The organism is Azospirillum lipoferum (assembly GCF_024170005.1).
GTDB lineage: Bacteria > Pseudomonadota > Alphaproteobacteria > Azospirillales > Azospirillaceae > Azospirillum > Azospirillum lipoferum.
In genome coordinates this window covers 1-88,010 of record NZ_JALJXJ010000026.1, presented here as the reverse complement: position 1 = coordinate 88,010, position 88,010 = coordinate 1, and the positions used below count along the sequence as shown (strand labels likewise).

Genomic DNA, 88,010 nt, shown 5'->3' with positions numbered 1-88,010 from the left:
TTAACGATCTCCTGATACGTCGATACTGTTCACAGTTTCTCTGCTCAAAAGATGCACAGACGATCCTCATTGCGCCGATCCCCTTCAGGAAACCAACACCACAAGGCCGCAACGGCTACCAACTGCCGCCGCCTGCGCATCCCTTCTCACAACACGGTATTAACTTGTCAATGAACCCGCAACGCCGAGACGCGTCGCTTCCGAACATTTCAGCGCCGATCCGCTCTGGATCACCGCGTCGTGTTCGGCTTATTTAGTGATCTTTACTTTCGCTGTCAACCTCTTTTTTTCGAGGCGCTCGGCAGTTACTTGCTTGGACCGCTGTTTCCCTTGAAGCGTCACTGCCTTGTCAGACCGTGCTGCGTCGCGGGAGGCGGTGTATAGGCCGGCGGCCGATGCCGCGCAAGCGCTTTTTTCGGCCCCCTCGCGATTTTCATCCAGGCCCGGTCGCCACCCGATCCACTCAGCCGATCCGCTCACGCACCTCCGCCCCGATCTGAAAGGAGCGCAGGCGGGCAGCGTGGTCGTAGATCTGGCCGGCCAGGATCAGCTCGTCGGCCTGGGTGGCACGGATGATCTCCGACAGCCTGACCGCCACCTGATCCGGCGTACCCACCGCAGCCATGGTGCCGAGCGCGCGATCCACCATCATCTTTTCGGCCGGGCTGCTCCACCACGCCTCGATGTCGTCCACCGGCGGCGGCAGCTTACCGGGGGTGCCGCGGCGCAGGTTGGCGAACTGCTGCTGGGCGGAGGAGAAGATACGCCGGGCCTCGGCCTCCGTATCGGCGGCGAACAGATTGGCGGCGACCATGGCGTGCGGCTTGTCGAGCGTCGCCGACGGCTCGAAGCGGGCACGGTAGATCGCCAGCGCCTCCATCAGCATGTCGGGGGCGAAGTGCGAGGCGAAGGCGAAGGGCAGCCCCAGCATCGCCGCCAGCTGCGCACTGAACAGGCTGGAGCCCAGCAGCCACAGGGGCACCTTCAGCCCGGCGCCCGGCACGGCGCGGATGCGCTGGTTCGGCTCCGGCTCCTCGAAATACATCTGCAACTCGACGACATCCTGCGGGAAGCGGTCGCCGCTGTCGGTCATGTCGCGGCGCAGCGCGCGGGCCGTCATCATGTCGGTTCCCGGCGCCCGGCCGAGACCGAGGTCGATGCGGCCGGGGTAGAGCGAGGCCAGCGTGCCGAACTGCTCCGCCACCACCAGCGGCGCGTGGTTGGGCAGCATCACCCCGCCCGAGCCGACGCGAATGGTCGAGGTGCCGGCGGCGACATGGGCGATCACCACGGCGGTGGCCGCACTGGCAATGCCCGGCATGTTGTGATGCTCGGCCAGCCAATAGCGCTTGTACCCCAGGCGCTCCGCATGGCGGGCGAGGTCGAGGGTGTTGCGGAAACTGTCGGCGGCGGTCGCCCCCTGGACGATCGGGCTGAGATCGAGAACGGAAAAGGGAATCATGGCACGGTCCATAGTGGGGGCCGGCTGGCGGCCATCGGTTGCCATTCAAGGTATGGTCGCCGCCGCGCCGGTTCCACGCCGGGACCTGCGCGGCTGCCTTGCGTGCGACGGACGTCAAATTGATGAAGCCGAAATGGCGAATGGATCGAACGGACCCGCGAGCACGCTCCGAAAAAACGGCGAAGGGTGAACGGTTGCCCGACAATCCCCCGGTCAGGATAAGAAACCGCTACCGGCTGCGATGATCTCGACAAAATCGGCAGAGATGCAAAGGTCGCATCCGCAGAAAGATACGAGGACACTACTCCCAAATGGCTAGAGGGCGCTGATTGCCACCCATCTTGCGATTGCCTATTCTTTCGCCATGATCTACCCGGGAAATTTTATGTTTTCTCTAATGAACGTTCATTGCCGCCGTAGCATCAAGGCCACGGTCTCGGTGGCATGATGACCGATCCGGTCTGGCTGGATGCCGCAAAACTGCGGCAATCCGCTGCTCCCGACCGCGCGCCCGACGGCATGGGGAATGGTGTCCGCACCGGTCCGGACGTCTTCACCGGCGGCGGGGAGATGGGCCGGCGGATGCGGGAGATGGACTGGTCGGTGACCCCGCTCGGCCGGCCGGAAGACTGGCCGCAGTCGCTGCGCACCATCGTCAACCTGATGCTGACCTCCAGCTTTCCCATGTTCGCGGTTTGGGGACCGGAGCTGACCTTCCTCTACAACGACAGCTACCGTCCCATCCTGGGCGACAAGCCGGAGGCGCTGGGCCGCCCCTTCGCCGAGGTATGGGCCGACATCTGGGACGATCTGGTTCCGCTGGTGGCGCGGGCGCTCGCCGGCGAGGCGACCTACCACGAGGACCGGCTGCTGTTCATGGAGCGGCACGGTTACCGGGAGGAGACCTATTTCACCTTCTCCTACAGCCCGGTCCGCGACGAGACCGACCATGTCGCCGGCATGTTCTGCGCCTGCACCGAGAACACCGCCCGGGTGCTGGCCGAACGGCGGCTGACCTTCCAGCTCGATCTGGCGGAAAAGCTGCGCGGGCTGAACGACCCGGTCGGCATCACCGCCGCCGCCGCCGAGGCGATCGGCCGCCATCTGGGGGTGGGGCGGGCCGGCTATGGCCGCACCGATCCGACCGGCAGCCTGATCTCGGTCGAGCGCGACTGGTGCGACAGCGGGGTGGAGAGCCTCGCCGGCCAGTCCCGGCTGCTCGACAGCTTCGGTCCGGCACTGATCGCGGAGCTGCGGGCGGGTTACACGCTGCGTGTCGACGATGTCGCCAGCGACCCACGCACGAGTGGCAATGGACCGGCGGCGGCCTTCACCGGCATCGGGGCGCAGTCGCTGCTGGTCGTGCCTCTGCTGAAGGCGGGGCAGCTGACGGCGATCCTCTATCTGCACGAGGCCAAGGCGCGCCACTGGACCGACACCGATGCCGCCCTGGCGGAGGATGTGGCGGAGCGGACCTGGGCGGCGGTGGAGCGGGCGCTCGCCGAAGCGGCGCTGCGGGCGGCCAACAAGGCGCTGATGCGCGAACGCGCCGCGGTGGAGGCGGCCAACGCCCGGCTGGCGGCGGAAGGGGAGCGGCTGCGCGCCCTGTTCCGGCAAGCGCCTGGCTTCATGTGCGTGCTGCGCGGGCCGGACCATGTCTTCGAACTGGCGAACGACACCTACATGCAGCTGGTCGGCCGCCAGGATCTGGTGGACCGCCCGGCGCGCGAGGCTCTGCCGGAGGTGGAAGGCCAGGGCTTCTTCGAGCTGCTCGACCGCGTCTATGCCAGCGGCGAGACCTTCGTCGGGCGCAACATGCCCATCAGTTTCCAGCGCCGGCCGGGCGGGCCGCTGGAGGAGCGCTTCCTCACCTTCGTCTACCAGCCGATCAAGGATGAGAACGGGCGGGTCAGCGGCCTGTTCGTGGAGGGCAGCGACGTCACCGAGGCCAAGCGGGCGGAGGAGGAACTGCATCAGCTCAACGCCACGCTGGAGGCCCGTGTCGCCGAAGAGGTGGCGGAGCGCGAGCGGGTCCAGGTCGCCCTGTTGCAGACGCAGAAGACCGAGGCGCTGGGGCAGATGACCGGCGGCGTCGCCCACGACTTCAACAACCTGCTCCAGGCGCTGTCCGGCTGCCTGCACATGATCGAGAAGCGGGCGGAGGGGACGCGCATCCAGCCGCTGGTCGACGCCGGGCGTCAGGCGGTCGACCGCGGTGCCAAGCTGGTGCAGCAACTGATGGCTTTTGCCCGCCGGCAGGCCCTGCGGCCGGAGACGGTCGATCTGCGCGACCGGATCCTCGGCACGTCGGAACTGCTCAACCGGGCTCTGCGCGCCGACATCCGGCTGGAGGTGGACTTCGCCACCGGGCTGTGGCCGGTGGAGGTCGATGCGACGCAGTTGGAGCTGGCCCTGCTGAACCTCGTGGTCAATGCGCGCGATGCGATGCCGGAGGGTGGCGTGCTGACGATCCGGGCGGCCAACGTGACCCTGACGCAGGGCGAACCGGAGGGGCTGTCGGGTGAGTTCGTGCGGCTGACGGTGAGCGACACCGGCACCGGCATGGCGGCCGAGGTGCGGGCGCGTGCCTTCGATCCCTTCTTCACCACCAAGGAGATCGGCAAGGGCAGCGGACTGGGGCTGTCGCAGGTCTACGGCTTCGCCCGCCATTCCGGCGGCACCGCCTGGATCGAGAGCGAGGAAGGGCGCGGCACCACCATCGGCATGCTGATCCGCCGGTCCGGCACCGCCGCCCCGGCGGCCTCGGTGGAACCGGCGGTGGCGGAGGCCGGCGCCAGCCGCGTCGGCGGCCATGTGCTGGTGGTGGAGGACGACCCCATCGTGGCGCTGACGGTGGCGACGGCACTGGAGGATGCCGGCTTCACCATCACCCGCGCCGGGACGGCCGACGAGGCGATGCCCCTGCTGGAAGCCGGTGGCTTCGACCTGCTGTTCAGCGACGTGGTGATGCCCGGCAGCATGAGCGGCGTCGATCTCGCCCGCACGGCGCAGAAGCTGAGGCCGGACCTGCCCGTCGTGCTGGCGACCGGCTACAGCGAGGAGGTCGCCCGAGCCACCGGCGTGATGGTGCTGCCGAAGCCGTATCGCATCGACCATCTGGTCGAGGTTCTGGACACACTGCTGACGGAAGCGAGGCCGGTGGGGATGGAGATCCCTTCTCCCCCCCGCTAACGCGCAAACGAAGTTTGCGCTGACGCGACAGGCGGATCGAAGATCCGCCGAAAGCGGGGAGAAGGTTAGAATGAGGGGGTTCGGCAACGCCGAAGAGATCCGCGCCATGCATCCCCCTCACCCCGACCCTCTCCCCGGGGGGAGAGGGGGATTCTTTCAGGGGGAGACTGGCACCTCAATCCCCCGCCGCCGGCTGCGGCATGGCGCCGTGGCCGGGGCGGCGGCGGACGAACAGGCGGTAGACGGCGACGAAGAACACCGGCACGAACAGGATCGCCAGCACGGTGGCGGAGATCATGCCGCCCATCACGCCGACGCCGATGGCGTTCTGGCTCTCCGACCCGGCACCGGTGCTGATCGCCAGCGGCAGCACGCCGAGGATGAAGGCCATCGAGGTCATGATGATGGGACGAAGACGCTGGCGGCAGGCCTCCGCCGCCGCTTCCTTCAGCTCCATGCCCTGGTCGTAGAGCGATTTGGCGAACTCCACGATCAGGATGGCGTTCTTCGCCGACAGGCCGATGGTGGTCAGCAGCCCGACCTGGAAATAGACGTCGCTCGGCAGGCCGCGCAGCGTCGCGGCAATGACGGCGCCGATGACGCCCAGCGGCACCACCAGGATCACCGACACCGGCACCGACCAGCTTTCATAGAGTGCGGCCAGACACAGGAAGACGATGATCATCGACAGGGCGTAGAGCGCCGGCGCCTGCGACCCGCTGAGCCGCTCCTCGTAGGACAGGCCGGTCCACTCGTAGCCGATGCCCGGCGGCAGCTTCTGCATCATCGCCTCCATCTCGGTCATCGCCTCGCCCGAGCTGATGCCCGGTGCGGCCGATCCCTGGATATTCAGCGAGGAGGAACCGTTGTAGCGCTCCAGCTTCGGCGAGCCGTAGATCCACTGCGCCGTGGTGAAGGCGGAGAAGGGGACCATCTGGTTGCCGGCATTGCGCACATACCAGCGGTCGATGTCGCTGGGCTGCATGCGGTAGGGCGCGTCGGCCTGGAGATAGACCTTCTTCACCCGGCCCTGGTCGATGAAGTCGTTGACGTAGGACGAGCCCCAGGCCACCGACAGCGTCGTGTTGATGTCGCTGAGCGACAGGCCGAGCGCACTCGCCTTCTCGCGATCGACATCCAGCTTGAACTGCGGCGTGTCCTCCAGCCCGTTGGGGCGGACGCCGACCAGCTTGGGGTTCTGCGCCGCCGCCGCCAGCAGCTGGTTGCGCGCCTGCATCAGCCGGTCATGGCCGAGCCCGGCGCGGTCGACCAGCTGGAGGTCGAAACCGGTGGCGTTGCCGAGGCCGGGAACCGACGGCGGCAGGAAGGCGAAGACCACCGCGTCCTTCAGCTTCGACATCGCCCCCATCACCCGGCCGGCGATGGCCTGCGGCTTCTGCGACGGCAGGGGGCGCTCGCTCCAGTCCTTCAGCCGGACGAAGGCCATGCCGGCATTCTGGCCGCGGCCGGAGAAGTTGAAGCCGACGATGGTGAACAGACCCTCGACGCTGTCCTTCTCCTTTTCCAGCATGTAGGCGGTCACGGCCCTGGCGGTCTCGGCGGTGCGCTGGGAACTGGCGTTCGGCGGGGCCGACCACAGCACGAACAGCTGGCCGCGGTCCTCCGTCGGCAGGAAGGAGGACGGCATCTGGACGAACAGGTAGCCCAAGCCCCCCAGGATCAGCGCATAGGCGATGAAGAAGCGGCCCAGCCGGTTCACCGCCCCGCGCACGCCGCGGACATAGACCCGGCTGCCGGAATCGAAGCCGCGGTTGAACAGGCCGAAGAAGCCACGCTTCGCGTGGCCATGACCGGCCGCGACCGGCTTCAGGATGGTGGCGCAGAGCGCCGGGGTCAGGATCAGGGCGACCAGCACCGACAGCGCCATCGCCGACACGATGGTCAGCGAGAACTGGCGGTAGATGGCGCCGGCCGACCCGCCGAAGAAGGCCATCGGCACGAACACCGCCGACAGCACCAGCGCGATGCCGACCAGCGCGCCGGTGATCTGGTCCATCGACTTGCGCGTCGCCTCGCGCGGGGGAAGCCCCTCCTCGCCCATCACGCGCTCGACATTCTCGACGACGACGATGGCATCGTCGACCAGCAGGCCGATGGCCAGCACCATGCCGAACATCGTCAGCACGTTGATGGAGAAGCCGAAGGCCGACATCACGCCGAAGGTGCCGAGCAGCACCACCGGAACCGCGATGGTCGGGATCAGCGTCGCGCGGAAGTTCTGGAGGAACAGATACATCACGACGAAGACGAGGACGATCGCCTCGAACAGCGTCTTGATGACCTCGTGGATCGACAGCTGGACGAAGGGCGTCGAGTCGTAGGGGTAGATGACCTCGATGCCGGCCGGGAAGAAGGGCTGGAGTTCCGCCACCCGCGCCTTGACCGCGGCGGCGGTGTTCAGCGCGTTGGCACCGGTCGCCAGCTTGATGCCGACGCCGGCCGCCGGCTTGCCGTTGTAGGCGGCGTTGATCTCGTAGGTCTCGGACCCGATCTCGATCCGCGCCACGTCGCGCAGCCGCACCTGGGATCCGTCGGGGTTCACGCGCAGCAGGATGGCGCCGAACTGCCCCGGCGTCTGCAGCCGCGACTGGGCGGTGATGGTGGCGTTGATCTGCTGGCCCTGGACCGCCGGGGCGCCGCCGAGCTGGCCGGCGGAGACCTGGGCGTTCTGGGTCTTGATCGCGTTGGAGACGTCGGTGGTGGTCAGCGCGAAGTTGTTCAGCGCGTCGGGATCGAGCCAGATGCGCATGGCATGCTGCGGCCCGAAGACGGTGATGTCACCGACGCCTTCGACGCGGCTCAGCGTGTCCTGGAGGTTGGAGGTGACGTAATCGGCGATGTCGCCCTGGCTGAGGCGCCCGTCGCTGGATACGAAGCCGACCACCAGCAGGAAGTCGTTGCCGGCCTTCGACACCTGGATGCCGCGCTGCTGGACCTCCTGCGGCAGCAAAGGCGTGGCCAGCTGCAGCTTGTTCTGGACCTGGACCTGGGCGATGTCGGGGTTGGCCTCCGGCTCGAAGGTCAGGGTGATGGTGACGTTGCCGGAGGAGTCGCTGTTGGAGGACATGTAGCGGAAATGGTCGAGCCCGGTCATCTTCTGTTCGATGACCTGTGTGACCGTGTCCTCCAGCGTCTTGGCCGAGGCGCCGGGATAGCTGGCGGTGATCGACACCGTCGGCGGTGCGATCTTCGGATATTGCTCGACGGGCAGCCGCAGGATCGCCAGGGCACCCGCCATCATGATGACGATGGCGATGACCCAGGCGAAGACCGGCCGGTCGATGAAGAATCTGGACATGGGAGCGGTATCCTACGGGCGGTACCTGGGCGGGCGGTACCTGGGATCAGCGGGCCGAGGCGGCCTTTTCAGGCAACGCGGCGAGAGCGTTCTGGGCCGGCACCGGCTTCACCTCGGCACCCGGCTTGACCTTCTGCAGGCCTTCGACCACCACGCGCTCGCCGGGAGCCAGACCGTCCGACACCAGCCAGACATTGCCGACCGGGCGTTCGGTCTTGATGGTGCGCGGGGTCGCCTTGTTGTCGGCACCCACGACCCAGACGCGGGCGGAGCCGTCGGGCGAGCGGGCGACCGCGGCCTGCGGCACGGTGATGGCGTTCTCGGCCACCCCCTGCTCGACGCGGGCGCGGACGAACAGGCCGGGCAGCAGCTGCTTGTTCGGATTGGGGAAGACCGCGCGCAGCTGGACCGAGCTGGTGCCGGAATCCACCGTCACGTCGGCGAATTGCAGTTCGCCCTTCGCCGGATAGGCGGTGTCGTCGCCGCTGGCATTGCTGTTCAGGAACAGCGTCACCGGGATCTTGCCGGGTTCCGCCGGGCGGATGCGGCCGCTCTCCATGTCCTCGCGCAGCTTCATCAGCTGCGAGGCGGTCTGCGTCACGTCGACATAGATCGGGTCGAACTGCTGGATGGTGGCGAGCGCCGTCGCCTGGTTGGAGGTGACCAGAGCGCCTTCCGTCACCGCCGACTTGCCGATGCGGCCGGAGATCGGGGCGAAGACCTTGGTGTAGTTCAGGTTGATGCTGGCGAGGTTGTAGGCGGCCTTGGCGGAGGCCAGCTGCGCCTCGTTCTGCTTCAGCGAGGCCTGGACGTCGTCGAAGTCCTGCTTGCTGACCACGCTGTTCTTCACCAGATCGCCATAGCGCGACGCCTTGTTGCGGGCGGCCTGGAGGTTCGCCTCCGCCTTCTGCACGTCGGCCTGGGCGCTCGCCAGCGACGCCTCGTAGGTGGCGGGGTCGATCTGGTAGAGCTGGTCGCCGGCCTTGACCTCGCTGCCCTCGCGGAACAGGCGCTTCAGCACGATGCCGCTGACCTGCGGGCGGATTTCCGCCACCCGGTAGGGGGCGGTGCGGCCGGGGAGTTCGGTGGTCACCGGCAGGCGCTGCGGCTCGATGGTGGCGACGGAGACCTCCGGCGGGCCGCCGGCTCCCTGGGGCTGGCCGGCCGCCTGCTTCTGCTGGTTGCAACCGGCGAGCACCGCGATCAGGCAGGCCGCCGCGGCCAGCGTCATGAATGGCTTGGATTTGGACATCTCTTTACCTCGTCTCGGCGCCGCGCGTCGGCGGATCCGTCTCCCTGCTACACGCTCTGCTATACGCTGCGGGGTCAGGCGGTCCGGCACATCCCCGTTGCTTAGTACTGTCTCATACAGTACAGTGTACCAGACGATACATTCGAAATGCTGCACCGCGCAAGGGGGTTCCGCAGTTGCCCGATATGGGGCTGGAACATGGAAAGTCACCCTCCACGGACACACCGGGACCCCCTGCGTCCTCATCACGAATCGCGCCGGACGGCCGTCTAGGGCGGAAGAAAGCGTATCTATGACCAGCAGCCGGAAGGCCCATCCCGACCACCCGCCGGTCACCGCGCCGGCAACCGCACCCGAGGCCGGGCCGACCTGCGGGCCGGCCACCTGCGGGCCACGCGGCATGGCGCGCCGGCAGGCGATCCTGATGGCGGCGCGGCGCCTGTTCGTCGAGAAGGGGTTCGAAAAGACGACGCTGAGCGACATCATCGCCGTCGCCGGCGGGTCGCGCGCCACGCTGTACGAGCATTTCGGCGACAAGGAGGGGCTGTTCCGCGCGATCATGGAAGAGGACAACGCCATGATCCTCTCCGGCCTCGCCCCCGCCCAAGCCAACGAACAGGTGACGCCGGAAGCCGGGCTGACCGCCTTCGCGCTGCATCTGGTCAAGGCGCTGCTGAACGAGGAGACGACCGCCACCGTCCGCATCCTGATCGCGGAGGGCGACCGCGTGCCCGATATCGTCGAGGCTTTCTTCCGCATCGGGCCGGAGAACGCCATCGGCCGCCTGGCCGACTATCTGCGGCGGCTGTCGGACCGCGGCGATCTGCGCATCGACGATCCGGCCGCCGCCGCCCAGGCCTTCCTGGGCATGGTCACCGGCAACCTGCTGGTCCGTCGCCTGATCCTGCCGCAGAGCGCGCCGCCAATCCCCGACCTCGACCGCTATGTCCGGCAGGCGGTGCACCTGTTCCTGAACGGCGCCCGCGTGCCGGATCCGAAAGCGGCCTGACGAGGAAGAAGGGGCCGGCGTCCTCCGGCCCCTGCCGAGGTCAGGCCGGTTCGCCGATGGCCAGTGCGATGGTGCCGACCGCGGCGATCGAGCCTTCGATGCGGTCGCCGGGCTTGACGGCGCCGACGCCTTCCGGGGTGCCGGTGTAGATCAGGTCGCCCGGCTGCAGATGGTACAGGGTGGACAGGTGGGCGATCAGCTCCGGCACCGACCAGATCAGCAGGGTCAGGTCGGTGGACTGCTTCGTCTCGCCATTGACGCGCAGTTCCAGCCTGCCGCTGGTCGGGTGGCCGCACTCCGCCACCGGCACGATCTCCGACAGGACGGCGGACTCCTCGAAATCCTTGCCGATGTCCCAGGGCCGCTGCTTGGCGCGGGCGGCGAGTTGCAGGTCGCGCCGGGTCATGTCGAGACCGCAGGCATAGCCGTAGACCACGTTGAGCGCATCCTCCCGGGCGATGCGGAAGGCCGGCTTCCCGATGGCGATGACCAGTTCCATCTCGTAATGATAGTTCCCGGTCGCCGGCGGATAGGCGACGGCAGCACCACTCGGCACATAGGTGCCGGGCGCCTTGGTGAAGTAGAAGGGCGCTTCACGGTCGACCTGCACGCCCATTTCGCGGGCGTGGGCCTCGTAATTGCGGCCGACGCAGAAGATGCGGCTGATCGGGAAACGGGCATCGGTGCCGCGGACCGGTGCTGCGGGGATGGCGGCGGGGGCGAAGACATACTCGGTCATCTCAGGCTTTCCTCCGGTTTTGAAGACGGTCATTCGGCGTCGGACTGGCGGCCGGGTTCGGCGGCCTGGAAGGCGGGCAGGTCCGCGGCAGCCGCGGCGATGCGGCGGATGGTGGGATAGGCGTCGAGCGGGCAGTTCATCCGCCCGGCGTTGAAGACCTGCGGGACGAGGCAGATGTCGGCGATCGTCGGCGTGTCGCCGAAGCAGAAGCGGCCGACCCGGTCGTCGCCGGCCAGCATCGCCTCCAGCCCGCGGAACCCCTCGGCCACCCAATGGGCGTACCAGCCGTTGCGGGCCGCCTCGTCCTGGCCCAGCGCATCGCGCAGATGGTTCAGGATGCGCAGGTTGTTGACGGGATGGATGTCGCAGGCGACGGCCAGCGCCAGCGAGCGCACCCAGGCGCGGTCGAGCGGATCGCGCGGCAGCAGCGCCGGGTCGGGGTGGGTCTCGTCGAGATATTCGATGATGGCGAGCGACTGGGTCAGCGTCCGGCCGCCGACCTCCAGCGCCGGCACCAGCCCCATCGGGTTGACGGCGAGATAGTCCGGCGCGCTCTGTTCCTTGCGGCGCAGATGGATGAAGCTCCGCTCGGCGGTCAGCCCCTTCAGGTTGAGGGCGATCCGCAGCCGGTAGGCCGCCGAGGAGCGGAAATAATCATAGACCTTCATGCTGCTCTCCTCCTCATCGTTGGTTGCTGGTCCGGAATGGGTGTTCCGCCGCACGCCGCCGCGCTATGGTGCCCGCCCTCCGGTGGGCCGGGGATTTCGGACGGGACGGGCGGCATGACGACGAAGCGCAAGGGCATCCAATCGGTGGAGATCGGCATGGGCGTGCTCGACGCCCTGGTCCGGCTGGGCCGGCCGAGCAGCCTGACCGAGATCGCCAAGGCCAGCGAGATGTCGGTCAGCCAGGCCCACCGCTACCTTGCCAGCTTCGTCAACACCGGCTTCCTGCGGCAGGACCCGGCGACCACCCTCTACGACCTGCACAGCGGCGCCCTGCGGCTGGGGCTGGCGGCGATGGCGCGGCTGGACGTGTTCGAGCAGGCCAGCCGGATCGCGCAGGAGCTGGTGGAAACCACCGGCCGCACGCTTCAGCTTGCGGTCTGGGCCGATCTGGGGCCGACCATCGTGCGCTGGTATCCCGGTTCGCCGCCGATCTACACCACGCTGACCATCGGCTCGCGCCTGCCGCTGACCCAGTCGGCGACGGGCAAGGTCTTCCTGGCCTTCCAGAACGAAACCTTCGTCTCGGACGTGCTCCAGCGCGAGCTGGTGCGCGACCGCACCGACGGCCCCATCGACATCGATGCCATCCGCCGGCAGGTGCGGCGCGAGCTGGTCGCCGGCGTCGACGGCACCACGGTGCCGGGGCTGCGCGCCCTCGCCGGGCCGGTCTTCAACCTGCAAGGCCAGCTGGTCCTCGTCGTTTCGGTCATCGCGTCGCAGGCCTTCAAGGCCGACGAGGATCCGGCGGTGCGCGGGCAATTGCTGAACGCCTGCCGCGAGATCACGCATCGACTGGGCGGACGCTGGCCGGAGACGGCGTGAGCAGCGCGCGGGCCGCCCGCGCGTCGAACCGGTCGGACTCCAGCAGGGCGGCGGGCAGTGCGGCCCCGGCGGCGACCAGCCGGCGGCAGACGCTCATGTCGCGCCCGGCATTGATCGCCGCCGCTCCGACCAGCCGGCTCCCGCCATCCAGCATCAGGTAGAGCCGGCCGCCGGCCACCGTCGCGCGCTGCTCCACCAGCCGGCCGGAATCGCCGATCATCGTATCGCCAGTCAGCTGCACGTTCAGGTCATACTGGTCGGTCCAGAACCAGCCGGCCTCGCCCGGCGGAATCGCCTCGCCCAGGATGGTCGCCACCGCCCGTTCGGCGGTGACGTTGGCGTTCTGCCAGGTCTCGCAGCGCATCGGCCGGCCGTCCGGCCCCGGAATCGCCGCCATGTCGCCCACCGCCAGGATGTCCGGATCGGACGAGCGCATGTCGGCATCCACCACCACGCCGTCGTCGGTCACCAGCCCGCATTCCTGGGCCAGCGCCGTGTCGGGCGTGATGCCGATGCCGACCACGGCGAAGTCGGCGCCGACCGTGCTGCCATCGGACAGGGTGGCGTGCAGCCCCGCGTCATCCTCGCTCACCGCGCGGACCCGCACTCCGGTGCGGACCGCCACCCCTTCGGCAGCGTGGCGGTCGGCGATGGCGGCGGCGACCGGTTCGGGGAAATTGCGGCCGAGCAGGCGTGAGCCGACCTCCACCACCGTCACCGCCAGCCCGCGCTTGCGCAGAGTCGCCGCCACCTCCAGCCCGATGACGCCGCCGCCGATCACCAGCACGCTGGCCGCCTGTTCCGCCCGCGCCGCGATGGCGCGGACATCCTCGACCGTGCGCAGCACCTGCAGGCGCTCCAGCGTGAAGGGCAGCTGTCGCGGCTGTCCGCCGGTGGCCAGAACCAGCCGGCCATAGGGCAGGCTTTGCCCGTCGTCCAGCATCACCCGGCGGCGGGCGCGGTCGATGGCCATGACGCGGCGGCCCAGCCGCAGCGCGATCCCCAGCCGCTCATACTCCTCCGCCGGAACCAGCAGGGGCAGCGGGTGCTGCGGATCGGCCAGCATCTCCTTGGACAGGGGCGGCCGCTCGTAGGGAGGCAGCGTTTCCGCGCCCACCAGCGTCACCGGACCGGGATAGCCGCGCTGGGCCAGCAGCAGCGCCACCCGTCCGCCGGCCTGTCCGGCCCCGACGATGACCACGCCCGCATCCATGCCTGCACTCATGCCCCACTCCTCCTTGGTGCTGCGGCCCCCGCCTCCGGAAGCGGCGAGGTCCTTGGTGGACGAACTGTCGCTGTCGCTGATGGTTCGCCCTTGACGCATCGTTCGTGTTGCGCAATATACAATTCATCGCACGATATGCAATACGCATTGCCAACGAGATGCGCGGAGGAGCGATGAGCACGGCCAGCAGTCCCGCCAGCCGGGACTTCACACAGCAGGACCGCCCGGCACAGAAGCGCTGGACCGCCGACGGGGCCTCACAGGTTCCCTACTGGGTCTATTCGGACGAGGAGACCTACCGGCGGGAGCTGGAGCGGATCTGGTACGGCCCGCACTGGCTCTACTGCGCGCTGGAGGCCGAGATCCCGAGGGTCGGCGATTTCAAGACCACCACGCTGGGCGAAAAGCCGGTGATCGTGGTGCGCAGCGCCGAGGACGAGATCAGCGTGGTGGAGAACCGCTGCGCCCACCGCGGCGTGAAGTTCTGCCAAAGCCGCTCCGGCCACACCAAGGACCTGCTCTGCCCCTATCACCAGTGGGCCTACGATCTGCGCGGCGAGCTGATCGGCGTTCCCTTCCGCCGCGGCGTGCGGCGCCAGGGCGGCATGCCGGCCGATTTCGACACCGCGAAGCACGGCCTGCGCCGCCTGCGGGTCGAGGTGGTGAATGGCGTGGTGTGGGCGACCTTCTCCGACGACACCCCGCCCTTCCGCGAGTATCTCGGCGAGAAATTCTGGAAGCACTACACGCGCGTCTATGACGGCCGGAAGCTGGAGGTGCTCGGCTATAACCGCCAGCACATTCCCGGCAACTGGAAGCTGATGATGGAGAACATCAAGGACCCGTACCATGCGGGCCTGCTGCATGTGTTCTTCGTCACCTTCGGCCTGTTCCGCGCCGACCAGAAATCCGCCGTCGACATCGACGAGACCGGCCGCCACGGCGTGCTGATCAGCCGCAAGGGCGCGCAGGAGGTGAACGACGTCACCGCCGACATGCGCAACTTCCAGGGCGACCTGAAGCTGGCCGACCCGCGCATCCTCGACGTGGTGAACGAGTTCCCCGGCGACGAGACGGTGGGCATGATCACCATCTTCCCCAGCGTCATCCTGCAACAGCAGGTCAATTCGCTGACCACGCGCCAGATCGTGCCGACCGGGGCCGGCGGCTTCGACTTCCACTGGACCCACTGGTGCTACGCCGACGACACGCCGGAGATGAAGCTGCGGCGCACCCGGCAGGCCAACCTGTTCGGCCCGGCCGGCTTCGTGTCGGCCGACGACGGCGAGGTGATCGAGATGTGCCAGCAGGGCTTCGCCGCCTCCCCCGACGCCGAGGCGCTGGTGACGATGGGCGGGCACGACATCGCCCCCACCGACCACATGGTCACCGAAACCGCGATCCGCGGCATGTACCGCTACTGGCGCGAGGTGATGGGGCTATGAGCACGCTGAAGATGGACCGCCCCGATGATGTGGCTGCGGCTGCGGATGCGGCGCTGCGCGCCCGGGTCCGCGACTTCTACGACGCCTATTACGACGCGCTCGACGACGTGCGGCTGGAGGACTGGCCGGACTTCTTCACCGAAGAGTGCCTCTACCGCGTCATCCCGCGCGAGAACCACGAGCGCGGCTACAGGCTCTGCACCATGCAGGCGGAAAGCCGCGGCATGTTGCAGGACCGGGTGACCGGCCTGCTGAAGACCCAGATGTACGCCCCGCGCTATTACCGCCGCTTCCCCGGTCCGCTACGGGTGACGGCGGGCGCCGACGGCATCCGCACCCGCCACAACCTGCTGATGGTCCAGACGCTGATCGACCGGCAGCCCACCATCGTGCTGTGCGGCGTCTGCCACGACCGTCTGGTCGAGGATGAGGGACGCCTGCGTTTGGCCGAACGCGTGGTCGTCTTCGATTCCGAGATGATCGCCAACAGCCTGATCTATCCGGCCTGAGGAGCATTCCCCCCATGACCGAGACGACGACCGTGACAACGACTTGGTTCAAGACCATCCCGGCCGCCGCCGTCGAGCAGGACGGCGTCGCCCGCGCCCAGGCCGGCGGCCAGCGCGTGGCGCTCTATGCCGTGGAGGGTGAGTATTTCGCCACCTCCGACGTCTGCACCCACGGGCAGGCCTTCCTGTCGGACGGTTACCTCGACGGCCACCTGATCGAATGCCCGCTGCACCAGGGACTGTTCGACGTCCGCACCGGTGCGGCGGCCGGCGCCCCCTGCACCGTGCCGGTCCGCAGCTTTCCGGTGAAAATCGAGGACGGCGTCCTCTATGTCCAGATCGAGGAGGCGTGACGCCATGGCGCCCGACAGCCACGGACTGCTCAGCAACGACACCGACAGCCAGCTCCGCCAGCTCTACGAGGCGATGCGGCCCCAGCATCTCTATCCCCTGTGGGAGGTGCTGGGCGCCCTGGTCACCCCGACGCCGCGCGCGCCGACGGTGGCGGCGAAATGGGACTATGCGGCCGCCCGCGCCCATCTGATGCGGGCCGGCGACCTGATCAGCGCGGAGAAGGCCGAGCGCCGCGTCCTGATCCTGGAGAATCCCGGCACGCCCGGCACCGCCGGCATCACCACCAGCCTCTATGCCGGGCTTCAGATGATCCTGCCCGGCGAAGTGGCGCCCTGCCACCGCCACAGCCAGTCGGCGCTGCGCTTCGTCATGGAAGGCCACGGCGCCTACACCGCGGTGGATGGCGAGAAGGCGGTGATGAACCCCTTCGACCTCGTGCTGACGCCGAACTGGCAATGGCACGACCACGGCAACACCACCGACCGGCCGATGATCTGGCTCGACGGGCTGGACATCCCGACCGTGCGCCATTTCGACGCCAGCTTCGCCGAGCATCTCGGCCAGCCGGCCCATCCCGAGACGGTGCGGCCCGGTGACAGCAGCGCCCGCTACGGCCACAACATGCGGCCGATCCGCGGCACCGCCGCCGACCGCCGGCCGGCGCACCAGCCGCTGTTCCACTACCCCTATCCGGATTGGCGCGCGGGCCTCGGCGCCCTGGCCGCGGCGGAGACGCCCGATCCCTGGATCGGCCATGCGCTGGAGTTCATCAACCCGGCCGACGGCGGGGCGATCATGCCGACCATCTCGGCCCATGTCCGCCTGCTGCCGAAGGGCTTCGAGACCAAGCCGCGCCGCTCCACCGACGGCACCGTCTTCGTGGTGGTGGAAGGCCATGGCCACGCAAGGATCGGCGACCGGGAGTTCGCCCTGTCGGACCGCGACGTGATCGTCGTGCCGAGCTGGGACGAGGTGACGATCCAGGCCGGCGGCGATCTGGTGCTGTTCGGCTATTCCGACCGCACCGCCCAGGAAAAGCTGGGCCTCTACCGCGAACAGCGCGCCTGACCGTCAAGCGGCGCGCCCAAGCCCTTCAACGAAAAGGGCGAACGGCCGGCGGTCCCGAGACAGCCGCCGGCCGGCCGGACAACGATCCGGACCGGACATCAAACATCATTGGGAGGGGCACATGCCCGGACAGCAGCACGTCATCGACGTGACCGCCGCGATCGAACGCGCGCGGTTCGGCCGGTTCCAGGTCCTGATCACCGCGCTGTGCGCGCTGATCGCACTTCTGGACGGCTTCGATACCCAGGCCATCGCCTATGTGGCGCCGGTCATCGCCGAACAATGGGGGATGAACGTCGCCGGCTTCGGCCCGATCTTCGGCGCCGGCCTTGCCGGCCTGACGGTCGGCGCCTTCCTCCTCAGCCCGGCGGCCGACCGTTTCGGGCGCAAGAGCATCATCCTGCTGTCCATGCTGATCTTCGGCGTCTTCTCGCTGGTGACCGCCTGGGCCGGCACGATGAACGAGCTGCTGCTCTACCGTTTCCTGACCGGCGTCGGGCTGGGCGGGGCGATGCCGAACATCATCGCGCTGACCTCGGAATATGCGCCGGCGCGGCTGCGGGCGACGCTGGTCACCGTGATGTTCTGCGGCTTCCCCTTCGGCTCGACCATCGGCGGCATCATCAGCGCGCCGATGATCGGCGCCTTCGGCTGGCAGTCGGTGTTCATCGTCGGCGGCATCGCCCCGCTGGCGGTGCTGCTGGTCCTGATCGCCTTCCTGCCGGAATCGCTGCGCTATCTGGTCGCCAGCCATGCCCCGCGCGAGCGGATCGCCGCCATCCTCCGCCGTCTCGATCCCGACAACGCCGCCCGCATCGAGGCCGGCAGCAGCTTCGTCCTGCACGAGCCGAAGGCCGCCGGCTTCACCGTCGCCAAGCTGTTCCAGGACGGGCGGGCGCGCACCACGCTGCTGCTGTGGGCGGCCTTCTTCATGAACCTGCTGGTGATGTATTTCCTGGTCAACTGGCTGCCGTCGCTGCTGCGCGCCAGCGGCATGCCGATCCAGACCGCGATCCTGTCCACCGCCGTGCTGAATCTCGGCGGCGTCATCGGTGCCATCGCGCTCGGCCGCATGATCGACCGGATGAACCCGCATCTGGTGCTCGGCACCGCCTATGCCGCCTCGGCCCTGTTCATCGTCGGCGTCGCCTTCGGCGCGCATGACCTGTGGCTGCTGATGCCGGCGATCTTCCTGGCGGGGTTTGGCGTGGTCGGGGCCCAGATCGGCATGAACGCGCTGGCCGCCGGCATCTATCCCACAGCGATCCGCTCGACCGGCGTGGGCTGGGCGCTGGGCATCGGCCGCGTCGGGTCGATCATCGGGCCGGTGGCCGGCGGCGCGCTGCTGGGGGCCGGCTGGAACGCTCAGGGCGTCGTGCTGGCCGCGGTCGTCCCCGCCCTGCTCGCCTCGCTGGCCGTGTTCACCCTGCGCCGCCAGCCGGCCCCGGCCGGTGCGCTGAAGGCGTCGGCAACGCTGGCCCATTGACTGGCGGACATCGATTGACAGGCATTGACTGACGGGCAAGGACATCGTCAGACCGTCTCGGCCGCCGCCTCCCCCACCCCACGGTGGCGGTCGGCCTTGGTCAGCGGTTCGGCGATGTCCTCCAGCCCCTTGCCTTCGGCATCGACGCCATAGACCAGCGCCACCACCCCGCCGAACATCATCACGACCGATCCCAGCACATAGCCCCAGAACAGCGGGTCGCGCTCCGTCCCCTCCCCCACCAGCCAGCCGAACAGCAGCGGGCCGGTGGAGCCCACCACCTGGGCAATGGCGAAGAAATAGGAGATCGCCTGCGCCCGGACCTCCAGCGGGAAGATCTCGCTGACCGTCAGATAGGCCGACGAGGCGCCGGCGGAGGCGAAGAAGAAGGACACGCACCAGAAGATCGTGTGCGTGTTGGCGGTCAGCACTCCCTGGCGGAACAGGAAGGCGGAGACCAGCAGCACGCTTCCCGCCAGCAGATAGGTGCCGAAGATCATCCGCCGCCGCCCCACCGTGTCGAACAGCGGCCCCAGCAGCAGCGGCCCGATCAGGTTGCCGGCGGCGAAGGGGAAGAAATAGACCGCCGTCTGCGACGGGTCGAGATGGTAGAAATTCTGCAGGACCAGCGCGTAGGTGAAGAAGATCGCGTTGTAGAGGAAGGACTGCGTCACCATCATCGTCACGCCCAGGACTGTGCGCGTCGGATATTGCCGGAAGAACACGTCGACAAGCTGGCTCCAGGACACCGAATCCTCCGGAACGATGTGCATGGCCCGCTTCGGGTCGACCGGCGCCAGCGTCTTGCCCTGGTCGCGCACGCTGGCCTCAATGTCGTCGACGATGCGTTCGGCCTCCGCCTCCCTGCCGTGGGTGACCATCCAGCGCGGACTTTCCGGGATGTGCCGGCGCAGATAGATGATGATCAGGCCCAGCAGCGGCCCGATGAAGAAGGCGATGCGCCAGCCGATATTTTCCGGCACCAGCGAATGGTCGAGCAGGAAGACGCTGCCGACCGCGCCGATCATGGCGCCGGCCCAATAGGTGCCGTTGACGGCGATGTCGACCCGGCCGCGGAAGCGCGCCGGGATCAGCTCGTCGATGGCGGAATTGACGGCGGCATATTCTCCGCCGATGCCCATCCCGGCGATGAAGCGCCAGAGATAGAGGAACCAGGGCGTCCAGGCGAATCCGGCGATGCCGGATGCGATCAGATAGAGCGCCAGCGTGGTGATGAACAGCCGCTTGCGCCCCCAGCGGTCGGTCAGCCGGCCGAAGACCAGCGCCCCCACCACCTGCCCGATCAGATAGATGGTGCCGGCCAGCCCGACCTCGGCGCTCGACATCCCCAGGCTTTCCTTGTAGCCGGAGGCCGAAATCAGCTGGATTTCGATGCCGTCCAGGATCCAGCTGACGCCCAGCCCGACCACCACCATCCAGTGGAAGCGCGCCCAGGGCAGCCGGTCCATCCGCGCGGGCACCAGGCTGCTGACAGCGACGGCGCTTTTTGCTGCGGTCATGCGGGTGGACTCCCCAAGGCTGATTGTCACAGACGGCGTTCCGGTGAAACGCCGCATGCCGCCGGAAGGTTTCCGCCCGCGCAGGGTGCCTTCAAATATCTGATATACGAATTGTCCCGACTCTCCTCATTTCCCATTGCGCTTTTGGATCGATCCAATTACCGTGTGCGAACAGTTGCAGCGCAGGGGATGCCCCCTGTGAGCCGGGCCAGGATCCCGGACGACGAGCCCTGAGCGGACAAAGGCAATCCGCGCAACGCCGGCCCGCAGACGGGCGGGGCGACGCGGATGCGGAGGAACGCCCGTGACCTATGATTTTCAATTCGACGCGGTGCTCGCGTCGTGGGATTACCTGCTGGCCGGCGCCTGGCTGACCGTCAGGCTGTCGTTCGGTGCCATGGCCATCGGTCTAGTGATCGCCATCCTCTGCGCGCTGGGCAAGACCTCCGGGCCGAAGCCGGTGCGCTGGCTGATCAACGCCTATATCGAGGTCATCCGCAACACGCCCTTCCTGGTGCAGATCTTCCTGATCTTCTTCGGGCTGCCGACCGTCGGGCTCCGGCTGTCGCCCGACATGGCGGCGCTGATCGCGATGGTCGTCAATGTCGGCGCCTATGCCACCGAGATCATCCGCGCCGGCATCGAATCCATCCACAAGGGCCAGATCGAAGCGGGTCTGGCGCTGGGTCTGCGGCCGTTGCAGGTCTTCCGCCACGTCATCCTGAAGCCGGCGCTGCGCACGGTCTATCCGGCGCTGACCAGCCAGTTCATCCTGCTGATGCTGAGTTCCAGCGTGGTCTCCGCCATCTCCGCCGACGAGCTGACGTCGGTCGCCAACAACATCCAGTCGCAGACCTTCCGCAGTTTCGAGATCTACATCGTGGTGACCGGCATCTATCTGGTGCTGGCGCTGATGTTCTCGGCCCTGTTCGCCGGCATCTACCGACTGGCCTTCGCCTATACCGTTGACCGGCGCTGAAGGGGACCGAGCGATGATCCGCGCCTTCGGGTACAACGAGTTCCTGTTCCTGCTCAGCGCCGTGCAATGGACGCTGCTGCTGTCGGTCATCGCCTTCATCGGCGGTGGCATCGTCGGGCTGTTCGTGGCGCTCGCCCGCACCTCGGACGTGAAGCCGCTGCGGCTGCTCGCCACCGGCTACATCCAGGTCTTCCAGGGCACGCCGCTGCTGATGCAGCTGTTCCTGGTCTTCTTCGGCGCCACCGTGCTGGGCATCGACATGAGCCCGTGGGTCGCCGCAGCGGTCGGGCTGACGCTGAACACCAGCGCCTTCCTGGGCGAGATCTGGCGCGGCTGCATCCAGTCGGTGCCGCGCGGCCAGTGGGAGGCGGCCTCTTCGCTCGGCCTGCGCTATCCCGGCCTGATGCGCTACGTGATCCTGCCGCAGGCGGTGAAGGTCGCGGTGCCGCCGACCGTGGGATATCTGGTGCAGGTCATCAAGGGCACGTCGCTGGCCGCCATCATCGGCTTCGTCGAGCTGACCCGCGCCGGCCAGATCGTCAACAACGCCACCTTCCAGCCCTTCCTGGTCTTCGGCATCGTCGCCGCGATCTATTTCGCGCTGTGCTGGCCCCTGTCGCTGCTGAGCCAGCGTCTGGAAGCCCGCTACGCCGCCCCTTCCCGCTAAAGCCTAAAAAACACCCGCACTCGGAGGAAACATCCATGGCCTTCACCGTCACCCGCCGCCTGATCGTCGCCGGCGCCCTGATGACCGCCGCAATTGGCCTGACTGCCACGGCGAACGCCCAGAGCGTCGAGGACATCAAGGGCAAGGGCAAGCTGACCATCGGCATGCTGGTCGACTTCCCGCCCTTCGGCATCACCAGCGCCGACGGCAAGCCGGACGGTTATGACGCCGACGTCGCCAAGCTGATGGCCAAGCATATGGGCGTGCCGGTGGACATCGTGCCGGTGACCGGGCCGAACCGCATCCCCTATCTGCTGACCGGCAAGGTCGACGTGCTGGTCGCCTCGCTCGGCATCACGCCGGAACGCGCCAAGCAGGTCGCCTTCTCCGAGCCCTATGCCGCCATCGAGATCGGGCTGCTCGCCCCGCAGAAGTCGCCGGTCGCGAAGGCCGAAGATCTGTCGGGCAAGAGCGTCGGCGTCGCCCGCGCCAGCACCCAGGACCAGTCGCTGACCGCGGTGGCGCCGAAGGATGCCCGCATCATGCGCTTCGACGACGACGCCAGCGCCGTGCAGGCCCTGCTGTCCGGTCAGGTCGACGCGCTGGGCGTCAGCAATGTCGTGGCCCAGCAGATCAAGACGATGGCGCCCCAGGCCAATTACGAGATGAAGTTCGTCCTGAAGAGCCAGGTCCAGGGCGTGGCGTTGCGCCAGGGCCAGGACAAGCTGCTGGGCTGGGTCAACGGCTTCCTCGACACCGTCAAGAAGAACGGCGAGCTGAACGCCATCCATCAGAAGTGGCTGGGCACCGACCTGCCGGCGGCGGTCACCGCCAGCAAGTCGTAAATCAGGCAAAGTGCAATCCCCGGTGGAGGGTACGACCATGGCAGTGGCGTCTGAGCCGACGCGCGACGGCATAGCACCTGCGATGAGCGCGGATGTCGTCATCCGCATGGAAGGCGTCCAGAAATGGTACGATCACTTCCAGGTGCTGAAGGACATCGACCTGGAGGTCCACCGGGGCGAGCGCATCGTCATCTGCGGCCCGTCGGGATCGGGAAAATCGACCCTGATCCGCTGCATCAACCAGCTGGAACGCCACCAGAAGGGCCGGATCACCGTCAACGGCGTCGAGCTTGGCCCGCACCACCGCCAGCTCGACATGGTCCGGCGGGAGGTCGGCATGGTGTTCCAGAGCTTCAACCTGTTCCCGCACCTGACCGTGCTGGAGAACTGCATGCTGGCGCCGATGAAGGTGCGCGGCACGACCAGGGCCGAGGCGAAGGCCACCGCCATCCGCTATCTGGAACGGGTGCGCATCCCCGAACAGGCCGACAAGTACCCCGGCCAGCTGTCGGGCGGCCAGCAGCAGCGCGTCGCCATCGCGCGGTCGCTGTGCATGAACCCGAAGGTGATGCTGTTCGACGAGCCCACCTCCGCGCTCGACCCTGAAATGGTGAAGGAGGTGCTGGACACCATGATCGGTCTGGCCGAGGACGGCATGACCATGCTGTGCGTCACGCACGAGATGGGCTTCGCCAAATCGGTGGCCCACCGCGTGATCTTCATGGACCGCGGCGAGATCGTCGAGCAGAACACGCCGGAGGAATTCTTCACCGCCCCGAAATCGGAGCGGACGCGGAGCTTCCTCGGCCAGATCCTGGCCCACTAAGGCCCTTTTGTTCCACCAAGGACGAGTTGCGATGAAGCCCGAAATCCTGCTGGTCGAATCCATGATGCCCGCCGTCGAGCAGGGGCTGGATGCGGCCTACACCGTCCACCGCCTGTCCGCCGCGCCTGACCGCGACCGGCTGATCGCCGAGATCGGCGACCGGGTGCGCGCCATCGTCACCGGCGGCGGGACCGGCGTGAAGAACGCGGTGGTCGATGCGCTGCCCAATCTCGGGATCGTCGCCATCAACGGCGTCGGCACCGACGCGGTCGATCTGGAGCATTGCCGCGGCCGCGGCGTCCGCGTCAGCAACACGCCGGACGTGCTGACCGACGACGTCGCCGACCTTGCCGTCGGACTGATGATCGCCGCGTCGCGCCGGATGATGGTGGGCGACCGCTTCGTCCGCGCCGGGCAATGGCCGAAGGGCAAGCTGCCGCTCGCCCGCAAGGTCAGCGGCAAGCGGCTGGGCGTGCTGGGGCTGGGCCGCATCGGCGAGGCCATCGCCAGGCGCGCCGAGGCCTTCGGCATGACCATCGCCTACACCAACCGCAAGCCGCGCGACGGCGTGTCCTACCGCTTCGTCGCCTCGCCGGTCGATCTGGCGCGCGAGAGCGATATCCTGATGGTGGCGGCCTCGGCCGGGCCGGACGCCCGCAACATGGTCAACCGCGCCGTGCTCGATGCGCTGGGACCGGAGGGGCTGCTGGTCAACGTCGCCCGCGGCAGTGTGGTGGACGAGCCGGAACTGCTGGCGGCCCTGACCGAGGGCCGGATCGGCGGCGCCGCGCTGGACGTATTCGCCGACGAGCCGAATGTGCCGGAAGGCTTCTACGGCCTCGACAATGTCGTGCTCCAGCCGCATCAGGCCAGCGCCACGCTGGAGACGCGGACGGCAATGGGCCAGCTGGTGCTCGACAATCTGGAGGCCTTCTTCGCCGGCCGGCCGCTGCCGACCGCCGTGGTGTGAGGCACCGCCGCCGTGGCCGCGCCGCGCAATAGCAGCAAACCCGACAGTCAAAGGGCGGGAAGCGTCACCCTGACGGAGGTCGCCGGCCACGCCGGGGTGTCGCGCTCGACCGTGTCGCTGGTGCTGCGCGGCAGCCCGCTGGTGGCGGCGGAAACCCGCGAGCGGGTCCAGGCCGCCATGGCGGCGCTCGGCTACATCTACAACCGCGGCGCCGCCACCCTGCGCGCCGCCCGCACCCAGACGATCGGGCTGCTGGTCTGCGAGCTGAACAACCCCTTCTACGCCGAGCTGACGGCGGGGGTCGACGACGTGCTGGACACCGAAGGCTTCGTCGCCTTCATCGCCAACACCGCCGAGCAGCCGGAGCGCCAGGACCGCTTCCTCCAGCGGATGCGCGAGCATAATGTCGACGGGGTGATCCTCTGTCCGGCCGCCGGGACGCAGGAGGACCTGCTCGACCGGCTGGATCTCTGGCGGCTGCCCTGCGTGCAGGCCCTGCGCATCATTTCCGATCAGGGGCGCGATTACGCGGGGGTGGATTACCAGGCGGGCATGGAGACCGTCACCGACCATCTCGTCTCGCTGGGCCACCGGCGGATCGCCTTCGTCGGCGGCACTTTGGACCATTCCGCCTATGCCGCCCGCCATGCCGGTTTCACCGCGGCGATGCGGCGGCATGGGCTGGCCGACGATCTGGTGCTGCGCTGTCCGCTGACCCGGCGGTCGGGTGCGGAGATGGCTGATCATCTGCTGAATTGGCCGCAGGCCCGGACGGCGGCCCCGACGGCGGCGCTGTGCTACAACGACGTGGTGGCGCTCGGGCTGATGCTGGGGCTGGAGGCGCGCGGTCTCAGGGCCGGGCATGATCTGGCCGTCACCGGCTTCGATGACGTGCCGGAGGCGGCCCTCAGCCGTCCGGCGCTGACCACCGTCGCCACCTCCGCAAGGCAGATCGGGCAGGAGGCCGCCCGGCTGCTGCTGCGCCGCATCGCCGACCCGCAGGGCCCGCCCGAGCGGATCATCCTGCCGAGCCGGCTGGTGGTCCGCGACTCCTGCGGGGCTCCCGGCGGCACCCCCTCCCCTTCCCTCCATCACAGAGACTTGTCATGACCGATACCGTCGAGGCCCTGATCGCGGCACGCGAGACCCGCCAGTGGCTGACCGGGCTGGACAGCCGCCCCGCCACCGAAGCGGAGGCCTACGAGATCCAGGACGCCGTCGCCCGCCGTCTCGGCCCCGTCACCGCCTGGAAGGTCGGCGCCCGCACGCCGGATGCCGAGCCCTTCCGCGCGCCGATCAACGCCGCCACCGTCTTCGAGAACACCGACCATCTGCCGGCCAAGCTGTTCCAGGTCATCGGGGTGGAGGCGGAGATCGCCTACCGCTTCGCCCGCGACCTGCCGGTGCGCGAGCAGCCCTACAGCCGGGAAGAGGTGCTGGACGCCGTCGCCTCGGTCCATCCGGCCTGGGAGATCGTCGACACCCGCTTCGCCGGCTTCGGCAGCCAGGACGGGCTGAGCCACATGGCCGACCAGTTCAACCACGGCGCCCTGATCGTCGGGCCGGCCATCGCCGACTGGCGTTCGCTCGATCCGCTGAAGGAGACGGTGACCCTGGAGGTCGACGGCGAGATCAAGGTCGATGTCGTCGGCGGCAACAGCGCCGGCGATCCGGTCCGCCTGCTGGTGTGGATGGCCAATGTCGGCGCCCGCAGCTTCGGCGGCCTGCATGCCGGCGAGGTGGTGACCACCGGCTCCTGCACCGGCACAATCTTCGTCGAGCCGGGCAGCCGCTCGGTCGCCCGCTACGGCACCATGGGCACCATCACGCTGAAGGTGGATTGAACGGGGAGCGCGGGCCGGCCTCACCGGCCCGCGTCGCCGCTCATGGCAGCAGGTGCCCCAGCCGCTGGCCGAGCGCGGTCAGGCCGCTGGAGGCCGGGACGTCGGCGCCGGCGACCAGATCGATCGTCCGGCGGACGGCGCCGTCATAGTCGATGCGGAGCTGGCCGACGACGTCGCCGCGATGGACCGGGCTCGGCAGCGGTTCGGCCAGGGTGGCGACCACATGCAGGCTGTTGCGGTCGGCCGGCGCCATGGTGACGGTCACGTCGTCGGCGACCGTCACCGGCACGCTGTCCTCCGTCCCCATCCACACCGGCGCCTGTTCGACCAGCTCGCCCTTGCGCAGCAGGGGGTAGAGCCTGAAGCTGTTCCAGGCCCAGTCGAGCAGCCGGGTCGGCTCGTCATTGCGGGCCTGCGGGCTGGGCAGGCCGTTGACCACCAGCACCAGACGGCGTCCGTTGCGCTCCCCCGAGGCAGTCAGGCCGTAGCCGCCGACCTCGGTATGGCCGGTCTTGATGCCGTCGACGCTGACCGGATGGTAGAGCAGCGGATTGCGGTTGCCCTGGCGGATGCCGTTCCAGGTGAAGTTCCGCTCCGACTCGTAATGATAGAATTGCGGGAAGTCGCGGATCAGGTGGGTGGCGAGGATCGCCAGATCGCGGGCGGTGGTGTAGTGGCCCGGATCCGGCCAGCCGCTGGCATTCATGAAATGGCTGTCGGCCATCCCCAGCTCGCGCGCCTTGGCGTTCATCATCGTGGCGAAGGCCGGTTCGCTGCCGGCCAGCCCCTCCGCCAGCGCCACCGCGGCATCGTTGCCGCTGTCGATCAGCAGGCCGCGCAGCAGATCCTCAACCCGCACCGCGCTGCCCAGCTTCAGGAACATGCGCGAGCCGCCCATCTTCCAGGCGGTCTGGCTGACCGGGAAGCTGGTGTCGAGCGTCGTCCGGCCATGAACCAGCGCATCGTAGGTCAGATAGGCCGTCATCATCTTGGTCATCGAGGACGGCGCCATCCGGGTCGTCCCGTTCTTGTCCAGCAGCACCGCACCGCTGGACAGATCGACCAGATAGGCCTGCTTGGCCGCCGTGTCCGGCTGGGACAGCGCGAGAGCGGGAACCGAAAGCAGGACGGCGGCGGCGAGCGACAGGCCGCCGGCCAAACGGCGAATGAGGGCGGCGGAACGGCTTTCCGGCCGCGGATTGACGACGATCACCCTGTGGATCCCCTGAGGCGACGGATGGGTCTTGCGAAGGCCGTTTCCATGGACCATCGCCGCGCCGGCTTCACCCCTTATTTTCGTATGGCTCCCACTTTTAATGTGGGGCGGCAGGAGGATCAGGCCGGGTCCAGCAGCCGCGGGCCGGCGCCGCCATCGCCAAGCTCGTCCCAAGGGTTGCGCAGGGGGCAATCGCGGATCGACAGGCAGCCGCAGCCGATGCAGCCGTCCAGATTGTCGCGCAGCTTGGTCAGCTTGGCGATGCGGTCGTCCAGCTCCTCGCGCCAGCGCTCCGACATGCGGCGCCAGTCGGCGGTGGTCGGGGTTCGGTCTTCCGGCAGGGCGTTCAGCGCGTCGGCGATGGAGGCGAGCGAGATGCCGAGCCGCTGCGCCACCTTGATGACCGCCACCCGCCGCAGCACGTCGCGGGAGAAGCGGCGCTGGTTGCCGGGATTGCGCCAGCTTTGGATCAGTCCCTGCGCCTCATAGAAATGGATGGTCGAGACCGCCACGCCGGACCGGCGCGCCACCTCTCCCACCGTCAGCTCCTTGTCGTAATCCTCCGGCGACAGCATTCCGGTCCCTCCCCTCTCCTGCAACCCTCCGTCCCGCCAGTCTGGCGGCTTTTCCGCTTGACCTCAAGTTCTGTTGAGGTTTTAGCCTGCCCCGACTTTGCCGCCCAAATGGGCAAAGTGCCGATTGGGTGATCAGATATCTGGACCAGGGGAATGGGGACCGAATGACCAGGGGAAAGCTTGCCGCCCTGCGGGACCGCTTGGCGGGATTGGGTGAGTTCGTGTTCAGGCCGATCCTGCCCGGCGCCACGCTGCGCGACCGCATGATCGCCTGCTGCGGCGCGCTGCTGGGCATCGCCGCGACGGGGCTGCTCTGCCGCAACATGCTGGCCTACATGTCGAGCGCGCCGGTGCTGGTGGCGCCGATGGGGGCGTCGGCGGTGCTGCTGTTCGCCGTGCCGGCCAGCCCGCTGGCCCAGCCCTGGTCGATCGTCGGCGGCAACACGCTGTCGGCCATCGTCGGGGTGCTGGTCGCCGCCGTCATTCCCGATCCGATGCTGGCCGGGGCCGCCGCGGTGGCGCTGGCCATCGCCACCATGTCGCTGACCCGCTGCCTGCATCCGCCCGGCGGCGCCGCGGCGCTGACCGCGGTGCTGGGCGGGCCGGCGGTGACGGAGATGGGCATCAAGTTCGCCTTCTTCCCGGTCGCGGTGAACTCCATCCTGCTGCTGACCGCCGGACTGATGTTCCACCGGCTGTCCGGTCACCGCTATCCGCACAAGCCGGTCAACGCCCACCGCACCAACGATCCGCCGCCGCAGCTGCGCCCCGGCCTGACCCAAGGCGACGTCGACGACGCGCTGCGCACGCTGGCCGAGACGCTGGACGTCAGCCGCGACGATCTGGGTGCCCTGCTGGTCAATGCCGAACTCCATGCGCTGGAGCGGCTGCATGCCGACATCACCTGCCGGGAGATCATGTCGCGCGACCTCGTCACCGTCACGCCGGACACCCACCCGCAGGTGGCCCGCGCCCGGCTGCTGGAGCATGGCTTCCGCACGCTGCCGGTGGTGGACGGGCAGAATGCGATCGTCGGCATCGTCGGGCACGAGCAGCTGTCGCACGGCGACGCCCTGCACCACGGATCGCGCGTCGCCGCCGTGATGGCGCCGGCGGCGACCGAGCTTCCCGACACGCCGGTCTTCCGCCTGCTCGGCCGCCTGTCCGACGGCCGCACCCATGACGTGGTGATCGTCGACCAGAACCGCCGCGTGCTGGGGATGATCACCCAGACCGACCTGCTGGTGGTTCTGGCCCGCACGGCGCTGGCGCGTGCGGTGCAGACCGGGGTCGACGGGTTGAACGGCGCCCTGCCGCGCGGCTACCTGCGCGACGTGACGGCCGGTCGGGCATAGCGGTTCGAAGACCGGGTCGGCCCTCCTTCGCCATCCCGGTCCCCAACCGGCACGTTTGAACTCTGGTGACGGCGGTTCGTGCGTTCAGAGTGCAATGTCAACGACGATCTTGCCGCTGGCACTGCCATCGGTCACGGCGGTGTGCGCATCGTCGATCCGGTCCAGCGAGAAGCGCCGCGGATCGAGACGGGGCAGCAGCTTGCCGGCTTCGACCAGGGCGGCGGCGCGGCGTAGAATCTCACCATGATGCGTCAGTCCTTCTCCCGTCAGCATGGGCAGAAGGGTGAAGACGCCCGAATAGGTCGCCGCACGGAACGAAAGCGGCGCCAGCGCATGCGTCCCCCACCCCAGGCAGCTGACCACATGGCCAAAACGCCGCACCGCCTGGAACGAGGCGTCGAGCACCGGCCCGCCGGCTGTGTCATAGACCAGATCGAAACCGCGGCCCCGGGTGTGGCGGGTGACATAGGCTTCGACCGTCTCCGCCCGATAATCGATGGCGATCGCTCCCAGCTGCTCGACGACCGCCTTCTTCTCCGCGGACACCGTGGCCCAGACGGTCGCACCGAACGCGCGGGCGATCTGAACCGCGATATGGCCCACACCGCCGGCGGCGCCTTGGACCAGAACCGTCTGACCGGACTGGACGTCGGCGCGGTCGACCAGACCTTCCCAGGCGGTGATGGTGATCAGCGGCAGTGCCGCGGCTTCCCGCATCGTCAGGTTCACCGGCTTGTGCGCCAGCAGGTCGGCCTGAACGGCGGCGTATTCCGCCAGCGAGCCCTGGCGCCCGCCGACGCCGCCGGTCATGCCATAGACCTGATCGCCGGGCTTGAAGGCGGTGACACCGGGACCGACGGCGACGACCTCGCCCGCCAGATCGATGCCGAGGATGGCAGGCAACGGATGCTTCGCATGGGCAGCGGCACCACTGCGGATTTTGGTGTCCAGCGGATTGACGCCGCTGGCGGCGATACGGACCAGCACCTGGCCGGGACCGGCCACCGGCCGCGGGACATCGGTCAGCCGGAACGGAGCGCCATACGCATCCAGCACCAGCGCCCGCATGGTGTGATTCAGCGTCTGTGACATGGCCTTGATCCTCGTTGGGAAAACATCGGGGTGACTGGGTAAAAGGATGTGCCCAACGTGGATGTTTGAAAAACAACGATACTGTTTGAGATCCATTCATTTCTGTATGATGCGGCATGGACTGGAGCGACCTTCGGATTTTCCTGGCGATTGCCCGCGAGGGCACGCTCGGCGCGGCAGCGCGGCGGATCGGACAGAGCCAGCCGACCATGGGACGCCGTTTGCGCGCACTGGAGGAGGCGGTGGGTCATACCCTGTTCCAGCGGACCGGCGACGGGCTGGTGCTGACCGATGAGGGGGCGGCCGTGCTGCGCCATGCCGAGCGCATGGAGGAGGAAAGCCTTGCGCTGGAGCGCGAATTGGCCGGGCAAGGCGGACGGCTGGAGGGCAGCCTGCGGCTGTCGTCCTCGGACTGGTTCGGCCTTCACATGCTGACGCCGGTCATTCACGAGTTCACGGCCCGTCACCCTGGGGTGACGGTGGAATTGCTGACCGAATCACGGTTGCTGAGCCTGTCCAGGCGCGAGGCCGACCTGGTGTTCCGCATTCGTCCGTTCGACGAGCCGGAGGTGGTGCAGCGCAAGCTGACCCGCATCGACTATGCGCTTTACGGGATCGTCGGGAGCCGGATGCCGACGGTCGGCGACGGCACCGGCTGTGCACTGGTCACCATGGACGCCGCCTTCGGCGGCATGCCGGATGTCGCGTGGCTGCAGAGGATGCTTCCGAACGCCCGGATCGCGTTCCGCAGCAACAACCGCGACGTTCAGGCCGCCATGGCCGCCTTCGGCGTCGGTCTGGCCGTTCTGCCGCGACCGATCGGCGATGCGCTGGACAGGTTGCGGATCATCGACCTCGGCGAACCTCTACCCGGACGCGATGTCTGGATCGGCTACCACCAGGATCTCCGCCGGCTGGCCCGGTTGCGGGCCCTGGTCGATCTGACGGTCGAGCGCTTTTCGCGCCCACCGTCCTGCCCTGTGCCATAGCGGTGATCGTCGGAGCGTCACCAGAGTTCAGGATTCGAAAAGGTTGGCGTCACCAAAGTTCAGCGCCGGGATTCGAGGTTTGACGGCCCCTCAGGCGATGCGCGCCATCGCCCGCTCGTTGATCGGCGGGCGCGACGGGTACAGGATCAACCCTTCGGCCGCTTCTTCGACGCGGGCATCCGGATAGGCGGCCATGGCGTATTTCAGGTTCGGGATGAACTTGGTCTTGAACTGGCGGACCAGGGCGTAGCCGGCGCCGAACTGGCCGTGCAGGGCCGCCCAGGTGATCGGCGTCGGCTTGTCCAGCGAATGCAGGCGGTAGGCCAGCCAGATATAGACATCGAGCGCCATCGACTTGCCGCTGATCGCCTTCAGCGCCTCTTCGGCCACCGGGACCGGATGCTCGCGCAAGGCCTTGAAGAAGCTGTCGCTGAGCCGGACCGTCTCGGTGAACAGGGTTCCCTGGCGGTCGTCGGGGCGGCGCAGCTGGATGGCGTCGGCGACGATCGATTCCTTGCTCTGCCGCCGGCCTCCGTCGGCGTCGGTGAAGAAGGTCAGATGGCAGGCGGACAGGCGGGCAGCCTGATCCTCCACGTCGCGATAGGCCTTGCCGCAGATCGGAATGTCCATGCGTTTCAGCCAGTCATGCATGGATCCGCCCAGCTCCACCTCCGGATTCCCGGTCTGGATGGCGCGGGTCTGGAGATAGAGCAGGATCATGCGCGCCCGGCTGCCATAGGGAACGCCGATTCGGCGGGTGACGCCGTTGCGGTCCTCGATCACGCCGGGCTGGATGACCAGCTTCACCTTGTGGCCGGGCCGTTCCCAATGCTGGTCGTCGGGAAGCTGGCGGTGGGGCAGTGCCGTCTGGCAGAATCCGGCATAGGTGATGCCGAGCTTGCCGTTTTCCGCGGCCTGGACCGCTGCGGCGATGTCGATCAGCGGCCGTTCCTCGTCCGAAACGAGGGCCAGCGCGCCGTCGCGTCCGTGAGTCTCGATCAAACGATGAATGCTGCCCATGCCGACCTCCAGCTTTTGGTCACCGTGACCGTCCTGTGACGGGCCGGTGACCGAACCTGCCAGATACAACACCCCGGATCGCGCCGAAGGCAATTTGAACCTTGGTGACGCGGGCTATTTGGAACCTATTTGAAACCAACTATTAGATTCGTCACCAAGGTTCAGGGGATAAGTCCGAGTCGCGTCACCACAGTTCAAGGCAGGCGTCACCAGAGTTCATGGGGAAAAACCGGTGGCCTGTGGACGAATCGCGCCGCGGGAACGGCCGGCCGTTTGAACCTTGGTGACGCCGGACCTGTCGATTCGGTGGCGGATTCGCGCTTCGGGTGTTGCGGGGCGTCACCAAAGTTCAAGGATTCCAGGGGGTAGTGAATGCCCTCTTCCAGGGTGGGAGAGCGAGCTGTTTTTGCGCTGAAGATTGACGCATGCAGTCGTGCTGCGGCGGGATTCGGGCGGTTTTCCCGGTTAGAGCATTGATTTATCGGGATTTACGCCTTTCCAGGAATGGCGGTCCAGATGGCTGGCGGCTTCTCTGGCCACTCTTTATCGGTCCGCATGGCCCAGGCGTCACCAAAGTTCAAATGCGTGGTCGAGTCGGTCCGAGCCGCCGAGCGTCACCAAAGTTCAAGCCCCGGACGGGCGCAGCGTCACCAAAGTTCAGGAGTCATGCCGAGTCGGTCCGGCTGGGGGCGTCACCAAAGTTCAAACCCGGAGCAGCCTGATGCCGGCTGGGGCGTCACCAAGGTTCAAGAGTCCAGCCGGCAGGGAACAGGCCGGCTGCGGCAGAGTTGTCTTGCCCTGGGACCGGATGGTCGGAGGGGGTGACATGACGCGGGATGCACTGGTGAAAACCATTGGGGCGGAAACCGTTGGGGCGGTACCGGCGAGGGGAGCCGAAGACGGGGAATCGGCCAGGGTGGTCTTCGCCGCCATCGCCGCCAATCTGGCGATCACCGTCACCAAATTCGTCGCGGCGCTCGTCACCGGCAGCGCGTCGATGCTGAGCGAGGCGGTGCATTCCCTGGTCGATACCGGAAACGAGGCGCTGATGCTGGTCGGGCTGAAGCGGTCGAGGAAGCCGCCCGACGAACGCCACCCCTTCGGCTACGCGCGCGAGCTTTATTTCTGGACCTTCGTCGTGGCGCTGGTGATCTTCGCCGGCGGTGCGGTGGTCTCCATCTATGAAGGGGTGGAGAAGATCCTGCACCCGCAGCCGGTGGAGCAGGCCTGGATCAACTTCGTCGTGCTGGGCGTCGCCTTCGTCATGGAGGCGATCAGCTGGGTGGTGGCGCTGCGCGCCTTCAACGCCGACCGCGGCGAGGCCGGCGTGTTCGAGACCGTCCATGCCAGCAAGGACCCGACCGTCTTCATCGTTCTGTTCGAGGATTCGGCCGCCCTGGTCGGCCTGATCATCGCCGCCGCCTGCCTGTCGGCTGATCTGCTGCTGGACCAGCCGGTCTATGACGGCGTCGGATCGATCCTGATCGGGCTGGTGCTGGCCGCCACCGCCGCCTTCCTCGCCTACGAGACCAAGAGCCTGCTGATCGGCGAGTCCGCCCGCCCCGACCTCGTGCACGGGGTGCGTGCCCTGGTGCGGGAGGAAAACGTCGTCGACCATGTGAACGAGGTGCTGACCATCCATCTCGGCCCGAAGGCGGTCATCGTCAATCTCAGTCTGGATGTGCGGAACGAGGTCAGCGCCGGACAGGTGGAGCAGGCACTGGCCCGCATCGAGCGCCGGGTGAAGGAGCGCTTCCCGGAAATCCGCCGCGTCTTCACCGAGGTGCGGGCAGGCGAGCATCAGAAGCGGCCGTAGCGGATCGGATGACGGCTACGCCGCGGTTGTTGTTGCAACTCCGCACGGTCTCCATTGACAAAGTTCCGGCAACTTGCTCAGACTCCGCGCGGCCGCCGACGGGGGGCGGAGTCCGGGGGGATTTGATGGGAGTGCTGTCGATGGTTGGCGGGGGCGAAGACATGCGCCAGCTGCGCGAGCGGCGCGGCGAGAACCAGACGCAGTTCGCCGAATGGCTGAACGGGCAACTCGGACGCAGCTATACCAAGGCGCGGATCAGCCGCTGGGAAAGCGGGGCGGAGCGCATTCCGCAGCAGCTCGTCGATTTCCTGACCCGTCACAAGGCGGATGAGAAACCCCGCTCCGCAACCTATCTGGCGGTCGCCAACCAGAAGGGCGGCGTCGGCAAGACCGCCACCGCCGTCAACCTCGCCTATGCCCTGACGGAGGGCGGGGCGCGGGTGCTGCTGATCGACTGCGATTCGCAGAGCAACGCCACCGTCCATGTCGGCATCGGCAACGCCGCCATCGTCGCGTTGGAGCAGCAGCGCAAGACACTCTATTATGTGCTGCGCTCCGAAGAGCCGCTGACCTCCGTCATCATGCCGACGGCGGAGCGTGGGCTGGACCTCGCCCCCGCCGGGCTGTCGCTGGCCGATGCGGACGTGGAGCTGGCGGCGGATTCCACCGGCGGGCTGATCCTGCGCGAGAAGCTGGACGAGGTGCGCCACGCCTATGATTTCGTGGTGATGGATTGCGCGCCCAACCTGGGGCTGGTGACCGCCAACGCGCTGTCGGCGGCGGAGCTGGTGGTGGTGCCGGTGCAGACGGAGGCGCTGGCCCTGCTGGGCGTCAAGCGGCTGGTCGACACCATCGGCCGCATCCGCCGCCGGGTGAACCCCGGCCTGCGCATCGCCGGCATCATCCCGACCATGTACAACGACCGGCTGACCCAGGACCGTGCGACCTTGCAGGAGCTGATGGAATCCTACGCCGATCAGGTGCCGGTCTTCGATCCCATCCCGCGCGCCACCGTCTATGGCAAGGCGGCGGCGGCCGGCATGATCACGCTGGCCGGCGATCCCAAGGCGCCGGGGGCCGAGACCTTCCGCGAGGTGGCGCGCCAGATCCGCGCCTATGCCCAGACCCGGGAGACGGCCCATGTCGCGTAAGTTCGAACGCAAGACCCGGGAGCTGCTGGGCACCGCGGCAGAGCCGGCCGGCGTCATGGCCGGCGGGCTGACGGTGGGCAGCGACCGGCTGTTCGGCACTTCGGCCGGCTTCCCGCATGTGGTCGAGCTGGACCTCGCCCATGTCCGCCGCAACCCCGACCAGCCCCGCCGTCATTTCGACGAGGCGGAACTGCGCAGCCTCGCCTCCTCGATCGAGCGGCATGGCTTGCAGAACCCGATCCTGGTCCGCCCGCTGTCCCAGGGCGAGTATCTGCTGATCGGTGGCGAGCGGCGGGTGCGCGCGCATGAGATGCTGGGCCGCAAGACGGTCTTCGCCATCCTGACCTCCGGCGATCCGGACGAGATCGGGCTGATCGACAATGTCCAGCGCGTCGACCTGAACGCGGTGGAGTACGCCGCGGCGCTGGCCCGGCTGATCGACAAGCACGGCTACACCCATGACGAGCTGGCCGCCGTCGTCGGGCGCGACCGCACCGACGTGACCAAGCTGCTGGCGATCATGGGGCTGCCGGCGGAGATCCGGGAGGAGTATGCGACGCAGTTCGCCCATGTCTCCCGCTCCGTCATGATCGAGATCGCCGCCGCCCCGGCAGAGCTGCAGGACCGGCTGTGGGAGCGCGCCAAGGAGGGCGCCAGCGTCAAGGCGGTGCGGCAGGCCAAGCGCGAGCATGCCAATGGCGGCGCTGCTGCGGAAGATCTGCCGCCGCCGGATGCCGCTCAGGAGCCGGATGCGAAGGAGGCGGTGCGGGCCTTGCAAGCCAGCGTGAAGCGCATCCTGCGCGACGTCGCCGTGGTGCGCGAGCAGCGCCGCTTCCTCGATCCCGACAACCGCGACCGGCTCTTGCGGCTGCGGGCGGAGATCGACGCCATTCTGGAAGAGGGCGCCTAAACGCCCTCCCCCAGCAGCGACTTGGGCTCCAGGAAGGCGTCCAGGCCGAAGCTGCCATACTCGCGGCCGATGCCGGACTGCTTGAAGCCGCCGAAGGGGGCCTTCGGGTCGTGGGCGAGGCTGTTGATCAGCACGCGGCCGGCGACGATGCGGTCCGCCACGCGGCGGGCGCGGGCGGTATCGCCCGACAGCACATAGGCCTGGAGGCCATAAACCGTGTCGTTGGCGATGGCGATCGCCTCCTCCTCGTCCTCATAGGGGATGATGGAGAGGACCGGGCCGAAGATCTCCTCGCGGGCGATGGTCATGTCGTTGCGGACGCCGGTGAACAGGGTCGGGCGCACGAACCAGCCCTCGGTGCCGTCCAGGCGTCCTTCCGGCCGCCCTTCTCCGCCGGCCAGCAGGACGGCGCCCTCCTCCATTCCGATGCGGATGTAGCGCTGTACCCGCTCCCACTGGGTCCGGCTGACCATCGGGCCAACGGTGGTTTCCGGATCGCGGGGATCGCCGGCGCGCACCGCCTCGACCGCTGCCTTGGTCAGCGCTTCGATCGTGGCGAGGCGGCTGCGCGGGGCGAGCAGGCGGGTGCCGGCGATGCAGGCCTGACCGCTGTTCATGAAGGCGGCGCTCACCGCCAGGGGGATCGCCCGGGACAGGTCGGCATCGTCGAGGATGATCGTCGGCGATTTGCCGCCCAGCTCCAGCGTAACGCGTTTCAGCGTGTCGGCGGCCGCGCGCAGGATCGCCTTGCCGGTGGCGGTGGAGCCGGTGAAGGAGATCTTGGCGACGTCGGGATGGCTGGAGATCGCCGCTCCCACCCGGTCGCCGCGGCCGGTCACGATGTTGAACAGGCCGGGCGGCAGGCCGGCTGCATGCAGCGCCTCGGTGACGATCTGCGTCTGGCGGGCGCTCATCTCGCTGGGCTTGATCACCGCGGTGCAGCCGGCGGCGAGTGCGGCGGCGAGCTTGCCGCAGATGAAGCCGGCATTGCTGTTCCACGGCGTGATCAGTCCGGCGACGCCGAGCGGCTCCATGCGGACCTCCGCCGTGCCCATCCGCCGGACGAAGGGATAATCGGCCAGCAGCTCTGCGGCCTCGCGCAGGACATTCACCGGGTGATCGACCATGAAGGCGGCGCGCGAAACCGGGGCGCCATATTCGTCGATCACGGCGTCGAGCAGATCGTCGCGCCGGGCGGCGACGGCGTCACCCAGCCGGTGCAGCAGGGCGATGCGCTCCGCCTTGCCGGTGCGGGAGAAGGTGGGGAAGGCGCGCTTGGCGGCGGCGATGGCCGTCCGTGCATCCTCCTCGTCGGCAAGGCGCACACGGCCGGTGACGGCGCCGGTTGCCGGGTTGTGCAGGTCGAACAGCTCCGTCCCGTGCGGGGTGACGAAGCGGCCATCTATATAGATGGTGTCGATATCGTGCATGAGACTCTCCTGGGATGGCCGTCTGATGGCTGACCATTCAGGTGGCACAGGGTCCGTCGGGTGATAAGGTGGACAATCCTGCATGAATCGGTGAACGGATCAGGACAATGTCACTCACCGGACTGGCGGAGCTGGAGGCTGTGCAGGCGGTCGCCCGTCATCGCGGCTTCCGGGCCGCGGCGGCCGAACTGGGGATGTCGCGCTCGGCGCTCAGCCACGCCATCGCGGCGCTGGAGGAGCGGCTGGGGGTGCGGCTGTTCCACCGCACGACGCGCAGCGTGGCGCTGACCCAGGCGGGGGAGCAGTTCGTCGCCGACACCGCCCCTGCCCTGCGCGACATCCGGGCCGCCATCGACCGGCTGTCCGACCATCGGGCCGCACCCGCCGGAACGCTGCGCATCAACAGCTCGGCCGGCGCGGCGCGGATGATCATGAAGCCGGTCATCCTGGAATATCTGCGCCGTTATCCCGAGATGACGGTGGACATCGTCACCGAAGGGAAGCTGGTCGACATCGTGCTGGAGGGCTTCGATGCCGGCGTGCGGCTGGCGGAGCAGGTACCGCAGGACATGATCGCCATCCCGCTCGGCCCCGAGCTGCGCTTTGCCGTTGTCGGCACGCCGGACTATTTCGCCGGCCGCTCCCTGCCGGTGACGCCGGGCGACCTTTCGGGACACCGCTGCATTCGCAGCCGCCTGCCGAGCGGTGCCCTCTATCGCTGGGAGTTCGAGCGCCATGGCGAGACGGTCGCTATCGACGGCAACGGGCCGCTGATCCTGGACGATCCCGATCTGATGCTCGATGCGGTGCGGGCTGGGATGGGGGTGGGCTACCTGGCGGAATGGCATGTCGCCGAGGACGTCGCCGCCGGTCGCCTGCTGCGCGTGCTGGAGGAGTGGACGCAGCCGTTTCCGGGATTGTGCCTCTACTATTCAGGCCGGCGACACCTGCCGCCGGGGCTGCGGGCGCTGGTCGATCTGGTGCGGGAGCTTGGGGCTAATTGATTCCATGTGGGACGTCCCACATTCCCCCGCCCTTCCCTACTCCACCAGTCGCCGGCGCCAGAAGGGGCGGTCTTGCCAGCGGCGCTCCAGGCCGTACCAAGCATGGAGATGGGCGCGGTAGGCGTCGTGGATGGGAGTCAGGCCGGCGGCATAGCCGGGCAGCGCTGCGGGATCGCCGGACAGATGGCGGTCGGCGGCTTCCGCAGCGGCCAAGCCGGTATAGAGCGCGTTGAAGATACCCTGCGACGACAGCGGGTCGAAGCCCAGGGCGGCGTCGCCGACCGCCAGCCAGCCGTCGCCCGAGGCTGGGGACAGGCTGCTGCTGTGGGCGGCGCAGAAACCGCCCTGCCCGTCCGGTTCGAAACCGCAGGCGCGCAAAGAGTCGGCAAGAACGGTGCAACCGGACAGCCTGCGCAGCAGCGATGCGGCATCGCGGGCGTCCGCCGCGGCATCGAGGTCGGCGTCGGTGTGGAAGGCGACCACCCGGCGGCCGGCGGGCAGCGGGGCGCTGTACCACCAGCCGTCCGGTTCCGCCTCGATCCAGGTCAGGCCGGACTGACGGCCGGGGGCATCAAAGCCATGGCTCCAGCCGCAGACCAGCCGGTCCGACACCGTCCGCCGGGCGCCGAACCGTTTCGCCAGCGGCGAACCGCGCCCGCCGGCATCGACCAGCAGGCGGGCGCGGATGGGAATGCGGCGGCCGGCGGTCTCCACCTCCAGCAGCCAGCCCTCCCCTGCCCTGTCCACCGACAGCGGCTGGGCCGGAACCAGCAGGGCGGCACCGCGCGAGGCCGCCACCCGGCGCAGCCAGCCGTCGAAGCGGCTGCGGTCGAGGTGCCAGCCCGGTCCGTCGAGGTCGCGCAGGTTGTCGGCCTCGACCAGCAGCGGCCCGCCCCAGACCGACCGGCCGCCATGGCAGGGGGAGTGGCCTTCAGCGAGAAAGCTCTCCCACAGCCCCATGTCGGCCAGCAGCCGGCGCGCCGCCGGCGCCAGCGATTCGCCGATGCGGGATACGCCGTTTCGAAGGGCGGGGCTGTCCCGCCGGTCCAGCACCAGCACCCGGTGCAGCGGCGCGAGGTTGAGGGCGAAGGCGGCCCCGGCGGGGCCAGCCCCGACAACGACCGCATCCGCTTCGATCACACCTGCGTGGATCACCGCAGCCCGCGCGGGAAGCGGCGGACCTTGTCGATCCGGCTGATGTCGACCGGTTGCGTCGACCGCAGCCCGGCCCCGCCACCGGCCCCTCCGCCCGAGGCAGCCGGCGCTCTGGTCGACAGCGTGCGGTGGGCCGCCCGCACCGCCTTGGTGTCGGCCGTGTCGTCCACATCGGGGATCGGGATGTGCTGGTCCTCCACCTCGATCAGCGCCGGGAACAACTTGGCCCCTTCCGGATCGGTCGGGCCGGGGTTGACCTCGACCACGCCGAGATGGTCGAAGTGATGGATCATGTTGTTGATCTGGTCGGTGTAGCTGGTGGTGCCCAGCGGTGCGATCCAGGCGGCGCGGTTGGCGAAGGCGGCCAGACGCACCTGGGGTGGCTGGTCGGAATCCATCACGATCCGGTAGTTCTCCCGGGTCAGCACCTCGTTCGGCACGCGGGCCGGCCAGAAGGTGGGAACGTTGGGATCGTAGCTGGCATCGTAGCCGGAGCGGCAGCTGCCGGTGTCGGTCTGCCACGGCACCGCCATCCAGCGGGTAATGCCGCCGGGAAGCTGGCCATAGAGCGGGCCGTTGGGGATGGTCACCGTGTCGCTGGACAGGATGGCGCCCAGGCCCGGCTCCACCCAGCCCTTCGGCGCATGGGCGAAGCGGAACGGCTCCATGTACATCGTGGAGGCCCGGACCGGCCACGTCATCTCGCAGCCGGGATGGAAGGCATCGGCCAGACAGAAGTCCATGGCGGCGCGGGTCAGCACGTCGCCCTGCTCGTCCAGTGGGACCTGATCGAAGTCGGTGTAGACCGGCGCCTTGCCCCAATCGTCGTCGAAGTCGCCGGCCACCCACTGGTCGAGGAACTCCAGCTGCGTCTGGGTCAGCGCGGTGTATTGGCGCGGCGTCTGGGCCGGCGGGATGTTCATCGCGTCGCCATAGACCCATGGCCAGGGCATCGGCGACCAGCTGTCCACCGCGTCATGGCGGAAGGAGTTCTTCAGCACCCGCCGGGTTTCCTGGTTGGCGAGGCTGCGGTCGCTGAGCCGCGCGATCCACTCCGCCTTGGTGAAGTCGTTGGCGGAATTCCAGCCGAACCCGGCGGCGAAGCCGGCATTGACCCATTGCAGCCCGGTCATCCGTTCGAACACCGGGTAGATGTCGTGGGTGAAGGACGGGCGGGCGGGCTTCGGCAGCGTACCGGCCTGGATCGCCACGTCGCGCATCAGGTCCCACATGGTGCGGACCGACTTGCGCTGCGGCCCGTAATTCGGCGGGGCGACGACGATCCAGGCGGGGGTGACCGGCAGCTCCATGCCGTTCAGCGTCACCACCGCATCGACCGGCCCATCGGCGGTGTCGTCGTGCCAGCCCTCGTTGTTGCCGAAGGTGATCGCCTTGGTGCCGTTGTAGGAGGAGGAGAAGCCACGGCCGCCGGTGACCAGCAGGCGGTGGTCGCCCTCCTCGCACCACATGCGGCCGAGATAGACCGGCTCGCCCTGATGCATGAATTTGCCGGCGACCAGCTTGCGGCTCTGCTTGCCGTGGCCGGCATGGATCGTCTGTTCGCCGGCATCGAGCACCAGCGCCTCGCGGTCGGCGACGGTCGGATTGCGCAGCGTGGTGGGGTCGGCCGAGGCCGCTTCGGGAATGTCGAGCGCCAGCTGGAAGCCGTACCAGGCCGACTTCTTGTTGGCGAGATGGACCTTCCAGGTGATGTCGGCGCCGCTGTCGGCGGCGGTCAGCTCGCGGACGATCCGGCCCATGGCGTTGACGCCGTAGATGCGGAAACGCGCGGCCTGCGGCAGAAGCCGGCCTTCGGCGTCACGGTAGGGGTTCTGTGCCGGGTCGTCGCCGGCCATCAGCGGCTTCGGGTTCGGCACTTCGGGGCCGACGACATAGCCCTTGGGTGCATTGCCGATGCGGGCGACGCCGATGGGCGGATAGATCACCGCCTTGACGATGCAATCGTCCGCGGGCAGCGGCGGCGCTTCGGTGCGTGGCACCGTCGGCTGCTCCAGCGGCTGGCCGTTGGCCTGATGGCGGACGTCGGCACCGTGGTTGTAGACCAGCTTGCGCACCGCGGCGATGCTGCCCTGCGGCGTCTGCGCCACCGGCGTGCGCCAGATGTTGAAGGCCAGCTCCTGCCCATAGTCTCCCTGGCCGCGGGCGCAGACATCCTGCCTGGGCAGGATCAGCGTCGCCACCGGCTGGTAGGGATACTGGTCGGCCGGCCATTCCTCCGTCGCCTTGTCCAGCGGATAGCCGGCGCTCTTCGGCACCACCTGCACCAGGAAGGTGAAGCGGTAGTCGTCGTCCAGCAGCCGGTTGGCGAGGTCGGTGGCGAGATAGTTCTTGTCGTCAGTCGGCACATTGACCGCCGGATGGCCGGGCGGCGGCGTTTCCGGCACCAGCGAGTATTTGGCGTAATGGTCGGGGCCGAAATCGAAGGGCAGGATCGCCCAATATTGGGTGGTCAGCACGCTGCCGTCGACCTGGGCCGACATGGCGTTCAGGATGTCGTTGGTCTTCGGGTGCGTGTTGAGATAGCCGGGATAGTCGTTCAGGACGACGCCAGCATAGGTGAACTCACACATCTCCTCGGCGTTGTCGACGAAGAAGACCGGGTAGTTCTGCATGATGAAGTCGGCGACGTCGCCCTGCTCGCCCAGCGCGTTGACGCCATCGACGCCCCAGACCTTCAGCCCGATGCCGAGCGTCGATCCCAGATCGGGCGAGGTCGGGCCGGTGTCGCTGGAAAAGCGCACCCAGGCCGGCAGATCGTCCCTGGCGAAGACGCCGACGCGCAAGGACTCCGGCCGGTTCGGATCCATCACCAGTCGGCCATGGGCGGCGCCGTGCAGCTTGCGGAAGACCGCACGTTCCGCCGGCTTCTGGCCCAGCGCAATGCGCTTCATCTGGACCATGCGGATGAACATCTCGTCCAGCCGCCCGGTGGCATTGGTGGCGCAGTCGAAGCAGGGGGGATTCTTGGTGGACTCGTTGGCCGTCATTCGCTCCATCTCCTGTATCGTCCGGCGGCACCGCCGGGGCGGGGTGGTCAGGTGGGCGCGGAAAGTTGTTTTCGCCTTATGATTTTCCCGTGCAATGAATCGTGCTTACGCAAGCACTTCGCGGCTTTCCACCATAAATAATCGGCAGCGCGAACATTTTTCGCTTTTCGGCGAGTTCATAAGGACGAGAGTGTCTGGATTGAGCAGACTTGCCGGTGTTCGCTCCATCAGTCCGGGTATGCCGATCCCGATGCGCCGATGTGGGACGTCCCACAGTCCCCACCCTGCCCCACTCCGGTGTATGATGGGCGATTCGTTCCGCAGGGATCCGACCAGAATGACCGACAACTTTTTCGACATCGCCGCCGCGAATTTTCCCGTCGATGCCGACACTCCATTCATCGAGCTGGAGTCCGGCCGCCGCTACAGCTATCGCGACCTGAAGGAGATCAGTGGCCGCTATGCCCGGCTGCTGACGGAGCTGGGCGTGGTCAAGGGTGACCGGGTGGCGGTGCAGGTGGAGAAGTCGGCGGAGGCGGTCTTCCTCTATCTCGCCTGCCTGCGCGCCGGGGCCGCCTATCTGCCGTTGAACACCGCCTATACCAAGGCGGAGGTCGGCTATTTCCTCGGCGATGCGGAACCGGTGGTCTTCGTCTGCACGCCAGGCAACGCGGCGGCGCTGGCCGACACCGCGAAGACGGCGGGGGTGGGGACACTGCTGACGTTGGGCTCCGATGGCGACGGCAGCCTGCCGGAGCGGGCGGCTGGGCTGGATCCGGCGTTCGACACGGTGGCGTGCGCGGCGGACGATCTGGCGGCGATCCTCTACACCTCCGGCACCACCGGGCGGTCGAAGGGGGCGATGCTGAGCCACCGCAACCTGTCCTCCAACGCCGCCACCCTGCATCGCATCTGGGGCTTCCGACCGGACGATGTGCTGCTGCACGCGCTGCCGATCTTCCATACCCATGGGCTGTTCGTCGCCACCAACTGCGTGCTGATGAACGGCAGCGGCATGCTGTTCCTGCCGAAATTCGACGCGGACGCCGTGTTCCGCCTGCTGCCGCGGGCGACGGTGATGATGGGGGTGCCGACCTTCTACACCCGGTTGCTGGCCGATCCGCGTCTGACGCGGGAGGCGGCGGCGCATATGCGGCTGTTCATCAGCGGCTCCGCCCCGCTGCTGGCCGACACCCACCGGGAGTTCGCCGAGCGCACCGGCCATGCCATCCTGGAGCGCTATGGCATGACCGAGACCGGCATGCTGACCTCCAACCCGCTGGACGGCGACCGTATCCCCGGCACCGTCGGGTTCCCGCTGCCCGAGGTGTCGGTGCGGGTCGCCAACGAGAAGACGGGAGAGCCGGTGCCCGATGGCGAGATTGGCGTGCTGGAGGTGAAGGGGCCGAACGTGTTTTCCGGCTATTGGCGCATGCCGGAGAAGACGGCGCAGGAAATCCGCCCCGGCGGCTGGTTCATCACCGGCGATGTCGGCCGGATCGACGGGCGCGGCTATGTCCACATCATCGGCCGCGCCAAGGATCTGGTGATCTCCGGCGGCTTCAACGTCTATCCCAAGGAGGTCGAGACGGTGATCGACGCCATCCCCGGCGTGGTGGAATCGGCGGTGATCGGCGTGCCGCATCCGGACTTCGGCGAGGCGGTGATGGCGGTGGTGCTGCGCCGGTCGGGTGGGGCCGGCGAAGGCGTGGACGAGGCGGCGGTGGTCGCCGCCTGCAAGGAGCAGCTGGCGAACTTCAAGGTGCCGAAGGCGGTGGTCTTCGTCGACGAGCTGCCGCGCAATGCCATGGGCAAGGTGCAGAAGGCGCTGTTGCGGGAGACATACAAGGGCCGGTTCGCCGGATAACGGCGATTCCGGAAGGGGTGGAGGGGGCCGTTCCGCCGGCCGTTCGGCTCCCTCTCTCCTCCCAAAGCGGCGGGTCCTATCCAGTCATCCGACTCGATTTTGCAGAGGGTGCTGCCGGGATTACGCCACCCCGCTACAACCTTGCTTTGTGGGTAAAGGCAAAACTATCCTCCTCCGCAATTTATTTCAGGCCGTTGCTCAAATAGCTTCCTCTGGGTTGGTGCCCGACACCGTGGAAGTTACCGAAGCTGCTCCAAAGCGGAGCCATTCGGGTGCAGGGCCGGGCGCAGGACATGTAAGTCAAATTTGAAGGGAGTGCTGCGGCATGCGAGGATGCTTGATCCTGGCCGCGTCGACGCTTGCCGCGGTTTCCCTGGCGGCGGGGCCGGGCGGGGCGGCTCTGGCCGGTGAGCTGGTCTATACCCCCCGGAACCCGTCCTTCGGTGGGAATCCCTTTTACAGCGAGCATCTGCTCGGCACCGCCAACGCCAACAACAAGTTCGAAAAACCGGGCAGCAACAGCGGCCTTCTTGCGCAATCCGACCCGTCGAAGGAGTTCGAGCGGGTCATCCAGAGCAGCCTGCTGAGCCGGATTTCATCCCAGATCGCCGACCAGATCTATGGGGAGAATGCCAGGGACTCAGGTCGTTTCGTCATCGGCAGCACCACGGTCGATTTCGCCAAGAGCGGCGGGTCGACCTCGGTCACCATCACCGACAGTTCGACGGGCGGCAGGACGGTGATCCAGATCCCGACACCCGCCTACTGATCCCCGCATTCCTTCCGCAAGTGCCGGCCCTTCTCCGGTCCTGACCAATGGTCGGGCACCGATGCCTTCCGTTTGCCTTCCTCCCGGACAGACCCCATGCGCATCGTCCCCCTGCTTCTGGCCGGCGCCTGCCTTCTGCTGGGCGCCTGTTCGGCAACGCGCCCGGAAACCGCCTTTTCGGAAACCCCAAGGCTGGAGCCGAAGACGGCGATGCTGGACGATCTGCTGGCCCTGCCGCCGCCGGTCCGCCAGCTGACGGTCGCGGTCTATAATTTCGAAGACCTGACCGGGCAGAACAAGCCGAACGAGACCTTCTCCGAATACAGCCGGGCGGTGACCCAGGGCGGCGCCACCATCCTGGTGAACGCGCTGGAGCGGGCAGGGCGGCGGTCCTGGTTCAGGGTGGCCGAACGGCGCGGCCTGCCGGCCCTGCTTCAGGAACGGCAGATCATCCGCTCCATGCGCGAAACCTATGGCGGAGGATCGCAGGCGCTGCCGCCGCTGACCTATGCCGGGATCCTGCTGGAAGGCGGGATCGTCGGCTATGACAGCAACACGCTGACGGGGGGATTCGGCGCCCGCTTCCTCGGCGTCGGCGGCGACACGCAGTACCGGCGGGACACCGTCACCGTCTATCTGCGGGCGGTGTCGGTGCAGAACGGCGAGGTGCTGAAAAGCGTCAACACCACCAAGACCGTCTATTCGGTGCTGCTGCATGGCGACGCCTTCCGCTATGTCGGCTTCAACAAGCTGCTGGAGATCGAGGGCGGCGTCACCACCAACGAACCGGTCCAGCTGGCGGTGAAGCAGGCCATCGAAAAGGCGGTCTATACGCTGGTGATGGAAGGGGTCCTCGACGGCTATTGGGAGTTCCGGGGACCGGAGGCGCAGCCCTTCATCGACCGCTATCTGGAGGAACGCGACGGCATCGTCGAGCGGACGCGCATGCAGGCGACTCCGGAGGATCTGCGGGCCGAACCGCAGCCGGTCACCGTTCCGCCGCCGGAAAGCCGGACGCCGACGGGCTCCGCCGCCAACGGCGAGCGCAGCATGGTGCCGCCGGTGGGGTCACCCCAGGCTCCGCAGGGCGGCCAGACCTTCATCCTGCCGACGACGCCCAACCCCAGCGGACTCCCGCAGGTACCGTCCGTCCCGCCGACGGCCCGGTAAGGCAGCGGGCGGCATTTCCAATAAAGACCCCATTCGTTTGGCTCTTTGGCAGCCGTGTCGCACCATAAATTGAGGAAATCGCACGCCATGAAGACGTCTCTCTTCGTCACCGCCGCGATCCTGGCCCTTGCTGCTGGTCTTGTCCCAGGGGCGGGACCGGCCTCCGCCCAGTCGCGGGGGAACGCCGCCTACATCGATCAGGCCGGCACCTTCAACAGCAACGAACAGACGCAGGAGCGGGGCAGCGGCAACGTCACCAGCAACGTCCAGAAAGGCTTCTCCAACAAGACAGTGGTCTCGCAGACCGGGGGCACGGGAAACAAGGCCGCCGCCTCGCAGAACGGCGACCGCAACGACCTTGCCCAGAAGCAGACCAACGGCCAGCGCAATCAGCTGTCGGCGACGCAGGCCGGCTCGGGTCATGTGCTGACACAGACCGGTGCGGGCGGCACCGCCAACCGCGCCGTCGCGTCGCAGACCGGCGTCACCAACACCGGCAGCCAGAGCCAGTCCGGCGGCTCCAGCAGCCTGTTGGACCTGCGCCAGTCCGACAGCAAAAACAAGGCGACGCAGAGCCAGACCAGCACGGCCGGCAGCGCCGCCTACATCGAGCAGGCGGAGACCGAAAACCAGGCGACGCAGAGCCAGCGGGACGGGCGGTCGCAGAGCGCACGCATCACCCAGACCGGCGTCAGGAACACGGCCGGACAGACCCAGAGCGGCGATCTGAACGTGGCCGCCGCTCTCCAGACCGGCTCCTACAACACCGCCAGCCAGACCCAGAGCGGGACCGGCAACAGCGCCTCCGGCCGGCAGGACGGGATGTACAACGGCCTGACCCAGACGCAGACCGGATCGGGCAACGCCGCCACCGGCCGTCAGCAGGGCATGTACAATGTCCTGACCCAGAGCCAGAGCGGCAACGGCAACAGCGCCGACGCCCTGCAAATCACCAGCGCCACCGCATCGCCGACCAATTACGGCGAGCAGACCCAGCGCGGCAACTTCAATACCGCGTCGCTGTACCAGAACGGTGCCGACAACCGGTCGATCCAGTCGCAGACCGGCAACAACAACACAGTCGGCGCCCGGCAGGACGGCACCGGCAACCGCAACACGCAGATCCAGCGCTGATCCGATGGCGCCGATCTGACAAAAAAGCAGGCGGGGAGGTGGGGGATCGCTCCGCCTCCTTCCCGGAAAAGGAGGTTCGTCATGCGTGTTCCCTGTACCGCCTTGCTGGTCCTGCTGGCCGGCCCGGCGGCGGCCGGCAGCGTCGCCTACATCGATCAGGTCGGCGAGGGCAACCAGGCCAGCCATGTGCAGACCGGGGCGAACAGCGCGGACACCCGGCAGACCGGAACGCAGCTTTGGGCCGAGCAGCTCCAGTCCGGCAGCAACAGCGCCACCATCACCCAATCCGGCCAGCGGCAGCGGGCCAGCATCACCCAGCTCGGCAGCAACGCCGGGTCGATCGCCCAGGCCGGGACCGGCAACGACGCCACCCTGATGCAGGACGGTGCCGCCAACCGGGCGACCGTCATGCAGTCGGGGTCCGGCAACCGCTCCAGCGTCCGCCAGAGCGGCAGCGGCAACCTGTCCTCCACCGTTCAGCGGGGCGACGGCAACGACTCCAAGCACCGGCAGGACGGCGTGCGCAACGAGGTGACCACCGTCCAGGAGGGCAACAGCAGCCTGTCCGTCACCCAGACCGGCAACAACAACAGCATCGACAGCACCATCCGCAACGGCGGCCAGGGCTTCCGGATCCTTCAGAACGGGTCGGGCATGGACATCAGGGTGATCCAGACGCCGGGCCGATAAAGCGGTCCGGCTCCGCTACCAGATGGTCGGGCAGGGTGGTCACGTCGGCACGGCGCAGCAGAAACAGCTTTACTGATAATAAGAATCGTTCGCATAATGTGGCGCGACATTGCGTCCTGCCGACAGGTGGGCAGCAAGCGTGGCGGGTGCCGATGCCCGCTTGGGAACGCGACAAGGCCGGAGCGGCAGGAACATCACGCATCCTGACGGTATCGCCTGCACGGCCCTTCAGCCGGGTCGAAGCTTGGCCTGCTGCAAATCAACTTGCGAATAATAATTAATCTCATTATGCAGGAAAGCGCCATGGCCCTGACCGGGGGGACCAGCCGGGGCCATGACTAAAAAAATCCGTAACCAAAAAGTCCGTGACCAAAAAATCCGTGAATTGACATCAGCACAGTGACGAATGGGGGATCATTGGAATGAAGACGATCGGGCAGCCCGGACGCCATGGGGGAAAGCACAGGGGGCGCGTCCGCCTGCTGGGATCGGTCGCGGCGGCGGCCCTGCTGCTGCCGGCCGTCGCCCTAGCTCAGAATGCGGCCCAAAATGCGGCCCGGAATGCAGAGCAGAAAGCCGGAGGCGCGTCGTCCGAAACGATGACGTTGCCGACGATCGACGTCGGCGCCGACCGGCAGCGTGACGCCAACCCGCCGACCAGCGTCGGCTCCAAGCTGCCGCTCGCCCCGCGCGAGGTGCCGCAGACCGTCACCACGGTGCCGCGCGAGCGCATCGAGGAACAGAAGCTCATCACGCTCGAAGACGCGATGAAGCAGACGCCGGGCGTCACGGTGGAGCCGATCGACGGCAACCGCCTGCAATTCTATTCGCGCGGCTTCGAGATGACGAACCTGCAGTTCGACGGCGTGCCGACGACGCTGGACAGCCGCATCTTCGCCTCGCCCGATCTGGCGATGTATGAGCGGGTGGAGGTGCTGAAGGGACCGGCCGGGCTGCTGAACGGCATGGGTGGGCCCGGCGGTGCCATCAATCTCGTCCGCAAGACGCCGAAGAAGACGCTGGAAGGCTATGGCGAGCTGACCGCCGGTTCCTACGCCAACTATCGCGGTGAAGGGGACATCACCGGGCCGCTGAACCAGTCGGGCAGCCTGCGCGGGCGCTTCGTCGGCGCCTATCAGGACCGCAACGCCTTCCAGGACTGGACGGAACAGCGCCGCGGGCTGGCCTATGGCAGCATCGCCGCCGACCTGACCCCCGACACCACCCTGACCGCCGGCGCCTGGTACCAGCGCATGAGCTACCAGGGCGCCTGGAACCTGCCGGGTTATGCGTCGGTGGTGAACGGCCAGCCGCAGCTGCGCCTGCTCGACGTCGACCGCTCGACCTCGCTGGGCGAGAAGTGGAACGAGGACGTCTTCACCACCAAGGGCGGCTTCGCCGACCTGGAACACCGGTTCGGCAATGGCTGGGCGGTGAAGCTGGCCACCCATTACATCGACAACCAGATGGACCGGAAGATGGCCTATGCCTATTCGCCGGTCACGCCGGGGGTCAACCGCACGACGCTGTTCGCCCAGAAGCTGCGCTACGATCAGGACCAGATCGGCGCCGACCTGTCGGCCAGCGGCAATTTCGGGCTGTTCGGCCAGACCCACGAGGCGGTGGTCGGCGCCAATTACGAGCGCTGGACCTTCCGCCACCGCGCGGCCAATCCGGTCGGCAGCTGGTCGGTGACCCAGAACATCTTCTCGCCCGATGCCTCGGCACCGGAGCCGGCCTGGCGGGACTGGCAGAGGGATACCAGGACCACCACCGACAGCTGGGGCACCTACGGCGTCCTGCGCCTGAAGCTGGCCGATCCGCTGAAGCTGATCGTCGGCGGGCGGATGAACTGGTGGCAGACCAAGGTCGATGCCGACCGGCTCGCCGGCACCGCGGAAAGCAGCGCGTCGGTCCGCGGCAAGGTCACGCCCTATGCCGGCCTCGTCTACGACGTCAACTCCACCTATGCGCTCTACACCAGCGTGACGCAGATGTACCAGCCGCAGTCCTTCGTGGATGCGTCCGGCAAGGTGCTGGAGCCGCTGAAGGGCCGGCAGTACGAGGCCGGCATCAAGGCCGACTATTTCGGCGGGCGCCTGCACGCTACCGCGTCGGTCTTCCACATCGAGGAGGAGAACCGGCCGCAGTCCGATCCGCGCTTCCCCAACCAGTCGATCTACATCTCCAGCGGCAAGGCGCAGAGCCGCGGCTTCGAGCTGGACGTCTCCGGCGAGATCCTGCCGGGCTGGGACGCCTATGCCGGCTACACCTTCACCCGTGCCAAGAGCCTGGACAGCAGCGCCAACTCCGGCAGCGCCTTCACCGCCATCGCGCCGATGCACCAGATCAAGCTGTGGACCAACTACCGCCTGCCCGAGAGCATCGACGACCGGCTGAGCGTCGGCGGCGGCGTGACCGCCCAGACCTCGATGTACAACGAGTTCCCGTCGCTGAATTATGCCCGCCTGACCCAGGGCGGCTATGCGACGGTGGACGCCCGCATCGGCTATGACTTGACCGAGAAGGTCACGGCCGCGGTCAACGTCAAGAACCTGTTCGACCGCACCTATTACCAGCGCATCAACAACGTGCAGTCGGGCAACATCTATGGCGAGCCGCGCACTGTGCTGCTGACCCTGCGGGCGAAGCTGTAACGGCGGGTTTCGGGACCTGCGGGGGCGTCTCCCCCGCAGGGGCTTCGTCAGGTCTCGCGCCGATTTGCGCGCCAAAGTCGCGCGTGGGGCTTGATCGTCGCAGGGCCCTCGGGCCTACTGGACGGATACGTCCCGCCGCCAGCCGGTCGATGTGGAGTCCTGGGGTTGTCCTACCGATGCGCTTGATCGCCGTTCTCCTGCTGTTGGCGGCACTGCTGGCCGGAGGATTGGTGTTGCCATCGCTGACGTCGCGGTCCGCGATGCCGGAAAATGTCGGCACCGTCCGCATCGCCTATGCCGGAAATCTGTCGGAAGGCGGCCAGGACATCGTCAGGGCGCTGGGGCTTCTGGCGGACGGCGTCAATGCCACCGGTGGAATCGACGGGTTGCAGCTTCAGTTCGTACCGTTCGACGATCATGGCGTTTCCCCCGGCGCGCGGAAGGCCGCGGCGGAGATCGTGGAGGACGACAGCATCCTGGCGGTGATCGGCCATGACAGTTCCGCCACCTCGCTGGCGGCGGCTCCCATCTACGCCGCAGCCGGCATTCCTGCCCTGTCACCGATGGCGAGCGAAACCAGCCTGACGCGGAACAACGCCTGGTATTTCCGCATCGGCCATTCGGACGAGCGCGAGGCCGCCTTCATGGCGGATTATGCAAAGCTGGGATTGCTTGCCGATTCCGTGGCGCTGCTGCGCACCCCGCAACCGGTCACGGAACGGCTGGCGGCCCCCCTGCGCGAGGTCTTGCCGCGGCGCGAGGTCGGACTGCGGCTGGATGCGGCGGTCAATCCGGCGGCGGCCGGCTTCGCCCGCGACATGGCCGATTTCGTCAGCGCTCTGCGCGCCCAGTCGCCCGAGACGGTCGTCCTCCTCCTGGCGACGGAGGAACCGGCGGTCATGCTGGTCCAGGCGCTTCGCGATGCGGGCGTGACCAACCGCATTCTCGGCCCCAACTGGCTGGGCACCCCGTCCTTCGGCAAGCGCCTGTCGCGGTTGCCACGCGAATCGTCCCGTCCCGGCCTTTACACCGGGAGGCTCTTCGTCATCAGCCCCTTCCTGCCGGACATCGCGAACCAGCAGGCAAACCGCCTGCTCGGCGCCTATGATGCGCGGTTCGGGCCGCTCGGCAACTGGGCGGCGCTCTATGCCTACGATGCAGGGCAGCTTCTGATCGCCGCCGTGCGACGGGCCGGGCTGGCTGCCAGCTGGAGCACCCGTGCGTCGGCCCGGCGCATGGTGCGGGACCAGCTCGCCGCCATCCGTTCCGTTCTGCATGCGGTGCCCGGCGTCACCGGCCCGCTGTATTTCGGTGAGGACGGAACGCCGGAACGGGCACTCGGCGTCGGGCAGTTCACCAGCGCCAGGCTGGATGACGGCCTGACCACCGCGCTGACCCAGCTGCGCTATACGGCCGACGGCGACGGCAAGGCGGATGGCAAGGACGGCGGGAAAGAGGATGGCGGCGGTGCGATGCGACCATTGTCGGTGGTCCATGTCGGCATGTCGGTCAGCCGCATTTCCGACATCGATCCGGTCAACCGGTCGGCGCGGATCGAGTTCGACCTGTGGTTCCGCTATCGCATCGTTCCCGACAGCCCGTCGCCCGATGCCGTCACCGATATCCAGTTCCTCGACACCGCGGAACCGGTGGTCCTGAGTTCCCCGGTGGAACAGGTGCGCAACGGCGACGAGGAATACCGGCTCTACCATGTCGCCGGCCGTTTCCTGATGGATGCGTGGCAGGACGCCCATCTGCTGCCGGGCGGCCATCGGGTCGGCCTGCGGTTCCGCAGCCGCGATCTCGGTCACGACCGGATGATCTTCGCCGTCGACGAGGGCGATGGCTCCGCCCACCGCGACCTCGCAGGCGTCCTTGCCGGGCGCAAGGTCGCCGGGGCCGGCTGGGCGGTGACCGACGCGGTCCTGACCGCCGACATTCCGGCCGCGGTCCCCGGCGCCCAGCTGCGGCCGGAAGAACGGCGCGCCGGGCGCGACGCCCCGGCGGTCCGGTTCGAACTGTCGATCGAGCCGCAGGACCGCGGACTCCGCCGGCAGATCGGCGGAATGCCGGCGCTCGTCGGGGTGTGGGGCGCCTGCCTGCTGCTGCTGGCCCTGCGCGCGGCGGAGGCATGGCAGACGGACCGCCGGTCCCCCCGCCTGTTCCTGCTGATCGAGGCGGCGGCGACCGGGGTGGGCATGCTCGCCGCCGAAGCGGCGCTGATCGACGGTTTCGCGCGGTACGACGCCGAACGGGCGATGGCCGCCGTGGTCACGACGTTCGACGTGGCATGGTGGCTGATCCCCGCCCTGTTCATCAATCTGGCCCTGCACCGCTTCGTCTGGGATCCTCTGGAGGAGACCAGCGAGCGGGCGATCCCCCAGGTGGTCAAGAGCACGCTGACGCTGCTGATCCTGATCCTGGCGGTCTTCGGCGTGATCGCGCAGGTCTTCCAGAAGGACCTGACCAGCCTGCTCGCCACCTCGGGCGTGCTGGCGATGATCATCGGCCTGTCGCTGCAGAGCAACCTGTCCAACATCTTCTCCGGCATGGTGCTGAATCTCGAACGGCCGTTCCGTCGCGGCGACTGGATCAAGGTGGGTGACGCTCCCATCGGTCAGGTGATCGACATCTCCTGGCGTTCGACCAAGATCCAGACCTTCAACAACACGGTGGTCAGCATTCCGAACGCGGTCGCGGCGGGGACGCGGATCGAGAACTGCTCGCATCCCAACAACCGCTTCATCGCCCAGATGCTGCTGCATGTGACGCTGGGCCACGATCCGGACCGGATCGTCAATCTGCTGACCGACGCGCTGCGGCTGGTGAAGAGCGTCGACGGGCGCAAGCATCTCGGGCTGGTCTGGGTGAAGTTCAACGGCATCGACGAATTCGGGATGCGCTTCCTGATCTCCTTCGACCTGACCGACCGCTCGCTTCTGCAATCGCAGGAGCATGCCGTGCTGCTCAGCATCCACTCGGTCCTCCGCCACGCCGGAGTGACGCTGGCGCAGCGCCACGCCAACATCCGGCTGGTGGAAGGAGGGACCGACCCTGCCGACGCCCATCCCGATGCGTCGGCGCTGATCGCCGGCGCCGCGCTGTTCCAGCCGCTGGACGCGGCCGCCCGCGAGCGGCTGGCGGCCGGCGCCCGGCCGCAGCGGGTGGCCACCGGCACGCCGCTGTACCGCCAGGGGGACGCCGGCCGTTCGCTGTTCCTGGTTGCGGAAGGGATCGTCGCGCTCAGCACCACCGCTGTCGACGGCACGGAGATCGAGTTGTCCAGGCTCGGTCCGGGCGCGCTGTTCGGGGAGGGCGCCCTGCTGGACGGAACCGCCAGGACCAGTTCGGCGCGGACCCTGGGGCCGGCACTGCTCTATGAGATCGACGAGACGGTGCTGGCCCAGGCGCTGGACGGCCAGCCGTCGCTGCGCGAGCTGCTGGCCCGCATCGCAGCGGCCCGCTCCGCGGATGGGAATGACGCCGGTCGCCCGGACGATGAGGACCGTCAGCGCGGTCAGGGAACCGGCATGCTCGCCCGGCTGCGCGACGCCCTCGGCTTCAGCGACGCCAACGCCTGACTGGCGGTCCTGTCGGGATAGATTTATCGGGACCGGGGCCCCGTCAGGACCGTCGACGCGCCCTGATGCGGTCCACCAGACTGCCGGGAACCGGCGGCGCGAAGCGGACGCAGCCTGCGGCGGCTCCCTGCGGCCAGCCGATCCAGCCCTGCGCCATCAGCGCCATCTGGCGGGGCAGATCGATCAGCGGCACCATCTCCCCCCCGTCGGGGATCGCCCCGTCGCCCGGCGTGATGCGGAACAGGGTGTGCCGGATGTGGCCGTCGAACTTGGGGGCGGCCCAGACCATGGCGAAGCCGCAGGCCAACATGCTGCGCAGGCTGGGCGGGTTGTCGGCGCGCACGGTGACGAAGCCGTAATCGTGGGGGCTATCGGGAAACAGCCGCCAATCCACCGCCGCGACCATCCGTTGCTGCAACCGGTGTCCGCGGAAGGCGGGATCGACGATCACCGCCGTCCAATGGGCCACCGCATCCAGCTCTCCGCCCGCAAGCCCGAAGCCGATCCCCATCGAGTCCGCCATCAAGTCCGGGTGCCGGCCGGGAAACAGCAGGGAGAAAAAGGCGACCAGCCGGTCGGCGGCGAGCACCCCCACCGTCATGCCGCGCGGGCCGAGCATCTCGGCGATCTGGTCGGCGCTGACCGGATACATGCGGTCGCCGATGGCCGCGTCCTGCAACGCGGCGATGGCCGGCGCCCAGGCGCCGTCGAGAAGGGCGAAGCGCAGTGGCTGCCGGGAGGCCGACCCGTCCGGGCCGGGTCCGTCCGATCCCGTCTCCGGCCGCAGGGGCTGTGTCGAGATCTCCCTCATGCCGTTCCGGTGACGGCCGGGCGCCGGCGCAGGGACAGGATGGACAGCGCCAGATGAAGCAGCAGCGCGGCCGCCAGCCCGAGGCCGATCAACGTCGCGCCGGCCCCGCCGGCGACCGCGGCGGCGCTGAACAGCATCGGACCGATGACCTGACCGATCTTGCGGGCGTTCAGATGGTAGGATTGCGGCACCGCAAGCCCATGGGTGCCCACCACCGGCAGCCGCTCCAGATAGCGCTGCTGCGCGGTCAGGCCGAAACTGTCGCTGAGGCCGAGAAGCAGGATCGCCAGGAACGCCCCCATCAGGCTTCCGGTCAGCGCGAAGGTCGTCAGCCCTGCGGCCATGATGAGGCCGGAGGCCAGGACCGGCAGGCCGGGTGCGACACCGCTCGACCGCATCAGGCGCGACAGCAGCGGGCCGAGATAGACGATGCACAACCCGTAGAGCAGGAAAGCCTGCCCGACCGTGGAGGCCGGTTGGCCCAGCCCGCTGGCGAACAGGGGAAAATAATAGATCAGGAACATGCTGCAGGCGGAGGTCGGCACCGACACCAGCAGCAGAAAGGCGAGGAAGGACCTGTCGCTCCACACCCGCCGCCCGGGTGCTGCGGCGTCCGGCTTGGCAACAGCGGCGGTGGCTGCGGCGACAGGGGGGACGGCTTCTCCCGTCGGCTCGGGCGTCAGGAGCAGCAGCTGCGCGATGCCCAGCGCCAGCACGACGGCGGCGATCAGGAAGACGGCTTGGGGGCCGATCTCGTCCGCCAGCAGACTGCCGACGACGGCACCGCAATTGACGCCGACATACATTCCGGAAAACAGGTCGGAATAGGCCCCGGTGGCCGGATCGACCCGGCGGACGCGGTCGATCAGGCGGTACAGCCCCATCAGAGCCGTCATCGTCCCGGCCCCCACCAGGCCGCGCGCCACGACGAACAGGACCGGATCGCCGGTCAATCCGGAGGTCAGAGCGCCCAGCGCGGCGATCGCCAGACCGGCGGCGGTCATCGTCCGCCAGGGCAGGCGCGCGCTGATCCGTCCCGCCAGCAGGATCGCCAGCGCGCCGCACAGCATCTCCGCCGACACAGGAATCGCCGCCGCCTGGGGCGGGGCCAGCCCGAACAGGCCGCTGTCGAAGGTCTGCATGATGACGGGCACGAAGGACGCCGACAGGAACATGCCGAAATACAGCATGAAGGTGAGGAAGCGCAGGCCGGCGAGGGATCGGCCGGTCGTGGCGGCGGCACCCCCAACCCCCTCCGTTTCGGCTTTCGCCTCCACCGGCCGGCGCATCCGCCGGCTGACGAAGGCATGGAGTTCATAGATGAACATCAGCGAGATGATCAGGATCGTCACGTTGTTGGCGACGACCTCCAGCACGTTGCGCTGGATGTAATCGCTGTCGATGACGATGCGCAGGGTCGGCGTGACGAGATCGGCGTCGGTCGCCAGCGCCCGTCCCGTCACCAGATCCCCCCTGGCCGCCGGCTGGCCGGAGCCGAGCGATCCCGGCAGGTCGGCTCCTTCCGGAACGGCCAGCGACATGCCCTTGAAGTGGGGGACGATGGCGATGATCTCGCGGAAATAATCGTCGATGCCCGAGAGGGAGCGGTAGGTCGCCCCGCGTCCGATGATCGAGGCGATGTCCGTCGCCACGATGTTCTCGACGATCCCGGTGGTGTTTTCCACGGTGCGCAGATAGGCGTCGCTGAAGGCGCCATAGCCGGTCACGCCGACCGTGATCTGCACCAGCGCCGCGACGGCGAGCGCTGTCCGTCCGGAGTGGGGCCGTCCCGAGTGGGGGCGCCCCGAACGGGGGGCTCCGGTGCCGTCGCGCCCGGCGGCCTTGCGCTCCGGCAGAAGGGCGAGGCCGCCCAGCAGAAGGATCGCGACGGCGCCCAGCGCGCCGACGAAGATCAGGGTGTGGCGTTCGAATTCGCGGACGTAATTGTCGATCACCGCGTCGCCGGCCGCGATCACCAGCGTGCCGATCCAGCGCCCGTCGCCGGGATCGCGGATCGGCAGGAACAGCTTGTGCGACCGGTTGTCCGTGTCGTGGTAGTTGAAGGACGGGCTGTGCTGGAATTCCCCGGCCGTCCTGCGCTGCTCGTAGCCGGTCAGCCGGTCGCCGATCCGGTCCTTGAAGCCGTAGGTGCCGATGGCGTAGGCGACCTGTCCGTCCGGCAGCGCCACCGCGACCCCGTCCGCCTGCGGCAGATAGGTCTTCAACTGGCTGAGCGCCCGCTCCATGCCGAAGAAATTCTCGATGGTCTTGCCGTACTTCACCGCATATTCGATGCTGGTGACCACCTTCCGCCCGGCGACCCCGAAGGTGGAGAACAGCGCGTCGCCGCAATCCCGCCGGAAGGTGCCGAGATTGACGCCGGCGCTGAAGACCAGCGCCGCCACGATCAGCAGCACGGACGGAAGGAAGGTCGCCAGGAAACGGCCGGTCTTGCGTTGCACGTGACGGTTCCTCTCGGCTGATGGCGGGCCGCTCAAGGCACTGCGCGGAGGCTGGTGTAGATGTTGTCGGCGGCCAGCAGCGCCGACATCGCCGGGCGGTAGCCCATCCGGCTCGCAACCGCGAGATTCCACGCGATGGTGGGCGTGTCGAAATAGATCTGGCGCATGTCCGCCAGCCTCTCGCCGTTGGCCAGCCGGGCGATCACCGACGCGCCGAACTGGCCGATCCCGTCGAAATCGCCGCGGGCGACGCTCATCAGGGCGCCCTGCGCCACCTCCTCCGGCCCCAGCTGCGAGAAGGTGGGGATGCCGCGCTCCTGGAAGACGCGGACCAGGGCCGGAAAGCGGTCCAGGCTCCAGCGGCCGAAGGTGATGTACATGGCGTCCACCCGCTGGGCGAGATCGCTCCAGGCGGCGGCGAGATCGGCGTAATAGCGCTCCTGGTCGTCGGGACCGGCGGGGGCCTGGACATGGCGTGCCACCAGTTCGTACCCCAGCTGTCCCGCCATGGCTTCGATGTCGGCGATGGAGGCGATGGCGCGGCCGGCCGGGCTGTTCTCGTAAGCGATCCCCAGCCGGCGGAAGCCGAAGGTCTCGTGGAAGATGCGGAGCTGGCGGTAATAGCGCTGGGGATCGACATGGGCCCAGACGTGATCGCGGCCGGATTGTTCGGCAGCGGCGACGATGCCGGCGGCGACCGCATTGGTCGTGGAGAACACCAGCGTCGGGACGGAGTGACGGTCCACCGCCAGCTTGCGCCCGGCGATGGTGCCCATCACGATCATCAGATCGATGTCGCCGCCGCTTTCCAGCCGTTGCAGGATCGGTTCCGCCGGCGCCTGATCCAGCCCGCCGTACCAGCCGTCGGCGACGAAGCGGATCCGCGGCCCCAGATCGTGCGCCGACAGCCAGCGCCACAGCGCCTGGCTGTCGGTCTGGCCGGCATCATAGGGCATCCGTGCCGCCCCATTCAGCCAGGACAGGGCGTCCAATCCTTTCACGATGCTGGCCAGGGTGCCCGCATAGTTGCCGTAGGGCATCGTCTCCGCATAGCCGATCCGCCAATGACGTCCGTCGGTCAGCTTGGGCAGCAAGGCGTTGTCGGTCGCGCGGCCTGCCCCGGCACCGCCCGGAAGGAGCGTGCCCAGGACCGCCGCGCCGGCACCGGCGATCATCCGGCGCCGGTTCACGATCTGACCGGATCCCCTCATTCCTCACCCCCCACCTGTCCGACGGACCGGCGCGCCACGCGCGGCCCCAGCATCAGAATGGCCGACGGACGGATGCCGTTGGCCTTGCCGATGTCCTCCACCGTGATCGTCTCGATGCCCTGGGTGCCGACGAACACCGCCTCGTCGCCCAGAGCGGCTTCGGGTATGTCGGTGACGTCGGCCAGAACCTTTCCCATGAAGGCTTCGCCGATCAGCGGCGCCCGCCGCCCGCGGATCAGCACGGCGCTGTCGCGGAAGCGCAGCAGGAAGGGGAGGTCGGCATAGCCCACCGGAATCATCGCCGCCCGTCCTCCGCTCCGCCCTTCGTTCCGCCGCCGGGCGCCCGGGCTGTATCCGATGTCGTCTCCCGGCTCCAGTCTGCAGAGATGCGCGACGCGCGAGACCAGTTCCATCACCGGGCGGAACGGGAACGGCGCGCCGCCCGCCTCGACCATGCGGATGCCGTAGAGCACCGCACCCAGCCGCACCATGTCGAACCGGGCGCCGGGGGCGTTGAACAGGCCGGGGCTGGTGACGGCATGGACGAACGGCGGCTTCGGCACATCCGCCGGCAGCCGGTCGATCAGGGTGCGGAAACCGGCGACCTCCCGCCCGATCTGGACGGGATCGTCACGATAGGGGCCGATCATGTGGGTGAACAACCCGTCCAGCCGCAGATTGGCAAAGCCGCGCACCCTGCGCAGGAGGAAAGCCACGTCACCCCGGTCCGCGCCCAGCCCGGCGCCGTCCGATCTGACCCTGACATGGACGCCGGCCGGGCGGCCGGCCCGACGGGCGGCGGATTGCAGCGCCTCGGCCGCTTCGGCATCGCTGACGGTGGCGGTCAGGCCGGCGGCGATCATCGGGGACGCGTCGCCAGGGCAAAGCGGATTCATCACCAGGATCGGGGACGCGATCCCCTCCCGCCGCAGGTCCATCCCTTCGTCCAGGCTGTCGACGGCCAGTCCGTCGATGCCTGCGCGTTCGAGCGCCCGCGACACCGCCAGGGCGCCGTGGCCATAGGCATTGGCCTTGACCACACCCAGGATCCGGCCGCCGGTGCCCAGGATCGATCTGGCCATCGCGAGATTGGCCGCCAGCCGGTCGAGATGAAGGACGGCATGACAGCCTGCGACATCATTGGTCATGACGACCGGTCCATACCACTGTTCTCGGGTGCTTGCATCGTCTCCGCTCTGGCCCTCCGCCCGAATCCCGCAAGCTCCGGACCATTCCATCCTCAATCCGCCGCCATCAATGGGCCGCTGCCGGGACGGCGCCGGCGGGATCATAGGTCCCGGCGGCCCCGGCCGGGTCGGGTTCCTGCGCCGTTCCGTGTTCGGCGCCCGGTCCGGTGGCATGTCCGGCGGCCGGTCCGGTGCCATGCCCCCCGCCATGCCCCCCACCATGGCTGTTGTTGATGCCGAGCAGCCCGTAGATCACCAGGAGCAGGACGTTGGTGCTGTGGCCGCCATGGCCGTCATCATGACTTTCGCCATGGCCTTTGCCCTTGTCGCGGTGAGGCGATGCATGCTTGGCCTCGGCGTGGGCCGGCACCGCATGGCGGGCGTAGCGGCCGCCATGCCCGCCGCTGCTGCCATGCCCACCCGCCGCAGCGGCTGGTACCGCTGCGATCAGGATCGCCATCGCCGCTGCGGTCGCCGCGGCGATGGTCATGGAGTGCGTGCCCCGCCTCATGCTTCGGCCCCCCTCTGCCGTGCCGTCAGTTCATGCTGGCGGTGGCCGGTACGTTCTGGACGGTGCCGATCAGGTTTTCGGTATAGACGACCTCCTTCGGCGCAAGCTTCAGCGCCTTGGCGGTCATCCGCTCCGCCTCCTCGCGGCGTCCCTGGGCGCTCAGCACCTCGGCCCAGCTCGAATAGACGTCGGAGAAGTTGGGATCGGTCCGGCTGGACTCGTCGAACTTGGCATAGGCCTCTTCGATCCGGCCGGTCAGGGCCAGGGTGAAGCCCCATTCGCTCAGCGCCGCCGCCTTCACCGCCGGGCTCTGGACCACGTTGGGGTGCTCCACCACCGCCGCGAAGTTCTGCACCGCCGCGTCATACTCGCCGAGCCGGGCATTGACGACACCCAGGTTCAGGACCGGTGACAGGAAGTTGGGGTCGAGATGCACCGCCTCCTCGAACTGGTGGATGGCGCCGTGGCGATCGTTCTGCTGGTACAGGACCATGCCCCACAGATTGTGCAGCCACGGGGCGTAGCGCGAGTCGTGCCCTTCCAGTTCGAGGCGCAGGATCTCCAGCGTCGGGGTGAAGTCGCGTGACAGCCGGTCGCGCTTGAACTGATAGGCGGCCAGGATATAGGGGTTCACCACCCGCATCGCCTCATAGGCGACGCCATGGATCAGCCCCTTCATGTTGTCGACCGAGCCGTTGCGCTGGATGCGCGTCTTGTTGTGGTGGCTGTCGTAGCTGCGCAGGATGAATTCGACCTGCTGGTCGTGGCGCACGATTTCCCCGGAGAAGGTGAAGGGAATCATGTGGGCCGATTCCTGTACCACGCGGATCAGCGGGGTGACGCCGAGATATTCGCCCAGCACCGAGGTGGCGCTCTGGTCGGCGTGAAGCTCGACCTGACGGGCTTCGGCCTTGGTGAAGGCCTGCCGCTCGATCTCCTGCATCTCGTCGGCCAGCTTGGTGATCACCACCGCCGGCGTGAGGCCGGTCTCCTGGGAGATCGAGTCCGGCACGTCGACATAGTCGAAATGGATGGTCTGGGTGTCGGTGAAGACGGCGAAGCCGAAGGCCATCGCCAGCGTCACCAGCGGAATGGTGAGAATGCCGAAATCCATCTTGTCCCCCCTGTCGCTCTGCTTTCGCTGTGCTGTCTGTCTGCCGTCAGTCCGCTGCGGACACCGCCGTGGCGGCGGTCATGAGGCGGCGGTCACGAGGCGGCCTTGCCGGCGAAGGACAGGAAGCGGCTGGGATGGACATCGCGCACGTTGTAGACCCAGCCCTTGATCTGCTGGCTGACCAGCGACTTGGTGGAAAAGTGGTAGATCGGGATGACCGGGTGGTCGTCGATCATCGTCTTCTCGGCCTGGGCGAGCAGGCTGGAGCGCTGGCCCGCATCCTCGCTGGCCGCCGCCTTGGCGAGCAGATCGTCATACTTGCGGCTGCGGTAGCCGGGATCGTTGCGCGGCGGCAGAGCGGTGGACAGCATCAGGTTGAGGAAGACGGTGGGATCGGCGTAATCGCCGATCCAGGCCGCGCGCACGATCTGGAAATCGCGCCGGGCGCGGCGCTTGAGATAGTCGGTGCGCTCGACCCCGACCGGCTTGACCTGGATGCCCTTGCCGAAGGCGTCCTGCCACATGGAGACGACGGCGTCGGCGACGACGCGGTTGTTTTCCGACTGGTTGTAGAGGATTTCGAGCGTCAGCGGCTGCATCGGGCTGAAGCCCGCGGCGGAGAACAGGCGGCGCGCCTCGCGCAGGCGGTTCTCCATCGGCTCGGCGATGAAGTCGGCGGTCTGGCGGCGGTAGTTGGGGACGATGGGCGGCACCAGCCCATAGGCCGGGGTCTCGCCGGCGCGGGTGACCTTGTCGACGATGTTCTCGCGGTTGACCGCCAGCGACAGCGCACGCCGCAGGTCGCGGCTGCTTTTGAACGGTTCGACCGTGAGGTTGAAGGCGTAATAGTAGGTGGCGAGGAAGGGCCTGTTCCAGAACACCTTCGGTTCGGTCAGCGAAATCCACTTCACGCGGTCCTGCGGAACCTCGTAGGTGAGGTGGAGGGCTCCGGCCTTGAAGCGGTCGACCTCCTCGGCGGAATCGTCGATGGGGAAGAAGTTGACGCGATCGATGGCGACGCTGCCGCTGTCGTGGAAGTTGGCGTTCTTGCCAAGGCCGATCTGCTGACGGGCGCGCCATTCCTCCAGCACATAGGCACCGTTGCTGACCATCTTGCCGGGGTCGGTCCAGCGTTCGCGCTGGGATTCGACGGTGGCGCGGTGCACGGGCAGGGCGCTGTTGTCGGCGGCGATCAGATCGAGGAAATAGGGGGTGGCGGCCTCGAGCGCGATGGTCACGGTGCGCGGATCCGGCGCCGCCACGCCCAGCGTGTCGGCCGGCTTGGCGCCGTCGATGACGGCAGCGGCGCCCTTGATGACGCGCATGTTGGAGGAAGGCTGGATCCCGTCCTTGGGCGTCAGGGCGCGGCGCAGGCTGTAGACGAAATCCTCCGCCGTGATCGGATCGCCATTGGACCAGCGGGCGTCGGCGCGGAGCTGGAAGCTGTAGAGTTTGCCGTCATCCGACACCTGCCAGTTTTCGGCGACGCCCGGCAGGATGCGGCCATCGGGGCCGTACACCACCAGCCCTTCGAACAGGTCGCGCAGAATGTTCGATTCGATGCGCCCGTCCGTGCGGTGCGGGTCCAGCGTCGACGGTTCGCCGCCGTTGCCGCGATTCAGCACCGTCGCAGCCTGCGCCGCCGTCCCAGTGAAAAGCGCAAGCCCGGCGGCAAGCATCACCGCCGATACCCTCTTCGTTAGCTCTGTCACCGGAGGCCCTCACAATCTTGGCGGTGGAATTCTGGGACGTGGACAATGACCGAAGCCGCGGGGCCGGAAACGACCTGCCGGTCCGCGCCGGATCGGCTGCCGGTTTCGTCGGTCGATTGGACGTTCTGCATACGGTCACGCTCCGCTCGGTCCGGCACGGCTGCCACGGACCGCAAGTCACTGTAGACGGACGATTCGCCCGGCCAGCGGCAAGGAGACGGCAGGGTCGGTGCGCCGGTCCTCCCCGTGGTCAACCGGTGTGGGGTGGCCTCACCTGCTTGCGGCATCGGCATGTGAAAAAGGCATCCCTGGTTAGAGGGGCGAGTAGTCCGCATATCTCATATCGGGTAGGTTACCTCAATCGGGGTAACGGGAAAAGCGTGCAGGAAAATTTTGCATAAATCAGGGCTGTAATGGTTTTTCGTTGTGAATCAATGGTTTGATGTTGCCTGCCGGAGAGTGTTCGAGCGAAAAACGGTGCCGACTGGTCTCTGGGAAAATGTCAGGTTGAGAATGTAGTCCATAGTGATAACCCAGATTCCGGCCCGCCTTCCTTTGAGAAGGGCTGATTCTGCATAGTGTTTGGGAGACAAGGTCTAAAAAATATTTCCATTACGGATTTTTTATATTTCAGGCCGCTGCCTTCCGGCGCCGCTATTCGTGATTCGTCGGGCGGCTCTGTTGCAAAGTTTGCCGGCAGGCGGGAGATGATGGTCACGGGCATCACCGCCGATGCCATGCGTCCTGGAGTTCGACCTGCTGGCTGATGAACTGGACGGCTTCATCAGGTCTCGCACCAATTTGCCGTGAGTTTAACCATAATCTAGACTTGGCGCCAAACCTGACGGCCCCCCCTCGCAGGTCCGCAACAAATCGCTTGTCCATCACGGCGGGTGGGCGCAAATCTCGGTCCTCTGCCGGTCCTACCCCTTTGGAGGGGAGGGGCGGCGCTGACTTTTCTCAAGTGCCCTTGCGATGATGACCCTGTTCCGCCGCGCCGTCCTGCCGCTTGGGCTGGCTGCCGCCCTGTCCGTCCTGCCGGGTTCCGTCCTGCCGGGTTCCGCCATGGCGGGCCAGCGCAGCTATGCCGCCACCCATGGTGCGGCGCCCTTCGTGACGCAGCATCTGATCCCCGGATCGGACCTCGACCTCGCCCAGGTGGATTTGACCCTGCCGGGGGCGAAGGTGGTGGCGCTGACCATCGACGACGGGCCGGACGCCAACGACCCGCACATCCTCGACATCCTGCGGGCGCATGGGGCGAAGGCGACTTTCTTCTACATCGGCGCCAAAATCCCCGAGCATCACGGCATCGCCCGGCTGGTGGCGGCGTCCGGCAACGAGGTCGGCAGCCACACCCAGACCCACCCGATGACCACCGACCTGAATCCGGCCGGGCGCGAGTGGAACCTGGCGCAGGCGGAAAAGGCGCTGGCGTCCATCGGCGTCAAGGCGACATGGTTCCGGCCGCCCTACGGCGACGTCGACGACGCGCTGGCGGCACTGGCGCGCCACCACGGCATGGCGACGGTGCAGTGGACCGCCGACAGCCAGGACTGGAAGGACACCGGTCCCGACATCATCCGCCACCGCATCGTCGAGCGGCTGGTCCCCGGCGCCGTCGTGCTGATGCACAGCACCAAGGCGGCCACCGTCGCGGCCCTGCCGGCCATCCTTGAGGAGGGGGAGAAGCGCGGCCTGCGCTTCGTCACTATGAGCGAATGGGACGCGGCGATGCGGCAGTCGGTGACGCCCGAACTGGCGCTGCTGCACCCGGCGCCGCGGCGGCGCTGAGTGCCCGTGCCGCGGTAGGCATGCAAGGATGTCCCATCGGCGGCGGGCGCCCGCCGGTGTAGGATGGCGCGGAGCGGGGCCAATCCATCGAGGCCGCCGCCGGGAATACCGCCATGCCCCCCATGTCAGTCGAGCCCTTCACCCTGGTCCTCTCGCTGCTTCAGCAGATGTGCGTGTATCTGGTGATCGCCTATCTGCTGAGCCGGACGCCGCTGTTCCTGCCGCTGACCCATGTGACGGTGCGCTGGCCGCACAAGCTGGCCTGCTACGTGATCTTCTCGATCTTCTGCATCATGGGGACCTATTTCGGCCTGCACATCGACGACAGCATCGCCAACACCCGCGCCATCGGCGCGGTGCTGGGCGGCATCTTCGGCGGGCCGTCGGTGGGGCTGGCGGTCGGGCTGACCGGCGGCCTGCACCGCTATTCGCTGGGCGGCATGTCGGCGCTGGCCTGCGCCATCTCCACCATGGCGGAGGGGCTGATCGGCGGGCTGGTCCACCGCCACATGGTGCGGCAGGGGCGGATCGAACCGCTGTTCAACCCGCTGCGCGTCGGCGCCGTCACCTTCGTCGCGGAGGTGGTGCAGATGCTGATCATCCTGGCGGTGGCCCGGCCGTTCGAGGCAGCGGTGCATCTGGTGGAGGTGGTGGCCGCTCCCATGATCGTCGCCAACACGGTCGGGGCCGCGCTGTTCATGCGCATCCTGCTGGAACGCCGCGTGCTGGACGAAAAGCAGTCCAGCGCCTTCTCCGCCAAGGCGCTGAAGATCGCCGCGCGCTGCGACGGGGTTCTGCGCGGCGGCTTCAACAGCGAGAACAGCACCCGCGTCGCCCGCATCATCTTCGAGGAGACCGGCGTCGGCGCCGTCGCCATCACCGACCGGGAGAAGCTGCTGGCCTTCATCGGCATGGGCGACGACCACCATCTGCCGGGCACGCCGATCAGCTCGCCGCAGACCCATCAGGCCATCGCCAGCAATCAGGTGATCTATGCCGACGGCAACGAGGTGGCCTATCGCTGCTCGATCAGCCCGGCCTGCCGGCTGGGGGCGGCGCTGGTGATCCCGCTGGTGGGCGAGGATGGCGGGGTGATCGGCACCATCAAGCTGTACGAGCCGAAGACCAAGATCTTCTCCACCATCAACCGGACGCTGGGGGAGGGGGTGGCGCGGCTGCTGTCCAACCAGATCCTGGCCGGCCGTTACGAGCAGCAGAAGGCGCTGCTGGCGCAGTCGGAGATCAAGCTGCTGCATGCGCAGGTCAACCCGCATTTCCTGTTCAACGCGCTCAACACCATCTCCGCCGTCATCCGCAACGATCCGGAGCGGGCGCGGATGCTGGTGCAGAACCTGTCGACCTTCTTCCGCAAGAACCTGAAGCGCCCCAGCCAGATGGCGACGCTGGCCGACGAGGTCGAGCATGTCAGCGCCTATCTCCAGATCGAGCTGGCCCGCTTCACCGGCCGGCTGGCGGTGGAGATCGCGGTGCCGGACGATCTTCGCCATGCCCGGCTGCCGGCCTTCTCGCTCCAGCCGCTGGTGGAGAACGCGATCAAGCACGGCACGGCGCAGCTTCTGGGCGACGGCCGGGTGCGCATCGCGGCCCGGCGGGAGGGCGGCGACCTGCTGCTGTCGGTGGAGGACAATGCCGGCCTCTACGAGGCGAAGCCGGGCGGCGACGGGCTGGGAATGACCATCGTCGACCGCCGCATCCGCAACCGCTACGGTGAGGCTTACGGCGTCTCGGTCGCCTGCGAGCCCGATGCCTCCACCCGCGTCACTTTGCGCCTGCCTCTCGAAGAGACCGTGCCTGCATGATGGCTCCCATGATGCCCGCTGCCATGACTGTCCTGATCGTCGATGACGAGCCGCTGGCGCGGGAAGAGCTGCGCCGCATGCTGGAGGAGGCCGCCGACATCCGCATCGTCGGCGAATGCGCCAACGCCATCGAGGCGATCGGCGCCATCAACCGGCAGGCGCCCGACGTGGTCTTCCTCGACATCCAGATGCCGCGGGTCAGCGGGCTGGAGATGCTGAGCATGCTCGACCCGGAGCGGATGCCGCGCATCGTCTTCCTGACCGCCCATGACGAGTATGCCGTCCAGGCCTTCGAGGAGCATGCCTTCGATTACCTGCTGAAGCCGGCCGATCCGGCGCGGCTGGAGAAGACCCTGCAACGGCTGCGCCGGCAGCATGCGCCGCAGGAGCTGTCCGTCCTGCCGGGGGCGGCGGAACTGCGCCACATCCCCTGCACCGGGGTCAACCGCATCACCCTGATGAAGCTGGCCGATGTCGAGTATGTCGTCTCCCGCCCCGCCGGCGTCTATGTGGTGGGGGAGGATGGGCAGGAGCGCTTCACCGAGCTGACCCTGCACACCATCCAGGAGAAGAGCCAACTGTTCCGCTGCCACCGCCAGCATCTGGTCAATCCGGAGCGCATCCGGGAAATCCGCTTCGCCGATGGCGGGCTGGCGGAGATTCAGACCATTGGCGGCCATGCGGTGCCGGTCAGCCGCCGCTTCCTGGGAGCGCTCAAGGAACGGCTGGGGATGGGGTGAAGCCGGCGATGGCCAGTTCCACCGCCGCTTCGGCATGGATGGCGGTGGTGTCGAACAGGGGGACGGCGCTGTCCTCCGGCTTCACCAGCAGCATGATCTCGGTGCAGCCGAGGATGACGGCCTCGGCGCCGCGCTCGACCAGCCGGGCGATCACGTCGCGATAGGCCTGGCGGGAGGCGGCCTCGACCCGGCCCTGGACCAGCTCCTCGTAGATGATGCGATGGACGGTGGCCCGGTCGGCCTCGTCGGGGATCAGCACCTCCAGCCCGTGGCGGTCGGCCAGCCGGCCCTTGTAGAAATCCTGCTCCATGGTGAAGGCGGTGCCGAGCAGCCCGACGCGGCGGTGGCCGGCGGCGCGGATGCGCTCGGCGGTGGGGTCGGCGATGTGCAGCAGCGGGACGGCGACGGCGGCCTGCACCTCGGCGGCCATGCGGTGCATGGTGTTGGTGCAGATCAGCAGGAAATCGGCGCCGCCGCGCTCCAGCCGGCGGGCGGCGTCGATCATCAGGGCGGTGGCGTCGTCCCAGCGGCCGGCATGCTGCAACGCCTCGACCTCCGCGAAGTCGAAGGACCACATCAGGCAGCGGGCCGAGCGCAGCCCACCCAGCCGGTCGCGGACGCCCTCGTTGACGATGCGGTAATACTCGGCCGAGCTTTCCCAGCTCATGCCCCCGATCAGGCCGATCACCTTCTGCGACACCGGGCGGGTCTCCTGTCCTGGCTTTGGATGGAAGGTTTGGAACGCCGTGAAACAGTTTCCGGCGTGCTGTTCACCTGTTCAACGGCTGCTGGCCGCGGAGGCTTTCTTCCTAACACGGGACCGCGGAAGCGGGTAGGGCGGGATGGAAAGGCCGCGGCCGGTGTTACCGCAGGGATGGTCCGGGACGGGGAGGGCGGCGATGGGCGGCGTGCGGCGGTGGTGGGGGATAGTCGTCGATGCGGCCTATGGCTGGATGAACGACGACGCGATGAGCATGGCGGCGTCCATCGCCTTCTACACCATCTTCTCGCTGGCGCCGCTGGCGATCCTGGTGATCGCGCTGGCCGGGCTGGTGTTCGGCGACGAGGCGGCGCGCGGTGCCCTGGTCGAGCAACTGACGGCGCTGGTCGGGCACGATGCCGGCCAGACCTTGCAGGATCTGATCGCGCGGGCCGGGGCGCGCGAGACCGGCATCGTCGCCAGCGTCATCGGCATCGGCACCATCCTGGTCGGCGCCACCACCGTCTTCGTCGAGCTGCAGGCCGGGCTGAACCGCATCTGGCGGGTGGCGGCACCGCAGGAATCGACCATCACCTGGCTGGTGCGGGTGCGGCTGAAGGCGCTGGCGCTGATCGGCGCCATCGGCTTCCTGCTGATCGTCTCGCTGGTTGTCAGCGCGGCGCTGGCGGCGGCCGGCCGCTGGGCCGCCGGTTATCTGCCGGCGATGCCGTCGCTGCTGTGGCTGGTCGACGTGGTGGTGTCCTGGACGGTGCTGACCGGCCTGTTCGCGCTGATCTACCGCATCCTGCCCGACACCTACATCCGCTGGGCCGACGTCTGGCTGGGGGCGGCGGTGAACGCCTTCCTGTTCGCGGTGGGCAAGTTCCTGATCGGCTTCTACATCGCCACCAGCGGGGTGGTGACCGTCTATGGCGCGGCGGGGTCCTTCGTGTTGATCCTGCTGTGGGTCTATTATTCGGCGGTCATCTTCCTGTTCGGGGCGGAACTGACCCGCGCCTATTCGGAACGCAGCGGCAGCCGGGCGCGGCTGCCCGGCCTGAACCCGGAAGCGGGGCCCGGTCCGGGGGAGGGGGCTAGCGTCCGCAGCAGCCGCGTCCCAGAGTCATCAGGATCTGCCGCGCCTTGAAGGCTTGACGGTCGAGCGGTTCCTCCTCCGGAGCGAGCCGGGCCTGGGCTTCGCGGTAGCGGTCGTAACTGTCGTCGTTGAACAGGCGACGGAGATTGGCGAGGGCCTTGCGCAGGGGTGTGCGGGGGCAGGGAGTGGTCATCGGAGATCTCTGGCGGAAGCCGGCGTTGTGGGACGTCCCAACCTAGCGCCGTCGCGGCATGCGCCGGGCCGGTTTCCGGCGAGCGGCGGTTTGACCGTTTGAGCGGCGCATTCCGGGGCTTGAGCGGCGCCGCTCGCCCCCTGCCGGCTACCGCTCGGCACGTCCCGGCTGCCGCTCGCGGCATTCCACCCCACGGGGTGCCGCGGCAGGCGTACACCGGCGGCATATCCTTTTCAGGAGAGCCGTCATGGATCACGCCCTAACCTTTGTGATCGCGACACTCTGCATTCTTGCGCTCTGCTACCGCTTCTACGGCGTGTTCTTCGTGCGCAAGGTTCTCCGTGCCGACGATTCGGAAGTCACCCCGTCCCACATCCTGGCGGACGGTAAAAACTATGTGCCCACCAAGAAGTGGGTGAATGCCGGCCAGCATTTCGCCGCCATCGCCGCCGCCGGCCCGCTGGTCGGTCCGGTGCTGGCCGCCCAGTTCGGCTATCTGCCGAGCTTCCTGTGGCTGCTGATCGGCTGCGTCATCGGCGGTGCCGTGCATGACACGGTCGTGCTGTTCGCCTCGATGAAGCACAAGGGACAGTCGCTGTCCGAGGTCGCCAAGGCCGAACTCGGCCCGGTGGCCGGCTGGTGCACCGGTCTGGCGATGCTGTTCATCATCACCATCACCATGGCCGGCCTGTCGATGGTCGTCGTCCATGCGCTGGAACGCAACGCCTGGGGCGCCTTCGCGGTGTTCATGACGATCCCGATCGCCATCGCGCTCGGCCTCTACGAGAAGGTCACCGGCTCGTCCAAGGGTGCCACCCAGGTCGGCATCGCCGCTATCGCCGCCTCGGTCTTCGCCGGTCCCTACATCCAGGGCACGCTGCTGGGCGAGTGGCTGACGCTGCATGCCGAAACGGTCGCCGTCATCCTGCCCATCTACGCCTTCTTCGCCACCGCCCTGCCGGTCTGGCTGCTGCTGACCCCGCGCGGCTACCTGTCCAGCTTCATGAAGGTCGGCGTATTCGGGGCGCTGGTGGTCGGCGTCGTCTTCATCAATCCGGAAATCCGCTTCCCCGCCCTGACAGACTTCATCCATGGCGGCGGCCCGGTGCTGAACGGCCCGGTCTGGCCCTTCATCTCGATCACCATCGCCTGCGGCGCCATCTCCGGCTTCCATGCCTTCATCGGGTCGGGCACCACGCCCAAACTGATCGACAAATGGAGCGACATCCGTCCGGTGGCCTTCGGCGGCATGCTGGCGGAATGCCTGGTCGGCGTCATGGCGCTGATCGCCGCCACCGCCCTGCATCCGGCCGATTATTTCGCCATCAACTCCGCGCCGGCCGCCTTCAAGGCCCTGGGCATGACCGTGGTGGACCTGCCGCGGCTGAGCCAGGAGATCGGCCTCGACCTCTACGGCCGGACCGGCGGTGCGGTGACGCTCGCGGTCGGCATGACCGAGATCTTCACCCGCGTGCCGTGGTTCAACAGCCTCGCCTCCTACTTCTTCCAGTTCGTCGTGATGTTCGAGGCGGTGTTCATCCTGACCGCCGTGGACAGCGGCACCCGCGTCGCCCGTTACCTGATCCAGGACCTGCTGGGCGACGTCTATGCCCCGATGAAGCGGCTGGACTGGGTCCCCGGTTCGATCATCGCCAGCGTCATCGCCTGCGTGGCCTGGGGGTATCTGCTGACGTCGGGCGATATCAACTCGGTCTGGGCCCTGTTCGGCGTGTCGAACCAGCTGATGGCCTCGGTCGGTCTGATCATCGGCGCCACCATCATCCTGCGGCTGGCCCAGAAGCGGATCTACATGCTGACCTGCCTGATCCCGCTGGCCTACCTGTTCGTCACGGTGAACGTCGCCGGCTACTGGATGATCGCCAACGTCTATCTGAACAAGGCGGCCAAGGGCTACAACCCCTTCAACGCCGGCATCTCGATCATCATGCTGGCGCTGGGCTTCATCATCCTGATCGCCGCGTTGCGCAAGTGGAAGGAACTGCTCCAGGCCCGCGCCGTCGAGGTTCCGATGGTCGCCACCCCGGCCGAATAACGGTTGCAGTGTCGTGAAAAGCGAACGGGTCCTGTGGAGTGTTCCACAGGACCCGTTCGCTTTTGTCCGTCTTGGAGAGGCAGGGCGGCGGTCAGGCCGCGACGCGCTCTTCCTCTGCGTCCACCGCCACCGGCGGGATCCAGGCGATCAGCTCCCGCCCGGTGTTGGCGAGGCGCTTCGGCTCGATACGGCCGATCACGCGGGTGCCTTCCCTGGCGATGCGCAGGATGTCGCCGTCCTCCGGAACCAGCGCGCGCTCGACGCCGCAGCTGCGGGCGAGGCGGGCGTGGGCTTCCATATGCTCGATGGTGCCATGGACCGGCACGGCGAAGCGGGGACGGACCAAGCCATACATGCGGGCGAGGTCGTCGCGCTTCGGGTGGCCGGAGACATGGACCGGCGCATCGGCCGGGGTGACGATCTCCACACCCATGCCGCGCAGATGCTCGTGGATTTCGGCCAGGGCCTCCTCGTTGCCGGGGATGGCGCGGGCGGAGAAGATGACGGTGTCGCCCTCTTCCAGCCACAGGTCGCGGTGCTCGTTGCGGGCCAGCCGGCTGAGTGCGGCCCGTTCCTCGCCCTGGCTGCCGGTGCACAGGAAGACGAGATTCTCGCGCGGGGTCCAGGACGCCTCGCGGACATCCATGAACTCCGGCACATGGTCGAGATAGCCGCAGGCCTGCGCCGCCTTTTCCATGCGCAGCATGGAGCGGCCGACCAGAACCACCTTGCGCCCGACCGCCGCCGCCGCTTCCGCCACCGCGGTCATGCGGGCGACGTTGGAGGCGAAGCCGGTCACCGCGATGGCGCCCGACCGGTTGGCGAAGGCGCCGATCAGGCCGGCGCGGGCGTCGGCCTCCGACCCGGTGGAGCCGGGCACGTCGGCGTTGGTGCTGTCGCACATCATGGCGAGCAGTCCCTCGTCGCCCAGCCGCTTGAGGGCTGCGAAGTCGGTGCTGCGGCCGACCAGCGGGTTGGGATCGAACTTCCAGTCACCGGTGTGCAGGACCGTGCCGGCCGCCGTGCGGATCGCCAGCGACATCGGTTCGGGGATCGAATGGGTGACGGCGATGGTCTCGATCCGGAAGGGACCGATATTCAGCGTGTCGCCGATCTCGAAGGTCTGCACCTTGGCGGCGCGGTGGGCGCCCTTTTCCTTCAGCCGGTCCCGGATGATGTGGGAGGCGAAGGGGCTGGCATAGATCGGGCAGCGCAGGCGCGGCCACAGATGGTGGATCGCGCCGATATGGTCCTCGTGCGCGTGGGTCACCACCAGCCCGACGACGTCCTGCATCCGCTCTTCGATGAAGGTGGGATCGGCCATCAGGCTGTCGATGCCGGGCATCTCGTCGCCGACGAAGGCGACGCCGGCGTCGACGATCAGCCATTTGCCGGCATGGCCGTAGAGCGCCATGTTCATGCCGATGCGGGAACAGCCGCCCAGCGGAAGGAACAGGATCTCGTCCTTGCCCGGAACCGGGCCGGTGGGGCCGCCGCCATGGACCGCATTGGCGGGCGGGCGGGAGCCGTCGAAGTCATCACGCGGACGCGGGTTGCGGTTGCGTGCGCGGTTGTTCGGCGCCATCCTGCGCCGCTTTGAATCAAACGTCATGCCTCTGTCGTACGTCTCACATAAGCCGGCATTCGACGCTGCCGGACGGGCGTGCATCGCTCGTCGATGCGGATCTCGGGGTCGGAGGAACCCGGCCGGAGGCGCCATGCGGCGGCCGTCATACGGCTGGGGGACGGCTGGGATCGAATGTTTCGCAGAGGCTTATGTGGTCAAAGGGGGATGGACGTCAAGGGCGCGCGTGAAAGGTCACACGGATTGGTGGGGCATTGCTGGGATGCGTGGGAGAACCGGTCGGGCCGATGCTGCGGTCCTCCGGAAACTCCTCTGCCGGCTTAAAGCTGGGATGCGATGGCCGCCTTGTCGATGACCGACCATACGGTGTCGATGCGGTCGTTGCGAAATCCATAGAAGACGTTCTCGCTGAACCGAACCCTCCGGCCATTGACGGGAAGATCGAACAGAACGCCTTTCGGGGTGCAGTCGAAGAGCAGGCGGCTTGCAACATGGGGCGGTTGCGCGACCAGAAGGTCGATGGTGAACCTGAGATCGGGGATTGCGCGGAAATCCCCCTCCAGCATCTCGCGATAGCCGGACAGCCCGATCTTCTCTCCATTGTAGTGGACGTCTTCATGAACGAATCTTCCCAGGCTTTGCCAGTCCTGATCGTTCAGGCAGGAGATATAGCCGCGGTAAAGGGCGGAAAGATCGGTTCCAGCCATGGAGCATCTCCGGGTTTCACGCGAATATCGTCATAGGACAGGGCGGCAGGGATCGGAGTTCCAGAAGCTGCCCTGTTTCGCGTGCAGCGACTACCGCAGCGCCACGCTCCCGCCCGCGCTCGAGGGATTCACCGGCTGGATCAGGGAGAACCGGCAGGAGATCGAGTGCTCCCGTCAGGCATTCGACGCGGCGAAGGCCAAGCGGTCCGCGTCCGGGACCTGATGTCCGAAAGCGGACTTCCGCCGACGGTGGTCGATCCGTGGCGCCATGAAAGCGCGGCAGCGCCCGCCCGCTGCTCTGCGGGGGGCGCTGTGCGGCTCGACAGGCTTGGGATCAGTGATTGTCGCGCGGGATCCCCATCGTCTGGGCGACGCGCTGGTACTTGACCGCCGGCTTCAGCACCATGCCCTCGTCCAGCTGGTCGACGATGCCGCGCTGGATTTCCTGCCACGGCGTCTGGGAGGCCGGGGCGGGGTAGCCGCCGGCGGCTTCCAGGGCGGCCTTGCGGTCGGCCAGTTCGGCTTCGGAGATCAGGATGTCGGCGCTGCCGCGGCGCAGGTCGATCCGCACGCGGTCGCCGCTGCGCAGAAGGCCGAGGTTGCCGCCGGCCGCCGCCTCCGGCGAGGCGTTGAGGATCGAGGGCGACCCCGAGGTGCCGGACTGGCGGCCGTCGCCGATGCAGGGCAGGGAGTGGATGCCCTGCTTGATGAGGTCGGCGGGCGGACGCATGTTCACCACCTCGGCCGCACCGGGGTAGCCGATCGGGCCGGCGCCGCGGATGACCAGGATGGTGTAGGCGTCGATGCCCAGCGACGGGTCGTCGATGCGGTGGTGGTAGTCCTCCGGACCGTCGAAGACCACGACCTTGCCCTCGAAGGCTTCCGGATCCTGCGGGTTGGACAGGTAGCGCTCGCGGAACTCGTCGGAGATCACGCTGGTCTTCATGATGGCGGCGTTGAACAGGTTGCCGCGCAGCACGACGAAGCCGGCGTTGATCTTCAGCGGGTCGTCGATCGGGTGGATGACGCGGGTGTCGAGGATCTCGGTGTTGCGGCAATTCTCGCCGATGGTGCGGCCGTTGACGTTGGGCGCATCCTCGCGGATCAGACCCTTGGTCATCAGCTGGCCGACCACGGCCGGCACACCGCCGGCGCGGTGGAAGTCCTCGCCCAGATACTCGCCGGCCGGCTGGAGGTTGACCAGCAGCGGCACGTCCAGACCGTGGGTCTGCCAGTCGTCGACCGTCAGCGGCACGCCGATGTGCTTGGCGATGGCGTTGATGTGGATCGGCGCGTTGGTCGAGCCGCCGATGGCCGAATTGACGACGATGGCGTTCAGGAAGTTGTCGCGGGTCAGGATGTCGGACGGCTTGATGTCCTGGCGCACCATCTCGACGATGCGCTTGCCGGTCTCGTAGGCGGCCTGCTGGCGCTCACGGTAGGGGGCGGGAATCGCGGCCGAACCGGGGAGCTGCATGCCCAGCACCTCCGCCAGCGAATTCATGGTGGAGGCGGTGCCCATCGTGTTGCAGTAGCCGGTCGAGGGGGCCGAGGAGGCCACCAGCTCGATGAAGCCCTGATAGTCGATCTCGCCGGCCGCCATCATCTGGCGCGCCTTCCACACGATGGTGCCGGAGCCGGTGCGCTCGCCGCGGAACCAGCCGTTCAGCATCGGGCCGACCGACAGGGCGATGGCCGGGATGTTGACGGTGGCGGCGGCCATCAGGCAGGCCGGCGTGGTCTTGTCGCAGCCGATGGTCAGCACGACGCCGTCCAGCGGATAGCCATGCAGGACCTCGACGAGGCCGAGATATGCCAAGTTGCGGTCGATCGAGGCGGTCGGCCGCTTGCCGGTCTCCTGGATCGGGTGGACCGGGAACTCGATGGCGATGCCGCCGGCCATGCGGATGCCTTCCCGCAGGCGTTCGGCCAGCACCAGATGGTGGCGGTTGCAGGGGCTGAGGTCCGACCCGGTCTGGGCGATGCCGATGATCGGGGCGCCGGACTGAAGCTCTTCCCGCGTCAGGCCGAAATTCAGGTAACGCTCCAGGTAGAGCGCGGTCATGTCGGGGTTGGCGGGGTTGTCGAACCACGCGCGCGAACGCAGACGACGCCCTGAGTCCTGGGCTGAACCGTCGGCATTGGCGGGGAAGGGGGGCTTCGTCTCGGACATATCGACACCGGTTTCAGGTTGGGGCGCGGACCGGACGGCCCGGCGCCGGAGTTGTGGTTGCGTCTGGCTGGTCTTGTAGGACCATGGTCGGATCAGGCGGCGCGCATGTCCGCCAGGAAGCGGGACACGCAGCCGCGCAGGTCGTCGGCCTCGCCGGACAGGCCGTCGGCGGCGGATTTGACCTGACGCGACGCGTCGCTGGTGGCCTGGAAGGCGTGGGTCACGCCGGTGATGTTGTCGCGGACATCCTGGGTGCCGCGGGCGGCGCGCTGGATGCTGCCGCTGATCTCGTTGGTCGCCGCCCGCTGCTCGCCGATGGCGCTGGCGATGGTGGCGGAGACCTCGTTGACCTCGCCGATGACCTTGGTGATCTCGGTGATGGCCCCGGCCGCCTCGCTGCTGACGCGCTGGACGGCGACGATCTGGGCCTCGATCTCCTCGGTCGCCCTGGCGGTCTGGGCGGCGAGGCTCTTCACCTCGTTCGCCACCACGGCGAAGCCGCGTCCCGCCTCGCCGGCCCGCGCCGCCTCGATGGTGGCGTTCAGCGCCAGCAGGTTGGTTTGCGCTGCGATGGAGCCGATCAGCTGAACCACGTCGCCGATCTGGCGGGCGACGCCGGTCAGGCTGCGCACCGTCTCGTCGGTGACGCGGGCGATGCCGACCGCCTGTTCGGTCACCTCGGCGCTGTGGGCGACATGCTGGCTGATGGCGGCGATGGAGACGGCCAGCTCCTCGGCGGCGGCGGCCACCGTCTCGACGCTGCCGGTGGTCTCGCCGGAGCTGCGGACGGCGTCGCCGGCCAGCCGGCTGGTCTCCTCGGTGGTCGACTGGATGGACAGGGCGGTGGACTGGAGCTGGGTGGCGGCGCTGGCGACGCGGCCGAGCGTGCCTTCCACCATCCGCTCGAACTCCTGGGTCAGCCGGTCGATGCGCTCGCCGCGGCGGACGCGGGCCTCATGCGCGGCGGCGGTTTCCGCGGCCATGCGGTCGGCCTCGATCAGACCGGCCTGGAAGACCTGCACCGCCTTGGCCATGCCGCCGATCTCGTCGCGGCGGTCGAGCCCGGGGATGGTGACGGAGCGGTCGCCGCCGGCCAGCCGGGTCATGGCGTCGGTCATGGCGACCACCGGGCGCGACAGGTTGCGGGCGATCAGCAGCGCCGCGGCAAGGCCGAGGATCAGGCCGGCGGCCGACGCGATGGCCATCGCCCGGCGATAGCCGGCGATGTCGGCGGTGGTATCCGCGCGCAGCTGCTGTTCGTCGCTGACGCCCTGCTCGGTGAGGCCGCGGGCCTGATCGCCGATGGCGGTGCCGAGCGGGGTCAGCGTGTCGTTGACCAGGGCGTCGCGGCGCTGGGTGGTCTCCACCAGCCGGTCGAAGCCGGCGGCGTAGCCGTCGAGCGTCTTGAGGAAGGCGGTGACCAGACCGCGCAGGGCCGGGTCGGTCAGCGTCTTCGCCATGGCGTCGCCATTCTGGGCGGCGGTCTTCAGCTCCGTCCGGGTCGCGGTGGCGAGACCGGCGCTGCCCTCCCCCTGGAAGCGGGCGGCGACGGTGCGGGCGGCCTGGACATGCATCGCCGCCTGGGCAGCGAGGTTCAGGGCATCGACGTTGCCGCTGCCCTTGGCGTTGGTCAGGATGGTCGTCAGCATCGTCTGCAGCTTCGCCCCGAACTTCGCCACCTCGGCCACCGCCTCGCTACGCTGGGCGTGGGCGTCGCGCACGGCGGCGAAGCTGTCGCGATACTGGGCGACGCGGGCCTTCATCTGCTGCACCGCTGCGGTGTCGCCGCTGCCGGCAAGGCGCTGGTCGACGGCGGCGACGAGGTTCGCCGCTTCCGTCGACAGCGAGGCGACGGCGTCGGCATCCTCGTCGCGGCCGTTCAGCAGGAAGGCGGTGGTCTTCAGCCGCATGTCCAGCATCAGCGTCTGCATGCGGCCGAGATCGACCACCTGTTCCGCCAGCACGCCGTTGCGGCGCACCACCGTCTCCGTCTCCGACAGGGCATTGATGCCCACACCGGCGACGGCGGCGAGGAACAGCAGGATGCCGGCGCTGCCGGCGGTGATCCGGTGGCCGATGCGGGTGCCGATTTGGATGCTGGTTGCGGGCATGCGGAAGCTCCCTATTACCGGACCCTGTCGAGGGACCTTAACTAACAGTGGAAGAAAGTGGCGGAACGCCAACATTCGAGCATGCCGCTATCGGCAATCATCGACAACATGCGGGACCTCCTTATTGCCCGGCGCTGTTGCGGAACTTTCTACCAGTCGCTTTCTACCAGTCGAAGGAGTCGGTACGGTGCCAGCGGCCGACCATGCAGGCGTCGGCGACCAGCGACAGCGGGCGGCCGTCGACATCGCTCGCCCCGTCCCCGATCAGCCGGTGGAAGTGGCGGTAGATGCGCTGGTACTCGGTGTCGGGCTCCGCCATCACCGGCGCGCCGTCTGCGAACAGGCGGGTGCCGCCATGGGTCAGGTCGAGCCGGCCGCCGGACGTCTCGATGACGATCGACCAGGTCTGCTCGCCCTGCTGGAGGAAGTCGAAATCGGCGGTGACGCGGCCGACGCGGGATCCGGGGGCCGCCCCCATCTCCAGCGTCGCGGCGATCGGGGTGTCGCGGTTGGCCGGGACATGCAGGTCGGCGGAGCGGACGAAGACCGGGGCCGGCAGGATGTCGGTCAGGATCGACAGGGCGTTGATGCCGGGATCGAAGACGCCGAAGCCGCCGGCCGCGAAGATCCAGTCCTGGCCCGGATGCCAGCGCCGCACATCCTCCTTCCAGGTGATGGCGACGCTGCGGATGGTGGTGTCGGCCAGCCGGCGCCTGGTCTCTTCCACCGCCGGGTTGAACTGCGAATGCCAGGCGGTGAACAGGGTGCGGCGCGCGGCACCCGCCTCCGCCACCAGATCGTGAAGCTCCGACAGGGTGGCGGCGGGCGGCTTCTCGATCAGCACATGCTTGCCGGCGCGCAGAGCCTCCACCGTCAGCCCGTGGCGGACGGCGGGCGGGGTGCAGAGTGCCACCGCATCCAGGCCGGGCAGGGCCGTCAGCATCTCCGCCTGGGAGCGGAAGCTCGGCACGCCGTCAGCGCTGGCACCGTCCGGGCTGACCACGGCGGCCAGATTGAACAGGCCGGTGGCGGCAATGGCCGGGATATGCTGGTCGCGGGCGATCTTTCCCAGACCGACAAGTCCGAGGGTGGGGAGCGTCATGGCGATATGTCCGGTCGGGGAAGGGGAGGGCGGTCAAGAGACCGCCGTCAGGCCTTGCCCTTGTTGTAGACGTCGAAGCAGACGGCGGCGAGCAGCACCAGACCCTTGATGACCTGCTGCCAGTCGATGCCGATGCCGAGGATCGACATGCCGTTGTTCATCACACCCATGATGAAGGCGCCGATCACCGCACCGGTCACCCGGCCGACACCGCCCGAGGCCGAGGCACCGCCGATGAAGCAGGCGGCGATCACGTCCAGTTCGAAGGACACGCCGGCCTTCGGCGTGGCGGTGTTCAGGCGGGCGGCGAAGATCAGGCCGGCCAGGGCGGCCAGCACGCCCATGTTGACGAAGGTGTAGAAGGACAGGCGGCGGGTGTCGATGCCCGACAGCTTGGCGGCCTTCTCGTTGCCGCCAAGCGCGTAGATGCGCCGGCCGATGGTGGTGTCGCGGGTGACGAAGGCGTAGACGCCGATCAGCAGCGCCATGATGATCAGGACGTTCGGCAGGCCCTTATAGGTGGACAGCAGCCAGCCGACATAGGCGACCACCGCGAACAGACCGGCGCTTTTCAGCAGGAACAGGACCAGCGGCTCCTGTTCGATGGCGAAGCGGTGGCGGCGGATGCGGGCGGCAATGCTGAAGCCGATCAGGATCGCCGGGGTCAGCAGGCACAGCACCAGCGTCGTCGTGTGGAAGCCCGTGGTGCCGAAGAAGTCCGGGATGAAGCCGGAGCTGAGGCGCTGGAATTCCACCGGGAAGGGACCGACCGACTGGCCGGCCAGCAGGGCGAGGCTGAGGCCGCGGAAGACCAGCATGCCGGCCAGCGTCACGATGAAGGACGGGATGCGGAAATAGGCGACCCAATAGCCCTGGGCGGCGCCGATGGCCGCACCGGCGATCAGGCTGACGATGGCGGTCGGGATGAAATGCCAGTGGAACTGCACCATCAGGATGGCGGCCAGCGCGCCGATGAAGCCGACGATGGAGCCGACCGACAGGTCGATGTGCCCGGCGACGATCACCAGCAGCATGCCCAGCGCCATGATGACGATGTAGCTGTTCTGGAGAACGAGGTTGGTCAGGTTCAGCGGCTGGAGCAGCGTGCCGTCGGTGACGTACTGGAAGAAGGCCACGATCGCCAGCAGCGAGATCAGCATGCCGTAATCGCGCATGTGGCTCTTCAGGAACTTGGCCATCGAGGCCTGGCGCGGCTGCTGGGCGGGCAGGTTCAGTTCGGCACTCATTGCAGGGACTCCCGGGCGGCAGCGGCCACCGCGGCGCGCGCCGCCGTGGCTTTCGAGGCGGACGACATGATGGCGTGCATGATCTTTTCCTGGCTGGCCTCGGCCGCCGGCATCTCGGCGACCAGTGCGCCTTCGTTCATCACGTAGATGCGGTCGGCGACACCCAGAAGCTCCGGCAGTTCCGAGGAGATCAGGATGACGCCGCGGCCTTCGGCCACCAGCTGGTTGACGATGGTGTAGATTTCATATTTGGCGCCGACGTCGATGCCGCGGGTCGGCTCGTCCAGGATCAGCACCTGCGGGTCGGCGAACAGCCATTTGCTGAGCACGACCTTCTGCTGGTTGCCGCCGGACAGGTTGACAGTCTGCTGGAACACGTCGGAACAGCGGATGCGCAGGCGGCGGCGGAAGTCGTTGGCGACCTCGATCTCGCGCTCGTGGTGGATGACGCCGCGCTTGGCGACGCCGTCCAGGTTGGCCAGCGTCACGTTGTGGCGGATGTCGTTGTCCAGCACGAGGCCGTAATGCTTGCGGTCCTCGGTGGCATAGGCGAGGCCGTTGTCCATCGCCCGGCGGATGGTCGAGACGTCGATCTCGCGCCCGCCGAGGAAGGCCTTGCCGCGGATGTTGCGGCCGTAGGAGCGGCCGAACAGGCTCATGGCGAATTCGGTGCGGCCGGCGCCCATCAGGCCGGCGATGCCCACCACCTCGCCCCGGCGGACATGCAGGTCGATGTCCTTGACGACGCGGCGGCCGGTATGGATCGGGTGGTCGGCGTTCCAGCCCTTCACCTCGAACAGGATGTCGCCCGGGTTGCTGGTGCGGCGCGGATAGCGGTCGGCGAGGTCGCGGCCGACCATGCCCTTGATGATGCGGTCCTGGCTGATCGGGGCGTCGTGGCAGTCCAGCGTCTCCACCGTGGTGCCGTCGCGCAGGATGGTGACGCGGTCGGCGACCTTGGCGATCTCGTTCAGCTTGTGCGAGATCAGGATGGAGGAGATGCCCTGTTCCTTGAAGCGCAGCAGCAATGCCAGCAGCGCGTCGCTGTCGCTTTCGTTCAGGCTGGCCGTCGGCTCGTCCAGGATCAGCAGCTTGACCTGCTTGGACAGCGCCTTGGCGATCTCGACCAGCTGCTGCTTGCCGACGCCGATGTCGGTGATCAGCGTCTCCGGCGAATCGGTCAGCCCGACCATGCGCAGCAGTTCGCGCGCGCGGGCGGTGGCGGCGACCCAGTCGATCCGGCCGCGTTTCGCCTGCTCGTTGCCGAGAAACAGGTTCTCGGTGATCGACAGCAGCGGGACCAGCGCCAGTTCCTGGTGGATGATGATGATGCCCAGCTTCTCGCTGTCGGCGATGCCGCGAAAGGCGACGGGCTGGCCGCGGAAGCGGATCTCGCCCTCGTAGGTGCCGTGCGGATAGACGCCGCTGAGCACCTTCATCAGCGTCGATTTGCCGGCGCCGTTTTCGCCGATCAGCGCGTGGATCTCCCCCTCGCGGACCGAGAGGTTGACGTTGTCGAGCGCCTTGACGCCCGGAAACGTCTTTGTGATGCCGCGCATCTCAAGAATGCTGTCCATGGATAAATCCCCGATCGCCCGACTGTACGGTTCGACCTGCCGTTGGGCGTGGCGCGGAAGCGGAGACCGGCTGGTCCCCGCTTCCGCGCCGTTCACTCACTTGATCTGCGATTCCTTGTAGTAGCCGCCGTCGACCAGGACCTGCTTCCAGTTCGAGGAGTCGACCAGCACCGGCTTCAGCAGGTAGGACGGAACGACCTTCTTGCCGTTGTCGTAGGTCTTGGTGTCGTTGACCTGCGGGGTGCGGCCGGCCAGCAGGTCGTCGACCATGCCCACCGTGACCTTCGCCAGTTCGCGGGTGTCCTTGAAGACGGTCGAGCGCTGCTCGCCCGCCAGGATCGACTTGACCGACTGCACCTCGGCGTCCTGGCCGGTGACGACCGGCATCGGCTGCGAGGCCGAGCCGTAGCCGACGCCCTTCAGCGACGAGATGATGCCGATGCTGAGACCGTCATAGGGCGACAGCACGGCGTCGACCCGCTTGTTGCCGTAATAGGCGCTCAGCAGGTTGTCCATGCGGGCCTGGGCGACGGCGCCGTCCCAGCGCAGGGTCGACACCTTGTCCATGCCGACCTGACCGCTGCCCACCTTCAGCTTGCCGCTGTCGATGTAGGGCTGCAGCACCGACATGGCGCCGTTGTAGAAGAAGTAGGCGTTGTTGTCGTCGGGCGAGCCGCCGAACAGTTCGATGTTGAACGGACCCTTGCCCTCCTTCAGGCCGAGCGCCTTCTCGATGTAGGAGGCCTGGAGGACGCCGACCTGGAAATTGTCGAAGGTGGCGTAATAGTCGACATTGGCAGACCCGCGGATCAGGCGGTCGTAGGCGATGACCTTCACGCCCTGTTCCGCCGCCTTCTGCAGCACGTCGGTCAGCGTCGTCCCGTCGATGGCGGCGATCACCAGAACCTTCTCGTTCTTGGTGACCATGTTCTCGATCTGGGCGAGCTGGTTGGGGATGTCATCCTCTGCATATTGCAGGTCGGTCTTGTATCCCTTTTCCTGGAAATACTTGACCATGTTGTTGCCGTCGTCGATCCAGCGCGCCGACGACTTGGTCGGCATGGAGATGCCGACGGTCGGCTTGGTCTGGGCCATGGCCGGGACACCGGCGCCGGTGGCGACCAGGAGGCCGACGGCGAGGCCGGCGAATTTAGAGGTGATGGAAATGCGCTTAGCGGACGACATGGACCGGAATCCTCCCCGTTACTACGGCACGCGATACGCCGCCCCCGCGTTCTGTGGCGCGGATGGCGTTTGACGCGATGGTTGGTGTCCCTAGCAATCCTCCCTTTTCCCATAACTGTCAAATATGATTATTCGGCAAATCGATATGCATTTCGTTATCAGCCATCACCGCGGTCGGAGGAGGGGCCGCCTTCTGCCGCATCTTGCGCTCCGAGGCCGCGCGCACGGCCGACAGCACGGTGCGGGCGCCCGGCGACAGCGGCCGGTCCTTCAGCCAGAAGATGCCGTAGGGTTCGACGCTGAACCGCTTGTGGAAAGGCATCAGGGCGCAGCAGCCGCTGGGCGAGAACACCTGGGCCAGCGCGCGGGCGAAGACGGTGACCGAATCGGTTTCCGCCACCATCGCCATCGAGATGACCGGCGAGGCGCTTTCGATCACCCGGTGCGGCAGCCGGGCGCCCTCGGCCCGGAACAGCGCCTCCACCCGGTCGCGCAGCAGGGTGCCGACCGGCTGGAGGATCCAGGTGACGTCGGACAGGTCGGCCGCTGTCAGCGGCCGGCCGAGCCGGAGCAGCGGGTTGCCCTCGCGGCAGATGAAGCACAGCTCCTCGCTGCTGATCTCCTGATATTCGAAGGCGGTGGGGTCGAAATGGCTGGGCAGGCGGCCGATGGCGAAATCCATCACCCCCTGGCGGACCCGGTCGGCCAGCACGTCGCTGGTCTCCACCGCCACGGCGATCTTCAGGTTGGGATGCTCGCGGGTCAGGCTGCTGATGACCGGCACCATCAGCTCCACCGCCGGGGCCATGACGGTGCCGATCGACACCCGGCCGCTGTGGCCGGCGAGCAGGTCGTTCAGCTCCTCTCCCGTCTCCTGCAACTCGCTGAGGATCATCCGGGCGTGGCGGATCATCAGGCTGCCGTACCAGTTCGGCTCGATCCCGCGGCCATGGCGGTCGAACAGTTCGATCCCCAGCGTCTCCTCCAGGTCGCCCAGCAGTTTGGAGGCGGCGGGCTGCGACATGTTCAGGCTGGCGGCGGCCCGGTGCAGGTTGCGGTGTTCGTCGAGCGCCGCGAACAGCTGGAGATGGCGCAGCTTCAGCCGCGCCTTCTGGAACCAGTTCGGCGGGAAACGTTGGGGGGTCACGGGCGGGTGCCTCCGATGGGCGGGAACGCCTGGGTCGCGGGATGCCGGGGATACGACATTTGGTATCGCAAGCGCCGATCTTCATATTGGACGATTATCAAGAGGCCCCTTATCGTTTGGGCCGTCAACAAAATTTAAAAAGGCCGCTGTCGGGAGCGGCCGATCGGGACGATGGGGGAGTAAAGCGGCATGGCGCAGGAAGCGCGTTGCGTCTGGCAGGCCCGGGCGCTGCTGGGGGAGGGTCCGCTCTGGTCCCCGCGGCAGAATGCCGTCTATTTCGTCGATATCCGCGGGTCCCGCATCCTGCGCCACGGCCTGTCCGACGGTTCCCAGTCGGGGTGGCAACTGGATGACGCGGCCTGCTGGCTGGTGGAGAGCGCCGACGGCGACGGCTTCATCGCCGGGCTGCGTTCGCGTCGGGTGGTCCGGCTGCGGCTGGAGCCGGGTCAGGTGACGGTCGCCGAGGAGATCGCCCGGATCGAGCCCGACGGGTTCGGCAACCGTCTGAACGACGGCAAGGCCGACGCCCGGGGCCGGCTGTGGATCGGCAGCATGGACGATGCGGAGGAGGCGCCGACCGGCAGCTTCTACCGCATCGACGCCGACGGCACGGTCGCGCGGGTCGACCAGGGCTACACCGTTGCCAACGGCCCGGCGCTGTCGCCGGACGGCCGGACGATCTACCACACCGACAGCGCGGCGCGGACCGTCTACGCCTTCGACATCGGCGCCGACGGCAGCCTGTCGGGCAAGCGCGTCCATATCCGCTTCACCGAGGCGGACGGCTATCCCGATGGCATGACCTGCGACGCCGAGGGCGGGCTGTGGGTCGCCCATTGGGACGGTGCCCGCGTCAGCCGGTTCCGCCCCGACGGGACCCTGGACCGCGTGATCGCGCTGCCGGTGTCCCGCGTCACCTCCTGCGTCTTCGCCGGTCCGGACCTGGACCGGCTGTTCATCACCACCGCGGCGCATGGCCGGGGGGAGGAGCCGCTGGCAGGATCGCTGTTCGAGTGCGATCCGGGCGTGCGCGGCCTTCCGCCCTGCGAATTCGGCAATCTGAGTCGCTGAGTCCCGATTCGCTTGAGTCGTTGCGCTGACCGTCAAAGTTTTCGAGGAAGGATCCTACTGCCATGTCGTCCAGCGCCCGCCCCTATCGTGGCGTCTTCCCAGTCGTCCCCACCATCTTCACCGAATCGGGAGAACTGGACCTCGATGGTCAGAAGCGCTGCGTCGATTTCATGATCGACGCCGGCTCCACCGGCCTGTGCATCCTCGCCAACTTCTCCGAACAGTTCGTGCTGACCGACGACGAGCGCACGGTGCTGATGGAGACGATCCTGGCCCATGTCGCCGGCCGGGTGCCGGTGATCGTCACCACCACCCATTTCAGCACCCGCGCCTGCGCCGACCGCAGCCGCCGCGCCCAGGAACTGGGGGCCGCGATGGTGATGGTGATGCCGCCCTACCACGGCGCCACCATCCGCGTGCCGGAGGCCGGCATCGTCGAGTTCTTCCAGCGCGTGTCCGACGCCATCGACATCCCGATCATGATCCAGGACGCGCCGGTCAGCGGCACCGCGCTGTCAGCACCGCTGCTGGCGCGGATGGCGCGGGAGATCGCGCAGGTCTCCTACTTCAAGATCGAGGTGCCGCAGGCGGCGGCCAAGCTGCGCACCCTGATCGAACTGGGCGGCGACGCCATCGAAGGTCCGTGGGACGGCGAGGAGGCGATCACGCTGCTGGCCGACCTCGACGCCGGTGCTACGGGTGCGATGACCGGCGGCGGCTATCCGGACGGCATCCGCCAGATCGTCGATCCCTATCTGGCCGGCGACCGCGAGGCGGCGGTGGCGGCCTATGGGCGCTGGCTGCCGCTGATCAACCACGAGAACCGCCAGTGCGGCATCGCCACCGCCAAGATCCTGATGAAGGAGGGCGGCGTCATCAAGTCCGACGCGATGCGCCACCCGATGGCCAGCCCGCACCCGATCAGCCGCGAAGGCCTGCTCGACGCCGCCAAGCGGCTCGATCCGCTGGTGCTGCGCTGGGCGCGTTGAGCGGCGATCGAGCTAAGGAGAGACCAGACATGACCATCACCGGCGAGATGCTGATCGGCGCGACCGCCCATCGCGGCAGCCAGGGCGAGTTCCGCGCCTTCGACCCCGCCACCGGCGAGGCGCTGGAGCCCGTCTTCGGCGGCGGCGGAGCCGCCGAGGTCGAGCGCGCCTGCGCGCTGGCCTGGGCCGCCTTCGACGCCTTCCGCGAAACCGGCCTGGAGCAGCGTGCCGCCTTCCTGGAGACGGTCGCCCAGAACATCCTCGACATCGGCGACGACCTGATCACCCGCGCCATGGCCGAGACCGGCCTGCCGCGCGCCCGGCTGGAGGGCGAGCGCGGCCGCACCGTCGGCCAGCTCCGCCTGTTCGCCCAGGTGGTGCGCGAGGGAAGCTGGATCGAGGCCCGCATCGACCCGGCCATGCCCGCGCGCACACCGCTGCCGCGTGCCGACCTGCGCCAGCGCCATATCCCGCTGGGACCGGTCGCGGTGTTCGGCGCCTCCAACTTCCCGCTCGCCTTCTCGGTGGCCGGCGGCGACACCGCGTCCGCCTTCGCCGCCGGCTGTCCGGTGGTGGTGAAGGGCCACGGCGCCCATCCCGGCACCTCGGAACTGGTCGGCCGCGCCGTCCAGGCGGCGGTCGCCTCCTGCGGCCTGCCGGAGGGAGTGTTCTCGCTTCTGTTCGGCAATGGCCGGGACATCGGCACGGCGCTGGTCGCCGATCCGCGGATCAAGGCGGTCGGCTTCACCGGCTCGCGTGGCGGCGGGCTGGCGCTGATGGGGGTGGCGGCCAAGCGGCCGGAGCCGATCCCGGTCTATGCCGAGATGAGCAGCATCAACCCGGTCTTCCTGATGCCGGCGGC

The 88,010-nt window shown here is 67.9% G+C and carries 68 protein-coding genes; 36 read left to right on the top strand and 32 right to left on the bottom strand.

Going from position 1 to position 88,010, the window contains the following annotated elements; genetic code table 11:
* Window positions 1-463: 463 nt before the first annotated feature.
* Window positions 464-1,462, bottom strand: coding sequence for an LLM class flavin-dependent oxidoreductase (locus tag J2848_RS34465; protein ID WP_149235250.1), 999 nt, complete (start codon window positions 1,460-1,462; stop codon window positions 464-466).
* A 444-nt stretch (window positions 1,463-1,906) separates the two neighbouring features.
* Between J2848_RS34465 and J2848_RS34460 the strand changes: the two genes are divergently transcribed.
* Window positions 1,907-4,654 (top strand): ATP-binding protein, encoded by a 2,748-nt coding sequence (locus J2848_RS34460; protein WP_149235251.1) that lies wholly within the window; start codon window positions 1,907-1,909, stop codon window positions 4,652-4,654.
* Between the two features lie 175 nt (window positions 4,655-4,829).
* Here J2848_RS34460 and J2848_RS34455 read toward each other — a convergent pair whose 3' ends face one another.
* Together J2848_RS34455 and J2848_RS34450 are read right to left on the bottom strand one after the other, a co-directional pair.
* Window positions 4,830-7,973, bottom strand: a complete 3,144-nt coding sequence (locus tag J2848_RS34455) for an efflux RND transporter permease subunit (RefSeq protein ID WP_149235252.1) — start codon at window positions 7,971-7,973, stop codon at window positions 4,830-4,832.
* Window positions 7,974-8,019: 46 nt separating this feature from the next.
* A complete protein-coding gene (locus J2848_RS34450; protein ID WP_149235253.1) occupies window positions 8,020-9,225 on the bottom strand; it encodes an efflux RND transporter periplasmic adaptor subunit in 1,206 nt (401 codons plus the stop codon).
* Between the two features lie 292 nt (window positions 9,226-9,517).
* On the opposite strand from J2848_RS34450, the gene J2848_RS34445 reads away from it, so the two are divergent.
* Window positions 9,518-10,234, top strand: a complete 717-nt coding sequence (locus J2848_RS34445; RefSeq protein ID WP_149235254.1) for a TetR/AcrR family transcriptional regulator — start codon at window positions 9,518-9,520, stop codon at window positions 10,232-10,234.
* Between the two features lie 40 nt (window positions 10,235-10,274).
* On the opposite strand, the gene J2848_RS34440 is transcribed toward J2848_RS34445, so the two are convergent.
* Both J2848_RS34440 and maiA read right to left on the bottom strand, forming a co-directional pair.
* Window positions 10,275-10,973 (bottom strand): fumarylacetoacetate hydrolase family protein, encoded by a 699-nt coding sequence (locus J2848_RS34440; protein ID WP_149235255.1) that lies wholly within the window; start codon window positions 10,971-10,973, stop codon window positions 10,275-10,277.
* A gap of 29 nt (window positions 10,974-11,002) precedes the next feature.
* Window positions 11,003-11,641, bottom strand: coding sequence for a maleylacetoacetate isomerase (maiA, locus tag J2848_RS34435; RefSeq protein ID WP_149235256.1), 639 nt, complete (start codon window positions 11,639-11,641; stop codon window positions 11,003-11,005).
* A gap of 114 nt (window positions 11,642-11,755) precedes the next feature.
* On the opposite strand from maiA, the gene J2848_RS34430 reads away from it, so the two are divergent.
* Complete coding sequence (locus J2848_RS34430) at window positions 11,756-12,523, top strand: IclR family transcriptional regulator (RefSeq protein ID WP_149235257.1); 768 nt, start codon at window positions 11,756-11,758, stop codon at window positions 12,521-12,523.
* Here the strand turns inward: J2848_RS34430 and J2848_RS34425 are convergent.
* Window positions 12,483-13,748: an NAD(P)/FAD-dependent oxidoreductase gene (locus J2848_RS34425; protein ID WP_149235258.1), complete on the bottom strand. Its 1,266-nt coding sequence runs from the start codon at window positions 13,746-13,748 to the stop codon at window positions 12,483-12,485. The two genes, J2848_RS34430 and J2848_RS34425, sit on opposite strands and share 41 nt — an antisense overlap.
* Before the next feature lie 173 nt (window positions 13,749-13,921).
* Between J2848_RS34425 and J2848_RS34420 the strand changes: the two genes are divergently transcribed.
* The 5 genes from J2848_RS34420 (at window position 13,922) to J2848_RS34400 (ending at window position 18,610) form a co-directional block, all read left to right on the top strand.
* On the top strand, window positions 13,922-15,193 hold the full coding sequence (locus tag J2848_RS34420) for an aromatic ring-hydroxylating dioxygenase subunit alpha (protein ID WP_149235259.1): 1,272 nt from the start codon (window positions 13,922-13,924) through the stop codon (window positions 15,191-15,193).
* Complete coding sequence (locus J2848_RS34415; RefSeq protein WP_149235260.1) at window positions 15,190-15,702, top strand: aromatic-ring-hydroxylating dioxygenase subunit beta; 513 nt, start codon at window positions 15,190-15,192, stop codon at window positions 15,700-15,702. The genes J2848_RS34420 and J2848_RS34415 overlap by 4 nt, the downstream gene beginning before the upstream one ends.
* Before the next feature lie 14 nt (window positions 15,703-15,716).
* Window positions 15,717-16,055 (top strand): non-heme iron oxygenase ferredoxin subunit, encoded by a 339-nt coding sequence (locus tag J2848_RS34410; protein WP_149235261.1) that lies wholly within the window; start codon window positions 15,717-15,719, stop codon window positions 16,053-16,055.
* 4 nt (window positions 16,056-16,059) lie between these two features.
* Complete coding sequence (gene gtdA / locus J2848_RS34405) at window positions 16,060-17,124, top strand: gentisate 1,2-dioxygenase (protein WP_149235262.1); 1,065 nt, start codon at window positions 16,060-16,062, stop codon at window positions 17,122-17,124.
* A gap of 121 nt (window positions 17,125-17,245) precedes the next feature.
* Entirely contained in the window at window positions 17,246-18,610 is a 1,365-nt protein-coding gene (locus J2848_RS34400; RefSeq protein WP_149235263.1) for an MFS transporter, read from the top strand.
* Window positions 18,611-18,657: 47 nt separating this feature from the next.
* On the opposite strand, the gene J2848_RS34395 is transcribed toward J2848_RS34400, so the two are convergent.
* Window positions 18,658-20,130: an MFS transporter gene (locus J2848_RS34395; RefSeq protein WP_149235264.1), complete on the bottom strand. Its 1,473-nt coding sequence runs from the start codon at window positions 20,128-20,130 to the stop codon at window positions 18,658-18,660.
* A 304-nt stretch (window positions 20,131-20,434) separates the two neighbouring features.
* On the opposite strand from J2848_RS34395, the gene J2848_RS34390 reads away from it, so the two are divergent.
* The 7 genes from J2848_RS34390 to J2848_RS34360 are packed head-to-tail and all read left to right on the top strand — an operon-like array spanning window position 20,435 to window position 26,261.
* Window positions 20,435-21,109, top strand: a complete 675-nt coding sequence (locus tag J2848_RS34390) for an amino acid ABC transporter permease (protein WP_149235265.1) — start codon at window positions 20,435-20,437, stop codon at window positions 21,107-21,109.
* 13 nt (window positions 21,110-21,122) lie between these two features.
* Entirely contained in the window at window positions 21,123-21,776 is a 654-nt protein-coding gene (locus J2848_RS34385) for an amino acid ABC transporter permease (RefSeq protein ID WP_149235266.1), read from the top strand.
* A gap of 35 nt (window positions 21,777-21,811) precedes the next feature.
* On the top strand, window positions 21,812-22,621 hold the full coding sequence (locus J2848_RS34380; protein ID WP_149235267.1) for a transporter substrate-binding domain-containing protein: 810 nt from the start codon (window positions 21,812-21,814) through the stop codon (window positions 22,619-22,621).
* Window positions 22,622-22,658: 37 nt separating this feature from the next.
* On the top strand, window positions 22,659-23,447 hold the full coding sequence (locus tag J2848_RS34375; RefSeq protein WP_281288681.1) for an amino acid ABC transporter ATP-binding protein: 789 nt from the start codon (window positions 22,659-22,661) through the stop codon (window positions 23,445-23,447).
* A 31-nt stretch (window positions 23,448-23,478) separates the two neighbouring features.
* Window positions 23,479-24,417: a 2-hydroxyacid dehydrogenase gene (locus tag J2848_RS34370; RefSeq protein ID WP_149235268.1), complete on the top strand. Its 939-nt coding sequence runs from the start codon at window positions 23,479-23,481 to the stop codon at window positions 24,415-24,417.
* Window positions 24,418-24,429: 12 nt separating this feature from the next.
* On the top strand, window positions 24,430-25,527 hold the full coding sequence (locus J2848_RS34365; protein ID WP_149235269.1) for a LacI family DNA-binding transcriptional regulator: 1,098 nt from the start codon (window positions 24,430-24,432) through the stop codon (window positions 25,525-25,527).
* A complete protein-coding gene (locus J2848_RS34360; RefSeq protein ID WP_149235270.1) occupies window positions 25,524-26,261 on the top strand; it encodes a 2-keto-4-pentenoate hydratase in 738 nt (245 codons plus the stop codon). Before J2848_RS34365 ends, J2848_RS34360 begins: the two co-directional genes overlap by 4 nt.
* A gap of 40 nt (window positions 26,262-26,301) precedes the next feature.
* Here J2848_RS34360 and J2848_RS34355 read toward each other — a convergent pair whose 3' ends face one another.
* Window positions 26,302-27,474, bottom strand: a complete 1,173-nt coding sequence (locus tag J2848_RS34355) for a D-alanyl-D-alanine carboxypeptidase family protein (protein WP_246194459.1) — start codon at window positions 27,472-27,474, stop codon at window positions 26,302-26,304.
* A 122-nt stretch (window positions 27,475-27,596) separates the two neighbouring features.
* Window positions 27,597-28,052: a redox-sensitive transcriptional activator SoxR gene (gene soxR, locus J2848_RS34350; protein ID WP_149235272.1), complete on the bottom strand. Its 456-nt coding sequence runs from the start codon at window positions 28,050-28,052 to the stop codon at window positions 27,597-27,599.
* A 164-nt stretch (window positions 28,053-28,216) separates the two neighbouring features.
* Between soxR and J2848_RS34345 the strand changes: the two genes are divergently transcribed.
* Window positions 28,217-29,407, top strand: a complete 1,191-nt coding sequence (locus tag J2848_RS34345) for an HPP family protein (RefSeq protein WP_149235273.1) — start codon at window positions 28,217-28,219, stop codon at window positions 29,405-29,407.
* 84 nt (window positions 29,408-29,491) lie between these two features.
* Here the strand turns inward: J2848_RS34345 and J2848_RS34340 are convergent, their stop codons facing one another.
* Window positions 29,492-30,499, bottom strand: a complete 1,008-nt coding sequence (locus tag J2848_RS34340; protein WP_246194461.1) for a zinc-dependent alcohol dehydrogenase family protein — start codon at window positions 30,497-30,499, stop codon at window positions 29,492-29,494.
* Window positions 30,500-30,615: 116 nt separating this feature from the next.
* Here J2848_RS34340 and J2848_RS34335 point away from each other — a divergent pair, with 116 nt between their 5' ends.
* A complete protein-coding gene (locus J2848_RS34335) occupies window positions 30,616-31,488 on the top strand; it encodes a LysR family transcriptional regulator (protein ID WP_149235274.1) in 873 nt (290 codons plus the stop codon).
* A gap of 90 nt (window positions 31,489-31,578) precedes the next feature.
* Here the strand turns inward: J2848_RS34335 and J2848_RS34330 are convergent, their stop codons facing one another.
* A complete protein-coding gene (locus J2848_RS34330; protein WP_085090973.1) occupies window positions 31,579-32,508 on the bottom strand; it encodes a replication protein RepA in 930 nt (309 codons plus the stop codon).
* Between the two features lie 826 nt (window positions 32,509-33,334).
* On the opposite strand from J2848_RS34330, the gene J2848_RS34325 reads away from it, so the two are divergent.
* The 3 genes from J2848_RS34325 to J2848_RS34315 all read left to right on the top strand — a co-directional run bounded on the left by J2848_RS34325 (window position 33,335) and on the right by J2848_RS34315 (window position 36,385).
* Window positions 33,335-34,324, top strand: a complete 990-nt coding sequence (locus J2848_RS34325) for a cation diffusion facilitator family transporter (protein WP_149235275.1) — start codon at window positions 33,335-33,337, stop codon at window positions 34,322-34,324.
* 140 nt (window positions 34,325-34,464) lie between these two features.
* Window positions 34,465-35,475, top strand: coding sequence for an AAA family ATPase (locus J2848_RS34320; RefSeq protein ID WP_253568832.1), 1,011 nt, complete (start codon window positions 34,465-34,467; stop codon window positions 35,473-35,475).
* Window positions 35,465-36,385: a ParB/RepB/Spo0J family partition protein gene (locus J2848_RS34315; RefSeq protein WP_149235277.1), complete on the top strand. Its 921-nt coding sequence runs from the start codon at window positions 35,465-35,467 to the stop codon at window positions 36,383-36,385. Before J2848_RS34320 ends, J2848_RS34315 begins: the two co-directional genes overlap by 11 nt.
* Here the strand turns inward: J2848_RS34315 and J2848_RS34310 are convergent.
* Window positions 36,382-37,815: an aldehyde dehydrogenase family protein gene (locus J2848_RS34310; protein WP_149235278.1), complete on the bottom strand. Its 1,434-nt coding sequence runs from the start codon at window positions 37,813-37,815 to the stop codon at window positions 36,382-36,384. The two genes, J2848_RS34315 and J2848_RS34310, sit on opposite strands and share 4 nt — an antisense overlap.
* 107 nt (window positions 37,816-37,922) lie before the next feature.
* On the opposite strand from J2848_RS34310, the gene J2848_RS34305 reads away from it, so the two are divergent.
* Window positions 37,923-38,819, top strand: a complete 897-nt coding sequence (locus tag J2848_RS34305; protein ID WP_149235279.1) for a LysR family transcriptional regulator — start codon at window positions 37,923-37,925, stop codon at window positions 38,817-38,819.
* 36 nt (window positions 38,820-38,855) lie between these two features.
* Here J2848_RS34305 and J2848_RS34300 read toward each other — a convergent pair whose 3' ends face one another.
* Window positions 38,856-39,959 (bottom strand): NAD(P)/FAD-dependent oxidoreductase, encoded by a 1,104-nt coding sequence (locus J2848_RS34300; RefSeq protein ID WP_246194463.1) that lies wholly within the window; start codon window positions 39,957-39,959, stop codon window positions 38,856-38,858.
* A gap of 11 nt (window positions 39,960-39,970) precedes the next feature.
* Complete coding sequence (locus J2848_RS34295) at window positions 39,971-42,982, bottom strand: LodA/GoxA family CTQ-dependent oxidase (protein ID WP_149235281.1); 3,012 nt, start codon at window positions 42,980-42,982, stop codon at window positions 39,971-39,973.
* 337 nt (window positions 42,983-43,319) lie between these two features.
* Here J2848_RS34295 and J2848_RS34290 point away from each other — a divergent pair, with 337 nt between their 5' ends.
* The 7 genes from J2848_RS34290 (at window position 43,320) to J2848_RS34260 (ending at window position 54,850) form a co-directional block, all read left to right on the top strand.
* Window positions 43,320-44,849, top strand: a complete 1,530-nt coding sequence (locus J2848_RS34290) for a malonate--CoA ligase (RefSeq protein WP_149235282.1) — start codon at window positions 43,320-43,322, stop codon at window positions 44,847-44,849.
* A 325-nt stretch (window positions 44,850-45,174) separates the two neighbouring features.
* Window positions 45,175-45,618 (top strand): curli assembly protein CsgF, encoded by a 444-nt coding sequence (locus J2848_RS34285; protein ID WP_149235283.1) that lies wholly within the window; start codon window positions 45,175-45,177, stop codon window positions 45,616-45,618.
* 96 nt (window positions 45,619-45,714) lie between these two features.
* Window positions 45,715-46,788, top strand: a complete 1,074-nt coding sequence (locus tag J2848_RS34280; RefSeq protein WP_149235284.1) for a CsgG/HfaB family protein — start codon at window positions 45,715-45,717, stop codon at window positions 46,786-46,788.
* Window positions 46,789-46,875: 87 nt separating this feature from the next.
* Complete coding sequence (locus J2848_RS34275) at window positions 46,876-47,922, top strand: hypothetical protein (protein WP_149235285.1); 1,047 nt, start codon at window positions 46,876-46,878, stop codon at window positions 47,920-47,922.
* A gap of 81 nt (window positions 47,923-48,003) precedes the next feature.
* Window positions 48,004-48,612 (top strand): hypothetical protein, encoded by a 609-nt coding sequence (locus J2848_RS34270; RefSeq protein WP_149235286.1) that lies wholly within the window; start codon window positions 48,004-48,006, stop codon window positions 48,610-48,612.
* Window positions 48,613-49,211: 599 nt separating this feature from the next.
* Complete coding sequence (locus J2848_RS34265; RefSeq protein ID WP_170307285.1) at window positions 49,212-51,269, top strand: TonB-dependent siderophore receptor; 2,058 nt, start codon at window positions 49,212-49,214, stop codon at window positions 51,267-51,269.
* Between the two features lie 176 nt (window positions 51,270-51,445).
* A complete protein-coding gene (locus tag J2848_RS34260; RefSeq protein ID WP_246194465.1) occupies window positions 51,446-54,850 on the top strand; it encodes an ABC transporter substrate-binding protein in 3,405 nt (1,134 codons plus the stop codon).
* Between the two features lie 43 nt (window positions 54,851-54,893).
* On the opposite strand, the gene J2848_RS34255 is transcribed toward J2848_RS34260, so the two are convergent.
* The 7 genes from J2848_RS34255 to J2848_RS34225 form a co-directional block, all read right to left on the bottom strand.
* Window positions 54,894-55,661 (bottom strand): N-acetyltransferase, encoded by a 768-nt coding sequence (locus tag J2848_RS34255; protein ID WP_211103348.1) that lies wholly within the window; start codon window positions 55,659-55,661, stop codon window positions 54,894-54,896.
* Window positions 55,658-58,123: an MFS transporter gene (locus J2848_RS34250; RefSeq protein WP_246194467.1), complete on the bottom strand. Its 2,466-nt coding sequence runs from the start codon at window positions 58,121-58,123 to the stop codon at window positions 55,658-55,660. The genes J2848_RS34255 and J2848_RS34250 overlap by 4 nt, the downstream gene beginning before the upstream one ends.
* A gap of 32 nt (window positions 58,124-58,155) precedes the next feature.
* Window positions 58,156-59,334, bottom strand: a complete 1,179-nt coding sequence (locus tag J2848_RS34245) for an ABC transporter substrate binding protein (RefSeq protein ID WP_149235290.1) — start codon at window positions 59,332-59,334, stop codon at window positions 58,156-58,158.
* The gene (gene alr, locus J2848_RS34240) at window positions 59,331-60,482 is read right to left on the bottom strand and encodes an alanine racemase (RefSeq protein WP_149235291.1); all 1,152 of its coding nucleotides are present in this window, start codon (window positions 60,480-60,482) and stop codon (window positions 59,331-59,333) included. The genes J2848_RS34245 and alr overlap by 4 nt, the downstream gene beginning before the upstream one ends.
* A 106-nt stretch (window positions 60,483-60,588) precedes the next feature.
* Window positions 60,589-61,032: a hypothetical protein gene (locus tag J2848_RS34235; protein ID WP_211103349.1), complete on the bottom strand. Its 444-nt coding sequence runs from the start codon at window positions 61,030-61,032 to the stop codon at window positions 60,589-60,591.
* A gap of 25 nt (window positions 61,033-61,057) precedes the next feature.
* Window positions 61,058-62,146, bottom strand: coding sequence for a tetratricopeptide repeat protein (locus tag J2848_RS34230; RefSeq protein ID WP_149235292.1), 1,089 nt, complete (start codon window positions 62,144-62,146; stop codon window positions 61,058-61,060).
* A gap of 92 nt (window positions 62,147-62,238) precedes the next feature.
* Window positions 62,239-63,825 (bottom strand): peptide ABC transporter substrate-binding protein, encoded by a 1,587-nt coding sequence (locus J2848_RS34225; protein ID WP_246194473.1) that lies wholly within the window; start codon window positions 63,823-63,825, stop codon window positions 62,239-62,241.
* Between the two features lie 1,008 nt (window positions 63,826-64,833).
* Between J2848_RS34225 and J2848_RS34220 the strand changes: the two genes are divergently transcribed.
* The 3 genes from J2848_RS34220 to btsR all read left to right on the top strand — a co-directional run bounded on the left by J2848_RS34220 (window position 64,834) and on the right by btsR (window position 68,212).
* Window positions 64,834-65,652 carry a polysaccharide deacetylase family protein gene (locus J2848_RS34220; protein ID WP_149235294.1) on the top strand — a complete coding sequence of 273 codons (819 nt, stop codon included), beginning with the start codon at window positions 64,834-64,836 and terminating at the stop codon, window positions 65,650-65,652.
* Between the two features lie 122 nt (window positions 65,653-65,774).
* Window positions 65,775-67,472 carry a sensor histidine kinase gene (locus J2848_RS34215; RefSeq protein WP_149235311.1) on the top strand — a complete coding sequence of 566 codons (1,698 nt, stop codon included), beginning with the start codon at window positions 65,775-65,777 and terminating at the stop codon, window positions 67,470-67,472.
* Window positions 67,473-67,495: 23 nt separating this feature from the next.
* Window positions 67,496-68,212 (top strand): two-component system response regulator BtsR, encoded by a 717-nt coding sequence (gene btsR / locus J2848_RS34210; protein ID WP_149235295.1) that lies wholly within the window; start codon window positions 67,496-67,498, stop codon window positions 68,210-68,212.
* On the opposite strand, the gene J2848_RS34205 is transcribed toward btsR, so the two are convergent.
* Complete coding sequence (locus tag J2848_RS34205) at window positions 68,187-68,912, bottom strand: aspartate/glutamate racemase family protein (protein ID WP_246194469.1); 726 nt, start codon at window positions 68,910-68,912, stop codon at window positions 68,187-68,189. The genes btsR and J2848_RS34205 overlap by 26 nt on opposite strands.
* A gap of 199 nt (window positions 68,913-69,111) precedes the next feature.
* Between J2848_RS34205 and J2848_RS34200 the strand changes: the two genes are divergently transcribed.
* On the top strand, window positions 69,112-70,059 hold the full coding sequence (locus J2848_RS34200; protein WP_149235296.1) for a YihY/virulence factor BrkB family protein: 948 nt from the start codon (window positions 69,112-69,114) through the stop codon (window positions 70,057-70,059).
* On the opposite strand, the gene J2848_RS34195 is transcribed toward J2848_RS34200, so the two are convergent.
* Complete coding sequence (locus tag J2848_RS34195) at window positions 70,007-70,201, bottom strand: hypothetical protein (protein ID WP_149235297.1); 195 nt, start codon at window positions 70,199-70,201, stop codon at window positions 70,007-70,009. The genes J2848_RS34200 and J2848_RS34195 overlap by 53 nt on opposite strands.
* Window positions 70,202-70,448: 247 nt before the next feature.
* On the opposite strand from J2848_RS34195, the gene J2848_RS34190 reads away from it, so the two are divergent.
* A complete protein-coding gene (locus J2848_RS34190; protein ID WP_149235298.1) occupies window positions 70,449-72,254 on the top strand; it encodes a carbon starvation CstA family protein in 1,806 nt (601 codons plus the stop codon).
* A 91-nt stretch (window positions 72,255-72,345) separates the two neighbouring features.
* Here the strand turns inward: J2848_RS34190 and J2848_RS34185 are convergent, their stop codons facing one another.
* The 9 genes from J2848_RS34185 to J2848_RS34145 form a co-directional block, all read right to left on the bottom strand.
* Entirely contained in the window at window positions 72,346-73,866 is a 1,521-nt protein-coding gene (locus J2848_RS34185; protein ID WP_246194471.1) for a ribonuclease J, read from the bottom strand.
* A 293-nt stretch (window positions 73,867-74,159) separates the two neighbouring features.
* Entirely contained in the window at window positions 74,160-74,546 is a 387-nt protein-coding gene (locus J2848_RS34180; RefSeq protein WP_149235299.1) for an ester cyclase, read from the bottom strand.
* 334 nt (window positions 74,547-74,880) lie between these two features.
* Entirely contained in the window at window positions 74,881-76,719 is a 1,839-nt protein-coding gene (locus tag J2848_RS34175; RefSeq protein WP_149235300.1) for an IlvD/Edd family dehydratase, read from the bottom strand.
* A 92-nt stretch (window positions 76,720-76,811) separates the two neighbouring features.
* Complete coding sequence (locus J2848_RS34170; RefSeq protein ID WP_149235301.1) at window positions 76,812-78,830, bottom strand: methyl-accepting chemotaxis protein; 2,019 nt, start codon at window positions 78,828-78,830, stop codon at window positions 76,812-76,814.
* Between the two features lie 163 nt (window positions 78,831-78,993).
* Entirely contained in the window at window positions 78,994-79,932 is a 939-nt protein-coding gene (locus tag J2848_RS34165; RefSeq protein WP_149235302.1) for a Gfo/Idh/MocA family protein, read from the bottom strand.
* Between the two features lie 47 nt (window positions 79,933-79,979).
* A complete protein-coding gene (mmsB, locus tag J2848_RS34160; RefSeq protein WP_149235303.1) occupies window positions 79,980-81,179 on the bottom strand; it encodes a multiple monosaccharide ABC transporter permease in 1,200 nt (399 codons plus the stop codon).
* On the bottom strand, window positions 81,176-82,756 hold the full coding sequence (gene mmsA / locus J2848_RS34155) for a multiple monosaccharide ABC transporter ATP-binding protein (protein ID WP_149235304.1): 1,581 nt from the start codon (window positions 82,754-82,756) through the stop codon (window positions 81,176-81,178). The genes mmsB and mmsA overlap by 4 nt, the downstream gene beginning before the upstream one ends.
* Window positions 82,757-82,852: 96 nt before the next feature.
* A complete protein-coding gene (chvE, locus tag J2848_RS34150; RefSeq protein ID WP_149235305.1) occupies window positions 82,853-83,941 on the bottom strand; it encodes a multiple monosaccharide ABC transporter substrate-binding protein in 1,089 nt (362 codons plus the stop codon).
* A gap of 118 nt (window positions 83,942-84,059) precedes the next feature.
* Window positions 84,060-85,088, bottom strand: a complete 1,029-nt coding sequence (locus tag J2848_RS34145) for a LysR family transcriptional regulator (protein WP_149235306.1) — start codon at window positions 85,086-85,088, stop codon at window positions 84,060-84,062.
* Between the two features lie 189 nt (window positions 85,089-85,277).
* Between J2848_RS34145 and J2848_RS34140 the strand changes: the two genes are divergently transcribed.
* The 3 genes from J2848_RS34140 to J2848_RS34130 form a co-directional block, all read left to right on the top strand.
* Window positions 85,278-86,159, top strand: a complete 882-nt coding sequence (locus J2848_RS34140; protein WP_149235307.1) for an SMP-30/gluconolactonase/LRE family protein — start codon at window positions 85,278-85,280, stop codon at window positions 86,157-86,159.
* A gap of 62 nt (window positions 86,160-86,221) precedes the next feature.
* Window positions 86,222-87,148, top strand: coding sequence for a dihydrodipicolinate synthase family protein (locus J2848_RS34135; RefSeq protein WP_149235308.1), 927 nt, complete (start codon window positions 86,222-86,224; stop codon window positions 87,146-87,148).
* A gap of 29 nt (window positions 87,149-87,177) precedes the next feature.
* A partial coding sequence (locus J2848_RS34130) for an aldehyde dehydrogenase family protein (protein WP_253568830.1) occupies window positions 87,178-88,010 on the top strand: 833 nt, incomplete at its 3' end.

What these genes read in the sequence shown, in the direction of transcription:
- J2848_RS34465 (WP_149235250.1), bottom strand. Translation starts at nt 1,462, where the DNA reads ATGATTCCCTTTTCCGTTCTCGATCTCAGCCCGATCGTCCAGGGGGCG.
- J2848_RS34460 (WP_149235251.1), top strand. Translation starts at nt 1,907, where the DNA reads ATGATGACCGATCCGGTCTGGCTGGATGCCGCAAAACTGCGGCAATCC.
- J2848_RS34455 (WP_149235252.1), bottom strand. Translation starts at nt 7,973, where the DNA reads ATGTCCAGATTCTTCATCGACCGGCCGGTCTTCGCCTGGGTCATCGCC.
- J2848_RS34450 (WP_149235253.1), bottom strand. Translation starts at nt 9,225, where the DNA reads ATGTCCAAATCCAAGCCATTCATGACGCTGGCCGCGGCGGCCTGCCTG.
- J2848_RS34445 (WP_149235254.1), top strand. Translation starts at nt 9,518, where the DNA reads ATGACCAGCAGCCGGAAGGCCCATCCCGACCACCCGCCGGTCACCGCG.
- J2848_RS34440 (WP_149235255.1), bottom strand. Translation starts at nt 10,973, where the DNA reads ATGACCGAGTATGTCTTCGCCCCCGCCGCCATCCCCGCAGCACCGGTC.
- maiA (WP_149235256.1), bottom strand. Translation starts at nt 11,641, where the DNA reads ATGAAGGTCTATGATTATTTCCGCTCCTCGGCGGCCTACCGGCTGCGG.
- J2848_RS34430 (WP_149235257.1), top strand. Translation starts at nt 11,756, where the DNA reads ATGACGACGAAGCGCAAGGGCATCCAATCGGTGGAGATCGGCATGGGC.
- J2848_RS34425 (WP_149235258.1), bottom strand. Translation starts at nt 13,748, where the DNA reads ATGAGTGCAGGCATGGATGCGGGCGTGGTCATCGTCGGGGCCGGACAG.
- J2848_RS34420 (WP_149235259.1), top strand. Translation starts at nt 13,922, where the DNA reads ATGAGCACGGCCAGCAGTCCCGCCAGCCGGGACTTCACACAGCAGGAC.
- J2848_RS34415 (WP_149235260.1), top strand. Translation starts at nt 15,190, where the DNA reads ATGAGCACGCTGAAGATGGACCGCCCCGATGATGTGGCTGCGGCTGCG.
- J2848_RS34410 (WP_149235261.1), top strand. Translation starts at nt 15,717, where the DNA reads ATGACCGAGACGACGACCGTGACAACGACTTGGTTCAAGACCATCCCG.
- gtdA (WP_149235262.1), top strand. Translation starts at nt 16,060, where the DNA reads ATGGCGCCCGACAGCCACGGACTGCTCAGCAACGACACCGACAGCCAG.
- J2848_RS34400 (WP_149235263.1), top strand. Translation starts at nt 17,246, where the DNA reads ATGCCCGGACAGCAGCACGTCATCGACGTGACCGCCGCGATCGAACGC.
- J2848_RS34395 (WP_149235264.1), bottom strand. Translation starts at nt 20,130, where the DNA reads ATGACCGCAGCAAAAAGCGCCGTCGCTGTCAGCAGCCTGGTGCCCGCG.
- J2848_RS34385 (WP_149235266.1), top strand. Translation starts at nt 21,123, where the DNA reads ATGATCCGCGCCTTCGGGTACAACGAGTTCCTGTTCCTGCTCAGCGCC.
- J2848_RS34380 (WP_149235267.1), top strand. Translation starts at nt 21,812, where the DNA reads ATGGCCTTCACCGTCACCCGCCGCCTGATCGTCGCCGGCGCCCTGATG.
- J2848_RS34375 (WP_281288681.1), top strand. Translation starts at nt 22,659, where the DNA reads ATGGCAGTGGCGTCTGAGCCGACGCGCGACGGCATAGCACCTGCGATG.
- J2848_RS34370 (WP_149235268.1), top strand. Translation starts at nt 23,479, where the DNA reads ATGAAGCCCGAAATCCTGCTGGTCGAATCCATGATGCCCGCCGTCGAG.
- J2848_RS34360 (WP_149235270.1), top strand. Translation starts at nt 25,524, where the DNA reads ATGACCGATACCGTCGAGGCCCTGATCGCGGCACGCGAGACCCGCCAG.
- soxR (WP_149235272.1), bottom strand. Translation starts at nt 28,052, where the DNA reads ATGCTGTCGCCGGAGGATTACGACAAGGAGCTGACGGTGGGAGAGGTG.
- J2848_RS34345 (WP_149235273.1), top strand. Translation starts at nt 28,217, where the DNA reads ATGACCAGGGGAAAGCTTGCCGCCCTGCGGGACCGCTTGGCGGGATTG.
- J2848_RS34340 (WP_246194461.1), bottom strand. Translation starts at nt 30,499, where the DNA reads ATGTCACAGACGCTGAATCACACCATGCGGGCGCTGGTGCTGGATGCG.
- J2848_RS34335 (WP_149235274.1), top strand. Translation starts at nt 30,616, where the DNA reads ATGGACTGGAGCGACCTTCGGATTTTCCTGGCGATTGCCCGCGAGGGC.
- J2848_RS34330 (WP_085090973.1), bottom strand. Translation starts at nt 32,508, where the DNA reads ATGGGCAGCATTCATCGTTTGATCGAGACTCACGGACGCGACGGCGCG.
- J2848_RS34325 (WP_149235275.1), top strand. Translation starts at nt 33,335, where the DNA reads ATGACGCGGGATGCACTGGTGAAAACCATTGGGGCGGAAACCGTTGGG.
- J2848_RS34320 (WP_253568832.1), top strand. Translation starts at nt 34,465, where the DNA reads ATGGTTGGCGGGGGCGAAGACATGCGCCAGCTGCGCGAGCGGCGCGGC.
- J2848_RS34315 (WP_149235277.1), top strand. Translation starts at nt 35,465, where the DNA reads ATGTCGCGTAAGTTCGAACGCAAGACCCGGGAGCTGCTGGGCACCGCG.
- J2848_RS34310 (WP_149235278.1), bottom strand. Translation starts at nt 37,815, where the DNA reads ATGCACGATATCGACACCATCTATATAGATGGCCGCTTCGTCACCCCG.
- J2848_RS34305 (WP_149235279.1), top strand. Translation starts at nt 37,923, where the DNA reads ATGTCACTCACCGGACTGGCGGAGCTGGAGGCTGTGCAGGCGGTCGCC.
- J2848_RS34295 (WP_149235281.1), bottom strand. Translation starts at nt 42,982, where the DNA reads ATGACGGCCAACGAGTCCACCAAGAATCCCCCCTGCTTCGACTGCGCC.
- J2848_RS34290 (WP_149235282.1), top strand. Translation starts at nt 43,320, where the DNA reads ATGACCGACAACTTTTTCGACATCGCCGCCGCGAATTTTCCCGTCGAT.
- J2848_RS34285 (WP_149235283.1), top strand. Translation starts at nt 45,175, where the DNA reads ATGCGAGGATGCTTGATCCTGGCCGCGTCGACGCTTGCCGCGGTTTCC.
- J2848_RS34280 (WP_149235284.1), top strand. Translation starts at nt 45,715, where the DNA reads ATGCGCATCGTCCCCCTGCTTCTGGCCGGCGCCTGCCTTCTGCTGGGC.
- J2848_RS34275 (WP_149235285.1), top strand. Translation starts at nt 46,876, where the DNA reads ATGAAGACGTCTCTCTTCGTCACCGCCGCGATCCTGGCCCTTGCTGCT.
- J2848_RS34270 (WP_149235286.1), top strand. Translation starts at nt 48,004, where the DNA reads ATGCGTGTTCCCTGTACCGCCTTGCTGGTCCTGCTGGCCGGCCCGGCG.
- J2848_RS34265 (WP_170307285.1), top strand. Translation starts at nt 49,212, where the DNA reads ATGACGTTGCCGACGATCGACGTCGGCGCCGACCGGCAGCGTGACGCC.
- J2848_RS34260 (WP_246194465.1), top strand. Translation starts at nt 51,446, where the DNA reads ATGCGCTTGATCGCCGTTCTCCTGCTGTTGGCGGCACTGCTGGCCGGA.
- J2848_RS34255 (WP_211103348.1), bottom strand. Translation starts at nt 55,661, where the DNA reads ATGAGGGAGATCTCGACACAGCCCCTGCGGCCGGAGACGGGATCGGAC.
- J2848_RS34245 (WP_149235290.1), bottom strand. Translation starts at nt 59,334, where the DNA reads ATGAGGGGATCCGGTCAGATCGTGAACCGGCGCCGGATGATCGCCGGT.
- alr (WP_149235291.1), bottom strand. Translation starts at nt 60,482, where the DNA reads ATGACCAATGATGTCGCAGGCTGTCATGCCGTCCTTCATCTCGACCGG.
- J2848_RS34235 (WP_211103349.1), bottom strand. Translation starts at nt 61,032, where the DNA reads ATGAGGCGGGGCACGCACTCCATGACCATCGCCGCGGCGACCGCAGCG.
- J2848_RS34230 (WP_149235292.1), bottom strand. Translation starts at nt 62,146, where the DNA reads ATGGATTTCGGCATTCTCACCATTCCGCTGGTGACGCTGGCGATGGCC.
- J2848_RS34225 (WP_246194473.1), bottom strand. Translation starts at nt 63,825, where the DNA reads ATGCTTGCCGCCGGGCTTGCGCTTTTCACTGGGACGGCGGCGCAGGCT.
- J2848_RS34220 (WP_149235294.1), top strand. Translation starts at nt 64,834, where the DNA reads ATGATGACCCTGTTCCGCCGCGCCGTCCTGCCGCTTGGGCTGGCTGCC.
- J2848_RS34215 (WP_149235311.1), top strand. Translation starts at nt 65,775, where the DNA reads ATGTCAGTCGAGCCCTTCACCCTGGTCCTCTCGCTGCTTCAGCAGATG.
- btsR (WP_149235295.1), top strand. Translation starts at nt 67,496, where the DNA reads ATGACTGTCCTGATCGTCGATGACGAGCCGCTGGCGCGGGAAGAGCTG.
- J2848_RS34200 (WP_149235296.1), top strand. Translation starts at nt 69,112, where the DNA reads ATGGGCGGCGTGCGGCGGTGGTGGGGGATAGTCGTCGATGCGGCCTAT.
- J2848_RS34195 (WP_149235297.1), bottom strand. Translation starts at nt 70,201, where the DNA reads ATGACCACTCCCTGCCCCCGCACACCCCTGCGCAAGGCCCTCGCCAAT.
- J2848_RS34190 (WP_149235298.1), top strand. Translation starts at nt 70,449, where the DNA reads ATGGATCACGCCCTAACCTTTGTGATCGCGACACTCTGCATTCTTGCG.
- J2848_RS34185 (WP_246194471.1), bottom strand. Translation starts at nt 73,866, where the DNA reads ATGACGTTTGATTCAAAGCGGCGCAGGATGGCGCCGAACAACCGCGCA.
- J2848_RS34180 (WP_149235299.1), bottom strand. Translation starts at nt 74,546, where the DNA reads ATGGCTGGAACCGATCTTTCCGCCCTTTACCGCGGCTATATCTCCTGC.
- J2848_RS34175 (WP_149235300.1), bottom strand. Translation starts at nt 76,719, where the DNA reads ATGTCCGAGACGAAGCCCCCCTTCCCCGCCAATGCCGACGGTTCAGCC.
- J2848_RS34170 (WP_149235301.1), bottom strand. Translation starts at nt 78,830, where the DNA reads ATGCCCGCAACCAGCATCCAAATCGGCACCCGCATCGGCCACCGGATC.
- J2848_RS34165 (WP_149235302.1), bottom strand. Translation starts at nt 79,932, where the DNA reads ATGACGCTCCCCACCCTCGGACTTGTCGGTCTGGGAAAGATCGCCCGC.
- mmsB (WP_149235303.1), bottom strand. Translation starts at nt 81,179, where the DNA reads ATGAGTGCCGAACTGAACCTGCCCGCCCAGCAGCCGCGCCAGGCCTCG.
- mmsA (WP_149235304.1), bottom strand. Translation starts at nt 82,756, where the DNA reads ATGGACAGCATTCTTGAGATGCGCGGCATCACAAAGACGTTTCCGGGC.
- chvE (WP_149235305.1), bottom strand. Translation starts at nt 83,941, where the DNA reads ATGTCGTCCGCTAAGCGCATTTCCATCACCTCTAAATTCGCCGGCCTC.
- J2848_RS34140 (WP_149235307.1), top strand. Translation starts at nt 85,278, where the DNA reads ATGGCGCAGGAAGCGCGTTGCGTCTGGCAGGCCCGGGCGCTGCTGGGG.
- J2848_RS34135 (WP_149235308.1), top strand. Translation starts at nt 86,222, where the DNA reads ATGTCGTCCAGCGCCCGCCCCTATCGTGGCGTCTTCCCAGTCGTCCCC.